The sequence below is a fragment of the Finegoldia dalianensis genome, assembly GCF_046255015.1.
GTDB lineage: Bacteria > Bacillota > Clostridia > Tissierellales > Peptoniphilaceae > Finegoldia > Finegoldia magna.
In genome coordinates, this window is the sequence record NZ_JBDLBQ010000003.1 from 115,343 (window position 1) to 230,685 (window position 115,343).

The window sequence follows — 115,343 nt, forward strand, 5'->3', positions numbered from 1 at the left end:
ACAAAATTCATTCGAAATAATAGGAGAAATCGTAGAAGAATTCGTAAAAGATGTGGAAAGCGTGGAAGACATTGAAAAATTAGACTTTTTAGCATTGAGAAACAAATTCTTGGAAAAATTTGAAGGAATCAAAAATGAAGATTAGATGTGGAACTGATATTCTAAGAGTTTCACGAATTGAAAACATAAAAAATCTGGATAAATTTATGCGAAAAGTCTTTACTGAACGAGAAATTTCATACATTGAATCGAAAAATCGTAATTATGAGACGATTACAGGGATGTTTTGCATGAAGGAGGCAGTGTCAAAAGCTTTGAAGACTGGAATTGGTAAAATGAGTTTTATGGATGTGGAGTCTATACATGATGACGGTTTAGTTGTAAAATTAAATACAGATAAATTTCCAAAAGTTTTAGATATTGATGCATCCATTTCTCACGATGAAGAATACGCAATAGCAATGTGCGTGTTGATGTTGGAGGATTAAAATGGATTTTACAATAAAAAAACGCGACCCTTTTTCCAATAAAGGAAACTACGGAAGAGTCTGCATAATTGGTGGTTCGAACGGAATGTGTGGTAGCGTCTACTTGGCAAGCATGGCAGCACTTCGCTGTGGTAGTGGATTGGTGTACACAATTGTCCCTGAAATTATCTCGGAAATCATGCAAATTAAATCCGTTGAGAATATAATACTTCCACTTGAATGTGACGACAAAAAATTGAGTAATAATTCTATTTCTCAAGTTTTAGAATATATTTCCAATAAAAACTGTGTCGCAATTGGTTGTGGCATGGGAAAAGATGAATTAAATTATGAATTGATAAAAGCCGTACTCAAAAACTTCCATAAACCAGTTTTGATAGATGCTGATGGATTAAACTCAATAAAAGATTTCTGTGAACTAGAATTTGAAGATTATTCAGTTGCCATAACTCCACATCCATTGGAATTTAGTAGACTTTCGGGATTGGATGTAGAATATATCAATCAAAATCGTGAGGAAGTAGCTACGGATTTTTCAAAAAAACACAAATGTATAGTAGTTCTCAAAGGCCATCACACAATCGTCGCAAAAAATGACGAAATTTATGTAAACAATACAGGAAACGCAGGAATGGCAACAGCTGGAAGTGGGGATTGTTTGTCTGGAATTATTGCAAGTTTTATGCACAACACAGATGTGTTCGAAGCTTGTAAATTGGGAGTGTATATTCACGGACTAGCTGGAGATTTTGCAAAACAAAAAATAGGAGAGGACAGCATTATTGCATCGGATATTATTAGAAATTTACCGGAAGCGATTAGTGCTTGTAAGGAGAAATAATGTTTAAATATCAAAGTTATTTGAAGGTTGATTTGGACAAATTAAAACACAATTACAAAGAAATCAAAAACATAAGCAATTTAGTCAAAATGTGTGCCGTAGTTAAGGCCAATGCTTATGGACAAGGCGCAGCATTTATTACAAAAGAATTGGAATATTTGGGAATAGATTACTTTGCAGTGTCCAATATAAATGAAGCCTTGGAACTTCGCAAAAATGGAATATTCAAACCAATTATGATTTTAGGATACATTTCCAATGAAAACATTGAAGTCGCCATCAAAAACAATATCGAATTAACAGTTTACGATTATGAAACTGCAGTTGAAATCAACAACGTTGCAAAAAGTTTGAATAAAATATGCAAAGTTCACATCAAAATCGACACAGGAATGACAAGATTAGGGTTCCAAGTTAGACTTGACAAAGATAAATGCTTGGAAGAAATATTCAAAATTTATAAAATGGATAATGTAGTGTTGCAAGGAATTTACAGTCATTTTTCAGATGCTGATAGCGAAGATTATTCCTATACCAAAGAACAATACAATACATACATTGGCTTTATGATTGATGTGGAAAACAGAGGAATAACTGTTCCAATAAAACACATAGCAAATGATGCTGGAGCGATAATTCACGGATATTACTTGGATATGATAAGATGTGGAATCGGACTTTACGGATATCACGCATCAGATTATGTAAGAGAAAATTCTAGGTTAAATCTGGAAGAAATATCTTCGCTTTACACAACAGTGTCAATGATTAAAACAATTCCAAAAGGAACAGACATCGGATACGGAAGAACATTCACGACAAACTCTGAAACAGTAGTTGCAACAGCTACAATAGGTTATGCTGACGGTTATCCTTTGGAATTATCCAACAAAGCTTATGTGATTATCAACGGCAAAAAAGCAAAAATTTTGGGAAAAGTCTGCATGGACCAAATTATGATAGATGTATCTTTCATTAGAGATGTAAAAGTTGGCGACAAAGTTTTGTTATTCGGAAAAGATGACATGGGAGAAATATCATTGTATGATTTGGCGGAAATGGCAAACACAAATGTCTATGAGCTTTTGTGTAGAGTTACAATGAGAATTCCTAGAATTTACACTAGAAATGGAAAAGTCGTAGAAGTGTGCGACTATTTACAAAAAATCAACTAATCTTAGCCCAGCTTTTAAGTTGGGCAAGTTTATTATATTGATTTCTTGAAGTGTTTTGGATATAATAAAAATAGTTCTTAAAATAGCGAAGAGTTTATAGGGTGAGTTTATGAAAGTAAAAAGAGGAGACATATTTTACGCAGACTTAAGCCCTGTTGTTGGATCTGAGCAGGGTGGTGTAAGACCTGTCGTTGTTGTTCAAAATGATGTGGGAAACAAATACAGTCCAACCGTAGTCATAGCAGCTATTACTTCACAAATAAATAAAGCGAAATTACCAACACATGTTGCAATAGAACGATCCAAGTACGGTTTACCGAAAAATTCAGTTATTTTAGCTGAACAAATAAGAACTATTGATAAAAAAAGGCTTCGTGAAAAAGTAGGTAGCTTTGATGATAGAGTTCTGATAAAGTTGGATGAAGCTTTAAAAATATCTGTGGGTATATAATCTAAACTACATATTTTATAAAAAAGTTATCAAATTTGATTTGGTAGCTTTTTTTGTATATAATTTAAGCTATGGAAAATTACGATATTTTTAGATTAAACAACTTTTTAATATACAAAAAAACAGGAACAGATGGATTAAGCATCTACGATTGGAACAAGAAAAAATTCGCATTCAAAAACGAAAATAGCGAACAAGAGCTTCTTAAAATTAACGACATATACATCAACGACAGAAACAGTGACATCGAACTTATCGACCTAGTGGAACGTGAACAAGAAAATTCATTTTCTTCAGTTGTGAATTACTACAGCGACATGAGTGAAGTACAACTTCACAAAAAGACGATACTATATCTTATCAAAGACAAAGATTTTGATATGTTACAAGATTTGTTTGACAAAATCGAAGATGATCAATCATATTCTTATCTATTTGTATACGCAATCAAAAAACTAATTCAATATGGAAATAGTCCGTCACTATTAAAAGGCAACATCGAATTGACAGAAGAAAACCAAGAAATAGTCACAACATTATCCATTAGCATGATATCAGATGCACTATTGAAATATTTTGAATATTTCAAAAAGTTTTTCATATTCACATCCAATTACGTATTCACAATAGATGTCAGAACGTATATACTTATGAATTACATGACGAAATTCATAGCCAAATGGAGAGAATTCCTGTACAAATATTCAAAAGTCGACGACAAAGAATCCACATTCAAATTAATCAACGATTATGTAATTATGCTTTCACAAAGCTTGGACAATGATAATTACTCAATTGAAATGGAAAAAGAAATCATATCAGAAACCAAGAAATATTTGAACGAAGAAGATTATACTAATGTATTCAAAAACTTGTCATCAATACACGATTCGTATTATTTTATACTTTTCGTAGAAGAACTTATCAAACAAGACAAAGACAAAACATTTGAAAAAGTATGGGAAATTTATCGAAAGAGATTAAAAAGCACATACAAAGACAAAAAATACATGAATATCATAATGGAAATCAAATCCTTCGAAGCTAGAAACGATGACTTGTACCAATATTTGAAAAAAAACATAGAGAAAACATTCAAAAAAAGAACAAAGTTATTAGAAATATTACAATTCGTGGATACATTGGATTTTAAATAAAATATTAGAGATTGAACAGGGACATTTAGAAATATGCCCCTGTTTTTTAGTTTATATTATAATTTCATAAAAAAAATATTACTAAAATAATCATATATTGAAATTTTAAATAAATGAAATAACTTAGCAAACTTAGAAAATATCCATATTAGATGATAAAAATTGATAATACATATCATTAACACATAAGGATATAGATTAAATATCACTCATTTATTAGAAAAATAAATAAATAAATCCTTGACAATAAAAACGTTTCGATTTAATATATAGTTATAAAAGTAATGAAGATATTTGATTATAAAAGTGATGAAGGGGGAAATATGAAGAAATCAAAATATAACTTTTTATTAAAAGTTGATGAAAACGTTGCGATATATAATTCGTATTCTAATTCATTGGCATTATTAGACAGCGATGATATTGAAATGTATGAAAAAATCGAAGAGAGAAAAGAATTACCAAAGGAATTTCAAGAACTCAAAGATATGAATTTTGTATTAGATGATGATGACGATGAATTATCTAAAATTAAATATGAATTGCTTAGTTCAAGATTTAATAACTCTAATTTATCATTAACAATAGCACCAACTCTTGCTTGTAACTTTAATTGTTCATATTGTTATGAGAAAAATGCAGAAAATAAAAAGTCAATGAATGAATCAACGGAGAATTCCATAATAGAATTTATTTCTGAGCAAATTGAAAGATTAAATACTCTATCCATATCATGGTATGGGGGAGAACCTTTGCTTGAATTTGATAGCATAAAAAGACTTTCAGATAAAATAATAAAAATGTGTGATGAACATAATGTCATGTATACAGCCTTTATAGTTACAAACGGATATCTATTAACCAGAGAAATAGTCGAACAATTTAATAGTTTAAAGATAAATAGTATTCAAGTTACATTAGATGGATCAAAGGAATGGCATGATAAAAAAAGAATTCTACATAATGGAAACGAAACTTATGAAATTATTTTAAAAAATTTAAAAGATAGCTACGAATTTTTACCAATAACACATATAAGAATTAACTTAGATAATGATAATAAAAATTCTTACAATCAAGTAATTGATGATATGAAAAAATTTGATAAAGAAAATAAAATATTAATCTACATAGCACCAGTAGAAAATGACAACGATTCTTATGAGGATTGTCATTGTATCCAAAAAAAAGAGTTTTTTGAAAAGATTCTAGAATTTCATGAAACTTACGGTGAAGATACCTTGCTATATCAATATCCATACAAAATAACAAATTTTTGTGGAGCTGATGCTGTAAATTCATTGGTGATTAATAGTAATGGAGATTTATATAAGTGCTGGTCAGATATTGGATTCGTAGACAGAAAAATAGGAAATATAAACGATAATTCTAATGGAAACACTAATATGTATTATGATTATATGCTATATGATCCTACTGAAGATGAAAAATGTAAGGATTGTAAATTATTACCTTTTTGCATGGGAGGATGTCCTTATCAAAGAGTAGTAAATAACAAGAAGGCATGTAATAGATTCAAAGATAATATGGAAGATTTTATGAAGAAAATTGTCAGAATAAGATTAAAACAGGTAGCTGGAGAATAATATTCTCTAAATATAAATTTGCCGAAATGGCATAAATTCAAGGAGGAAAATATGAAAGTATTAATGGATGGAAGAAATCACGGAGCAGGAACAAACAGTAGTAGTCCTTGTGCAACAGCTGGCGGAGGATGTAATATAAACAAAGGTGGTTGTGTTGGTAACAGTCCTTGTGGTTCAAATGGTTGCGGAAATATTTATATACCGATATCATTTTGCTGGACAGTTAAGGTATCTGGATATAATCCGAAAAACAGTTTAAATGTTTAAAAGATTTATTAAAAATTTAGTAGTAGTTATGATAATTATCATAACTACTACTGGATTTACATATTCAAATAACATAGAAGACACACCTGATTATATAAAAGAAGATCTTTTAGAAAATGTTAACTTAAAAGATAAAATTCATGTTAATTTAAATACTAAAATATCACAAGAAGAGTATGAAACTACAATAAAAGACGTAGAAAATTTTTTGAAAGAAAATCATGTAATTTTTAATAATACATCCAGAGAAGAATTTTCAAAAGAATGTGACAAATTTATTAAAGATAAAAAAGAACATACAATTGTAGATACCGTACTAGATTTAAATGTACTGGCTTCGAGTTTAAAACAAGGACATCTTGGATTTCGTTCAGGATTTTTTACTGAACAATTGCCAATTGATTTAATTATGTTCAACGATGGCTACTACATAAAAAAATGTGCCGAAGAAGACAATGATATGTTAGGAAGCAAACTTTTAGCAATAAATAATACTCCAATTGAAGAAGTAGAAGATAAAGTATCAAAATATTTTCTAGGTGAAAACAAGAATATTTCAAGAGTATTTGCAACTGAAAACATTAAAATAGTTGATAACTTAAAGCGCGAAAATATAGTGGATGGCAATGAAATAACCCTTAAACTTGAAAAAAACGGAAAAATATTCTATAAAAATTTAATACCAATTAAACATCAAAACTGGGAATTTGGAAAAATAAATTCTAGTTATACAGATTTTTACTTTTTTAATGTGAATGAAATATTAAACATAACTAAAGTTTCAAACTTCGCTAGTATCAAGCCATTAAATAAAACAAATTATACTGAAAGAAATTTTTACTCTGAAGCGAAGAATAAAGACTTAGTAATTTATTACAATTCATGTTACGAGAATCCAGAATATATAACATATAATTTTACTAAAGAAATAAATGAAAAATTATATAAAAACAAACCTTCTAAAATAGTCATTGATTTGAGATTTAATACTGGAGGCTTTCTTAAAAATTATCTTAGCATATTAAAAGAAATTGGGTTATATCAAATAAAAAATCCAAATACACAGGTAAAAGTATTGATAAGTAATAAATCTTATTCTGCAGCTGGATTTGCAACAATAGAAACAATGAGAAAGCTGGACAATGTTGAAATAATAGGTAGTGATTCGGGATTTACAATTAAAACTACAACAGGAGTTGATAGTTTATTATATATTAAAAATTTAAAAGTGTATTGCCAGTATGCAAGAGTTTTACTATTTCAAAATTATGAAAGGGAAGATGTATTTAATCATAATTACAAAAACTATGATTATGAAGGTGATATGCTTACACCAGATTTCCACGCAGAGCAATCATTTGCGGATTACATGATAGGAAATGATCCGGCTATGAATTATGCATTGAGAGATGAAGGAGACAATTCGTTATTTAATAAAATGAAGTCTATTATTGATTAATTAAAACAGGTAGTTTGAGAATAATATTCTCTAAAAATAAATCTGCTGAAATGGCATAAAATTCAAGGAGGAAAATATGAAAGTATTAATGGACGGAAGGAATCACGGAGCAGGAACAAGTGGAAGTGGAGTTTGTAGCATAAACGAAGCTTCTTGTTGGAATAAATATTGCACCTGTTTTGGAGCTTTAGTATGCATCACAGATTTTTGTAAATGGTACATTAATATTAAAAGTAATGGACATGTTACAAAGTCAGATATTAAGTAAAATAATAAAGTTAGTTGTGGTTATGATTTTTTTTATAACCACTACTAGTTTTGTTAGACAGGATGAAATTATAACAATTAGTAATCAAGACTTCATTGATTATATCAACACAAGCAATGTTGAGAAATATGATTCGCATAAAATTGACGGCACTGAACCAATAAGTTCTTATAAATACAAAAAACAGGTAATGGATATAAGAGATTTTATGGAAGATAATCATGCTTTTTATGATAAAGCAAATATAGATGAAATTACAAATTCATACAATGAATTATTAACAGACACTAAAAATAAAACTGTCTTGGATTTAAATATAGAGTTAATGAGAATAATCTCAAACTATAGACAAGGTCATGTTTCTGTCCTTCCAATAGATGTGAAAAAATCTGCAGTTTTTATAGATGAATTCAATGGGAAATACTACATAGTAGGTACTAATGAACAGTTTAATAACTTATTAGGTTCAGAAGTCATAAGTATAAACAATATTAAAACAAAAGATATTGTTAATAAACTAGAACCTTATGCTAATGGTGAAAATAAAAGCTTCAAACTTCGTAGACAAAATTCTTACTTAAATTCTTACGATATCTTGAAAAGAGAAAATGTTGTAACAGAAAAACAAAATATTTATGAATTAAAAACAGGAGATAAAATTATAAAAGTAGATATACCATTTGTTAAGTTAGATGATTTAATAGTAAGTAAATTAAAGATAAATGGGAGAAAAACAGATATGTTACAATATGAAAGAAAAAGAATTAGTAACAAGAATAATGCTTCAATAAAACCATTATCATATCCTGTTGATGTAAGCAAATTATACTATATTGAAACAGAAGGTGACAATTTGATTATTAGGTATAATTCCTGCACAGAAAACGAAAACTATAATATTGAAAAATTCACCAAGGATGTCTGTGACAAATTAGATAGTAATATATTTTCAAATATAATCATAGATTTAAGATATAACTCCGGAGGAGATTCCTCATATATCTTCAATATTTTTAGTAAGATGATGGCATATCAGGGGGCAAATCCTAAAACTAAAATAAAAGTTCTAGTAAGCGATGGAACTTACTCTGCTGCAGGAGACTGCGCTTTGCTATTTGTAAAGAATTTTCATAACGTTGAAGTAATTGGTACAGATAGTGGATTTCCAGTATTAACATATGCTGGAAATGTTAATATGTTTTATACTAAAGATACTTATTTTCAAATATCTTACTGTATGAAGGTTTTTAGAGAACACTATGAAAATGTCGATTCGTATTTATTTAATTATATGAACTTTGATTTTGACAAGAATACAATGACACCAGACTTCCACGCAGAGCAATCTTTTGCAGATTACATGATAGGGAATGATCCAGCGATGAATTATGCATTGAGAGATGAAGGCAATAATTCCTTGTTTGATAAAATAAAGGGAATATTTAATTAGACAATTAGGAGAAAATATGATAAAAATACTAAGAAAAACATATAATTATTGTAAACCAAATAAAGTTCATTTGTTTCTTTATTATTTTATATCCTGTTGTTCTACATTAGTAGGTATTCTCACTCCATATATTACAGGTAATTTTATTGATATATTATCTAATAAAACAGCGACTAAAGAAAACATATACATTTATTGTTTTTGGGTAGCTGTTCTTGGAATTGTAAGTATAGTATTTGGATTCATAACTGAGAGGCTTTATTTAAAAATCCAAGTTAATTCAGCCTTTAAAATGACTAAAATGATGATTGAAAAAGTTCATAATATAAATTACTTACTTATATCAAAATTTGATGCAAGTTATTTGATAGATAGAATGAATAGTGACACTAATGAAATAATTATATTTTCATTGACAAGTGTAAGAAACATATTAACTCAGATTTTGTCGGTAGTATTATCGTTCATACTTGTATTTGCTTTTAGTAAATTGATTGCTTATATTTTAATTTTAGCAAGTTTTCTATATTTAATCACATACAAGTTAATGAAAAACAAAGTTTATGAGAGCAATTATAAAGTTATAGAAACCAGATCAAAATTCTTTTCTAACAGTTATAAGCAAGTAGAAGATGTGAAAACAGTAAAATTATATGGATTAACAGAAGTTTTGAAAAAATCATATTCAAATATATTTTCAAATTTATTTGGAAAAATTTTGGATAACCAAGTAATAACATACATTTACTCATCAATGGATAGTATAATATCCATACTTACTAGGACATTTATATTTGTAATAGGTGGAATAAAAGTAATAAAAGGGCAAATGACTATAGGACAGTTCACAATAGTTTTGCTATTGTTCAATAATATATTAGATTCTGTAAGTTTTGCATTTAATCTTGGTGAATCATATCAAAAAGCTAAAACTGTTGATAAAAGAATAGATGAAGTATTAAATATGAAAGTGGATAGATTTGGTAAAGTACAATTAAACCATATAGATTCTATAACTTTAAAAGATATTAGTTTTTCTTATGTGGAAAATGAAAAAATAGTTGATGATTTTAGCTATAAATTTGAAAAGTCAAATATCTACACGATAGTTGGAAATAATGGAGCAGGGAAAAGTACACTCATCAATCTAATTCTAGGATTATTTGGTGATGAGTACCAAGGAAATGTATATTACAATGATGTGAATTTGAAGAATTTGGATATCAACAATCTTAGAACTAAGAACATATCCATAACTACACAATATGCTGAAATAATTAACTTCTTGGAAGATATAGAAAAATTTAATTCATTTAATATATCAAATGATTTGATTAATGTATTGGAATTAAATAAGCTTATTAGCATAGAAAATAATAAACCAAAGTTGCAAAAAACAAAAGATTTTTCAGGAGGAGAAAAATACAAGTTATCTTTGCTTATAGCTTTATCAAAAGATTATGATGTGATTATTTTAGATGAACCTTCTGCAATGCTTGACAAAGAAAGTACAAATAACTTATTAAATTATCTTCAACAAATAAAAAATGATAAGATAATTATAATGATTTCACATGATATCAGATTAATCGATGTTAGTGATGAGGTTGTGAGATTGTCAAAGTAAATTATAATAATAACAGATAAATTAAAAATGCGATATATTCACATCAAAGTAAACTGGATATATAATCAAGAAAATAGTAAAAAAATAAATAGCATTGTATTGTTTTTCTATTAACGATAAATTGTTGAGTTAGCATGTTAATGAAAACTATCGCTACGATGATAGATGCCTATAGGTTATCCCTAGAAAACACTGAATCTTAGAGAAGATTGCATCAAACCTAAAAGAATAAGATATGATCTTATGACAAATAAAAACAATTAATTACAAAACACAAGGAGAAGAGATGAAGGAATCAAAATACAATTTTATTTTTAAAGATGGAGAAGATAATATATTATATAATTCGTTGACAGGAGCTATAGCACAAATAAACGATAAAGAAAGAAAGCTTATTGAAAGGCGAATGTTTTCTGATTTGGAAGATATAGATGATTATATTAAAGAAGGATTTTTTATAAATGATGAGATAGATGAAGTAGAATTGATTAGACATAATATGCTATGTTCTAAATTTAATACTGATAAATTATCTATAATTATCGCGCCTACTATGGGGTGTAACTTTAATTGTTCATATTGCTTCGAAAACGACATCAGATCAAATGCAATAATAAATGATAAAGTAATTAAATCAATTTATGATTTTGTTGATAGTAAAATAAATACAATTTCAGAACTTAATATCACATGGTATGGCGGAGAACCATTACTCCAAATAAATAAAATTGTAGAAATGTCTGAGTTTTTTCTGAAACTTTGTCATGAAAATAATGTGTTATACTATTCTACTATGATAACAAACGGATTTCTATTAAATGATGAGAATTCGATAAAGCTAAGAAGATGTAATATAAATACCATTCAGATAACACTAGATGGAAATGAAAAAACGCATGATATGCAAAGAAGATTAAAGCCAAATCGTCCTACATATAAAAAAATAATTGCTAATATAAAAGAAAATATTGATAATTTACCAAATATTTCCATAAGAATTAATATGACTAAGAATAATATTGATAGTTTTTACGATATTGTAGATGAAATAGGAAATTTTGATAAGAAAATAAGCATATACCTTGCTAAAGTTGAAGATTATAATTGTACTTGTAATGAAGACACTTACTTAACAAATGAAGAATTTCTTGAAGAAAAAATAAAGTTTATACAATATTACAAAAATAGCGACATAGACAATATGTATCCAAAGGAAACCCCATACTATTGTTCAGCGCAGTCAATTAATTCAGTGGTTATAGATAGTGAAGGGTATCTGTACAAGTGTTTTGTAGATATAGGATATATCAAAAGATCTTATGGCAATATATTAAACATATCAAAAATAGATATCAAAAACATGTTAAATTATTTGAAATTCGATCCAACATATGATGAAGTATGTAAAAACTGCAAGTACTTGCCATTATGTATGGGGGGATGTCCATATAAGAGAAATATTAATAAACAAGAAAATTGTATTTATTTCAAAGGCTATATAGATAAGTTATTAATTAACTTAATTAATATAGAAATTAATAGAAAGAAGGTGATTTAGAAAAATATCGAAAACGAATTAGCCGATGTAGGTTGTGTGATATAGTAATTAGGCTACAAGGATATAGAATTCTATATTACAGAAAAAATAATAACAGACATATTGAAAGGAGTATTTTATGAAAATCATTAAAGAAAGAAACAGTAGAAACTTAATTCAAATAAAACCAAATTCAAGTTCAGCTTGTATAGTATTGGACGGAGGTGGAAGATGTATAGATATACCATATCCATGTGTTAATCCATACAGAAAAGGGATACAAATTAAAAATGATAAATAAGATCAAAAAAATAAGCGCTGCTATAATTATAGTTATAGCAGTAGCTTTTTCTAATATTTCATATTCTGAAAATGAACTTGATAATATAGAAGTATTAACATTCTCTGTAAATAGCATATACCACAAGGGAAACTTGGACACAAACAAGGAAAAACACAAAAAGCTTGGAGAGATAGAATTAAATAGAGTTTTATCAAAAGAAGATTACATCAAAGATGTTAATAATTTCAAAAGTTTTTATATCCATGAACAAGGATATCTTGGAGGATACACAAAAGAACAGCTAGATTCGGATATTGATAAATTACTACAAAATCCAACAGGAAATACCGTTGGTGATTTGAATTTGCAACTTGCTAAAATAATATCTAATATGAATGATGGACACACAACTCCTATGTATTTTTTAGGGACAGAGCGATTCCCGTTCATAATAAAAATAATTGGCGACGAATTCTACATAATAAACACAACAGAAAAGTGCAAAGACTTATTGTATTCTAAAATAGTAAGCATAGAAGGTGTAAAATCATCTGAAATATTGAAAATAGTGAGCAAATACATTTCTGCAGAAAATGAAACTGGCAGGAAAAATCTTTTACATTATGGTTACATGTTATACACTGATTTACTTAAAAAAGAAAATATAATAAAAGGGAATAAAGTACATTTACAAATTTTGCAAAATGGAAAAATCGTTGATAAAATTGTAGACACCATTAAAACTGATAATATTGGAATATACAAAAATTATTACGATGATGAAAGCTACAATCAAATAATGTACGATACTAATGAATTAAAATGGGATGCATATACAAATTGGGGAAAAGAACAATTCACAGAAAATAAACCATTTTACTTCTATAAATCAAACAGAAATTTAGTAATTAAATATAATTATTCTTATGATATGAATAAAGATAACGTATTAAAAGATATGATAACTAAAATGCAAAATGAAATACAAGCAAAAGATATTGACAACATCATATTAGACATCAGATATAATGGTGGTGGTAATGAATTACATACAAGAGAATTAGAGTTTGCCATAATGCAATATCAATTATTAAATCCAAAAATCAATATTAAAGTGTTAACTAGTGAGGGAACTTTTTCAGCAGCTACAAAAATGATAGATAGTGTAAAAAGAAACTTACAAAATGTAAAATTAATTGGAACAAATACTGCGGGAGCTTCCAATTTTGCGAATTATGCAGGAAACATCATCTTTCTTGGAAAGAGTGAACTATTTATATATACATCCGATAGAATGATAAGATACGATTATACATACAATGATGTGTTACATTCTTCCTATCTTAATAGAAGAGATGGATCAACGTGGTATCCTGATATGTTTATCGAAAACCAAATCGAAGATTACGCAGTTGGCAATGACAAGGTTATGAATTATGCTTTGTTAGATGGGGACAATAGTTCTTTGCTTGATAAAATAAAGAGAATATTTAATTAGATATTTTTAGGAATATGAGAAGCTTCAAAGACCACATGAATTGAAATTCAATTTTGTGGTCTTTTTTGATTGTGTGTATTTATTTTTGGATTATTAATTTGTCTACTGGTCTGTCGAATTCTTCTGGATTTAAATCATCTACTAATTGAAAATCGTACACTATGGAAACTTTATATGAATCTTCTCCGATTTTGTCGATAAATCTGTCGTAGAATCCTCCACCGTAGCCAATTCTGTATTTGTTTTTGTCGAAACATAGTCCAGGTACTAGCATGAAATCAAATTTAACGTCTGATTCAACTGGATTTTTAGGTTCTAGGATTCCGTAAGCTCCAGGAGCCAAATCGTCCATGCTTTTGATTTCTACTGCAATCATGTGTCCTTTTGATTTTATATATGGAACGTACACTTTTTTTCCTTGTTCCAACAAATCTTTTATGAGCTTGTGTGTGTTAAACTCAGATCCAAAGCTCACATACACAAAAAAGTTTTTGGAATTTTTGAATTCTTTTAAGTTTTCCAATTCCTTTAAGAGTTCATCGTCGACTTTTTGCTTATCAGAGATGGAGTCTCTTTGTTTTAACATTTGTTTTCTAATTTCTTTTTTGTTCATTTTCATCACCTAAAATATATATACCCTAAAAAGATTTAAATATCCAGTTGTTTAAAAATTTAAAAAGACTGTGATATAATTAGGTTTACGAGGTGAAAAATGTTAGAATTCGTTCATGTCGATAAGACATATAAAAATAAAGTGTGCGCACTAAACGATTGCAATTTTAAAATTGAACAAGGTGAATTTGTTTTTTTGATTGGACCAAGCGGTGCGGGCAAATCAACTATTACTAAACTTATACTTAAAGAAATAAATCCAGATAGGGGTAAGATTTACCTTTACGGTGAAGACATAACCAGATTAAAAGCACGAAAGGTTCCTAAATTAAGACAAAGTATAGGAATGGTGTTTCAAGATTTTAAATTATTGGAGAATAAAACTGTGTACCAAAACATAAAATACGTTATGCAAATTTTGGGTAAAAGCTCTTCAGAGATAAAATCTACGATTGATACTGTGCTTGATTTGGTAAATTTGAAAGACAAAAAGAATGCATATCCACACGAATTATCCGGTGGGGAAATGCAAAGAGTGTGCATTGCACGTTCAATGGTTAATAAACCTAAACTACTTATTGCAGACGAACCTACGGGAAATTTGGATCCAGTGACTAGTATGGACATTGCCAATGCGTTGGTTAGAATTAATGAACGTGGCACGACTGTTTTGATGATAACTCACGAGAAAGATATTGTGAATAAATTACAAAAAAGAGTGATTCAATTGGACAAAGGAATTATTGTTAGAGATGAAGAAGGTGGAATGTATGAGAAGAATTAGAGTTATGATATCCACTTTGAAGGAAGGATTTGTAGGTATTTGGAAAAACAGATCGATGGGACTTGCATCTTTGACGACGATATCTCTGGCGCTTTTGATTTTGGGATCTGTAATAATATCTATGTTGACGATGAATCAAGCTGTAAAAGACATAGAAGGAAAAGTTAATCTTGTAAATGTGTACTTGGAAAATGGAATTCAAGAGGACAAGACGAAAAAGATTGAACAGTTTATCAAACAAAAAGATGGAATTAAGGATTTGAAGTATGTTTCCAACAAACAAGCTATGGAGAATTTCTCCAAGTCTTTAGATGATAAAACTTTGATTGAAGGAATGGAATCAGCTTTTCCTGCGTCATTTGAAGTTACACTAAAGGATGTAAACGACGCTGAAAAATACGTTAGAGAATTTCAAAAAATAGATGGCGTTGAAAAGGTAAGTTTTTACAAAGATTTAATTGCGAAAATTTCAAATGCATCTAGAATTGTAAAATACGCTGGATCAATCGTAGTTGCAATATTAGTGATGATTTCAATAATAAATATTTCAAATACGATTAGATTAACTGTGTATGCCAGAAGAAAAGAAATTGCCATTAAGAAAAATATTGGTGCATCGAATTTGGTAATATCTGCACCGCTTGTTGTGGAGGGAATATTTTTCGGAATAATCGGCGCTGTGGTTGCGTTTTTGGCTTGTTATTACCTGTACAGATATGGATATTTGAGGTATAATAAGACTGTGTATGGATTGATATCAACTTATTTGGTTCCACCAGTGATGATTAGGTGGGATTTATTGAAGATTTTTATCAGTCTAGGTATCGGAATTGGGGCATTCGGTTCCGTACTAAGTAGCAAAAAATATCTCAAAATATAAGGAAGGAATTATGAAGAAAAAAATTGTCGCATTAGCCTTGTGCATGATGCTTATGACTAATGCAGTGTATGCAGACAAATTAACCGAATTAAATAACGAAAAAAAAGCAAAAACTTCGGATTTAAACGAATCTAAATCCAACCTAAATAAATTAAAAGATGACAAAGACGCTGAGTTGGAAAAGTTGAAAAATATCAATTTAAAATTAACTCAAACTCAGTCAGAACTTGCTATTCAACAACAAGAATTGGCAAAAATTAATAAATCAATAGATGACACTAAAAAAGAAATCGAAAATTACAAATCTAGTATCAGCCAAAAAACAAAAGAATTTCAAAAAAGATTAAAAGGAATGTACATATCAAAAGACGGCGCAAAGGTCGATGTGCTTTTCGGATCTGGAAATTTGAATGATTTATTGAACAACGTGAGTTTGATGAATTACATTGCTAGGTTTGACAAAAATCTATTGAATGATTTAAAACACGAAAAAATTTCATTAGATTACAAAGAAGATGAACTAAAATCCAAAATGCAAACAATGGAAATTGTAAAAAAGAATTTGGAATTAAAAGTCGTAGCATTAAATGATACATTGGCTGAACAACAAAAGTTAATCGACGATATTTCTAAAAATGTAACGATGACTGAATCAGAAATATCTTCATTAATAAAAGAGCTTGAAAAAATTGACGGCAAAATCGACCAAGAAAAAAAGGCAATATTACAAGCAAAATTACTTGCAGCACAAAGAGCTCAAGCCGAAAAAAGAAGACGTGAAATGATGCAAAGAAATAAAGCATTCAACACAAACATTTCAGCACCAGTCATAAATAACGATGGGGCATACTTACAATGGCCGGTACCATCATCTCACAGAATGACATCTTTTTATGGATGGAGAAGCGATCCATTCGGAAGAGGATCAGGATTCCACACAGGACTTGATATTGCAGCGCCAATGGGAACACAAATCGTATCTGCAGAAGATGGAGTTGTAGTTCACGTTGGATGGAGCGGCGGCTATGGAAATCTTGTAAAAGTTCAACACGATAATGGAGCTTTGACTTATTATGGACACTTGAGTGGATTTAATTGTAGCGTAGGTCAAAGAGTAAAACGTGGACAATTAATTGCATTTATGGGATCAACTGGATATTCAACAGGACCTCATCTTCATTTTGAAGTTAGATTCAATGGTCAACACACTGATCCTCTTAACTATTTAAGATAATTATGAAACTAAGTTAGCAATAGCTTAGTTTTTTTAATGCAATAAATTACTTGAAAATATTTAAAAAAATATATAACCAAATGTTTGACAATTATGTGTTTTATTTGTAATATGGAGTTATAGAAAACGATTGACAATATTTAAGAGGAAATAAAATGAAAAAAAGAAAGAGAAGTCAAAAAATAATTTTATTCTTACTAACGTGCATTCTTGCATTAAATACACAAACACGAGGATTTGCAAAGAATGAATTGGATAATGAAATTCTTACATTTCCAATAGAAGATAATTTGAAATTAGAAAATTACAATCCCGATGATTTAAGAGTTAAACAATTGGGAAAAATTGAATTAAACAGAGTACTTACGAAATCTGAGTATGAAAAAGATATGAAAAATTTTATAAATTATTATTTGGAATGGCAAGCTTATTTAGGAAATTCTACAAGAGAAGAATTAGAAAAACTTGCTGAAGAGCTATTGAAAACATCAGATAATAAAACGGTTTCTGATTTAAACTTGGATTTTGCAAAATTAATTGCAAACACTCATGATGGACATACATCAGCTATGTATGAAATAGGGAAAAGTTGTATGCCAATTAAGATTAGAATTATTAATGGAGATTATTACATAATTAATACAACACCTGAATACGAAGATTTATTATACTCTAAGATAATAAAATTTGATGATATTGATACCAAGGACATAACAGAAAGATTATACAAATACACTTCATCAGAAAATAAATATTTTAAAAATACGATAATAAAAAATTTTTATTTATATTATGGAGATGCACTAGAAAAAGAAAATATAATTAAAAATGGAGAAGTAAAATTACAGATAGAAACTGATGGCAAAACGCTTAATAAAACAATCAAAATGATAGATCTGCCAGATGTTAAAATAAACAAATATAGTTATGAAAATACAGATTTTTCTCAAATCTTATATGATATGACAGATATCACAAAAAATAAATTCACAAAAAATGACAAGATGAGATACATGAAAATGAAACCATTTTATTATTATATAAATGATAATAACTTAATCATCCAATACAACAATTGTTATAATACCGATAAAGATAACATCTTGGAAAATATGATAGAAAAAATGGATAAAGATGTTTCACAAAATAATATAGAAAAAATAATTGTAGATGTAAGATACAACACAGGTGGTTGGCCAGCACATGCAAAAGAACTTGAATTGGCACTGAAAAGATATCAATTATTGAATCCTAAATTGGAAATAAAATTATTAACTGGACCAGAAAATTACTCTGCTGGATCCTTGTTCGTAGACGGAGTCAAGAGAAACCTTGATAATCTTCAGATAATTGGGGAAAATACCGGAGGACCTTCTGGGTGGACGACAGAAGCGGCAACTATTATGTATTTAGGAAATAGTAAATTATTTGTAAAAAAATCTAGTGGAGTCACAAGGTACGATTATACATACAATGATGCGTTACACTGTTCCAATCTTAATAAAAGAGATGGATTAACGTGGTATCCTGATATGTTTATCGAAAATCAAATCCAAGATTATGCTATTGGAAATGACAGGGTTATGAATTATGCATTGAGAAAACAATAAATTTAAATATAGTGGGGAGATTTATGAAAAAAATTAAAACAATAACTTTGGTATCTTTGTTGATAATAAGTCTGTTATTAACAAATACAAACAGTTTTGCAGATAGTGAATTAGATGATATTGAAGTATTAACAATAGACCTAAATTCTATGTTTCAAGATGAAAATGTAGACTACAGTAAGCTCAAGACGACTGTTGTACAAAACATAGATTTTAATAAGACTTTAACTGACAAGGAATATAATACAGATTTATCTAATTTTCTTCATTATTTTATTCAGTCACAGTCTTATCTTGGGTATTCAACAGAAGATGAAATGAAAAAAGAATTAAATAAAATTATACAAAACAAAAAAGGTAGAACAGTTTCAGATTTGAAGTTTGATATGGATAAAATTATCGCTATGACTAATGATGGTCATGCTTTGGGTATGATTAATGTGGGTAGTGCTTATTTACCGATAAGAATGAAAATTATTGATTACGATATTTACATAATTAATACTACAGAAAATTACAAGAATTTACTGTATAGTAAAATTATTAGCATAAATGGAGAGTCTGCAAAAAGTTTGCTTGATAAGTTTTATAAATATGTTTCAGGAGAGAATGAATATTTTAAGAAAGCTAAACTTGAATCATATTACTTGAGTTATATTGATATATATAATAAAGAAAATATAAGTAAGAATAACAGGTTATCACTAGAGCTTGAAAATGATGGCAAGATTCAAAATATCGATATAGAATCTATAAAAATGGAACCTACTAAAATCTTCAAACAATATCTTGAAGGTAGCGAATCAAAGAGATTTGTTTATGATATTAATGATAAAATAGGTAAAAAATTCGTACAAAATAATAAGGAAAGATTTACCGATGACGAAGCATTTTATTGTTACGAAAGAGAAGGAAGCCTTATTGTAAAATATAATCAGGCAGCTGATAAAAGTGATGAGATTAGTTTAAAAAATCTAGAAAAAAATATGGATAGTATTATCAAGAAAAATAATACGAACAAGATCATATTAGACCTTAGATACAATAATGGAGGAGAAACAACACATTTTAGAGAGCTATCTAGAAAACTACAAACATATCAAGTATCAAATCCACAACTTGAATTCAGAGTTTTGACAGATTACAATTCTTATTCAGCAGCGACATTTTTAATTGATGATATTAAGAAGGAGTTAAATAATGTTACTATAGTGGGTAATTTTACAGGAGGGCCATCTGATTGGACAACATCTGCATATGGTTCTATGTTGTATTTTGGAAATAGTCACCTATTTACTTCATCTGCATCAAGTTATTTATTTAGATTTGACTATAACTATAATGATATAATGCACTGTTCAAATCTTAATAAAAAAGATGGATTAACGTGGTATCCCGATATGTTTATCGAAAATCAAATCCAAGATTATGCTATTGGAAATGACAAGGTTATGAATTATGCTATTAACAATTAAATAATGTAATTAATATCTTCTTTTATTTATTAAAAGAGGATATTTTTTTAATTAAAAGCACAATAATCTTAGACAAATTGTAACTCAATTTTAATACAAAAAATCGTTAATCTGTTATACTATATATTAGTTAGAGGTGATTTATGAAAACATTTAAAAAAGTTTTTATTGGATTGGGGCTTTGCTTATTGGTGTATTTAAGTTTTTCTGTAGGAAATGCTACAGGAAAAAGAACAGCGATTGCCAATGAAAATGGTATTCCATTAGCGAAGATCAATAAGATTGAAAACTTGATTGACCAATATTATCTTTTTGATATAGACAAGAACAAGCAACAAGAAGGAGCTGTTGAAGGCTATGTAAAATCTTTGGGAGATCCTTATTCTGAGTTTTTGACTAAGGAAGAGATGGATAGTTTGAATCAACAAACTGAGGGAGAATATGCAGGTGTTGGAATTGTGGTTACTCCTTCTGAAACTGGTGCTATAACTGTTGTTAGTGCTATCAAAGGTAGTCCAGCTTTTGAAAAAGGCATCAAAAAAGATGATATTATACTTAAAATTAACGGCAAGGATTACAATGCATCACAAATGAATGATGCAGTGAAGGTTATGAAAGGTAAGCCTAATACAGATGTTAAGCTTACTATTGCCAGAATGGAGAACAAAACTAGTAAGATTTTCGATGTAAATATCACACGTCGTATGATTAGTTTGACTACTGTTAATTCTCAAAAAATTGGAGATATTGGATATATCAACATAACTCAATTTGACAGAAAAACTGATAAGGAATTTATTGAACAGTACGAAAATTTGAAAAAGCAAAATGTGAAATCAATTGTTTTGGATTTGCGTAACAACCCTGGTGGTTTGTTGGATTCTACGGTTAAAATAGCAGACTATCTTCTTCCACAAGGAGTAATAGTTAAGACTGTGGATAAGAATAAAAAAGAAGATGTCCAAAAGAGTGATTCTTCGGAACAAAATCTACCAATGGTGGTTCTTGTGAATGGCTCGAGTGCATCTGCATCTGAAATTTTGACAGGGGCTTTGAAGGATTACAAGAAAGCTACGATTGTGGGAGAGAAAACATTTGGAAAAGGTATCGTTCAAACGATTATTCCAATGGAAAAAGGCGAAGGGTTGAAGCTTACTATTAGCGAGTATTTTTCACCAAATGGCAACAAAATTCACAAACAAGGTGTTAAACCAGATGTTGAAATCAAATTAGATGAAAAAGCTAAGGGTATTGGAGTTGAGTTTATGAAAGAAGATAACCAACTTCAAAAAGCTTTGGAGATTTTAAATAAGAAATAGGAGAAATTATGAGAGAAGAAAGAGAAGCGAGAAGAAAACGTAAGAGAAGAAAAAAAATAATTAATTCAATAGTTCTTTTGATTTTTGTATTGGCTGTAGGAAGTTTTGTTGCAGTAAAAGTAGCCAACAGCGAACAAAGTCTTAATCCAAAAGTAGCTGAGAGTTCTTCTAAGAAATCAAACAAAAAAACTGCAGAGAAAAAAGAAGAGCCAAAACAAGATCCGAATAAATTAATGAAGGGTTCAAATCATATTTTAAAAGCAGATTCGTATGCTTATGATGCCAAAACAATTAGTCAATTTATTAGACCAACAAAATCTGAGGGATATGTTAAAAACACTGACAACAAAAAAATTTGTTTCTTGACTTTTGATGATGGTCCAAATCACAGCATAACTCCACAAGTTTTGGATGTATTAAAGAAAGAAAATGTTCCTGCTACATTTTTTGTAGTTGGTAAACATGTTTCACAAGATACAAAAGATATTTTGGAACGCCAATTAAATGAAGGTCACGCAATTGCCCTTCACTCTTTTGAACACGATTATTCAAAATTATATCCAGGAAGAGTTGCAAACGCTGATAGAATTAAAAAAGAAGCTGAAATGGCACAAAAAGCATTGCAAGATGTTCTTGGTCCAGATTTTAAAACAAGCGTGTGGAGATATCCAGGTGGACACATGAGTTGGAAACAATTAAAACCAGGCGATGATGCATTAGAATATTTGGGAATTCACTGGATTGACTGGAACAGTTTGGTTGGAGATGCTGAACCAAAAAGCAGAAGACCTACGACTGTGGAAGGCATGGTTGAATTTGCAAATACTTCATTAACTTATCAAGCTGAGCAAGATTTAGTTGTAGTTTTGTGTCACGATGCACCAGGAAAACAACTAACTGTTGATTCACTTTCAGCAATTATTAAAAATTTTAAAGATAAGGGATATGAATTTGGAATTTTAAAATAATTTTAAAATTATAAATATTAGCTTAAATTTGCCACAATTAAATTATTATGCAGAGCACCTTTTTGATAAGGTGCTTTTTTAATGTTTTAAATCCTACTAACTATATATAGTATGAATAAAAATCAAAAACCCACATATTGATACTATCTGTAGTATTTGATATAATAAAGCAGTATTAGGAAATAGTAAAAAAATAATTTAATCTTATAAAAAAAGGAAAGAGAAGAGGGATTGCAAATGCTAACTGTAGAAAAAAGAGACGGACGACAAGTTGAGTTTGATGCTAAAAAAATTGTCGTTGCGATAGAAAAAGCTATGAATAGTAGTACAGGAATTTACGAGGAAAATTTGGCTGAAAAAATCGCCAAAGAAATTGAAGGATATGCCAAAACGATTGGAAAAGTTTTGAGTATTACTGATATCGAAGACCAAGTGTATTATAAGTTAATTCAGTACAACAATCCCGCTACGGCAAGAGCATACGAAAACTACAAAGCCGTACAAAAATATAAAAGAGAAACTAACACTACTGATGAAAGTATAATCGGTTTGTTGGAAGAAAGTAACAAGGATTTGTTGGAAGAAAACTCCAACAAAAATGCAGTGATAGCTTCTACTCAAAGAGATTTAATCGCTGGTGAAGTTAGCAAGGATATTGCTAGAAGAAAGCTTATTCCTCAAGATTTGCTTCAAGCTCACGATGAAGGAGCAATTCACCTTCACGATATGGATTACATAATTCAACCAATGTTCAACTGTTGCCTTGTAAATATGAAAGATATGCTTGATAAGGGAACAGTTGTAAACGGCAAATTAATTGAATCGCCAAAATCATTCCAAGTTGCTTGTAATGTAATGACTCAAATAATCGCACAAATAGCAAGTAATCAATACGGTGGTCAAAGTATCGATATTAGATGTTTGTCAAAGTATTTGAGAAAATCTTACGAAAAGAATTTGAATTTGTGCATTGAAACTCTTGGAGACATCGACATGGCTGAAAAAATGGCAGATAAGATGACTCAAAAAGACTTGGAATCAGGAATTCAAACAATCCAATATCAAATCAATACATTGATGACTTCCAATGGACAAGCTCCATTTGTGACTTTGTTTATGTTTATTGAAGACCACGATGAATACAAGGAAGAAACTGCAAAGATAATAGAAGAAATTTTGAAGCAAAGAATTCAAGGAATTAAAAATGAAGCAGGAGTGTATGTTACACCAGCATTCCCTAAGTTAATTTACGTTTTGGATGAAAATAACATTCACAAGGACAGCGAATTTTATCATTTGACTTCACTTGCAATTCGTTGCACAGCTAAGAGAATGTATCCTGATTATATTTCGGCTAAGAAAATGAGAGAAAACTATGAAGGAAATGTGTTCAGTCCAATGGGATGCAGAGCGTTCTTGTCTCCATGGAAAGATGAACATGGAAACTATCAATTTGAAGGTAGATTTAATATCGGAGTTGTTACGATTAATTTACCACAAATCGGAATTTTGGCAGATGGCGATGAAGATAAATTCTTCGAAATATTAGATAAAAGATTAGAAATGTGCAAACGTGCAGGAGTATTGCGTTACGGTTTACTAAAAGATGTAACTAGTGATTCTTCTCCAATTCATTGGCAACACGGAGCTATCGCGAGACTTAAACCACACACACCAATCAAAGATTTGTTGATAGGTGGATATGCGACTGTGACTTTGGGCTACATTGGAATTTACGAAGCTACGTTACTAACAATTGGTGAAAGCCACACAACTCCAAAAGGCAAAGAATTTGCAATGAAAATAATGGATATTATGAATGAAAAAATAAAACAATGGAAAAAGGAAACTAATCTAGGATTTGCATTGTATGGAACTCCAGCAGAAAGTCTAACTCACAGATTTAATAGTATAGACAGGGAAAGATTCGGAGTAATCGAAAACATCACAGATAAAGGTTACTACACAAATTCATTCCACGTTGATGTAAGAGAAGAAATATCTGCTTTTGAAAAGTTCTCATTTGAATCGAAATTCCAAGATAAATCATCAGGCGGATGTATTTCTTATGTAGAAATTCCAAACATGAGCAAGAATTTGAAAGCTTTGGAAACTCTTGTCAAATACATTTACGATAATATTCAATACGCAGAATTCAACACAAAAAGCGACTATTGTCAAAACTGTGGTTTCGATGGAGAAATTACAATCAACGAAGATGGTGATTGGCAATGTCCACAATGTGGAAACAAAGACCATGCTACGATGAATGTTGTCAGAAGAACTTGTGGATATCTTGGAGAAAACTTCTGGAACGAAGGAAGAACAAAAGAAATCAAAGATAGGGTATTACACATTTAATGAATTACGCACAAATCAGACAATACGATGTGGCAAACGGCCCTGGAATTAGATGCACGTTTTTTGTAACAGGATGCAGCCTCAATTGCAAGAATTGTTTTAACAAAGAATACCAAGATCCAAATTTTGGAGAAAAATGGACAGATACGCAAACAAATCAAGTAATAGATTATTTGAACCAAGAAGAAATTGATGGACTCACAATTTTAGGTGGAGAACCATTCGAATCATGCGATGATTTAATAGAAATTGTAGGAAAAATCAGAGAAAATACAAACAAAAGTATCTGGATTTTTTCGGGATACACTTACGAAACACTTTCTCAAAAACAAAACTGCAAAAAACTATTGGACATGTGCGATGTACTTGTTGATGGAAGATTCGTAGAAGAATTAAAAGATTTGAGATTGAAGTTTCGTGGATCTTCAAATCAAAGATTGATTGATTTGAACAAGACCACAATGGATGACATAATATTAGTTGATGAGAATAAATTATAAATAAACCGTTAGAATCAGCTGGTTCTAACGGTTTTGTTTTGCAATTAATTACATATTAGATATTATATTTTTGATAAATGAGCCTACGGTTTTACTAAACATTTCAGGAGATTTAATGTAGCAGAAATCATTGGTGAAGATTTCCTTCTCAAAAGTCAAATCGTCTTGTGATCCAGTGAACACACCTAGTAATTTTATTTTTTGCATTCTAGTCAAGAATACTTCTTTTGCGCTGTCTTTTACTGCCGATTCTCCGACATAATCTTCTGCTTTAAATCTGGTTTTGCCAACAAAATTGAGATTTACAATATTGTTGGGCTTACCATCTGTTAGCATTATCAAAAGTTTGGACTCCATTTGTTCCATCATAATATTTCTCATAAATTTGAGTGCCAATCCGTCTCTGTTTGAGCCTTCTGGATGATAATGAAAAATATTTTTGCAGTTCTGCTCGTCGTAGTCTTTGAATTTTGTAATTATCAAATAATCGTACATATTTTGAAAACCAAGTACACGAACTTTTATGGACAAATCACTTAATGCTTTCGCTATAACATAAGCTTGTGCTGCTATAATTTCCTTCTTTTCACTTTGACTCGCAGACATATCCAACAATAAATCAACAGACATTGGACTGTTTTCGTTTTTGTAGATTTTGTTAAAAATTTTATTGTCGTTTAGTTTGGTGTGACGCCATGCTCTTTTGATATCGATAGTTCCGAACGTCCACCTTCTAACATCATCATCTTCATTTTTGAGAAGAGCAAGTTTCAGCATTTCACTTAAAACATTGACTTGGCGATTGTAAATGAGGATATTTTTCTCGAAATGTTTAATATTCTCATTGTAAGATTCTACCAAAAGATTCGTTCTGTAGTTTTCAATTCTAGTAGAATTGGCATTCACGATGTGAAAATTTATATCAGAATGAATATCGGTAGACAGTTTATTTTTCAAAGAATTCAAAATAGATTGATCGACGATACTTTTTCCGTACAATCTTTCGATATTTTGATGAACATCCTTAGTACGTGAAGTTTTTTGAGTGGAAGAGTCGTTGTCGACATCCTCATCTTCCAATAATTTGTATAAATCTTCAGTAAATTCTTGTGATCCAATGGAATATTTTTCAAGTTGAGATACATTTTCTTGTTTTGTTATAATTTTCTGATTGGTTTTCTCGATAACTGGTTTGATTTCTTTTTTTATCTTTTTGAAATTATCATTATTGCTAATATCTTTATATGAGTAGAAATATTTATTTATAATCTCAATCAACAGATTTATAAGAGACAAGCTATCATTGCACTTTGTTTTAGTCAACATCAAGACTTCTCTGATGGATTTTGTAGTTGTCCAGGGCTTATTAGTGTAGTGATATTTTTCCAATTCTTCAGAAATGTTTCTAGGATTGGACCTATAATACTTGTCAGAATAGTATAATTTCTGTAGTCTATCAAAATCCTCAAGCCCATTTCTTTCATTTAACATTTTATCTTTTAGATTGTTGTCTAAAATTATCATCAAAATCGTAAAAATATCCGTTTTATTTGACCCATTATCAATTATTTTCATAACGGAATTCATATCGTAGAATCTGTGGGCAAATCCAAAAAGCGCAGTCTGAAAAATCTCTGAATTGACATTTTCTTTTGTAATAAAATCTAAATTAGGGTTAATGTTGTAATCTTCACTCAACAACCAGAATAGATTTTTGGACCTTGAATCTTCCATTATTCAAATATCTCTTCCGGTTTTAAATCGTCCTTAAATATGGTATCGATAATATCTTGCACGATTGTTTTTTCAAATTCATCAAATGTTTTATTGACAATTCCAAGTTTTAAGCTTGATTTAACGCTCAAACCTCTTTTCATAGCGTGGATTGAAGATAACAAACCACGCAAGTCGATACATCTTCCAGAAATTTCAGAATTCAAACTTTTTTCTTGTAAATCCATAAAAAATCTCACGAACATTTTTTGAGCGGTGTCTGTCAATGAAAATTCTTCTGAAAGTATCTTGTTCAAAGTTTTTTCGTCTGTTTTTGGCATATCTATGACAAAAAATCTAGACAACAACGCTTCATTGATTTCACGCGTACCAGCGTATCCGTAATTCATTGTAGCTAAGAATCTTGTTTTATCGTGAATGTCTACTTTTTCAAAACCAGGTATATCTATAATTCGACGATAATCTAAAACGGAGTGCATAATAGCAACAGAATCGTTCTTAGCCATATTAATCTCATCGAACACGCAGAAACCTCCATTTAATGAAGATTCCAACACTGGACCTGCTCTGAAAATAACTTGATCGTTTTTCAAAGTATCCATACCAATCAAACTTTCAGAATCCGTGTTCACATGAAAAGAAATATTCCATTGTGGTCTTTGGAAAATATATGCCAAATTATCGCACAATATATTCTTGCCGGTAGCTTTAGGACCAACCAATAGCAAATTATTCGCTTCCAAAATGCTTGTTATAGCCATTTCCAAAACTTCTTTTCCGTAATAATTAAATCGTGGTTTGGGAATTCTGGATTTGAACTTATCATCTACATCATTATTTTTCAAAAACTTTTCTACATCTTTTATTAAATTTTTATTTATATTTTGTGATTCAAGTAAATTAATCATATTACCTCTTTCATTATTCATCTAATTGTGACATTAGTATGATATAATAAATTAAAAGAAATTGGAAGTAGGTGAATAAATGAAGAAAGCATGGGGAGGTTTCGTAAAAGGATTTGCGAAATTTTTGGATGGATTTTTCGGATTTTTAATAGCATTTATAGAAACATTGGTGAATTTAACTGTGGGATTTAGGTATGTACTAGGATCCATATTATCCTTCGGTTGTATATTTATATTGTTTTTTCCTTATATATTTTTCAAATACAAATGGATTACATTTACGGTTTTGTTCATAACGATATTTCCTATTTTGGGTAAAGGATTCGTCAATTATCTAAAATATGTAAAATATTCTATGGTTGAATTCCTACTTGGATACGGGGATTATTATCTCAATAATTCACAAACAAAATACACCTCTTATTCTGATTACAAGAAAAAATACATCTTCAACAAACAAGAAGAAGAAAGAAAAGCGCGTGAAGAACGACAAAGACGTGAACAAGAAGAATGGACTAGAAGATTTAACGAATGGTTCAATCAAAACGGATTTGGCTTCGATGATTTCGGGTATTACCAACAACAAGGTCAATACGGTGGATACAACCAAGGCTATGGACAACAAGGCTATGGATATCAAAATCAATACCAAAATCCAGTGGATGATTTCGTAAAAACATATGAAGGACACTGCGATACATTGGGTGTGGGATATAACGCAGATAAGTACGAAATAAAATTGAATTACAGAAAACTTGCCAAGAAATATCACCCTGATATAAACAAAGCAGCAGATGCAACTGCGAAGTTCCAAGAAGTTAACAACGCATATGACTTTTTGTCCAATGAACAAAACATAGAAAGATACAACAGAATCAAAAACAAAAAATAGTTTATCGCTGGGAGAATATCTCCCAGTTTTTTATTGGGGAAACTTAAAAAAAGTCTTGACAAATTATCGAGGATGATATATTCTAAAATAAATATAATAAATAAAAAAATATAAAGCAATAAAGGCAAAAAAAAACAAAATGATCAACATTGTTATATAATTTAACAATGAAAATAAAAAAATGAAAGGAAATTAAAATGAAAAATTATAATGGTAGAGGGAAATCAACAAAAAAATTAACAGTAATATTATGTATGATGGTTTTTGCAATTGTGTTTAGTTCAACAATTTATGCGGTTAAATTAGTTAATGAACAATCTAAGGTTAATGAATTAGAATTACCAGAATTAGATTCTATGAAGGTTACTAATCAAATAAAAAATAGAGAAAAAGGTATTAAACCACAATCTATTTCTAGAATGAATTACAAACAAATTCAAGAACAATTGGGAGTTTCCCTTTTAAATAGTGAACTTTCAAAAGACGATAAGTATATGATTACAGATGTTGAAACTGATAATAAAGATTATGCGATAATCAAGTGCGATAATTATATTCTTGGAGACACATCAAACTATTCATATAATGATGAAGGATTTTATAGTTTTGATGAAGGAAAATTGTACAAATCTCCAATATCAATACAAGCAGATATAGTTTTAAGTGAAACTCAGCTGAATAATTTATGGACTACTGATTATTTAGGAATGTACAAATTCACTGAGCAGTTCGTTTCAGAACAAGGGTATAAAGTTAATTTAATTGAAGAAACAATTGACGGAATTCAACCACAAAATTTTGTATCTAAAAAGACAGCTATTTTCGTAGCGGATGGAATTAGATATACATTGACAGGTAGAACAACAGTTGAAAATATGAAACAAATAGTAAATTCAATGAAATAAAGTATTTGGGGTGCTGCACAATAAAAAGTGCAGCATTTTTTATTGAAAAAATTTTAAAATTTCAATCACAAAAAGCAAAACTTTGTCTAAATTTTTAAAAATTTATTTTTCATTTTAAAAAATGGAAATTAAAAATATCAAAGTTGCTGCAATTAAAAAAATATAATAAAAATGTTTTCATTTATACATATAGCAATTTTTATAAAAAATTCAACAATATATCTAAAATCAATTTAGATTTAAAAAATTATATGGGTTATAATAGGTAGATGTGAGGAAGTGAGTTTATGAAAGATGTAATCAATAAAATAATTGAGATTGATAAAAAAGCACAGGATTTGGATGAATCTTTTCAAAATGATCTTGTGACTGAACAAAAAAAACAAAAAGAAGCTATAAGACAGCTTGAAGACAAATATCAATCAGAATCTGTAACTAAACTTAATTCTGTCCATGATGATATTATTAATAGCCAAAACAATAATATCGAAAATCAAAAGAAGAGTATTGAGGAAAAGAAGAACCAGTTGAAGGAAATCTTTGAGAAAAACGAGGATAGATTGGTGGATAAATTCTTCAATATTATTACGGAGTAATTATGGGATCTGCAAGATTATATAGTGCGCTTAATACTAAGATTTCTAAGATTAGCTCAGAGCTTTTGTCTGATGAAGATTTTAAGAAATTATTAGAAGCTGATACTAATAAGGATCAATATGATTATCTTTTGAAATTGGGAAAGATTGAGGGTGAATACGCAAACGAGGGCGTGAGTCAGTTTGAAAATAGTCTTAATGATAAGATGATTAGAACTGAAGAAAAGTTGAAGTATTATATGAACGGCAGATACAAGGATTTTTATAATTCTTTGTTGGAGTATTATGTCGTTGAAGATATTAAAACTTTGGCGCGTGTTATCGTTAGAAGGGAATACACCGATAGGTTGAATGATAATCTTATAGTTCTCAAGGATACAAAATTTTCTCGAATTTCTTCGTCGACTACGATTCAAGATTTTGTGGATATGTTAGATGAGCCATACAAATCTATTGTCGATAGGTACAAGGAAGAAAATCGTCACAGAATTTTGTTTTTTATTGAGATGAACTTGGATAGAAATTATTATTCAAACATTATCAAGATGAGTCAAGGTTTATCGAAACAAGATTCTAAGATTGTCCAAGATTATTATGGTGAAAAAATCGACTTGTTGAATTTGGAATGGATTTATAGAGCTAACAAATATTATGAAATCAATAGCGAGATTATTTTCAACTTTACGATTTTGGGCGGTAAATTGTTCCAATTGGACGATTTGAAGAAGATTTCGTATATGGATTTTGATGATTTGATAAATTTTATTTCCGAAAGTAAGTATTCTTTCTTGGTTAATACCGACAATGATATTGATTTGTACATGGATAGGAGAGTTTACAGATATCTTTATTTCAAGGCTATGGATTTGCTACATACTAATAAGTACAATATTTCGAAACTTATTGCGATTGGCGAATTACTTGAGTTTGAAAAATTTGATATTGAAAAAAGTGTGGAATCTAAGAGATTTAATTTGGATTTTGAAAAGTCCAAGTCTTATCTGATTAGAAGAGTTTAAGGAAGTGGTAAATTGAGAGCAGAAAAAATGTACATGATGAATGTAGTTGGAAATCTGAAGTATCTTGAATCCACTATAAAAGATTTGTTGGATATTGGAAGTGTCGAACTTACTGATAGTTTGAGCCAAATCGAAAACAATACTTTTATCGTTAATATCAATAGTGAAAATATTGAAAAAACTATGGAGTTTAATAATGTTACTGGTTTTGAAAACAGGGATGTTAAGGAATTGAATTCTATTGCTGATAATTTGAAGGATATTTTCAAAATTGATTTGAAAGATGAGAGATTAAAAAGAGAGTACAACGAAGATGAAATCAAAGACTTCTACAGTTCTATTAAATCTAAGGTGGACAAGATCTACGATTGTGAAAACCAAATTGATGAAAATAAAAAAGAATTGGAAGATTTGTATTTGATAGAAGATTTGGATGTATCTATTGAAAGCTTGTGTGATATGAAGTATTTCGATTATCGCTTTGGCTATTTGTCTAAGGAAAATAGATTAAAGTTGAAGAAAAACTACGATAATATCATGGCAAGTGTACTTCATTTGGCAAGTAAGAACAAAAAGGAAGTTTATGTAGCTATTTATCCTAAAGATGTGTCGATTGAAACAGACAGAATTTTGAGATCATTGAATTGGACTGATATCAATATTAATAAAAATAGAAAAGAAGTTCCAAAAGAAATAATTTCCAAAATTGAATTGGAAAATGAAAACTTAGGAGCTGAAATCTCAAAATTAAATCAAAGCTTAAATGAGATTTACAGAGATAACAAAAGCAAAATCATTGATATGGTGATTTCTGCTAATTTGTTGATTCAATTAGAAGATGTGAAGAGTTTACTTGGAAGAAGTGAAAACTACTTTTACTTAGCAGGTTGGGTTCCTGAATCAGCTAAGAGTGTTGTTCAAGAAAAATTATCTGCATACGATGATATGTTCATTAATTTCTTGGATGCAGATGACAGTGGACTAACTCCTCCCACTAAGCTCAAAAACAACAAATTTTTTAAGCCGTTTGAGCTTTTAGTTAATATGTATGGCACTCCAAATTACAAGGAAATCGACCCAACTGTATTTTTCGGATTGACATATATGTTGTTGTTCGGTGCTATGTTTGGGGATTTGGGACAAGGCGCTGTGATGTTTGTAGCAGGTGTCTTATTAGCGAAATTCAAAGACAAGATGATGGGCGGACTTCTTGAAAGAATTGGTGCAAGTTCCATGGTGTTTGGAATTCTTTACGGTTCTTTCTTCGGACTAGAAGGAATTATTCCGGCATTATTTTTGAAACCATTTGAAAATATCAACAAAGTTTTGATTATAGCTATTGGACTTGGTGTCGTACTTTTACTGATAGCTTACATTTTGGGATTATGTAACAATTATATTTTCAAAGATGTGCAAGAAGGACTTTTCGGACAAGAAGGTTTGGCAGGATTTTTGCTATTCTTGTTATTCTTATTATTAGCTGCAACAGTTGCATTAGAATTGCACATTGTTTCTGTTGGAGTGATTGCGGCGTGTATGTTGATTGTGATTTTTGTCATGATTTTCAAAGTTCCATTGACACAACTTTTGTACAAGAGAAAGCCTCTTCACAATGGTTTGGATGTTACGGGTTATTATGTTGAAAGTTCATTTTCAATTATTGAAACTTTGATTTCGATGTTTTCTTCAACTGTATCATTCATAAGAGTAGGGGCATTTGCTATCAACCACGTTGGTTTGTTCTTGGCATTCACATCTATAGGTAAAATGATCGGAACCAATGCAGGTAACATAGCTATGATAATCGTAGGAAATATCGTGATTTTGGGTCTTGAAGGTTTGATTGTGTTCATTCAATCATTGAGACTTGAATATTATGAATTGTTTAGTAAATATTTTAAAGGTGATGGAATTTTGTTCCAACCAACTATAAAGAGAATTTAAAGGAGATAAATATATGTATTTTATTTTAATTTCAACAGCAATAATAGTTTTATTGACTATAGGTTCAGGTGTTTATTTGTTATACAACAACACTGATTCATCAAAAACAAAATTAAAGAAAGCATTAAGAACTAATCTTTTTGCAATTATTCCATGTCTTGTAATGGCATTTGTATTCTTAATGCCTAACTCTGCATTTGCAGAATCTGCTGCTGGTGCAACTAATGGTCTTGGACTTTTGGCAGCTGCTTTGTCAACAGGTCTTGCAACAATTGGTACTGGTTATGCAGTAGGTGTTGTAGGCTCATCAGCATTGGGAGCTGTTAGTGAAGATCCATCATTATTAGGTAAATCATTAATTTATGTAGGATTAGCAGAAGGTATTGCAATTTACGGATTGGTTATTTCAATTCTTATTTTGCAACAATTATAATTATGAAATCCGTAATTATAAGTGCGGATAATGTTACAAATCTTGGTATGCGCCTTGCTGGAATCACAGGTTTAGTTGCGAAAAACGAAGCTGAAATGAAGAGAGCTTTTAAGGCTGCAACTATTGATGATACTTTGGGCGTTGTCATTATCACTGAAGAAGTGTTCAATACTATAAAAGATGAAGTGACAAAACACAAAGACAAGGGTAAGAAGCCATTAGTTGTAACAATACCCGGAAGAAAAGGACTTGAAGACAAAGATTTCTTAATGAAATACATTAAGGGGTCTATAGGAATTAAGGTAGATTAGAGGTAGAAATGATTTTATTAGAAAAGAAATTAGATATTTTTAACAAAATAATCTATGCAAATAAGAAAAAAGATTATGAAAAGAAACTTCTTGAAGTAAAAAACTCTAATCAAAATGAGCTAAAAAACTACGAACAAAAATTAATTGATGAATACAATTTAAATTTGAAAAAAAGAACCAGAAAAGCTGAACAAAAATCTATCGAAAAATTGAGAACTGCTGAACAAGAAAGCAGAAGAGAGCTTTTGGTTTTAAAAGAAAATGTATTGCAAAAATTGTTTGATAATGTTACTAAAAAAATATTGGATTTTGTGAAGACTGATGAGTATAAAGAAAGATTAATCAAGAACATTGAAGAAAACTTGGCTGATTTGGATTACAAGGTAGTGTTGTTGGTTTTACAAAACGATTATGATTATGTAACTAAGAATTTCAGTTCAGAAAAAGTCGAAGAAATCAAATCCATTGCGAACAATTACTTGGGTGGATTTATGATTCAAGATGTAGAAGAAACGGTGAATTTTGATTACACTTATTTGTCAAAAATGCAAGATTGCAAACATGAAATGGGTGAAGATATTCATAATCTAATGACTGGTGGTGATATCAATGAATAATGGTAAGATTTTTTCTATTAATGGTCCTGTAATAAAAGGAAGAAATATGACCGATTTTACAGCGAAAGAAATGGTGTTAATTGGTGAAAAGAAATTAATCGGAGAAGTTATCAGCCTTGAAGATGATATCGCAGTTATCCAAGTTTACGAAGAAACTGAAGGATTGAAAAAGGACGATGAAATTTATCACACTAATAAACCACTTTCATTAAAATTAGGACCTGGTTTATTGAAAAATATGTTTGATGGAATAGAAAGACCATTAAAAGAAATAAGAGATAAATTTTCAACTTTTATTCCAGAAGGTATCGGACTTATTTCCATCGACGAAGAAAAATTATGGGATGTCACTATAAAAGTTAAAAATGGTGATACAGTTACTCAAGGACAAATAATAGCAGAAGTTCCAGAAACAGAAGCTATCGTTCACAAAATTATGATTCCAGTTGGAGTTAATGGTACTGTAAAAAATGTGCTTGAAAATGGCAAGTACAATATTGAGACTACTATTATGCAAGTGGAAGATGATTTTGGAAACTTAACAGATATAAAATTGTACCAAGACTGGCCAATCAGAATTCCAAGACCTTCCAAAGAAAGACTAGATGTCGATCGCTTATTGGAAACTGGTCAAAGAATTTTAGATGTGTTCTTCCCACTTGCAAAAGGTGGTACTGTAGCAATTCCTGGTGGATTTGGTACAGGAAAAACAATGACACAACACCAATTAGCAAAATACGCCGATGCAGATATTATTATTTACATTGGTTGTGGTGAACGTGGTAACGAAATGACAGAAGTATTGGAAGATTTTCCAAAACTTATCGACCCAAACAACGGTAAGCCACTTATGGAACGAACTGTATTGATAGCCAATACTTCCAATATGCCAGTAGCAGCCAGAGAAGCAAGTATCTACACTGGAATTACAATGGCAGAATATTTCAGGGATATGGGATATGATGTCGCTATAATGGCGGACTCTACTTCTCGTTGGGCAGAAGCTCTTCGTGAAATTTCTGGAAGACTTGAAGAAATGCCTGCAGAAGAAGGATATCCTGCATATCTTCCATCTAGAATTGCACAGTTCTACGAAAGAGCGGGAATTGTGAAAACTTTGAACGACAACGAAGGATCAGTTACAATTATCGGAGCTGTTTCACCAGCTGGTGGGGATTTCAGTGAACCAGTTACAGAAAACACTAAGAGATTCGTAAATGTATTCTTGGGTTTGGATAAGGACTTGGCATATTCAAGACACTATCCAGCGATTAACTGGATGAGTAGTTATTCTTCTTATGTAGAAAAATTAAGAGATTATTACGAATCTAAACTTGGTGAAGATGTTGTAGATTTGAGAAATCAAATGCTTAAATTGTTATACGAAGAAGACAAATTAAAAGAAATAGTAATGCTTGTCGGTGAAGATGTTCTTCCAGACGATCAAAGATTGATTTTGGATATTTCAAATGTAATGAAGTTAGGATTTTTGCAACAAAATGCTTTTAGTAAGGTGGATACTTATGTTCCTCTTAAGAAACAAGTTGAAATGCTTAAAACTATAAAATTACTATACGAAGAAGGACACAAGGCAATCAAAGAACAAATTCCTATTTCTCAAGTAAAAAATGCAGATTTGTATTCAAAAGTTATCGCCATGAAGAACACAATTTCTAACGAAGATTTAAGTGGAATAAAAGATTTGAATGACGAAATCAAAGAGTTTTACAGCGATTTGATTAGAAAATACGAAAAGTAGGTGATTTTATGATAAAAGAATACATTAAACTAAAAAAAGTTGAAAGTTCAATTATAGAAGTTGAAAATGTAAATGAAGCATCTTTTGGGGAAGTTGTCGAAGTAAAATCATCTGCATCAGATAAATCAATGGTCGGTAAAGTTGTAAATATTAACGATGATACTGTTACTATTCAAGTATTTGGTGACAGTACAGGAATGAGTACACAAAATACTAAAGTTAGATTTTCACAAAGACCATTTGAAATAGCTTTGTCAGAAGATATTTTGGGAAGAAAATTCAACGGGATTGGTCAACCAATAGATGATGGAGGAGATATTTACGCAGCAAAACGCTACAACGTAAATGGACGTGCCATCAACCCGGTTTCCAGAGTTTATCCTAGGGATTTTATCCAAACAGGAATTAGTTCGATAGATTGTTTGATGACTTTGATTAGAGGACAAAAGCTTCCAGTATTTTCTGGATCTGGAATGAGTCACAATAGATTGGCTGCACAAATCGTTCGTCAAGCTAAAATCAAAGGTGCAAACGAAGATAACTTCGCAATTGTATTCGGAGCGATTGGTGTAAAACACGACGAAGCAAGATTTTTCGAAGATACTTTCAGACAATCTGGTGTATTGAATAATGTGTGTATGTTTGTAAATTACGCTGATGATTCAATAATGGAAAGAATTATTACTCCAAGAGCGGCACTAACTGCAGCGGAATACTTGGCTTTCGAAAAAAATTATCACGTTTTGGTTATTATTACTGATTTGACAAGTTATGCAGAAGCTCTTCGTGAAGTTTCATCAAAAAGAGAAGAAGTTCCTTCCAGAAAGGGCTATCCAGGATATTTGTATTCTGATTTGGCATCATTGTATGAAAGAGCAGGTATGATTAAAGATGCAGAAGGCTCTGTAACTTTGATTCCAATTTTGACGATGCCTAATGACGATATCACTCATCCTATTCCGGATTTAACAGGATATATTACTGAAGGACAAATTGTTTTGGAAAGAAGTTTGATGCAAAAAGACATATATCCACCAATCAATGTTCTTCCATCTCTTTCAAGACTTATGAAAGATGGTATTGGTGAAGGATACACAAGAGAAGATCATCCGGATGTAAGTAGTCAATTATTTTCAAGTTATTCTCATGTTCAAGAGGTTAGGGATTTGGCACAAATTATCGGAGCAGATGATTTGAGCGAAGCTGATCAAAAATATTTGAAATTTGGAGACGAATTTGAAAACAAATTTGTAAAACAAGATTATTATGAAAACAGAGAAATAGAAGAAACACTAGATCTTGCGTGGGATTTATTGAAAATATTACCAGAAAACGAATTGGACAGATTATCACCAGAAATGATAAAACAACATATGAACAGGTGATTATATGGCAGTTTATAAGATGACTCCTACTAAGGGGAATTTAATAAAAGCTAAAAAAACACTGGATTTTTCAAAGAAAGGTTACAATCTTTTGGATAAGAAAAGAACAGTTCTTATTAAAGAAATGATGGGTCTTATGAAAAAAGCACAAACGCTTCAAGATTCCATTGAAAAAGAATTTGATGAAGCTTACGAGCTTTTGACAGAAGCATCCATAACAGTAGGAACTGATAGACTCGAAGAAATTTCCCATTCGATTAGTCACGAAAAAGAATTCGATATAATTTACAAATCAGTAATGGGAGTTGAAGTTCCAAATATTGTATATCCAAAATCAAAAGCCGAAGCACAATATGGTTTCTTCAGAACTAATGCATCATTCGATAGGGCTGTTCTTGCATTCAACAAAATCAGAGAAACTATATACGAATTGGCTGAAATGGAAAATGCAGTGTATAAATTGGGTAAAGAAATTAAAAAAACTCAAAAACGTGCCAATGCGTTGGATAAAATACAAATTCCAAAATACGAACAATCCATCAAAGATACTGAAGATATATTAGCTGAAAAAGAAAGAGAAGAATTCTTCAGATTGAAGATGGTAAAAAAGAAGAAAAAATAAATTTCGGTTGGGCAGTTGATTTGCCTGACCGTTTTTTTTGTTATAGTATAGATATAACAAATCAATTTAAAGGAGAGATGAGAACTTGATAAAATTTTTAGCAAAATGTATTTGGTGGCAAGATATTAGAAAACCAAAGAAAATTTCTGAAAATATTTTAAGAATATTGTATATTGCATTGGAATTATTTATCAGCTGGTTGTTGATAATATATTTGACAAATTTCAGCTTGAATAAAGTTGTTTATGTGATTTTGTCTGTTTATGTAGTGTTATCTTTGTTGACATTTGGGGCTATTAAATCGTATTTGCTTGAAATATCTGAAGACAAACCTCTTTTATCTTGGGGATTGTGGATTTTAGGATGGCCACTATCTTTAGTCGGGTTATTCTTTTTAGCTTTTAATAAAGAAAATATTTTGAAAAAAACTGAAAAATAATTTTAGGGAATTCTAAAACGAATTCCTTTTTTGTTTGTGATTGATGTGTGTTTGGGGTATTATATAAAGAGAGGTGATTTTATGTGTAATTGGGATTTGTCCAAGATGTATAAGGACAAGAACGCAATCGAAAAAGATATTAAATTAGTTAACGAAAATATTAATAAAATTGATGAATTGAAGAAAAATGAAAAGGATAATTTCGTAGAAATATTGGATTTACTTTTCGAAACTGACAGAGTAATGGATAATTTGTACACTTACGCTTCAATGAAAAAGGATGAAAATAGCAAGGTTTCAGATAGTGTAAAATTGGAATTGGAATTGTCATCATTGTACAACAAGCTACAATCTAGATTTTCTTTTGTTGAACCATTTGTTTTATCATTAAAAGAAGATGAACAAGACAAACTTATCAAAGAAAATCCAAGTTATGAAATATTCTTCAAAAAGATTTTGAGATTTAAGGAACACACTTTATCTGCAGAAGAAGAAAACATTATTTCTCTTATGAGTGAAGCTATGTCAAGCCCTCACAATGATTTCTATAGTTTGCAAAACACAGATATGGAATTTCCTTATGTAGAATCAATCGATGAAAAGCTTACAAATGCTAATTTTGTTCCACTATTATCTAAGCTTCCACGTGAACAAAGAAAAGAAGTTTTTGAAAAATATTACGATGAATTAGCGAAGTACAACAATACATTTGGATCCACTTTGTATGCGAATATCAAAAACTTGGTTATACTATCTAAAATCAAAAAATACGACAGTGCAAGACAAATGGAATTGTTCAACGATGATGTTGAAGAAGTTGTATACGATAATTTGATCGACATTGTGCACGAATATTTGCCATATTTGTACAAATACTACGATGCTAGAAAGAAATTGCTAGGATTGGATGAAAACCACATGTATGATGTTTATGTTCCATCTACAAAAGGTTTTGACCGTGAAATCCCATTTGAAGAAGCAAAGAAAATGGTTATAGAAGCTGTAAAACCAATGGGAGAAGAATATCAATCTATCATGAAGAAGGTTTTTGAAGAAAATTGGATTGATGTTTATCCAAAAGATGGCAAAAAACCAGGCGCTTACAGTTGGGGATCATACGATTCTTATCCATACATTTTATTAAACTACACAAATGATGTGGATTCTGTGTTCACTTTGATTCACGAATTGGGTCATTCGATTCATTCATATTATTCAAGAGCTAACAATGAGTTCAAATATGCAGGTTATACTATATTTGTTGCAGAAGTTGCAAGTACTTGTAACGAAATGTTGTTGTTGGATTATATGATTAAAAACGCTAAAAATGATGATGAAAAATTATACTTGTTAGATCATCACATCAATTCATTCAAATCAACAATTTTCAGACAAACTATGTTTGCAGAATTTGAACGAGAAACTCACAAATTAGTTGAAGAAGAAAAGGCATTAACTGGAGAAGATTTCAACGAAATCTACCTTAACTTAAACAAAAAATACTTCGGAGATAGTGTTGTATCAGATGATTTGATTAAGTACGAATGGTCAAGAATCCCTCATTTCTACACTAACTTCTATGTTTATAAGTATGCTACAGGTCTTAGTTCATCATCAATCTTGTCACAAAAGATTTTATCGGGAAATGAACAAGATTTGGAAAACTACAAGAATTTCTTGAAAGATGGTAATAAAAACTATCCTCTAGTACAACTTAAAAACGCTGGAGCAAACATCAAAGATAAAGAAGTTTTGAGAACTGCTTTTGAAGTTTTTAAAGAAAAAGTATTAGAATTTGAAAAAATTGTCAATAAATAGGGGAGAAATTCATGAAATATAAATCATTACACACATGTATCAGAGTAACTAATTTGGAAAAATCAATCGAGTTTTATGAAAAAGCTTTAGGTATGGAAGTTACAAGCAAGAAAGATTTCCCTGAAGATGAGTTCACACTTGTGTATATGACAAGCGATCACAACTACGAAATAGAATTGACTTATAACTACGGGAAGACAGATTATACTCATGGCGATTTCTACGGTCACATGGCTTTTGAAGTTGAAGATTTGAAAAAATCACACGAATATCACAAATCTTTAGGCTATGAAGTTGATGAATTAGGTGGACTTGAAGGTGTTGCAACATTTTATTTCATGAAGGATCCAGATGGTTTCAACATAGAAATAATTGGTAAATAGTATGAATCTTGAGTTAAAACATGTGAATAAATCTTTTGGAGATAACAAAGTTTTAACCGATATTTCATTTAAAGTTGAAAGCGGACGTGCTTTTGGGTTTTTGGGTAGAAATGGAGCCGGAAAAACTACAACTATGAGAATCATTACGGATGTTTTGAGTGCTGATAGTGGACAAGTTTTGATTAACGGCTCTCCCATTAACTACAATGAAGTAAATATCGGATATCTTCCAGAAGAAAGAGGATTGTATTCCAACGAAAAAGTGTTCACCCAATTGTATTATTTTGCAAGACTTAAAGGAACAGACAGAAGAAGTGCTCTTCAAAATGTAAGATATTGGTTGGATAGGTTTGATTTGGCAAAATACAAGAATAGAAAATTGTCCACTTTATCCAAAGGTTTAAGGCAAAAAGTTCAAATCATTTCAGCTCTTTTAAATGACCCGGATATTTTAGTTCTTGATGAGCCGTTTTCTGGACTTGATCCAATCAATGCCCATGAACTAAAATTGGCTGTTGGAGAATTTATACAAAATCAAAAAATAGTTATATTCTCCAGCCATTTGATGAGTTATGTAGAAGAATTTTGCAGAGATGTTTGTGTTATTGAAGAAGGTAGAATTATTTTGAATGGGGATTTGAATGAAATCAAAACTTCTATGGCTGAGAAGAAAATGCTACTTAATGCAAACAACATGGGAATTTGGGAATTAAAAGAACTGTTAGAAGCAGAAAATTTGATTTATCCAGATGCAGTTGTCAGAGAGTTCAAACTTTTGGTTAGACTTACTGAAAATGTAACAAAAGAAGATATATTGGAATTTATGATGCTCAATCAGATTGACATCAATTGTTTTAGCCAATATGAACCAAGTCTTCAAGATGTGTTCGTGTCAAAGGTTGGTGTTACAGAATAATGAAAAAATTCAGTAGAGTATTTAATTTTGAATTTAACTCCATAATCAGACACAATTCTTACTTGATTGCGACATTGGTAATTACAGTATTGGTGTTTGCTTTGTCTTTTCTGCCAAGATTTATGCCATCTATTTTTAATAACGCCAATGCAGGGGCAAACAAAAACGCAACTGTTAATATTAATGCACTCACATTTAAAAACACATGCATTTATTCATCTAATAAGGATATTGATGTTGAATATTTGAAGACTATAATGGGTTTGGATAGCAAAGATGTGCTTACATCTGAGTCTGATGTAAAAAAAGCTGTAGAAAATGGTGAATACAATATAGGATTTGTAGTAGAAACGCCAACAAAGTTCAATTCTTATATCAAAAACAAAGAATTTATGGACGATCATTCCGAAAGGTTCACAAGGACTTTGGAAAAGTATAATTACGACAAAAGTTTAATTAGTAATGGAGTAGATCCTGGAATAATTGAGAAAAATTCTAAAGCAAAGATAGATTTTACAGAAAAAGTTTTGAACAAAGACAGGTCACATTCATTTGTATTTTCAATAGTTTTTGTTATACTTTTCGATTTAATGATACTGTTCTACGGTAGTGTCATGAGTAACAATATTTCTAGAGAAAAAAAGGATAAGACAATTGAAGTGCTCTTATCATCTGCAAAACCAAGTGTGTTTGTGTTTGGCAAACTATTAAGTTCAGCAGTTTTGGGAATAATCCAATACTTTATATTTATTATTGCGGGAATAGTCGGAATATTTGTAAATAAAAACTATTATCCAGAAGGCATATGGACGTTTTTTACAAATACTTTGAGTCTAAAATTCTTGTTGACTATACTTTTATTTGTAGTATTTGGATTTGTTTTGTATTTGATATTGTTCCAAATTCTTGGACTTGCTGTAAAAAGAGCGGAAGAAGTTAATTTCCTAATAGTTCCAATATTTTTAGTATTGGTAGGATTGTTCTTCGTAATAATCAATTCGTTAGGAAAAGACAGCGATATATTGATTAAAATATTATCGTTTGTGCCTTTTTCATCTGCAATCTTGATGCCAGTTAGATTTTTATTGAATGATGTGAAGTTATTGGAAATAGGAATATCATTTGGATTGATGCTTATTGTCATAGTTTTATTGTTAATAAGAACAGTAAAAATGTATCGCAAAAGTGCAATGGAAAATATTGATTAAAATACTTGACAGACTAAAAGAATAGTGTTAATGTATTAAAAGACAATTTAATATTTATCTTATTAAGAGTAGTGGAGGGAATGGGCCCTATGAAACTCAGCAACCTATTAAATTAGGTGCTAAATCCCACAGGAAATCCTGAAAGATAAGTTTACACATCCTTACCTTTTCAGGTGAGGATTTTTTTATGGAGGTATTATGAAAAACATATTTTTAACATCTGAATCAGTTACTGAAGGTCATCCAGACAAAGTTTGTGACCAAATTTCTGATGCAATATTAGATGCTATTATTAAAGAAGACAAAGATGCAAGAGTTGCTTGCGAAACTTGTTCTACAACTGGACTTGTTATGGTAATGGGAGAGATTACTACTACAAGTTACGTGGACATCAGATCAATCGTCAGAAAAACATTGGCTGAAATTGGATATGATAATGCAGATTATGGTATTGATGCAAGAACATGCGCAATCATAACTTCATTGGAAGAACAATCTACAGACATCGCACAAGGTGTTGATGAATCTGAAGAATACAAGGGCAATAAATCTGACGAATATGACAGATATGGTGCAGGTGACCAAGGAATGGTATTTGGATATGCAACTAATGAAACAGAATCAGGATTGCCATTACCATTGGAATTATCACACAAATTAGCAAGAAGACTTGCAACTGTTAGAAAAGAAAAAATCTTGAATTATTTGAGACCAGATGGAAAAACTCAAGTAACTGTTGAATATGAAAACGACGCTCCAAAAAGAATTGAAGCTATCGTAGTTTCAACACAACACGACCCAGATGTTGATTACGAACAATTAAAAGAAGACATCAAAAGAGAAGTTATCTTGAAAATCGTAGATGAATCTATGATTGATGAAAACACAAAATTCTTCATCAATCCAACAGGAAAATTCGTAATTGGTGGACCAATGGGAGATGCTGGACTTACAGGAAGAAAAATAATAGTAGACACTTACGGTGGATTCTGTAATCACGGCGGTGGAGCATTCAGTGGAAAAGACCCTACAAAAACTGATAGATCAGCAGCATATTTTGCAAGATATATTGCAAAAAATGTCGTAGCAGCTGGACTTTGCGACAAATGTGAAGTAGGTTTCTCTTATGCAATCGGAGTTGCAAAACCAATCAGTATGTTCATCAACACATTTGGAACAAATAAAATCGAAGAAGAAAAAATTATTGAAGCAATAAATGAAAACTTTGATGCAAGACCAAAAGCAATAATCGACAAATTGGACTTACAAAGACCTATTTACAGAGAAGTTGCAAGCTACGGACATTTCGGACGTAATGATTTGGATTTGTCATGGGAAAAATGTGACAAAGCTGAAGCTTTGAAGAAATATCTATAAAATAAAAATCAGTGAATGTTAAAATATTTCAACATTCACTGATTTTTTTAGTACTTTTTTAGTACTCCAAAAAAAATAGATAGCTAAAATTAGCTATCTAGAATATGTATGGCGGGAAATGGTAGGAATCGAACCTACCCGGGCAGCTCCTAACTACCTGAGACGGTTTTGAAGACCGCAGGGCACACCAGCACCCATCAATTCCCAAATACCTTAATATTATACCAAAAACAAAGTTAATTTACAAATTATTTTACAATCAATTCACAAAACTGTAATAAATATAATAGATTAGGGCAATGCACAAGCAAAGCCCAACTCTATTATTTGAAATCTTTTACTTTAACCCTGTCATTTTCAATTCTTTTAGTGTAGCCTTTAATGTCCAATGTTTCTAGAAGAGTGATTGCACTTTTTCTTGACATATTGAGCATGTCTTTGAGTTCTTTTACATTCAAAGTTTTGTTGTTATTGAAATGATCATCGACAGTTTTGATGAATTTGTCGTAACATTTTTTAGAAATCAAAAAGTTATCTCTTAAAATTACGACGTCTTTTTGTAATAAAATCCCCAAAATAGTCTTGTCCTTTTGGTTGTGAACAACATTGTCTATCTTCAATAATTTGTCGAATTGGTTTTGACAAATATCTTGAAGCATTTTCTTTCTGATTTTTTCATCTTCATCACTTAATTGAACTTTGTGACATTTAGAAGATATTATACCACTTTCTTCCATCAAAACCTCTTGGTCGTTTAAGTCTTTAATCATGTAATTGAAGAATGGTCTATCATCATCAAGTTGTAATTTTTTAAGAAGTTCTTCTTTGTTAATACCAGGTAATAAAGGATTTGTCTTGTGGAATGATATCACAAACATTTTTAATTTACCTAATAATTTTAAGTAAGCTTCTTTTTCTAATACTTTATCATTTCTAATTACAACTTTATCTTCTTGTTTTAGTTCGTCTAATTCTTTTAAAACTTTGTCTTTTGATTCCGAAGAATAAAATACCAAGTCATCAATTTTAGTAGGAAAAATCTCGTCTCGCAGATAATTTAAGATGATGTCTTTGATTTTACCCTCTTCTTTGATTTTTAGATTTTCAATGATTTCTTCATCGAATAATTTATGTTTTCTAACAGAACCATCTATTATAATGCCGCCACCAATTGTAACTTGTGGTGAAAATTGTCTCAAAATAAATGGGTCAGATGTTTTTGCATAAATTTTTTCTTCAAGTCTAATTTGAACCAAAGCTTGAGTGCCTGGTTGTATTACTTGCTTATCAAGAGGAACAACTCTTCCGAAAATTTCTTTTGTTCCGTGGAATAATCTAACTCTGTCCCAGTGGTTAAGAGGAGAGGCACTTTCAAGTAGCGTAAGTCTAACATCTATCATATTGAAAGCTTTCAATGAGTTTTTCTTAGCTATTACATAACCTCTGTCTATTTCATCCAAATTAAGATTTATATTCAAAGCAACCCTCTGTGATGGGTGAGCTACATTCACATTTTTGTTATGGACTTGAATATTTTTAATGTTGATATCTTTTTCTATTGGATAAATAAAAGATTCTCCCTTATGAATGTCTCCGTCTAATAAAGTTCCTGTAACAACTGTTCCAATTCCTTTTACATTGAACTTTCTGTCAATATTCATTCTGTAATCTCTTTCTGCATGTTTTTGCTTTAAATTCTTGGATTCAGAATCTATCATTTGAATCAAATTATCTATTCCTCTTTTCGAAATAGAATCTACTTCGCAAATAGGACAATTTTCAAGGAAAGTTCCTTTTACTAATTCTTTAACTTGTTCGATTGTTTTTTCAGTTTCTTCATCAGTTGCCAAGTCTCTTTTGGTTAAAACGACGATGCCTTCGGTTTTATTTAAAAATCTAAGTATATCCAAATGTTCAACAGTTTGTGGCATAACGCCTTCTTTACTGTCAATACATAAAAGGATCATATCCATTCCAAAAGTACCGGTCATCATATTTTTTACGAATTTTTCGTGACCTGGTACGTCAATTATTCCAGCTCGTTGACCACTTGGAAGATCAAAATAGCTAAAACCTAAATCGATAGAAATTCCTCTCTTTTTTTCTTCCGGTAGTCTATCAGTGCTATTTCCGGTTAAAGCTTTTATTAATGTAGTTTTTCCATGATCAATATGGCCTGATGTACCTATAATAAAATCCATATAACCTCCAATTAATTTACTAATTCATATTATATCATATTTTTCTATTTTGTATAAAACATAAGGAAATTATTTTCATAAATTTTTGTACAAACATATTAATTTAATTAAATGAAGTAATAACAATTCGAACTTATCAATTACTTTATCAATATAATAAAGTTTATTATCCGAATAATGCATTACAAAGAATACTTATCCAATAAAAATGTGGAAATATGATAATATTTAAAATGATAATGAATATTAATAAGATTTTTAAATATAATACTAATTTACTTTAGGCGATATAAGTGGTATAATTAAAAATATAAAAGAAAAAATAATTTTAATAACGGAAGGAAAACAATTTTATAGGAGGATTTTAATGAGTTTTACATTTGACTTAAAAGAACATGCTTCTCAAGTCGAAGAATTTCGAGAATTTGTAAGAAGCAAAAAGGATATTAAAGGTCCTTTGATGCCCGTTTTACAACGTGCACAAGATGAATTTGGTTATTTGCCTAAGGAAATTATTACAATGATTTCTAAAATATTAGACATTCCTTTGTCAGAAATTTACGGTGTTATAACTTTTTATGCACAATTTTCTTTGATTCCAAAAGGAAAATACGATATTCAAGTTTGCGAAGGAACTGCTTGTTATGTAAAAGGAGCTCAAAGAGTTTCTGAAAAACTACAAGAGATTTTGAAGATTCCAGCAGGTAGCACTACTGAAGATCAAAAATTTTCCATCACACCATGTAGATGTGTTGGTTTGTGCGCATTAGCTCCAGTTATTGTTATTAACGGCGATGTGTACGGTAAGGTAGCTGTTAATGAATTAGAATCAATTGTTAGTAAATATAATTAGTTATTAGGGGATTTGTTATGAATATTGAAAAACTTAATGAGATAAGAGACGAGTATGCAAAAAATATCAAAATGCGTGAACTCGTAAAGGATAAAATTTATGTTGAACATACTAATCCAAAAGAAAAACAAATAGTTGTGTGTGGTGGAGCTGGTTGTGAAGCTACAGGCGCTAAATCTTTGATTGATGAGTTTAACAAATATATAGAAGAAGAAAAAATCGAAAACGTAGTGGTTGTTCCAGTAGGATGTATTGGACTTTGCGAAACTGGTCCTAACGTTGTTGTATATCCTGAAGGAATTTTCTACACAAGAGTTAAATTATCAGATGTTAAGAGCATTGTCGATAAATCTATTGTAAATGACGAAGTTGATGAAGATGTAGTTTACGAAAATGCAAAACAAGACGATAAGATTTTGAAATACAATTCAGTTGATTTCTACGATAAACAATTTAAGATAGCTTTAAGAAATGTAGAAAAAATTCAATTAGAATCTTTAAATGAATATATTGGTGCAGATGGTTATCAAGCTTTACATAAAGCCATTTTTGATTTAGACCAAAAAGAAATAATTGAAGAAATGAAGAAATCCGGATTGAGAGGTCGTGGAGGAGCAGGTTTCCCTACAGGAAGAAAATGGGAATCAGCTTATAAAGTAGAAAATAATCAAAAATATGTTATTTGTAACGCGGATGAAGGAGACCCTGGTGCTTTCATGGACAGAGCGATTCTTGAAGGAGACCCTCATTCAGTATTAGAAGGTATGGCTATTTGCGGTAGAGCGATTGGTGCTAATCAAGGTTTTATCTACGTAAGAGCAGAATATCCAATTGCAGTTAAAAGATTGAGAATTGCAATTCAACAAGCAAAAGAAATGAATCTTTTAGGAAACAACATTTTTGGATCTGATTTTTCATTTGATATCGAATTGAGATTGGGTTCAGGAGCTTTTGTATGTGGTGAAGGTACTGCCTTGATGGAATCTATCGAAGGAAGACGCGGAATGCCTCGTACTAAAATATTCAGAACTGCTGAAAGAGGATTGTGGGATAAACCAACTATTATCAATAACGTTGAAACATTTGCTAATGTTCCAGCAATTATGTATAAAGGTGCAGATTGGTTTACAAGCTATGGTACAGAAGGTTCTCCAGGAACTAAAGTATTCGCTTTAGGTGGTAAAGTTGTAAACACTGGTTTGGTAGAAGTTCCAATGGGATCTACTTTAAGAGAAATAATATTTGATATCGGCGGCGGAATTAAAGATGGAAAGAAGTTCAAAGCTGTTCAAACAGGTGGACCATCTGGTGGATGTATTCCAGAAGAATTCCTGGATACTCCAGTTGATTTCGAATCATTGGGAAAAATCGGTTCAATCATGGGATCAGGTGGAATGATTGTAATGAATGAAGACGACTGTATGGTAGATATTGCTAGATTCTTCCTTGAATTTACTGTAGATGAATCTTGCGGTAAGTGTGTTCCATGTCGTGAAGGTACTAAGAGAATGCTTGAAATTCTAGAAAAAATCACTTCCGGAAAAGGTGAAGATGGAGATATCGAAGCATTAGAAGAATTGTGTGATACTATCACATCTGCTTCACTTTGTGGTCTTGGACAAACGGCTCCAAATCCAGTTATCTCAACATTAAAATACTTCAGAAACGAATATGAAGCTCACATTTACGATAAGAAATGTCCTGCTCATGCATGTAAGGCACTTTTATCATATGAAATTACAGACAAATGTATAGGTTGCACTAAATGTGCTAAAAATTGCCCTGTAAGTTGTATAGAAGGAGAAGTTAAAAAACAACACGTTATCGACAAATCTCAATGTATAAAATGTGGTAATTGCGAAACTGTATGTCCTGTTCACGCAGTAGTTAGGAGATAGATAGTATGATTACTGTAACTATTGATGGAAAAGTAATTCAAACGGATAAGCCTAAATTCATTATCGATCTAGCAAGAGAAAATGGGATTGATATTCCAAATTTATGTTACGATAAAAATTTGGCTGTAGTGAGCGCTTGTAGACTTTGTTTAGTTGAAGTTGAAGGAAGCAAAAAATTAATGACTGCTTGTTCTACTTTGGCAAAAGACAACATGGTTGTTCATACTAAAACTGATAGATTAATAAAACACAGACAAAGAATTCTTCAAATGTTGTTGGATTCTCATCCAAATGATTGCTTGACTTGTCAAAAATCCGGTGAATGTCAATTACAAAAATATTCTTATGAATACGGAGTAAAATTCAGAGAACATGACGGAGCAAGAAGAGAAAAATTAGTAGATGATTCTTCTCCATACATCATTAGAGATGATAGTAAGTGTATACTTTGTGGAAAGTGCGTAAGAACTTGTAATGTAATGGATGATAGAAAAATTCTTAATTTCTCAAATAGAGGATACGAAACAAGAATTAACTTAGATATCAACGATACATTTGAATCTTCTTATTGTATATCTTGCAATAGATGCGTAGTAGCTTGTCCAGTAGGTGCATTGATGGATAAGAGAGCTATGAATTTAGGAAGAAAATGGGAGTTAGAAACTAAGAAAGTTCAATGCAAAGTTTGCGAATACGGTTGTGAATTTGAAGTCTTGAGAAAAAATGGAAAGAATCTTGCATTAAGAGCATTAAGTCCAGAAAATGGCAGACCACTTTGCTTAAAGGGTAGATTGACTACTGAATTATTAAATGTAGATAATCCAAAACAACCTTACAAAAAGATAGGCGGAGAATTTGTTGAAGCTAGTTGGAATAATGTCTTAGGTTTGGATAAGATTTTAGAAAAAATTGAAAAAATAAATGAATAAAATATAGAGAATGAATAGGTGAAGTTATGAATAGAGAACAATTAATATCAATTATTGATGATGCTGTTAATAGAGAAGATGATTCGTATACATTTTACAAAAATGCAGCTGAAAAAGCAGAGGATCCACAAACAAAAAGTTTATTTGAAAGACTTAGCAAAGAAGAATTAAAACACAAAGATTATTTGCAAAAATTCTTAGAAACTAAGGCTGAAACTATCAAAATTGACGACAGTGAAGATTACAATCTATCACAAGATATTGATAGACCAAGAATGACTACAGAAATGGACTTCAGAGATGCTATTAAATTGGCAATAAAAAGAGAAGAAGAAGCTATGCAATTATATGCAGATATTGCTAACTCATGTATAGATAAATCTGAAAAAGATATTTTTGCGGGACTATCTAAAATGGAAAAATTGCATAAAACTGAACTAGAAGAAATATTTTTGAATGTAGGATTTAACGAAGTTTGGTAGGTGTAATATGTTAAATATAAATATTGATGGTATTGATGTTCAAGTTGAAGAAAATACCACTGTATTAGAAGCAGCGCATAAAATAGGGATTGATATTCCTACATTGTGCCACGATAAATACCTGAGCGAATTTGGCGGTTGTAGAATGTGCTTAGTTGAGATAGAAGGATCCAGAAAACTTCAAACGTCATGTTCTACTATGGTCAAAGACGGAATGGTTGTTAAGACAGAAACTGATCGTTTAGTAAAAACTAGACAAAATATACTTAAACTTTTGATGATGAATCACCCTAAAGATTGCCTAACTTGTTCAAAAGTTGGTAGTTGTAGATTACAAGATTTGTGCTACAGATATGGTGTTAAAAATCCAGAAGTATTAGGCAAATACGGTAATTATGACATAGAAGTTCAAAATCATGAAGTTGATGATACGAATCCATTGATTTTTAGGGACCAAAACAAATGTATTTTGTGTGGAAAATGCGTCAGAGTTTGTGAAGAAGTTCAATGTACACATACAGTAGATTTTAAAAATAGAGGATTTGATTCTTATATTTCTACAGCTTTTGATCTTCCTTTATCAAAGGAAAACTGTCGTATGTGTGGACAATGCATAAGCGTGTGCCCAACAGGTGCATTAATCAATAAACAATTAAAAGATACAAGACCTTGGGAAGTTGAAAAAGTTAAGACAACTTGTCCATTCTGTGGAACTGGATGTCAATTCAATTTAATTGTAAAAAATGGAAAAGTTCAAGGTGTTGAACCATGTGATGGTTATGTAAATCAAAATGCTCTTTGTATAAAAGGTCGTTTCCATACAGATATGATTCACTCGGACGAAAGATTAACTACTCCATTGATTAGAAAAAATGGAGAACTAGTTGAATGTAGTTGGGATGAAGCTATAGGTTATGTTGGAAATAAACTAAGAGATATCAAGATGGAATTTGGCCCAGATTCTATTGCTGGTTTAAGTTCTGCTAGATGTACAAACGAAGATAACTTTGTATTCCAAAAAATGATGAGAGCAGCGATTGGAACAAACAACGTCGATCACTGCGCCAGAACCTGACACGCTCCAACAGTTGCAGGTCTTGCAGCTACATTAGGAAGTGGAGCTATGACAAACTCTATAGAAGAAATTCTGGGTGCAGAATTATTGTTTGTTATAGGTTCTAATGCTACTGAAGCACATCCTATTATTGGTAATAAGATGAAACAAGCAGTTAAAAAGGGAACTAAACTTATAGTTGTAGATCCAAGAAAAACTGGCTTGGCGGAAGAAGCGGATATTTGGTTGAGATTAAATCCAGGTACGGATGTATTCTTGTTAAATGCTATGATGAAAGTTATCATAGAAGAAGGATTAGAAGCCAAAGATTATATTGAATCACGTGTTGAAAACTTTGAAGGCTTGAAGAAAACTGTAATGAAATACGATTTGGATGAAGCTGAAAAAGTTACAGGTGTGGACAAGGAATTAATCAGACAAGCAGCTTTGTTATACGCGAAGACAGAAAAAGCTGGTATATTCTATACACTTGGTATCACAGAACACACTCATGGAACAGAAAACGTAATGAGCTTAGCTAATCTAGGAATGCTAACTGGACACGTTGGAATTGAATCTGGCGGTATAAACCCTATCAGAGGACAAAATAACGTACAAGGAGCATGTGATTTAGGAGCATTACCTAACACTTATCCTGCTTATGCAAAAGTTACTGATCCAAAAGCTCGTGAATTTTTCGAAAGCGTATGGAAGACTCCATTGAGTCCAAATCTTGGATACCAAATCCCTGAAATGTTTAATCAAGCAGTTAAGGGAAATGTTAAAGCAATGTATATAATGGGAGAAGATCCTGTTTTATCAGATCCAGATGCAAATCACGTTAAGAGAGCTTTGAATAATTTAGATTTGTTAGTAGTTCAAGATATATTTATGTCTGACACAGCAAAGCTTGCAGATGTCGTATTCCCTGCAACTTGCTACGCAGAAAAAGATGGAACTTTTACAAATACTGAAAGAAGAGTTCAAAGAGTTAGAAAAGCTGTTACTCCTCCGGGACAAGCTAGAAATGACTGGTCAATTTTATGCGATGTAAGTAAAATCATCAATCCAAATGTATTCTTTGATTATGAAACAAGTGAAGATGTATTTGAAGAAATGAGAGTAACTATGCCAAGTTACAGAGGTATGACTTACGAAAGAATTGACAAAGTTGGATTACAATGGCCATGTCCTACAACATCTCACCCTGGTACAAAATACTTGCACAAAGGAATATTTGCAAGAGGTCAAGGTCAAATGATGGAAATAGAATACAGACCATCAGAAGAATTGCCTGATGAAGATTATCCAATGATTTTAAGTACAGGAAGAATGTTGTATCATTACAATATAACTACGAGATACTCAAAAGATTTGGATGGAGTAAGTCCTTACGAACTTGCAGAAATCAATCCAGTGGATGCAGAAAGATTGGGAGTAAAAGATTTGGATACTATCAGAGTTACATCCAGAAGAGGAAGTATCGTAACTCGTGTTGTAGTAACTGACAGAGTGTTACCTAATATGATATTCATGACATTCCACTACAGAGAGTCTCCAGTAAACGAAGTGACATCAAATCACTACGATCCAATTACAGGAACTGGTGAATATAAAGTGTGTGCAATTCATGTTGAAAAAGTTGATTTACATCCAGATCATGAGGATACAATTCAAAGATTTGTTAACATGGCAACTTTATTATCAGATGAATACAAAAAAGATAAAAAAGTAATATAAAAAAAAAGCTCTCAGATTTTAAAATCTGAGAGCTTTTAAATTGCAACTATTTTAAGATATCTTCAATTAATTTTAGCAATTTGTCGTTTGATTGTTCATCCAAAATACAAAATCTAAAAAAGTAGTCATCCAAATTATTAAATGATGCACAATCTCTTATAATAAGAGCGTGAGGAATTAATTTTTCTCTCAATTCATGTGCGGTTAATTTTTTGTCCAATATTTCGCATAGTACGAAATTCGATTTTGAAGGATAAACTTTCAAGCAATCTATTTTTTCTAAAGTAGATATCATTTTTTCTTTTTCACTATTAATAAATTCGAACACTTTTTTGTGGTAATCAGTATCCGTGAACATCTCGCCACCAAGAATGTCGGCAAAAATATTTATGTTCCACAAATTGGTGTGTTTATTTATTTCATCGTAAAGTTTTTTATTTCCAGTTATTCCGTAACCCAATCTTATTCCTGCAGCTGCGAAAAACTTCGATGTAGAGCGTATAACAAGTAGGTTATCGCATTTTTCAGTTAAATTTACTGCAGAATACATGTCTACATCTGAAAACTCAACATAAGTTTCATCTATCATAAAATAGCAATTGCTTGATTTGATAAGTTCTTCAAGTTTTCTGTTTTCAATAGCATATCCTGTTGGATTATTAGGATTGGTTAATATTACAAGACTTACATCATTTTCTTTTATCATTCTCGATAATTTCTCACAATCTATCGCAAAATCATTTGATTTATCCAAATTGTAAGAAATTATATTGGAGTTGATTTTGTTGAGTTCTCTTTCGTACTCAGAATAACTAGGGTTGAATATTATTGCGTTTTTTGGATTGATTAGAGATATAAATGATGAAATCAAATTAGTGCTACCAGATGTAAGCAAGATTTTGTCTCTTGATACATTGGTGTATTTTTCAATAGATGATAGTAATTGATCGTAATTTGGGTCAGGGTACACTCCGACTTTATTAAGATTATTTTCAAGCTTAGTCATCGCTTTAGGACTTGGACCCAAAGGATTGACGTTTGAACTGAAATCCTTGATTTCATCTATATTAAATCCGTATTCTTTTTGAATTTCAAAAAGATTTGCTCCATGAGATGATTTCATTATTTTCTCCTTATAAAATATTAATACCTCTTGTTTTATCTAACAAAACTGAGATAGATTCTTCTCTGTTGATGTGGTGAATAAATTCGCTCATCAATTCGCTCATATCTACAGCGTGGAACCATTCTTTGTTTTTGATTGACTCTGGTACGTATGTTAAGTTTGTAGAATAAACTCCGTCGATGTAGCCTTCTTTATTCATTTGATCGAATTTGTCAGGACCTTCAGTAAACAAAGCGAAACTTACTGCGCAGAATATTCTGTTTGCGTTTTGTTTTTTCAATTGTTTTGCAATATCAATAACAGATCCACCAGAAGCAATCATATCGTCAACAATTAATATGTCTTTGCCTTCTACTTCACGTCCGATGTATTTGTGTTCAATAATAGGGTTCTTGCCATCGACTACTTTAGTGTAATCACGTCTTTTGTAGAATAATCCTATGTCTTGTTTTAAAATATTAGAATAATAAATTGCTCTATCCATTGCACCGGTATCAGGTGAAATAATAATCATGTTTTTCTTGTCTAATTCATCAGTAGTAATATTTTCTTTTTCTAAGAAGTGAGTAACTATTTCTGCTGTAGGATAGATGTTTTCAAATGTCATCAATGGGATTGCGTTTTGTACGTTTGGATCATGGACATCAAATGTATAAATTCCATCTACTCCCATGTCTTCTAATTCTTGAAGTGCCATTGCACAGTCAAGTGATTCTCTTGATTTACGTCTGTGTTGGCGAGATGCATATAAAAGAGGCATCATAACATTGATACGAGAAGCCTTTCCATTAATTGCGGAGATAACTCTTTTGATATCTTGGAAGTGTTCATCTGGACCAATTATAGTTTGTTCACCGAACATATTGTACTTCAATCCATAATTTCCAACGTCTGATATGATTAAAATATCACGACCTCTAACTGATTCATCGATTGTAACTTTTCCTTCACCGTTACTAAATCTGGATTCTGTTATCTTTAATAAATAACTTTCTGTTGCACCATTTTTTTTCATTAAAAGTTCGTCAACTTCTTTTGCCAAACCTTCAATGTTTTTCATAGCTATGATTCCAAGTTCTCCGTATGGAAACTCTTCAAATTTTGATTCTGACATAAGTCCTCCTTAAATACTACATTATATATAAAGAATATCACAAACAATTTCCGTATTCAAATTTAAATAACACAAACTATTTGATATAATCGGATAGGAAAGGTGTTTTATAATTTATGGAAAATAATGATGAAAAATTCATGATGAAAGCTATCGAACAAGCGAAGATTGCATTTTGTATGGACGAAGTTCCAGTTGGATGTGTTATTGTAAAAAATGGCGAAATAATTGCTCAAGCTTATAACAGTGTGGAAACAGATAACAATGCGACAATGCATGCAGAATTAAAAGCTATTAATCAAGCAACTAAGGTTATTGGAAATTTTAGGCTTGATGATTGCACAATGTATGTGACATTGGAGCCTTGTGTGATGTGCACCGGAGCCTTGATATATTCGAGGATACCAAAAGTTGTGTTCGGAGCTTTTGATAAAAAAAGAGGAGCTTGTGGGTCTTTACTATCATTAAATGATTACGAAGGACTCAATCATAAAATAGAAGTAAAAAGTATCATGGAAAAAGAGTGCGTAGAATTGTTGCAGAGTTTTTTCAGGGGGATTCGTGAAAAAAATAGAAATAAATAGATTAAGTGATTATTTGAAAAAAACATACGGCACGAAAGTTTACAAATTACCGCTAGATGGTGGATTCAGTTGTCCTAATAGAAAAAATTCTAAGGGTTGTATTTTTTGTTCTGAAAGTGGATCTGGTGAATTTACTTTTAATGAATATTCAATCAAGGAGCAAGTCGAATTGCAAATTAAAAGATTATCTGAAAAGAAAAAAGCAGACAAATTCATTGCGTATTTTCAATCGTTCACCAATACTTACAAGCCAGTAAATGAACTTAGGAAAATTTACTCAGATGCTATTGATAACGAAAATGTGCTGGTACTTGATATAGCCACCAGAGGAGACTGTTTAGATGATGAGAAGATAAAACTTTTGCGCGATATAAACAAACAGGTGGATGTGTGGGTTGAAATGGGACTTCAATCTACAAAAAAATCTACAATAGAATTGATTAACCGTGCATACAGCAATGATGTTTATTTTGATATGGCAAAAAAACTAATGGATAATGACATTAAAGTAATCTCGCATGTAATAGCAGGCCTTCCATATGAAACTGAGAATGATTTTTTGGAAAGTGTGTATCAAACGCAAATGCATGATATTTGGGGAATCAAAATTCATTCATTATATATACAAACAGATTCAAGGTTGTACGAGTATTATCTACGAAATAAATTTAAAATTTTGACGATGGATGAATACACTGATTGGGTTGTAGATAGTTTCAAAATTTTAAATGAGGATACAGTTGTGCACCGAATGACAGGAGATGCTTACAAGCCAAAACTTTATCTTCCTAAATGGTCTTGTGATAAATTGAAGGTAATTTCTGAGATAAATAGTAAAATTAAAACATACAATACATAAAAAAATTTATTGAAGTTTTTGTGCTTTTGAAATATACTTACTTAGTATAGGAATATGGAGGGAATAGCACAATGAAAATCCACATGGGATTAGATGTAGGTTCAACTACTGTCAAGCTTGTCATTATAAATGAAAACTACGAAATTTTATTTCAAGAATACACTAGACATCGTTCTGACATAGAAGAAACTACCAAAAATGTTCTTAAACAAGCATACGATTCACATCCAGAGTTCAAAAACAGCGATTGTACAATTATGGTCACTGGAAGTGGCGGAATGTATGTTGAAGATAATTTGAATATCGAATTTATACAAGAAGTTGTGGCTGGAACTACAGCTATTAAAAAATATATCCCTAATGCTGATGTGTGTATTGAGCTTGGGGGAGAAGACAGTAAGATAACTTATTTAAAAGGAAACGTAGAACAAAGAATGAATTCCATCTGCGCAGGTGGAACTGGAGCATTCATAGACCAAATGGCAGCTTTGTTAAAGACGGATGCATCTGGTCTTAACGAATTAGCCAAAGATTACAAGAAAATATTTTCGATTGCAAGTAGATGCGGTGTATATGCAAAAACTGACATTCAAGCTTTGATAAACCAAGGCGCAACAAAAGAAGACATGGCAGTTAGTGTATTCCAATCTGTTGTCAATCAAACAATATCAAATCTTGCTTGTGGTAGACCTATTGAAGGAAATATCGTATTTTTGGGTGGACCACTTTATTTCTTATCAGAATTAAGAAATAGATTCATCACGACACTAGATGATGGTGTGAACACATTCTACAGTCCTGAAAATGCTCAAGTATTTGTGGCATTGGGAGCAGCTATTGCATCAATGGATGGAGAAGTTGTGAAGTATGAGGATTTGTTGAACAGATCTTATGACAAAAAGCAAGAAATTAGCGATGAGTTAATACTTGAGCCGTTATTTAAAAATGAGAATGAAAAAGAAGAATTTTACGAAAATCACAAGAAATCTAACGTGAAATTCAAAAATCTTGAAGAAGTACAAGGAAACTTGTATTTGGGGATTGATGCGGGCTCAACTACTAGTAAAATTGTAGTAATTGATGAAGATTGCAATATTGTATATGATTTTTATGCGAATAACCAAGGCAATCCACTTGATTTAGTTAAGGAACAATTATCTGTAATTTATTCTAAACTAAATGATAACCAAAAAATTGCAAGTAGTGGTATAACAGGTTATGGAGAAGATTTTATAAAACAAGCTTTGTCGGTCGATTTTGGTGAAGTAGAGACAATAGCGCATTTGACTGCTGCAAGATATTTTGATCCAGATGTTGATTTTGTATTGGATATTGGCGGTCAAGACATGAAAGCTATGCATGTAAATGATGGAATAATTGATTCGATTCAATTAAACGAAGCGTGTTCTTCTGGTTGCGGATCATTTATTGAAACATTTGCTCATAGTTTGAATTTATCTGTACAAGAATTTCAACAAAAAGCACTTGAATCAGAGAATCCTGTAGATTTAGGTTCAAGATGTACAGTATTTATGAATTCTAAAGTAAAACAAGCTCAAAAAGAAGGCGCTAGTGTCAGTGATATTGCAGCGGGTTTGTGTTATTCAGTTATTAAAAACGCAATCCAAAAAGTTATTAAACTTAGAGATCCATCAAAATTAGGAGAACACATTGTAGTTCAAGGTGGTACATTCTACGGTGATGCAATACTAAGAGCTTTCGAAAAAATTACAGGTAAAGTTCCTACAAGACCAAATATTTCGGGACTTATGGGAGCTATGGGAATGGCTTTGATTGCAAAAGAAAAATCAACAGGATATTCTACGATTTTATCTGAAGACGAACTTGAAAAATTTGAATATACTCAAGAACAAGCAGAATGTAAATATTGTTCTAACCATTGCAAATTAACTATCAACAAATTTGCAAATGGCAAAAAGTTTGTAACTGGAAATAGATGTGAAAGAGGAGCTGGAATTAGTCTGGATAAAAAAGACAAGCTTCCAAATATGTACGAATATAAAAACAAGAGATTATTTGGATATAAGAGTATTCCAGAAGATAAAGCAAGAGCGACTGTAGGAATTCCTAGAGTGTTGAATATGTACGAAAATTATCCGTTCTGGCATACATTCTTCACGAATTTAGGATACAGAGTTGTGTTGTCTTCTAAATCATCAAGAGAAATTTACGAAAAAGGAATTTCTTCTATTACAAGTGAAACATGTTGCTATCCTGCAAAATTAGTTCACGGTCACATTGAAGATTTGTTAGAAAAAAATGTCGATATGATATTCTATCCTTCAGTATTTTTCGAAAAACAAGAATACGATAAGGCGAATAATCACATTAACTGTCCAGTAGTTACTGGATATCCGGAAGTTATTAAAAATAATGTCGATGGATTGAAAAGCACGAAGTATTTCAACCCATTCATATCATTCCAAGATAAAAATAAATTAAAAACAAGACTTATCGACGAATTAAAAGAGCTAGGACTTTCTGATAAGGATATTTCAAACAGCGTTGATAGAGCGTGGGATGAACTTGAAAAATACAGAAAAGATGTAAAGGTTGAAGGGAAGAAAGCTTTGTCCAAAATTCGTGAAATGGGCAAAAAAGCAATTGTGTTAGCTGGTAGACCTTATCACGTTGATTCAGAAATAAATCATGGAATTCCTGAACTGATTACTTCATTAGGTCTTGGAGTTTTATCAGAAGATTCTATAATTGATTATGATGATGACGTTGATAGCGATTTGAGAGTATTGGATCAATGGGTATATCACTCTAGACTTTACAGAGCAGCAGAAATTGTTGGAAACAGTGAAGATTTGGAAATGGTTCAACTTAATTCATTCGGTTGTGGAATTGATGCTGTAACTACAGATCAAGTTAATGAAATATTGTCTGCTAAAGGAAAAATCTACACTGTATTAAAAATCGATGAAATTAGTAACTTAGGTGCCGTTAAAATCAGAATAAGATCATTGATACAAGCGCTTGAAAAGAAAAACTTCGTTCCAAATGTGAAAAAATCATATCACGTTGAAAAAGTTGAATTCACTAAGAAAATGAAAGAAGAATACACAATCCTAGCACCGCAAATGGCGCCGGATCACTTTGAAATAATGGAATCTTTATTCAAAGATAATGGCTATAAAGTGGAATTTTTGAAAGATGTTAATTCAAAAGTAATCGACGAGGGATTAAAATATGTAAACAACGACGCTTGCTATCCATCTATAACTGTTGTTGGACAAATGATGGAAGCTATAAATTCTGGTAGATATGACACTGACAAACTAGCTTTGTTAATGAGTCAAACTGGTGGAGCATGCAGAGCAAGTAACTATGTTGGTTTCATAAGAAAAGCATTAAAAGAAGCGGGATATGAAAATATTCCTGTAATTGCTATTTCTTGGCAAAATATCGAAACAAACGAAGGCTTTAACCTTTCTCCATTAGTATTACAAAAAATGATTGTTGCAGTATTATATGGGGACTTGATAATGAGATTATCAAACTTCACAAGAGCCTACGAAAAGGAAAAAGAAACTGATACTTTAAAACAAAAATGGATTGAAGAATGTCAAAAGAGAGTTTTGAAATCAAGTTCAAAACTATTTAGACAAACTGTCGATGAAATTATTGAAGATTTTTCAAAAATAGAATTATTGGATATACAAAAACCAAAAGTTGGTATTGTAGGAGAAATTCTAGTAAAATATCTTCCTCAAGCCAATAATAATTTGCAAGATTTATTGGAAAAAGAAGGCTGCGAAGTAGTAATGCCTGATTTGACAGATTTTGTACTTTATTGCTTGAGAAATGAATACCATAAGGGAAACTTCTTATCCAAATCAAAATTCACAGGATTCATGTGCAATATGGGAGTAAATTTGATTGAACATTACAGAAAATACATCAGAAACCAATTAATCAAATCGAAGTTTACTCATCCACTTAAGATACAAGAACTGGAAGATTACGCACAAGAAGTTGTATCGCTAGGAAATCAATATGGTGAAGGATGGTTGTTAACTGCAGAAATGATAGAATTAATTCATATAAACGCTAATAACATTGTATGTATCCAACCATTTGGTTGCCTTCCTAACCATATCACGGGAAAAGGAGTCATTAAGAGAATTAGACAATTGTATCCACAAGCAAACATAATTCCAATTGACTACGATCCTGGTGCAAGTGAAGTAAACCAAATTAATAGAATTAAACTTATGCTTTCACAAGCAAAGGAGAAAATTAATAATTAAAACTTACAAAAAATCAAATTTAATGTAAATTTTCATTGTTTTTGATATAATTAAATAAGTGTTAAGACAAAGCACCGGTGAATCCGAGTGCTTTGTTCATTAAGAAAGTAATTGGAGGAAAGAATGAAAAAAAGAGCTGTTATTGTCTTTTTTATTTCGCTAGCACTATTTTTGGGAGTTTATTTCGGTGCTGGTAAATTTTTGGGAAGCTTAAAAACAACTGGCTCTGATATTAAAGGCGATGAATTAGGAAAAAACAATGTAATTGAACAAAATATACCGGATGAATTTTTGTTTGTCCTATTAGGAATTGACAAAGAAGTAAGCACAACAGATCATCAAAGATCTGATACTATAATGGTTTGCAAAGTTAACTTTAATTCTGGTAATGTGGACATACTGTCTGTGCCAAGAGATACTCAAATTAGATTGAATGGAAATATCCACAAAGTAAATGCAGCCCATGCTTATGAAGGAGCAAAGGGATCTTTAAAAGCGTTGAGAGATTTATTGGGAATAGATTTGGATTATTACGTTGAAGTTGATTTTGATAGTGTAGAACACATCGTAGATGCTATGGGTGGAGTTGAAGTTGATTCACCAGCTGAAATAGTTGTCGAATCAAGACATATCCGTATCCCAAAAGGAAAATCAAAACTTAACGGAGATGAAGCGTTGCAATATGTAAGAGCTCGTCATCCATTGGGTGGATCAGATGAAGCAAGAATTGAAAATCAACATTATTTTATAAAAACATTGTTGGATCAATTATTGAGCCCAGCAAATATTACTAAAATGCCAAAGATGGTTGAAATTTTCAAAAGAGATGTAAAGACAAATATTCCATTGGGAGATATGACATCTTATCTCACAAAACTTCCGAACTTTTCATCTAGCAAAATACATAGCTATATACTACCAGGAGAATATAAGAATGACGGAATTAGTTGGTATATGGCTGATGAAGAACAATTACCAGAAATTGTAGATAGATTATTTGCTGAATACAAACTGGATGATCAAACCACTAATGAAGACAATGATAAAAAAGAAGATGAGGAAGAATCACAAAATAATTAGCGGTTTTGTTTTTTGGAGGTATTTTTGTGGAAAGAAAGCAAGAACACATTGAAAACTATTTAAAATCAGAATACAAGGGCAACAATTTATTTGATTGTGTGTATTTGGAGCATACATCACTACCAGAATTAGATTTGAATGATGTCGATTTGTCGATAGAATTTAACGGCAAAAAAATCGACTATCCTTTTATGATAAACGCCATGACTGGGGGCGGAGATTCCTGTTGTGACATCAATGAAGATTTGGCTAGATTGTGTAAAACATTCAATATTCCAATGGCAGTTGGTAGTCAAAAAATAGGTCTTGTTGAAGATGAAGCGATTGAAAGTTTTGAACTTGTACGTGAAAATTTGATTAAGAACGAAAACATCGTAATAGGAAATCTTTCTGCAAGAGAAAGCTTGGAATCAGTTCAAAAAGCAATTGAGATGATAGACTCTGATATGTTTGGCCTTCACTTAAATCCAATTCAAGAGTTGATTATGGAAGAAGGAGACCGAGAATTTTCCGGAATAAAAGATAACATTAAAAATATAGTAGAAAATGTAGATGTGCCTATAATCGTAAAAGAAGTAGGTTACGGAATGAGCAAAAAAACAATCTATGATTTATACGATTTGGGTGTTAGATACATTGATATTGCTGGTTTTGGTGGAACAAATTTTTCTGAAATAGAAGATAATAGAAGATTCGATATGGAATTTTCTGAATTTTACTGTTGGGGAATTCCTACAGCGAAGATTTTATTGGACATGCAAGATAAGCCTGACGATTTGTTTTTGATTGCAAGTGGTGGAATAAAAACATCAATTGATATTGTAAAAGCATTAGTCCTTGGTGCAGATATGACAGCGATGAGTGGCGAAGTATTATCTTATTTAATGCATGGTGGTTATGAATTTGCTAAGGAATTTTTGGATAGCTTGATTTATAAATTAAAAATGCTTATGGTAATGCTAGGGGCAAAAAACATCAATGAGCTTAAAAATGTGGACTACAAAATATTTGGGAAATTAAAAGAAATTACAGAATAAAAAAAGTCATACAAATTTGATTTTAATATCAAACTTGTATGACTTTTTTAAATGTATTTTTCTACTCTATTCGTAACAAAACTAAAAACCAAAGCTTTTAACATATCCCCAGGTAAGAAGACTATCATACCAGTGAATAATAATTTCCATAAGTCGAATTGTTTATTAGATAATTTGAACAATACTCCCATGTATATCACACCAAAAGCGTAAATTATAAGTGATGAGACCATGAACATAATAAAAAGGTTTAGTTTCGTAAGATTTCTATTTTTGAATTTTACATAAAAAGTTTGTACTAAAAATCCTATTACATAACCAAAGCTAGGTGAAAATATTGCTTGTATACCACCCTTTCCTCCCGCAAAAACAGGAAGACCAATAAGCCCTAATACAATATACAATAAAACTGACATATTCGCGTATTTTTTGCTTAAATAATATCCAGATGATATTGCGAACAAACTTTGTAAGGAAATAGGAACTGGAAATAGTGGAATTATTATATAAGATCCAATTATTATTAGCGCACTAAATAAAGCGATTTTTATGAGTTCTTTTGTATCTATGCTTCTACTCATCTTGCTTTTCTCTCATATCTTGTCTGTAATTTGCCATTACTTCGTGGAAAATTTCTGCTGATGTTGGGGGAGTATAACTTAAAGCATTCGCTCCAGCATTTATCGTATCGATAACATTTTGCTCATTATCACCGCCTGTTGCAATTATTGGAAATTCATATCCAACTTTTTTTCTGATTTCTTCAACTAAAAATGCAGTTTTCTTTCCACCGGATACATTTAAAATATCTGCACCAGAATTGATTTTTCCTTCGATATCATCGTATGCAGATACGATTGTAGCGACGATAGGAATGTCTAAAACTTTTTTCATCTGAACAATAGTCTCGTTTTTCATTGGGGCATTTACGATTACTCCGTAAGCTCCTAACATTTCTGCTTGTAATGCCATATTTACACTTCTAATTCCAGATGTAATTCCACCACCTACTCCGGCAAAAACTGGGAGACTTGAAGACATTATAATAGCATTTGTGATTGATAATGTTGGTGTGAAAGGATATACTGCCATTATTGCGTGGCCATTTGTATTATTAATTATTGCAATGTCTGTTGTGAAGACAAGAGTTTTTATTCTTTTACCTAAAACTGTTATGCCAGATGCTTTATACATAGCTTCTGGAATATGTACCATTCTGTGTCTCAAATTAGATTTTACTTCTGGTATAAATTTCTTATCCATAAGATGCCTCCTTAAAATGAATTTCATATTTATATTATAATAGATAAAGCCATTCTAGCAAATCAAAAAAACTAAAAAATATTTTGGGAATTTGTTGTAATTCTTATAAGATTATGGTAATATATATAGGTAAATCCTTGCTCCGGATAGGGGCCAAATAGACCACAAGGAGGTGTCATATGAATAAATATGAATTAGTGCTAATCTTTAAGCCAGAATTATCAGAAGAAGACAGAAATACTGTATTCTCAAGAATTCAACAAGTAATTGACGAAAATGGTAAACTTGAAGAAGTTCACGATTGGGGAAAAAGAAAATTAGCTTATGAAATTAACTACATTAAAGAAGGATACTATTATATTGTAAACTTCGATTTAGATCCACAATTTGTTAAGGAAATCGAAAGAAGATGTAGATTATTCGACCAAATCATTAGATACATGGTTGTTAGAGTAGACGAACAATAATCGTAAGAGGAGGAAATGTTTTGAATAATGTTAGTTTGATGGGTAGATTGACAAGAGACCCTGAAGTGAGATATTCAGCGAATACTCAATTAGCTAACGCTAGATTTAGTGTTGCTGTAGATAGAAGATTATCTAAAGAAAAAAGAATGGAAGCTGAAAACAACAATCAACCAACTGCGGATTTTATCAATTGCGTTGCTTTTGGAAGGACTGCAGAAGTTATTGGACAATATTTCCACAAAGGAAATAGAATTGCTATTACAGGTCACATTCAAACGGGATCTTATGAAAACCAACAAGGACAAAGAATTTATACAACTGATGTAATTGTCGATCAATTTGATTTTGTTGAATCAAGTAATTCACAACCAAATTCAGGTAACTATCAAGGTTACAACAATAACCAATCATTCAACAATAATTCTTTCCAAAACAATAATTTCCAAAATTCAAACGATATTCATAAGAGTAATGACGATTTCGGAATGGGAGACAATGCAGTTCCGACTGATATTGACGAACTTCCATTCTAATAGTAGGAGGTTTTAAAGATATGCAAAGAAGATTTAGACCTAGAAAAAAGATAGATCCATTCCAAAAGGATAAAACAAAAGTTATTGATTATAAAGATGTAAATATGCTTAAAAACTATATCAGCGAAAGAGGTAAGATTTTACCAAGAAGAGTAACTGGATTAAACGCAAAACATCAAAGACAAATAACTGATGCTATCAAAAAAGCTAGACAAGTTGCACTATTACCATACAGTGCTGAATAAGACAAAATTAAGCTACCTTGATGGTAGCTTTTTTTACATATAAGGAGATATAAATGAGTTTAAAAATTGAAAAAACAACAACACCAAAACAAAAATACTCTAATAGTGAAGAATTGGGATTTGGAAAAATATTTACAGATCACATGTTAGTAATAGATTACGACAAAGAAAAAGGTTGGCACTATGAAAGGATAGTTCCTTACCAAGATATTTGTCTGGATCCTTCTTCTATGGTTTTTCATTACGGACAAACTGTTTTTGAAGGAATGAAAGCTTATAAAAATAATGGGAAAGTATATTTGTTTAGACCATTAGAAAATTTAAAAAGATTAAATAAAAGCAATGATAGATTGTGTATTCCACAAATCGATGAAGAAAAAGTTTTGGAATATTTGTACAAATTTGTCGATTTGGAAAGAGATTGGATACCTGAAGAAGAAGGTTGCTCATTGTATATCAGACCTTTTATCATTGCAACTGATGCACAATTAGGAGTAAAAGTTAGTAATGAATACAAACTTATCATAATAGCTTCTCCAAGCGGATCTTATTACAAAAATGGTTTGAGCCCTGTTAGTATTTATGTAGAAAAAGATTATGTGAGAGCTGTAAGAGGCGGAATGGGAATGGCAAAAACTGGTGGAAATTATGCTGCTAGTATGAAAAGCCAAGATATTGCTCACGATAGGGGTTATTCACAAGTTTTATGGCTAGATGGTGTAGAAAGAAAATACATCGAAGAAGTCGGTGCGATGAATATATTCTTTGTGCTAAAAGATAAAGTTATAACGCCAATGATTAACGGAAGTATTTTGGAAGGAATAACTAGAAAATCTGTTATCGAATTACTAAGATACGAAGGTATGGAAGTTTCAGAAGAAAGAATTTCCATTGACGATATCGTAGATTATTACAAAAATGGAGAGCTTCTAGAAATATTTGGAACCGGAACTGCAGCTGTTATCAGTCCAGTTGGAAAGCTATTGTATGATGAATATGAAATGATTATTAACGATGGTCAAATCGGAAAAACTAGCCTTCACGTTTATGAAACATTAACTAATTTACAATTTGGAAAGATTGAAGATAACTTTAATTGGAGAGTTGAGATTTAAACGATAAAAGTCATTTTCCAAATAATTTTATCTTGTATTTATGGTATAATGAATACGATAAGTAATATTTGTCAGAGGAGTTAAAATGAATAAATACAGAAATATAGTATTGGCAATTTTAGATGCTATAATTATCAATATATCGTATGTTGTAGGATTGCTTTTAAGATTTGACGGACAAGTACCTTCAAGATACATGAGTTACTATCTTAAATATGCAGCCGTAGTTACAATAATACAAATTTTGATACTTTTTATTTTCAAAATGTACAAGGTAATGTGGAGATATGCAACATTTGAAGACTACTTAAAAGCTGGTGTGTACACTGCTATTGCAAGTGTCGGTTCTTCATTGTTTTTGATTTTGGTAAAATCAACACTTCCAAGATCAAGCTTTTTGATTGCACTTGTTTTTGAAGTTGTATTGATTTTAATAGTTCGTATGATTGCAAGAACTCAAACTGATAAAAAATCAGCTGTCGAACAAACTATCGAAGGACAAGTTAATTCAATGGTAATAGGAGCAGGTGCAGCTGGGGTTTTGATTGTTCGTGAGATGCTAAATCATCCTGAAATGAAATCTAAACCTGTGTGTATACTTGACGATGATAATACGAAAATAAACAAAAGCATATCTTCGGTTCCGGTTGTTGGTGATACAAGTGATATTGTTAAAAAGGCACATGAGTACAACGTTGAAGAAATTGTTCTAGCGATACCAACTATAGATTCAGAACGAAAGAAACAAATTCTTAATGAATGCGAAAAGCTTAATGCAAAAGTTAAAATAATGCCTGGTTATTATGAATTTATAGATTCCAAGGTTGATTTGAAAGATTTAAGAGATGTTCAAATCGAAGACTTGCTTGGACGTGACCAAGTAGTATTGGATAAAGAAATTCTTAATGAATTTTTGAACGATAAAGTCGTAATGGTAACTGGCGCAGGTGGATCAATAGGTAGTGAGCTTTGTAGACAAATATTAAAATATAAACCAAAAAAATTGGTGATGATTGATATCTATGAAAACACTACTTATGATATACAAAATGAAATTTTGAGAAATGATCCTGATGCACCAATTGATGTTATTATAGAATCTATAAGAAACTTCGATAGAATGAATGCGATTTTTGGAATTCACAAACCAGATGTTGTGTTCCACGCTGCAGCTCACAAACACGTTCCTTTGATGGAACATTCACCACAAGCAGCTGTTTTGAACAATGTATTTGGAACGAAAAATATAATAGATTGTTGCGATATTCATAACGTCAAGAAATTCGTATTAATATCTACAGATAAGGCGGTTAATCCGACATCTGTAATGGGGTGCACAAAGAGAATTTGTGAGCTATTAGTACAATCTAAAAATCAAATTTCTAAAACAGAGTATGTGGCAGTTAGATTTGGAAACGTGCTTGGATCAAATGGTTCAGTAATTCCACTATTCAAAAAGCAAATTCAAGAAGGTGGACCAGTTACTGTTACTCATAAAGATATCATTAGATATTTCATGACAATTCCTGAAGCTTGTCAACTTGTTATGCAAGCTGGAGCAATGGCAGAAGGTGGAGAAATATTTGTGTTAGATATGGGGGATCCTGTTAAAATAGTAGATTTGGCTAAAAAATTGATAAAGTTATCAGGTTTGGAATTGGACAAAGACATCAAGATAGAATTTACGGGACTTAGACCTGGAGAGAAACTTTACGAAGAAACTTTGATTGAAGCTAATAATATAAGTAAGACAAAATATGATATGATATTTGTAGAAGAACCGGTGGTTCACGATATAGAAAAATTATCTGACGACTTAGTGGATTTGAAGAAAACTACAGAACAAAACTCTAAGTTAGTAATTGTAGAACAATTGCAAAAGATCGTACCAAATTATACTCCGGATGTAGAACATCAATAAAAGAGGTGGAATATGGCTGACAAGAAAAGAAAATCAAGCTACAGTGATATTAATAAAAAATACGATTTTTCAAGCGGCAGAGTTTCAGAAAGCGAAATGAGACGCAGAAAGAAAAACGCCGAGAAAAATCGTAGAGAAATGAGACGACAAAGAAATAGTTACAATCATGAACAAGACATGGGCAAAACAATAGTTTTGACTCCAGAAATGGTTGAAATGGAAAGAAAAAGAATAGCTAGACAAAAAAGAATAGCTAGAAAGAAAAAGTTGAGAAGAAGAAGAATTATTTCCGCAATCGTGGCAATAGTTTTGATACTTTTAATAGTTTTCGCGGTTAAGAAGGTTGCAAATAAAAATAACGCAAAACCAAAACAACAAACAACAATAACTAACCAAACACCAGTAAAACCGCAACCGATTGTTCAATCATTAGTTAAGTTCTCAAAGACAAATAAAATGACTAATTTGTATGAAAAGAGCGAAAAAGTATCCACTGTCCTTGAACAAATCCCTAACAATGCATATGTAAAGTATTACTCAGATCAAGGAGATTTCTCATACGTAGTGTATAATGGAAAAAAAGGATATATTTTAAAATCTGATTTGTCAGATATAGAAAACAAAAATCAATTCAAAGTAATAAAAGGCGTTTTGATTGTAAACAGCGACTACACATTGCCATCAGATTACGATCCAGGTATTGATGAAGACGCTCGTAAATCATTTACTTTAATGGTTAATGATGCGAACAAAGACGGTGTAATACTAAGAAGTGTAAGCGATTATAGATCATTCGAACAACAATCTAAGTTAGAAGATGTAGAAGATGTAAAATTCGTAAAAGCTGGTACTTCTGAACATCAAACAGGGCTTGCTTATGATTTGATAGGTGAAGATTACACACTTAAATACAAATTAGATTTCTCAAAATCAAAAGAATACAAGTGGTTGATGGACAATGCTTATAAATACGGTTTCGTATTAAGATATCCTGAAGGAAAGAAAGATATAACAGGCTTAAGCTTTGCTCCATGGCACTTCAGATATGTTGGAATTGATTTGGCTAAAATTCTTCACGATCAAAATCTAACTTTGGAAGAATATCTTAAAGTTGCAGATGAAAATGTAACAAACACTGATAACAACAAAGAAGATGGCGACAAGCAAAACAACGAAGAAAAAGAGCCATCAAATTCAGAAGAAAACTCTGAGAGAAAAACAGACAATGATAACTCAAATAATAACAGAGATAATTCAGATGATGAAAACTCAGAAAACTCTGACAAAAATAGAAATAACAATCAAAATTCTGAAGATAATGGACAAAATAATAATCAAAATGACAGAAATAATGACAACAACGACAACAGTGATAACAATAATTAGAGGTGAAATATGATTTATTTAAACAATGAAAACTTTGATGAAGAAGTAATTCAAGCAAAAGGTAAAATTTTGGTGGATTTCTATGCGGATTGGTGTGGACCATGCCAAGGACTTGCTCCAATAATTGAAGAAATTGATGAAGAAAACAAAGACGAAAACATCAAAATCTGTAAACTAAATGTAGATGGAGCACAAGAAATTTCCAGAAAATACAAAGTAATGAGTATTCCTACAATATTAGTATTTGAAGATGGAGAAATCATAAAATCTACTGTAGGTATGGTTGAAAAAGAATATATCTTGGATATGCTAAAGTAACCAAAACAAATAGCTTACAATAAGCCTAATTTCTTATGAGATTAGGCTTAATTTTTTGCAAAAAACAAAGCCTCACTTTTTGTGAGGCTTTGTTTAAAAAACTTAATCATATTGTATACATTTTGAAAATTTTATTTTATTTTTGTATGATATAATTTATTAAAGTGATTTTAAGGCTTCTATAGCTTTATCGTAATCAGGGTGATTTGTATTTTCTTTTACGTATTCAACGTATTTAACTTCGTTGTTTTCATCTAAAATTACAATACCTCTGTTAAGAAGACGGAATTCTTCCATAACGAAACCATACTTCAAACCAAAATCTAAATCTTTGTGATCGCTTAGGACTAATAGGTTGTCGATTCCTTCAGCTGCACAGAATCTTGATTGTGCAAATGGTAAATCACAGCTAATTGTAAATATAATTGTGTTGTCAAATTCACTAGCTTTTTTGTTAAATTCTTTTGTTTGGAATTCGCAAACGCCAGTATCGATCGATGGTACTACAGAAATTAATTTTTTCTTTCCGTCATAATCAGATAATTTTACTGGTTTTAATTCTGCGTTTAAGCAAGTGAAATCGGAAGCTTTATCTCCTACGTTTACTTTAGTTCCTAATAATGTCACAGGGTTGTTTCCAAATGTTGTTTCTTGTCTTTTGTCCATGTTATAGACCTCCTTATAATTTCATTTTCATTCAAATGGTTTATACCCAAAAAATTATTTAAATAAACAAGAGGAGTTGATTTTAATGAGCACAGCTACAATTATAATTGTATTAATTAGCGTTGCGATTTTGGCGTTATTCTTTAAGATTTCTTTTAAATTGGGGATGCATGCCCTTTCTGGTTTTGTAGGAATTTTTATTTTAAATATTTTCTTAAGTTTTTTTAATATGCATATTCCATATAATTTGATTGATATGTTAATTGTCGGTATTTTTGGAGTTCCGGGATTGGTTGTTTTATTTTTATATTATTTTGTTATCTAGCAAGAAATTATCAACTAAAATATTAAATTTGTTGCGAAGAAATCACTTATTTGGTATAATTAATAGAGATTTTAGATTACTTAGGAGGAAAATAAATGACTAACTATAAATTAGATATGCAAAAAAGAGACAAAGTTGGCTCTAACGCAGTTAGAAAATTAAGAGTAAAAGAAATGGTTCCAGGAGTTATTTACGGAAAAGACTTAGAACCAATTAATGTATGTGTTGATGAAAAAGAATTAAGAAAAGTTCACTTAATGGCAGGAACTTCAAGCTTAATCGATGTTAAAGTTGATGGTGAAGATCACACTGTAATCATAAGAGAAGTTCAAAAGCATCCATTTAAAAATCAATATGTTCACGTTGATTTCAAAGCAATCAAAATGGGAGAAGTTGCAAACTTTACTATTCCAGTTGTATTAGAAGGAAGAGATGAAATCAGAGTTCAACCATCTGTATTGATGCAATTCTTGGACGAAATCGAAATCGAATGTTTACCAAAGAACTTACCAAACGAAGCTGTTGTATCAGTTATTGATATGCAAATTGGCGATACTTTCGAAGTAAAGGATTTGGATGTATTCAAAAATGCTGACATAACAGTTCTTGAAGACGAAACTGAAGCAGTATGTTCATTATCTGAACCAAAAGAAGAAGTAATTGATGATGAAGATGAAGAAGTATCTGCAGATGTTCCAACAGTTGGTGAAACTGAAGAAGAAGACGCAGAATAATAAATAGAAAAAATAAAGCGAGTTAACTCGCTTTTTTTATAGGATAAATTATGTTTATTACTTTTGAAGGTCCTGACGGCAGTGGGAAATCAACCATAATTCAAAAAGTTTACGATTATTTAATCGAGAATAATTACGATGTAATTAAAACTAGAGAGCCTGGTGGAAGTCCCATTGCTGAAAAGATCAGGAATTTGATACTTGATACTGAAAACACCGAAATGGGCTATAGAACAGAAGCTTTGTTATATGCAGCTTCTAGGGCACAACATGTTGAAGAAACAATTCTACCTGCATTAAACGAGAATAAAATTGTTTTGTGTGATAGATTTCTTATATCTTCCCTTGCATACCAAGGTGTAGGAAGAGATTTGGGAATTGAAAATGTTAGAAAAATTAATGAATTTGGTATAAATGGAGTGTTTCCTGATTTCGTTTTGTTTTTTGATGTAGATCCTATTACTACTTTGAAGAGAAAATCTTCCTTGGATACAGCAGATAGACTTGAAAAAGAGGGTAATAATTTCCATGAAAGGGTATATAATGGATATAAAGAGATTCTAAATTCTGAAAAGAATATAGAAATTATTGATGCAACTCAATCTGTAGAAGACGTATTTAGTCAATGTATAAAAGTTTTAAAAAGGAGAAATGTTTTATGAAACTAGTTGTTGCAATTGTTCAAGATCAAGATGTATATAATTTAAATGCAGATCTTACTGAAGCTGGTTTTAGAATTACAAAGTTGGCTTCAACTGGCGGATTTTTGAAGACAGGAAACAGCACTTTGTTAATAGGTACTGAAGATGAAAATGTAGATAAATGTTTGGAAATCATTGAAAATGATTGCAAATCAAGAGAAACTACAACTTCAATGCTTTCTGTTAGTATGCCAGGAACTAACTACATATCATATCCTGTAGAGGTTATGGTAGGTGGAGCTACTGTATTTTTACTAGAAGTAGATAAGTATTTGAGATTTTAGGTGATTTTATGAAACTTATAGTTGTAATTATGGAAGATGACTTGAGTCATATTCTTTCAAAAGAATTGTTGGAGAATAAAATTTCTTCTACTAAATTATCATCAACTGGTGGTTTTTTGAAAAAAGGAAATACTACAATGTTGATAGGTACTGATGTGGAAAAAGAACAATCTATTTTAGATTTGATTAAAAAAGTATGTGACGAAAATGATATTGAGTCTGATAATGAATCAAAGGCTAATATTTTCGTTATGGATTTAGAGGATTTTAAAAAGTTTTAATGTTACCGAAAAACAAAACTTTGATAAATCAAGTCAAGAATAATAAAATTTCTAACCAATATTTACTATATGGTGAGAATTTAAGCGAAATAAATTATGATGCTGAGGCTTTGATATACAATTTACTTGTTAGTAATTCAAATTTGAAGTTGAAGTTTGACAGAGATAAGTTATCCGATCTGTTGGTTATAGAACCTGAGAAAAATTCTATAACCATAGACAAAATCAGAGATATTTCAAAATTTGTATCCACAAAGCCTTTTGAATCTAATAACAAGGTCGTGTTGATAAAACAGGCTGATTTGATGAGGACAGAGGCTTCTAACGCTCTTTTAAAAAATTTGGAAGAGCCAAAGCCTTTTGTGTATTTTATATTACTTACAGACAATAAGAATAAACTTCTCAAAACTATTATTTCCAGATGCCAAGTAATTAATTATCTAAGTGAAAAAGAAAATGAAAAATTTGATTATACGATAGCTTTGGACATTTTGGATAAATCTATGGGGCAAAATCTTCTTACAATGTTAGATTCTAAGGAATATTTGTCAGATTTTCAAAAAGACACAGATGTATTGTTTGATTTTTTGATGGAGTTTTATTCGTCGTTTTTGAAATTTGTGAAGACTAAGGATGATTCTTCTTTGAATAAAGATTTTGTGAAATTGTACAAGAAATATCCAAAGGCAAATGAGAGAATTATCGTGGATACTTTGGACAAGATTGAGTCTGTAAGAGGATATTTTAAAGTTAATGCGAATTTTGAGCTTTCTATGGAAGAGCTTTTATTGTATATAATGGAGGAAAACTATGCTTGATGTAACTGGTGTTAGTTTTAGACAAGCTGGTAAAGTGTATTACTTCGACTCCAATAATCTTCAATATAAACTAGGAGATCATGTAATTGTAGAGACTGCTCGTGGTATTGAGTATGGGGTTGTTGTAAAAGAAAATTTTGAAATAAATGAAAAAGAATTATCGTCTGATCTTAAACCAATCATAAGATTGGCTGATAGTGCAGATGATTATATTTATATGGAAAATAAGAAGAAAGCTAAGGAATCTATCGAAGTCTGCAAAGAAAAGGTAAAAGAATTCGGCTTGGATATGAAATTAGTGGACTGTGAATATACATTTGATAACAATAAGGTTATTTTTTATTTTACTTCAGATGAAAGAGTTGATTTTAGGGAATTAGTAAAAGAATTAGCGAGAATTTTCAGAATCAGAATAGAATTGAGACAAATTGGAGTGAGAGATCAAGCGAAGATTGCAGGAGGAATTGGTCCTTGTGGTCAAAGATGCTGCTGCAACAGATATATGAGAAATTTCAATCCAGTTAGTATTAAAATGGCAAAAGACCAATCATTATCTCTCAATCCTTCAAAAATCAGTGGGCTTTGTGGAAGACTTATGTGCTGTTTGAATTATGAGCAAGAAGGCTATGAATGCAAATTAAAGAAAATGCCACATGTTGGTCAAAAAGTTACTACTGAGATGGGAGAAGGAGTTGTGACTGAAACTAATACTCTTTTGGAATCTGTAAAGGTAAAGGTCATGACAGAGGATCAAACTGAAGAATTAGTTCAAGTGAATGTCGACGAATTAATTGATTTTAATAAATGCGGTGGATGTAATCATAAATGTCATTAAACACTTGCATTTATTCCAATAGTGTGTAATAATGATTGTAGAGCATAAATACATAATACGCTCTAAAATTACAAGGGGGTAAAGCAATATGGCTTATAAAATTTCTGACGATTGTATCGCTTGCGGACAATGTAAACCTGAATGTCCAGTAGATTGTATTTCTGAAGGGGACATTTATACAATTGATCAAGACGCATGTATCGATTGTGGTTCTTGTGCTGACGTATGTCCAGTAGATGCTCCACATCAAGACTGCTAATTTTAGGGGAGAATTAGACTACTCATTTTTGAGTGGTCTATTTTTTTAATATGAAAAGAGAACATTTTATACCAAAAACAGATTTAAAAATAATTGCCGATGATGAGAAATTTTCTTTTACGATTGATTCCATTTTACTCACAGATTTTGCAAAAATGAAAAAAGGCACCAATCTAATTGATATTGGCTGTGGGACAGGAATATTGATGTTGAGATGTAATGCAATGTATAATTTGTCAAAATGCATCGGAATTGAAATTCAAAAAGATGTTGCAGATATGTTGGCTGAAACAATCGCGATTAATAATTTGGAAAATGTCGATATTATCAATGATGATTTTAAAAATGTCTACATCAAAAATGATTCAATCGACAATATAATAGTTAACCCTCCTTATCAAAAAAATGGTCATGGTATTTCTAACAAAAATACTAATTTTCATACATCGAGATACGATAATGAGATGAAATTGGAAGATTTATTTGAATTTGCAAAGTTGAAGCTCAAATCTAATAGGTCTTTATTTATGATAAATAGATGTGAGAGATTGGTCGATTTATTAAGTATTGCAAGAAAATATAATATGGAAGCAAAGAGAATTAGGTTTGTGCAATCAAGAATTGATGATAAGCCCAATCTAGTTATGATACAATTTGTGAAAAATCAGAAACCATTCTTAACCTTTGAGAAAAATCTGATTATTTATAATGACGAAGACTACACGGAAGAAGTGATGAATATATATGGAATTACAAAAGTCTAAAATTTACGTCGTGCCAACTCCTATTGGGAACTTGGCTGATATGACTTTGAGGTCGTTAGATGTTTTGAAAAATGTGGATGTGATTTATTGTGAAGATACCAGAAACACATCGAAACTACTGAATTATTATGACATCAAAACGCCTCTTGTAAGTTATCACAAACATAACGAACAAAGCAGATCAGAAGAAATTATCGGCAAAATTTTATTGGAAAATATAAATTGCGCAGTAGTAAGTGATGCGGGAATGCCTTCTATCAGTGATCCTGGACAAATTTTACTAGAAAAGGCGATTGATCGAGGTGTAGATATTGAAGTGCTACCAGGTGCAAGTGCTGCAATTACTGCTTTGGTGAGAAGTGGATTCGATAGTTTGCAATTCGCATTCTTGGGATTCGTGCCAAGAAAAAATTCTGAGAAAAACAAATTCTACGACCAAATCAAAAACGCAACGATGACCACAATAATATACGAATCAGTCCATAGAATTGAGGCGACAGTGCAAGAACTCAGTGGGTTTCTGGGAAACAGAAAGATTTGTGTTCTAAGAGAACTAACAAAAATTCACGAATCTGTTATGAAAGGAACTTGTGCTGAAGTTATAGAAATGTTAAAAAACGAAACTGTAAAAGGTGAATTTGTAATTGTAATCGACAAACTAATTGAAGAAGATGAAGATATAGATGTAAAAGAAAAACTCACTGAACTCATCAACGATGGAATGTCAAAAAAACAAGCGGTGAAGATTGTGAGCGATGTTTACGGTTTGAAGAAAAATGATGTCTACAAAGAGAGCTTAGAATTATGATTTCAAAAGATTTAATAGATGAAGTATCTCATTTAAATGAGAGACTTAAAAATAGAAAAAATGTCTCTCGATTAAACAGAAAAGATGTAAGAAATTTAGTTACAAATGAGATTGGGAACATCAAAGTTTATGATAGATTTGATGTTAATAAGTTAAAAGAAATTAAAGAATCAGGTAGTATTTGCGTCGTAGACGGCTCAGTTAATAGAATTGGAGCAAATTATCCTAATTATGTGGAGTTTTTTCAGTCTATGGCTCTTCTAAGTTCTGATCAAGAACATTTGATTAAGGCGGATATTTTGTGTCCGTTGGTGGATGAATTTTCGGAACGTGATCAATTCCAAATCTCAAAAGAAAAATTGTGTGCGACAGAACTTGCTGTAGCGATTGAAGCAGTTTCACATCACGACATCAACATACTTATGATGGATGGAACTTTAATGAGATACAGCCTTGAAGCGGAAGATTTATATGAAGATTTGGTGAAACTTTGTTATGAGAAACATGTTATTTTAGTTGGAGTTGTTGAAGAAATCAGCACAAAGATTATTATGAACACATTTCACGAAAACGGAAAAAATGTAGGTATGCTTTTCGACAGGGAAGCTTTGTTCAATGTATTAGATATGAACGAAGGGTTTGTAGTAGAAAACCATAAATCCAGAAAAGAAGAGTACAATATAGAACAAGCTTTCATCAGAACTTCCAAGGATCCTTGTGTAATAGCTGTCGACATTCCTTCACAAAACATGAATGATTTTGATGAAATAATTTCTTTTGTACTTACAATGTCCGATGAAAATACAAGAGGAGTACCATTTTTGTTGGATTTGGTTGACAAGAAAACTAGGATTGACAACAAACAAGCTGAAATATTGGCTAAGAAATACTTGGATACTGAAATGTACCAATCGATATTTAGATCTCAAAGGAGTAAAAGAGTTATATAATGAATGATTTAGATTTTAGAGTAGTCGGCATGACCGACCAAATCGAATGTTTTGTAGCTAGTAAATACGATAGACTTAGAATCAATGAGTATATGATTGTGGAAGATATCAAACAAGGGGATATTTTATGTCAAGTCACAGAAACTCACAGTGTTAATGAATTTATGGAGTCAAACACTGCTGATTCTTATATAACCAAAGAACAAATTCTAAAACTTCAAGCAGTAGGATACAACATTTCTGAAGGAATCAAATACATTTACAAATTCAGAGTGATGGACGATCCAGCATTTGCGATTGAAGCAGGATCAACAGTTAGAAAACCAAAGTTCGATGAGATTAAACACTTGTTTTATTCTGGTACAATTGACAAATCACTTGAAATAGGAATTATAAAAAACACAGAAGAGATTTATAAAACATGTCCCGTTGAATACAAAAATTTGTTGAAAATCATGGATTCTAATCAAAAAGTCCACAATCAAGAAGAATTGGTTTATTTATTTAACTATTACAACATGATTGAATATCCGCATATTGGTATTTTTGGAGGATCAGGATCTGGTAAATCATACGGGTTGCGAGTAGTTATCGAAGAGCTAATGAAAAAATCTGTTCCTACGATAGTGTTTGATCCACATAATCAAATGGTTTTTAAAGATAGAACTATGGAAAATTACGGGATAGATTTTTCTGATAAATTTGAAGTTTTAAAGGTTGGGGAAGATTTGGGGATTAATTTTCCAGATTTGAACAGATATGAGCTTATAAGTTTGATAGAAACACAAGGAGAACTCACGGAATCTATGAAATCTGCTTATGAAGCTATCCTTGACAAAGACTCAATAACACAATCGAGTGCAAATGCTTTTTTAGATTATTTGACAACCATATCCACAGCCTTGTCTGATAAGGAAGATGACACGACGGGATACTATGAAAGATTTTCACAACTTGTAAACGTGGATTCACTTCAAGCTGTTATCAGGAGATTTAATAGATTACTGAACACAGATATATTTTTGAACACTTCACAAAAACTTTTCGAAGCATTAAAAGACGGCAAAACAGTTATAATTCAGGGTACGCAAAAGATGTTGAACTTGTACGCATCGTATGCAGTGAATTCTTGTTACAGAAAAAGAAGAAGATATGTTGATGCTATGACAAACGAATATTTTCCGATTATATGCATGGTTTTTGATGAAGCTCACAACTTCTGTGGCAGCGATCAAGTATCTGTTACAAGAAGAATAATTAAAGAGATCGCCCAAGAAGGTAGAAAATACGGAGTTTTTCTCATACTAGCTTCCCAAAGAATGGCTGCAATCGAACAGACTACAATTGCACAGTTGTCTACAAAATTTATTTTTAGAATTTCAACTGAAAAGGACCTTGAAGTTATCAGAAAAGAAACTGATTTGTCATCTGAAGAAATACGAAGACTTCCATATCTATCCAACGGTGATGTATTCATTTCTCAAGCTCAAATTGGAAAAACATTGTTTGCAAGAATTAGACTTGCATACACTACACAACCGAAATTCAAAAATCCTTTTGATGAAATGTATCGAATGCTTCAAATAAATGTTGAAAAGAAAAACGAATCGGATATGGAATTATTTAAAATGTTGAAAGAAGACAATGTATTTCCAATAACTCTTGATTTATTTAGGATTTGTAAGATAATCGAAGAAAGACACAATATAAAACTGAGTGTTAGTGAATTGGAAGATAAGTTAAATAAGCTTAGCAATGATGGATACATTACCAAGAAAAAATCTATCATGGGAGAAAGCTACTATTTAAAAGAGGATTAATATGAAAGTTAGTTTAAATACGAAAGTTATGAACGTTTTTTGTGGGACAAATTCAAAAATAAGATTGAACAAGTTATTCGATTATATGCTTGAATGTTCCATTAAACAAGAAGAAATTCTTAAAGAAGAACTAAAAGATTTGAATGGAAGTTGGATTATATATCAATGGGATGTTGATATACATGAATTACCTGAGAGATTTGACGATTTGACAATACAAACTTACCATACTTATACTAGAAAATTCTACGCTTTTCGTAACTACGATGTTTTTAAAAATGGCGAACTAATTGTAAGAGCTAAAACAAAATGGCTGCTTGTAAATCCTGAAAAGAAGCTTCCTATGAGAATAACAGATGAACTTGGAGTCATTTACGGAAGAGAAGATGGTTATGACATTGTCGAAAAGGATTTGGAACTAATAGACGGCGATTATAAAAAGTGTGGTGAGTATACCGTAAGAAAAACAGATATAGATTACAATTATCACGCAAACAATGCTAGATATATCGAATGGATTGAAAATTATCTGGACTATGACACAATTAAAAAGGTGGAAGTTGTATATAAGAAAGAACTTAAACTAGATGAAAGTGTGGAGATTTATAGATTAGTTGAAGATTCCGTCATTTATTTCAAATTAATTTCTGATGGAGTTTTGAAAACAATTATAAAAATTACGAAATAAGTTTTAACTCACAAAATGAATTTTTTTGTTTTGTGAGTTTTTTTATTTTGAATTTTAGAAAATAGCCAAAATTTCGTAAAAAAATAATTGACAAAATAAAACTGTTGTTATATAATTCTAAGATACAGTATAAAAATGGATAATTATGCTATAAAGTAGATTATTTAGGAGTTTAAGATAGTATAAGGGGTGAAGTATATGCATACTGAAAAGTATGGAGTAACGGACAGAGTTAGCTTTTCTAGGAACAAAAATGTTTTGGGACTTCCAAATCTTATTGGTATTCAAACTGACAGTTTCGATTGGTTTGTAAAAAAAGGTATTAAGGAAGTTTTTGAAGATATTAGTCCTATAAAAGATTATGCGGGAAGTCTTGTTTTGGAATTTGTGGATTATTATTTTGAGGAAAATCCAAAATATACAATTCAAGAGGCAAAAGACAGAGATACTAACTATTCTTGCCCGTTAAAAGTGAAAGTAAGATTAATTAACACCGACACAGAAGAAGTAAAAGAACAAGAAGTTTTTATGGGTGATTTCCCTTTGATGACAGACAGCGGTACATTTATCATCAATGGTGCTGAAAGGGTAATTGTAAGCCAACTTGTAAGAAGTCCTGGTGTTTACTTCGCCGAAGAAATTGATAAATCAGGTAACAGCAACTTCGCATCTACAGTTATTCCAAATAGAGGTGCTTGGCTTGAAATGGATACTGATGCAAGTGGTGTAGTGAATATTAGAATCGACAGAACTAGAAAACTACCTGTTACTACATTACTTAGAGCTTTATTATTTGATACTGATGAAGAAATAATTGAAGCTATGGGAGATTCTGAAATTTTAAGAAAAACTCTCGAAAAAGAAATTTCAAAAGATAGAGAAAGTGCTTTAATAGAAATTTATAAGAAACTAAAACCAGGAGACCCAGCATCTTTAGAAAGTGCAGAACCTTTGATAAATAATATGTTCTTCGACAGTAGAAGATACGACTTAGCAAAGGTAGGACGTTACAAATTCAATAAAAAATTATCTTTGAGAGACAGAATTACTAATCAAAAAGCAAAAGAAGATGTTGTGGATACATCAACAGGAGAAATATTAGCTACTGCAGGAGATTTGATTACTGAAGAAATGGCAATCGAAATCGAAAACGCAGGTATCAATGTTGTTGATGTTATCGGACACGAAGGTCAAAGTGTTCGTGTTATTGGTAACCACTTTGTCGATTTGGATAGTTTTGGTTTGGATATGGATTTATCTGATTTGAATTTGTCAGAAAAAGTTTATTATCCTATTATGGAAAAAATCTTGGAAGAAAATGATGACGAAAAATCAATCAGAAGAGCAATTGAAGAAAATGTTCATCAATTATCTCCGATTCATATAATCCATTCAGATATTTTGGCATCCATTAATTACGAATTCAATTTATTCTTTGGAATTGGTTCAACTGATGATATCGACCATTTAGGTAACAGACGTGTAAGAACTATTGGTGAATTATTGCAAAATCAATTTAGAATTGGTCTATCAAGAATGGAAAGAGTTGTAAGAGAAAGAATGAGTACACAAGACCCAGACTTGGCAACTCCACAATCATTAATTAACGTTCGTCCAGTTACTGCGGCAATCAAAGAATTCTTTGGTTCAAGTCAGTTGTCACAATTCATGGAACAAACAAATCCATTGGCAGAACTTACTCACAAGAGAAGATTGTCAGCTTTAGGACCAGGTGGTTTGTCAAGAGACAGAGCAGGCGTTGAAGTTCGTGACGTTCACGACTCTCACTACGGTAGAATCTGTCCGATAGAAACACCAGAAGGACCAAACATCGGTCTTATAACTTCCATGACAACTTATTCTACAACTAATGAATATGGTTTCTTAGAAACTCCATACAGACGTGTTGACAAGGAAACTGGAGAAGTTACTGAAGATATTGTTTATTTGACTGCTGATGAAGAAGATAAATATATAATTGCACAAGCGAACGAACCATTGGATGAAAATTCTAGATTTATAAATGAAAGAGTTTCTGGTCGTGGTATCAACGGCGAAAATGATATTTATCCAAGAGAACTTATCGACTACATGGACGTTAGTCCGCAACAAATCGTATCTGTAGGTACAGCTATGATTCCTTTCTTGGAAAACGACGATGCTACTCGTGCGTTGATGGGCTCAAACATGCAAAGACAAGCAGTTCCATTGTTGGCAACTCAAGCACCAATTATCGGTACTGGAATTGAACACAAGGCTGCTAAGGACTCTGGTGTAGTAGTTAAAGCAAAACACAAAGGTACAGTTACTAAGGTATCTTCTGATTTGATTGAAATCACTCGTGATGAAGATAGAAAAGTTGACAAGTACACTATTCGTAAATTTAAAAAGGCAAACCAAGGTACAACTTTCAACCAAAGACCTATCGTGAATAAAGGGGACAAGGTTGATGTTGATGATATAATCGCAGACGGTCCAAGTACAAACATGGGAGAAATGGCTTTAGGTAAGAACATTCTTATTGCATTCATGACTTGGGAAGGATACAACTACGAAGATGCGATGTTATTAAACGAAAAATTAGTTGTTGATGATGTATTGACATCAGTTCATATAGAAGAACACGAATCAGAAGCTCGTGAAACAAAATTAGGCGCTGAAGAAATCACTAAAGATATTCCAAATGTCGGAGAAGATATGAGAAAGAATCTTGATGATGAAGGAATTATTAGAATTGGTGCTGAAGTTAAATCAGGAGATATTTTAGTTGGTAAAGTTACTCCAAAAGGAGAAACAGAATTATCTGCTGAAGAAAGATTATTGAGAGCTATATTTGGCGAAAAAGCTAGAGAAGTAAGAGATACTTCATTGAGAGTTCCTCATGGCGAATCTGGTGTTGTTGTTGATGTTAAAACTTATTCAAGAGCAAACGGCGATGAATTATCACCAGGTGTAAATAAGGTAGTTAGAGTATTCGTAGCTACTAAGAGAAAAATCATGGTTGGGGATAAAATGTGTGGTCGTCACGGTAACAAGGGTGTCGTTTCTAGAATTATGCCAGAAGAAGACATGCCATATTTACCAGACGGTACACCAGTACAAGTAGTTCTTAACCCATTAGGGGTACCAAGTCGTATGAACATCGGACAAGTACTTGAAGTTCACTTGGGACTTGCTGCTAGTAAATTGGGTTGGAAAGTTGCTACACCAGTATTTGATGGTGCAAGCGACCTTGAAATAGAAGATGCTTTGGAAGAAGCAGGATATCCAAAGACAGGAAAGATTTGGTTAAGAGATGGTAGAAGTGGAGAATACTTCGACAACCCAGTAACTGTAGGATACATGTATATGTTGAAACTACATCACATGGTTGCAGAAAAAATCCACGCTAGATCAACTGGACCATACTCTCTTGTAACTCAACAACCATTGGGTGGTAAAGCTCAATTTGGTGGTCAAAGATTTGGAGAAATGGAAGTTTGGGCATTAGAAGCATATGGTGCAGCTCATACTCTTCAAGAAATTTTAACAGTAAAATCAGATGATGTTGTAGGTCGTGTTAAAACTTACGAAGCTATTATTAAGGGCGAAAACATTCCTGAACCAGGAATTCCAGAATCATTCAAAGTTTTAATTAAAGAACTTCAATCATTATCTTTGGATGTTAAATTACTTGATGAAAATAATGAAGAAGTCGAATTGATAGAAGAAGACGATGATTCTAGCGAATTCGACAGCGATGATAGACTATAAGAAAGGAGAGGGCTCCTTGGTACAAAAAAATACTTTTGAAGCTATGAAAATTGGTTTGGCTTCACCAGACAAAATCAGACAATGGTCTTGGGGAGAAGTTAAAAAACCAGAAACTATAAATTATAGAACACTAAAACCTGAAAAAGAAGGTTTATTCTGTGAAAAAATATTTGGACCTACAAAAGATTACGAATGTAATTGTGGTAAATACAAAAGAATAAGATACAAGGGTATTGTATGCGAAAAATGTGGTGTAGAAGTTACTAAATCAAAAGTTAGACGTGAAAGAATGGGCCACATTGAACTTGCAACTCCTGTAAGTCATATATGGTATTTCAAAGGAATTCCATCACGTATGGGATTGTTATTGGATATGAGTCCTAGGGCACTTGAAAAAGTTCTTTATTTTGCATCATTTGTAGTAATAGATCCAGGTAAAACTGATTTATACGAAAAACAATTATTAACTGAACAAGAATACGAAGAATACTGTGACAAGTATGAAGAAGATGTTGATTTCAGAGCCAAAATGGGAGCTGAAGCAATCAAAGAACTTCTTCAAAAAATAGACTTACAAGAAGAATACAAAAATTTAACTGAAACTTTCGAAGGGGCAACTGGACAAAAGAAAGTTAGGATTTTAAGAAGACTTGAAGTTGTAGAAGCATTCATTGAATCAAAAAATGATCCATCATGGATGATTATGGATGTAATTCCAGTAATTCCACCAGATATCAGACCAATGGTACAACTTGAAGGTGGAAGATTTGCTACAAGTGATTTGAATGATTTGTATAGAAGAGTAATCAATAGAAACAATCGTCTAAAAAGATTATTGGACATTGGATCTCCTGAAATAATTGTAAGAAACGAAAAAAGAATGCTTCAAGAAGCAGTAGATGCACTTATCGACAATGGTAGACGTGGTAAACCTGTAACAGGACCTGGTAACAGACCATTAAAGAGTTTGTCAGATATGCTTAAAGGTAAATCTGGTCGTTTCAGACAAAACTTGTTAGGTAAGAGAGTTGACTATTCTGGTCGTTCAGTAATAGTTATCGGACCAAACTTGAAATTCTATCAATGCGGTCTTCCTAAGAAAATGGCTCTTGAATTATTCAAACCATTTGTAATTAGAGAATTAGTTAAAAGAGAAATTTCACATAACGTTAAAAATGCTAAGAAATTAGTTGAAAGAGAAAACGACAGAGTGTGGGATGTTTTGGAAGATATTATAGTCGATCATCCAGTATTATTAAACCGTGCACCGACATTGCATAGACTTGGTATTCAAGCATTTGAACCAATATTAGTTGAAGGAAAAGCTATCAAACTTCACCCATTAGTATGTACAGCATATAATGCGGACTTTGACGGTGACCAAATGGCAGTCCATTTACCACTTTCACCAGAAGCTCAAGCAGAAGCTAGACTTTTGATGTTAAGTACGAATAACATTCTTGCACCAAAAGATGGTAAGCCAATTACAACTCCTTCACAAGATATGGTATTGGGTTCATTCTACATGACTACTAAAAAAGAGCGTCAAAAAGGAGAAGGCTTAATCTTCAAAGATATAGATGAAATGATGTTAGCGTATGCTATGCATTATGTAACTTTACAAACAATAGTAAAAGTTAGACGAAACAGTGTGAATAACGATGGAACAAGCAAAATTGTAAAAAGCACTGTTGGTAGATTTATCTTCAACGAAGGAATTCCTCAAGATTTGGGTATGGTGAACAGAGAAGAAGATCCATATTCACTTGAAGTTGATTTGCAAGTTGACAAGAAAATGCTATCTAAAATCATCGACTTAACTTTTAGAAAATATGGAAATATCAGAACTGCTGAATTGTTAGACTACATCAAATCTATGGGATACAAGTATTCTACAATTGGTGCTTTGACAATATCAATGGGAGATATTACAATTCCTGATTCTAAAAAAGTTATCATCGAACAAGCTGAACAAAGAATTGATATGGTTCAAGATATCTACCTTCAAGGGGATATTACAAACGAAGAAAGATATAAGAAAGTTATCGAAATTTGGGAACAATGTATTAAAGATGTAACTAAAGCGTTGATGACAAACCTTCCTGCTGATAACAACTTGAATATAATGGCCGTTTCTGGAGCCCGTGGTAGTGAAAATCAAATCAGACAATTAGGTGGTATGCGTGGTCTTATGTCAGATACTGCTGGTAACACTATCGAAATTCCTATCACATCAAACTTCCGTGAAGGTCTTTCAGTACAAGAATTCTTTATTTCTACTCACGGTTCAAGAAAAGGTCTATCAGATACCGCTCTTAGAACTGCAGACTCAGGATATTTGACAAGAAGACTTGTAGATGTATCACAAGATGTAATCATAACTGAAGATGATTGTGGTACGGATGAATATATAGTTGCAAAAGAAATCAAAGACGGCAACAGACAAGTTGAAGATTTGAAATCTAGAATTATCGGTAGATATGCATTCGAAGATATCCTTGATTTGGATACTGGAGAAATCATCGTTCATAAAAATGATATGATCAATGAAGCTATTGCTGAAAGAATAGAATCAAAAGGTATCAAAGAAGTTAAGGTAAGAAGTGTTCTTGGATGTAAGATGAAGCACGGTGTTTGTGCTAAATGTTATGGTAGAAACTTAGCTACTGGTAAGCCTGTAAACATTGGTGAAGCAGTTGGTATAATCGCAGCACAATCAATAGGTGAACCGGGTACACAGTTGACAATGAGAACTTTCCACTCAGGTGGTATCGCTGGAGTAGGAATCACATCCGGTCTTCCTAGAGTTGAAGAATTATTTGAAGCTCGTAAACCAAAAGGACTTGCTTATATTACTGAAATAGAAGGTACTGTAAAAATCCAAGAAAACAAAAAGAGAAATGATGTTATCGTAACTGCTGAAGACGGTGAAGAAAAAGTTTATCAAATTCCATACGGCGCTCACATTAGAGTTAACGAAGGAGATCATGTTGAAAAAGGAGAACCATTAACAGAAGGTTCAATCAATCCACAAGATATTCTTAGAGTTAACGGGGCTGAAGGCGTTCGTGATTATATAATAAGAGAAGTTCAAAAAGTTTACAGATTACAAGGTGTAGACATTGACGATAAGCACATTGAAATAATAATCAGACAAATGATGAGCAAAATTAAAATTGAAGAAAGTGGAGATTCAGGATTCTTATCAGGTAGTGTAGTAGATGCGAGAGATTTCAAGATGACTAATGAACAACTTGTCAAAGAAGGAAAAACTCCTGCAACAGGAACTCATTCGTTAATGGGTATCACAAAAGCATCACTTGCAACTGAAAGTTTCTTATCTGCAGCATCATTCCAAGAAACTACAAGAGTATTAACAGAAACATCTATTAAAGGTAAAGTTGATCACTTAATAGGCTTAAAAGAAAATGTAATAATTGGTAAACTAATACCTGCCGGTACAGGAATAGCAAAATATGACAGAATTGAAGTAGATTATGACGGTAAAGCTGAAGAAGATATGATTGAAGCTGAAAAAGCACAAGAAATAAATGATTCTGAAGTAGAGGAAGAATCTACAGTAAAATCTGGAAATTACGAATCATTACAAGATGAAGATAAATAATATTTAAGAATTAAGGGATGTGAATTCGCATCCCTTTTTTTATAAAATTGAGGAGTTTTGATGAAAAAGGATACAAACATCATAGAAATAAAAAACTTAAGTTTTCAATATGAAGGTTCATCAAAAAAAGTATTAAAAAACTTAAACATAGATATTAAAGAAGGAGAATTCATCTGCGTATTAGGTCATAACGGGTCTGGAAAGTCTACATTAGCAAAACTCATTAATGCTCAATATATTCCAACAGAAGGTGATATCTTAGTTGGGAATATGAATACAAAAGATGACGATAATTTGTGGAATATTCGTGAAATGTGCGGGATGGTGTTCCAAAATCCTGACAATCAATTGGTAGCGACAATTGTTGAAGAGGACGTTGCATTTGGTCCCGAAAACTTGGGAGTACCAAGAGAAGAACTTAGAAAAAGAGTAGATGAATGCCTTGAACTTGTGGGAATGAGTGAGTACAAGAGACATTCACCAGCGCTATTATCTGGCGGTCAAAAACAAAGAATTGCAATTGCAGGTATACTAGCAATGAATCCAAAGTGTTTGCTAATGGATGAGCCGACAGCAATGCTCGATCCACAAGGACGAAAAGACATCTTAGATACTGTGTTGAAACTAAGAGAAATGGGCAAAACTATAATCCACATTACTCATTACATGGAAGAATGTGTAAATGCAGACAGAATAATCGTGATCAATGAGGGAAATGTAGTTCTAGAAGGAACTCCTAGGGAAGTTTTCTCAAATGTTGTACAAATGAAAGAAATTGGACTAGATGTTCCAGAGCCTACAGAAATAAGCTATCTTTTAAATAAATCAAATATAAATGTGAGAGCTGATGTCCTTACTGTAGACGAACTCGTTGAAGCTTTGGAGAGTGTTAGGTGATAGATATGAAGATAGAATGCAAAAATTTAGAACATATTTATAACAAATCAAATCCATTTGAAAAAGTAGCCCTCAAAGATATCAATTTAGAAATAAATCTTGGAGAATTTATTGGAATTATAGGACACACTGGAAGCGGCAAATCAACACTAGCACAACATTTCAATGGATTATTGGAACCAACAGGTGGCGATGTTTTGGTTGACGGGATATCAACAAAGACAAAAGTAAAAACAGATATAAGAAAAAATGTTGGATTAGTGTTTCAATATCCAGAGTATCAACTATTTGAAGAAACTTGCTACAAAGACATTGAATTTGGACCGAAGAATTTGGGACTTACAGATAAAGAAATCAAAGAACGTGTAGAGTGGGCTTGTGATGCTGTTGGTTTGGATGTAGAACACATGAAAGAAAAATCACCATTCGAATTATCCGGAGGACAAAAAAGAAGAGTTGCAATTGCAGGTGTTTTGGCGATGAAGCCAAAGTTTTTGGTATTAGATGAGCCAACTGCAGGTCTTGATCCATTGGGAAGAGATATGATTTTAAATCAAATAAAACAACTTTTTGAAAGAGAAGATATGACAGTCATTTTAGTCAGCCATAGCATGGAAGATATCGCAAAACTTTGTAACAGAGTAATTGTTATCGATAAAAGTCAGATTTTTATGGACGATAAACCAGAAGTTGTGTTTAGTAAAGAAAAAGAGCTACAAGAAATTGGACTTAGTATTCCACAATCTACACAAGTTGTGAGAAGATTGAAAGAAAGAGGAATAGATTTAAAAACGGATTGCTTGAATGTTGAACAAGCTTATGAAAGCATCAAAAATGCTATGGAGGCAAAATCATGATAAAAGATATAACAATTGGTCAATATTTTGCATCTGATAGTATAATTCACAAGCTTGATCCAAGAGTAAAGGTAACATTTGTATTTTTATATATTATTGCGATATTTCTTATAAGTAAACTTTGGGTATACGCACCTGTATTGGTGTTCCTAATAGCTATAATCAAAATTTCAAAAATAAAACCAAATTTTGTATTCAAAGGAGTTAAACCACTTCTTCCAATTATTTTGTTGACATTTATACTTAACGTATTGATGACACCGGGTGAAGTTGTTTGGAAATGGAAAGTATTTACTGTTACAAAATCCGGATTGAACTTGGGATTTTTTATGGCATTTAGATTGATATTCTTGGTTTTAGGTACGAGTTTATTGACCTTGACTACATCACCAATCGAATTGACAGATGCTATGGAAAAAATGCTTCATCCCTTTGCTAAAATAGGCTTTCCTGCTCATCAATTTGCAATGATGATGACAATAGCACTTAGGTTTATCCCCACACTATTTGAAGAAACAGACAAAATAATGAAAGCTCAAATGGCTAGAGGCGCAGATTTTGAATCGGGAAATATAATCAAGAGAGCTAAAAACCTCGTACCACTTCTAGTTCCACTATTTATAAATGCTTTAAAAATAGCAGGAGAACTTGCAGTAGCCATGGAAGCTAGATGTTATCGTGGTGGTGAAGGAAGAACAAGACTTAACGAATTATCGTATCAAAAAAGAGATTTCATAGCTTATGCTGTTATTATATTATTATTCATTTTAATTATTGTGAGTAGAATAATATGAAAAATATAAAATTGACAGTTCAATATGATGGTTCAAAATTTTACGGATGGCAGAAGTTGAATGATTTGCCATCCGTACAATTAGAAATAGAAAAAGCAGTGACAAAAATGATTAATCAACCAGTCAAAATAAATGGCGCTGGAAGAACTGACAAAGGAGTTCATGCAAAAGGTCAAGTATGTAACTTCATTGTTGACACAGATATTTCAGCAAACCAATTTCTAATGGGAGTCAACCACTTCACGAGTGATTCAATTGTCATAGTAAAATCAGAAGAAGTGGATTTGGATTTTCATGCGAGATTTAGTGCAAAATCAAAGACATATAAATACATTTTATGCAACAAATACTATATGGAGCCTTGGTTTAATGATTATAAGGGTCACAGAAAATACTACTTAGATTTTGATTTGTTGCTAAAATGCAGAGATATGCTCATTGGAAAACATGATTTTACATCATTCGTTAATGATTTGGAAGAAGATACTAATCCAATTAGAACTATTGATGAAATTACAATCGAAAGAATAGACGACGATATTGTATTTACATTTAAGGCGGAAAGTTTTCTTAGGAATATGGTTAGAATTTTGGTTGGAAGCATGATTGATGTAGCCAGAGGGAGAAAAAGCATAGAATGGCTTAAAAATGCTTTGGAAAATAAAGACAGACAGTCTGCAGGAATTACGATTGAACCTTGTGGATTGTATTTAATGGATATCGAATATTAAAAGGGGGAGTAAATGAAAAACTTTACCAGAAAACTCATCAGCGTACTTATGATACTAATGATGATGTTTGTTTTCATTGACACCGAATCTTTTGCAGAAAAAGATACATTTGTAATAGGAATGGAGGCGAACTACGCACCATTTAACTGGTCACAATCGACAGATGAAAATGGAGCTTATCCTATTGAAAACAGCAAAGGTGAATATGCAAACGGATACGACTTGCAAATAGCTAAAAAAATCGCCGACAATTTGGGCAAGAAATTAGTTGTAGTAAAAATGGAGTGGGACGGACTTGCACCGGCAGTTATGAGCGGAAAAGTTGATGCGATAATTGCAGGAATGAGTCCAACAAAAGAAAGAAAAGAACAAATTGATTTTTCAGATACTTATTACAGTTCTGATTTGGTAATTGTAACAAAAAAAGACAGTAAATATATCAAAGCAAAATCATTAAATGATTTAAAAAATTTTAAAATTACTGGTCAATTGAACACATTCCACTATACAGTAATTGATCAAATCAAAGATTGTGACAAACTACCTGCAATGGAAAGTTTTCCATCAATGCTGTCTGCAGTTTTGGCGGAGAAGATAGACGGATATGTCGCAGAAAAACCACAAGCATTAAGTGCAGAAGCATCTAATGCTGAGCTTTCCTACATTGAATTTGAAAAAGGTATGGGATTTGAAACATCAGCTGAAGATACATCAATTGCAATTGGTGTGAAGAAAAATTCTGATTTGACAGAAAAAATCAACGAAGTTTTGAAGAAAATAAGTTCAGAAGAAAGAGATAAGTTGATGCAGGAAATGGTAAGATTGAACGTGGAAAAAGATCAACCACAAGGATTTTTATCAAAAGTAAAAAGCATATTCAATGAATACGGTTCACTTTTCTTGAAGGGCGCATTGATGACATTGTTTATAGCCAGTGTATCGACAATTATTGGATTTCTAATCGGAATACTGGTTGCAGTTATTAGAAATATGAAACTAGATAAAGATAAAAACAAATTCACTTATTATCTTCACAGAGTTATCAATTTTATTCTAGCTTGCTATGTTGAAATATTCAGAGGAACACCAATGATGGTACAATCAATGTTGATTTATTTTGGAGCCAAATTATATCTTGGAATAGACATGGCACCAATTAGTGCAGCTTTGTTCATTGTTAGTGTCAACACAGGAGCTTATTTGTCAGAAGTTGTACGTGGTGGAATTAACTCTGTGGATGTCGGACAAATGGAGGCTTGTAAGGCTTTGGGGATGACACACGGTCAATCCATGATTAATGTAATATTGCCACAAGCAATCAAAAACATTTTGCCTTCTATAGGAAATGAGTTTGTAATCAACATTAAGGATACATCGGTATTGAACGTAATCAGTGTTACAGAATTATTCTTCGTATCTAAATCAATTGCAGGCTCAACTTATAATATATTTGAAACTTATGCAGTTACTTGCATTATATATTTCGTGTTGACATTCTCTTTGACTAGACTTTTATTATTTATTGAAAAGAAATCAAATAACAGAGAATACGTAATGGAAGCTACTACTGGAGGAATGTTCAATGGAAAATAAAATAATAGAATTACAGCATTTGAAAAAAAGTTACGACGGAGTAGAAGTTCTAAAAGATATCAACTTTACGATATCAAAAGGAGAAGTTCTATCTATAATCGGATCATCAGGTTCTGGTAAGTCTACTATGTTAAGATGCATCAATTTACTTGAAAAACCAACAGGTGGAGATATTTTATATCATGGAGAATCCATACTTTCTTCCAAATTTAATCAAAATAAATTCAGATCGAAAGTAGGCATGGTATTTCAACAATTTTATTTGTTTGAAAATATGAGTGTAATGGATAATTGTACTGTCGCTCAGATCAAAGTTTTGAATAGAGACAAGGAATCGGCTGTTAAAGAAGCTAAAAAATATTTGGAACTGGTAGGAATGATTGACCATGCACATAAGAAACCAAACATGTTATCAGGTGGACAAAAACAAAGAGTTGCCATTGCAAGAGCATTGTGCATGAATCCAGAAGTTTTATTGTTCGACGAACCAACATCTGCGCTGGATCCTGAAATGGTTAATGATGTATTGCAAGTAATGTCAAAGCTTGCTGAAACTGGAATGACAATGGTAGTAGTAACACATGAAATGCAATTCGCAAGAGATGTGTCTACAAGAGTTTGTTTCATGAATGAAGGCTACATCATTGAAGATACAGATCCAAAAACAATGTTCACAAATCCAAAACATGAAAGAGTAAAAGAATTCTTGAAGAATTATTTGAATAACTAAAATAGACGCCCTTTATCACACAGTATAAAGGGCGTTAATTTTATCTAATATTTCTAATGTAATTGTGAATTACATAATTGTTGTTATATTTGCTATACAAATTATACGGACTGTAGATTGAATTGATTTGAAGTTTATCTGAACTACCAAATGAAACCTTCAAATCAAAAGAAGTGTTTGGATTTGATTCACACCAAGCTTTTACAGTGAAATCTGTTGGTGATGTTGCAGTTTGTTGTTTTATAAACATGGTTGCAACACCATTTGAATCAGTTGTTTTAGTAATTGTTTGGTCAAATCCTTTTTGATTTCTAATTCTAATATTTAATTTTAAATTTGCGATTTTCTTGTCGTTTTCATCTGTTGCAAATATTTTAATGTTCGCTGTATCAGTAAGATTATAAGATTTTTTATCTGTTTCGAACTTCAACTTTACAGTTTGTTTTGTTTCAGGTTTGTTTTCAGTATCTTTTACAATAAGTGTTGTGTTTGCTGAAGAATTTTTGTAGCCTGTTTTTGAAACTGTGGCTTCAATATAATATCTTCCTGGTTTTTCTGGTCTGAATGTGTAGTAACAATTACCGTAGCTATCAGTTCTAAATCTTTTTTCTTGTTTATTATCATTTTCATCAGTGATGCTTAATACTACATCTGCACCTGAAATTCTTCTTGTATTAGTCTTAGAAGTTACAGTTATCATAGAATTTTGGTTCAATTTGATTTCTGTATTGTCCAAATCAACTTTAGTTTCAAAAGCTATTCTGTTATCTTTTACTTCAAAACTTACATTATCTTCGTTAGTATTGCCTTTTGAATCTGTCGCAGTGATATTTAAATCGTAAGTTCCAGCTTCATCTAATTCGTCGGTTTTTAAATATAGTATAGATTGTCCACGGTAGTTTGTAGTCAATTCTTTTTCTATTAATTTCTTAGATGGTTTTGTAATTTTGAATTTGACTTTTGCACCTTTTATATTTCGTTTGTTTGAATCTGTTACTACAGCGGAAATATTATTAGTATTACCTATAGATATTGAATTTCTGTAGACATTGGACTTAATATTTACTGCCATATTGCTTTCAGGGCTGTTACCCTCTACATAAATTACAGCAAAGTTTGAAACATTCGAACCGTCTTTTGCCTTAGCAAATATTTTTACCTTACCTGGATTGTTACATACAACCATAGCATTATCTACTGATGCGATATTTTCGTCCGAACTTTCCCAAGTTATATCGCGGTTTTTGGCATTTGCAGGTAATATTCTAGTATCAATTCTGAATTTATCTCCGACTTTTGCTTTTTTATAGGAAGGATACATAATAATACTTTGGACTTTAACATCTTTGTCAACACTATCATCAATATTTGGCTTTTCGTTTTCTAGTACGTTAACTCTGATGTATTGCAAAATTCTAGGATTGTCTGCAGACTTAACGGTTACATAACATTGTCCGGGACTTAAAGATCTTATTAATCCAGAATTATCTACAGCACACACATTTGTGTTAGAAGATGACCACATCAATTCCTTGTTTGTCGCATTTTTTGGATAAACTTTTGTGTTGATTTGTGAATCTTCTCCAACTCTTAAAGTAATATTGTCTTCAGATACTGTGATTTTATTTACTCTAATTTCTTGATCGGGTTCAGGAACATCTGGTTGTGGAGTAGGATCCACTGGATCAGGGTCTGGTGTTGGATCGATATTGGTTCCTGAATATGGTTTTGTGAAAGCTTTTAAGCATACATTTGCGTTTGCTCTGTTTCTCGCCAAATCAGACCAATTATATCCATCGTTAGAAATAAATGATTGATTGTATCCAGCTCTTGCCCTTGAAGAATATCCGTAAATCATAGATTCAATTGGAATAGGGTAGCTGTAACCAGGAGTTGTAAGTTTTACAATTGGTGCAAAATAAGCTCCTGCATTAATTTTTTGTGGATTGAATTTGACAGTTGTATATCCTGCGTTTTCCACAGTTCCACGTGCAACCAAAACTTTATCATTGAAACCACTATTTCCACCGATATTTGTATTTACATAAATTTCGTATTGGGCACCGTTTGATGGAACGAAGAAACCAACCTCGTCGATTTGGCTAGTTCTACTAACAGGACCAAAAATATTTGAAAACCATCCAGTTTGATTGTAGCCGATGCTATCTGTCATTCCCAAATCGTCATAATACCAGATAGATTTATTTCTATCTTTTTCTTTTAAAACAAAAATACAGTTTCCCTTAGAAATGTGAGCATCATAATACGATACGTGATAATATCCACCTTGATTTCCCCAACGATCGCCCCAACTATTTTTTACAAGCCAAGCACCATCTCCAGGAGGAGTTAGTCCGAAATTGTATCTTGAATAATCATCGTCCCATCCAATAATGGTTACAGCGTGATTTTGCCAACCATAACCGGGATTATAATGACTCATAGTATAGAAATTAGTATAATTTGTGTCACCATTTACAGTTGTGTAAGATGCACCGTATCTCATTATCGCTCTTTTTAATCTGTCACGATCTTGATTATTGTTTACATCTGGAATGTACAAAGCTTCCTTCAATTCCTTTGCTGGAAGTAAATTATAGGGAGAGCTAAAATCATAAGCAGAATAAGGATCATCTTTTTCCCAAATTGGTCCAGACCATCTTGATAGATAAGCTGCAGCGACTGCTCTTGTACCACCTTGATCAGGACCCCAGTCAAAACCATGAGTGTTTCTCAAATGTTTTTCAGAAAAATCTGTGAATTGACCATTTGTGAGCATATTAGATTCTGCAGAACCATAAGTAGCAAACGCCCAACATGATCCGTTTGGTCCCTGAGCTTTTACGGGAGTAACTCTGTTGTGCTGACGCAAATCGAAGTTTGCAGGAATTCCATAAGCTTTTTGTCTTGGAATGTCTTCCTTTTGATTATACAAATCGTAGTTTGTATTAACCAAGAAAGGATCTTCGTTTGAACCGTAGTTTTTAGTAGTCTTAGGACTACTCATTTGTCTGCTAAATGCGGGATTACGAGGTGCTTCAGAAAAATCGATTTCTTTTACAGTTAAATCATCGTTTAATTTGAATTTGTTTTGACTTCCTGCAAAACTTGTAGAAAACAGTGATTGCAACGTAAAAACCGCAATAAAAAGCAATAAATTTTTTCTTTTCATATTCAACTCCTTGCAATGATTTTAAATATTAATTCAGGGTTAAAATAGTATACTTAACACTATTAAGAATTAACAACTATATTATACTACTTTTGGAAGAATAAATATATACATTGAAAAATTTCATAAACATTTCATAAAAGTATGAAATATTGTGATTTTCAGTCATTTAACACTGTAGTATGTTAAAATCCATTTTAAAAAATGTAAATTTTTAAATAATTAATGTAAAATTTCCTTAATAATGTAGATTTTTTGAAATTATGTGATATAATAAAATCAACAAATACCAAAAACTAAATTAATAAATATCTAGATTCAAAATAATTTTAAGAATTAGAGCATATTTATTAAGGCTATTAATTTAGTAGCATATTTCAATAGGAGGGCGTTATGAAAATTAAAAAGTTTTTGAGTCTACTACTAGGAACAGTTCTAGTTTCATCGATGTTAGTTACTGGTCCAACGTTTGCAGATGAAAACAAAAATTCTAAACTAGAATTAAGTCCTGTTGAAAATAGTTTTAAAGAAAATTCCAAGGATGACGAATTGTTAATCTCTCCATTGAAGACATCTTACGATTCAGTTCGTTCAGCTTCTAGAGCAGCATTGCCAGCAAAATATGATTTGAGAAAAACTAACAGAGTTTCCTCAGTCAAAAATCAAGGACAAAATGGTTCTTGCTGGACATTTGCTACATATGGTTCCATGGAGTCTTATTTAAAATTATTTGGAAAAGAATTTGATTTTAGTGAAAAACACATGAGAAACATGCATGGATTCGATTGGGGTCCAAATGATGGAGGTAACAGAGATATTGCAACATCATATCTTGCTAGAGGAACTGGTCCGATTTTAGAAAAAGACGATCCTTACGATGCTTATATTAATGTTTCACCTACAAATGTCAAAAGAGCATTTGATTTGGATAAAGTTATTTATCTACCTGATGTTCACAATGCAAATGAAACTAATGTTATCAAACAAGCTATTATGGAATACGGTGGAGTGTATACAACTTTAAGTTCTCAAAAATATTACGAAAAAAAAGAAACTAAAAGTTACTACAATCCTGGAAGTGGAAAAGCAGATCACGCAGGAACAATTGTAGGATGGGATGATAACTTTTCAAAAAATTTATTCCAAGCAAAGGCTCCTGGAGATGGAGCATGGATTGTAAAAAATAGTTGGGGAACAAGCTTCATGGATGGCGGTTACTACTACGTATCGTATTACGATGGTTTCTGTGGAAAATCTAATGCAGTGTTTATTCCTCAAAGGAAAGATCCTAATGCGGTAATCTCACAATACGACGATTTCGGAGCAACAAGAAGTGTAGGATACAATATGCAAGGATACATCGCAAATGTATTTACTTCTGATGAAGATCAAACAATTTACCAAGCAGGTTTATTCACAGTTGCTATGAATACACAATACAAATTGTACATTGTAAGAGATTTACAATCTACAGATGATTTAGCAGCTAAAAGAGAAGAAATTGGCAGCGGTGTGATTGAATACCCGGGATATTACACATTAGATACTACCCAAATCAAAGTAAAAAAAGGCGAAAGATTTGCAATAGTAGCGTACATGGATTCGTCAGCTGCTAATTACAAATATCCAATGCCTATTGAAATGCCGATTGCAGATTATGCTTCAAAAGCAAAAGCTCAAGAAGGTCAATCTTATGTTTCATCACAAGGCGACAAATGGACTGACTTGACTAAGGAAGTCAAAAACGCAAATGCTTGTATAAAAGCTATCGGAACTACTGGAGAAGTACTTCCAAGAGATACAGTTCCAGAAGTTGATCCTGATGAAGTAATCGAAGAGCCAACTTCAATTACTGTAAAGGAAGGTAGCCAAGGATTCATTAGCGTTAAGAAAAAAGGAAAACTTCACGCGACAGTTCAACCAGAAAAATTCAATAACGATCCAGTTGTTTTTGAGTCATTGGACAAAAATGTTGCAGTTGTAAAAAACGACGGAACAGTTTATCCAGTAAATGTTGGTAATGCAAATATTTTGATAAAAACAGTCGATGGAAAAATTACACAAAGATTTAATCTATTGGTAGCTCCAGAAGGAATTAGAGTTCCTGATAGAAAAATGATTGAGGTAATAGGGGATAATGATTATGATCCAAAAACAGATCCAGATAATACAGAAATCCCAGTTATACCACCTAAACCACCGATAGATAATCAAGAACTAGATCCTAAAGTTATAAGAAGCTTGGGAGTATCAGTTCCATCAGTGACTATTAAACAAGGCGATAAGTTTAATTTGGATCCAAAAATTTTAACTTATCCACAAACTGCTATAAGAAATTTTGATTTCAATATAAGTAACACTGACATAATTGACATCGATTCAAAATCAGTGATTACTGCTAAAAAAATCGGAAGAACAAAGGTAGATATCAAAACAAAAGAAGGATTACAAACAAGCATTACAATAATTGTAATACCAAAAGAAAAAGGCGAAATTACTGTAGAAAAATTCGCACCATCTAAAAGACGTGCAGGAATATTCACTGTATTTATAGATGCAAAAGAAGGAGACAGAGGATATTCTGGTCCAGCAAAACTAACGGTAAAAAGTGGCAATAGAAAATTAACTAGAACAATATATTTCAACTCAGGTCATGCACAATCTAAATTCCACGGAGGACAATTTGGAGTGTGGAGAAAAGATTTCGAAGCGACTATAACTATTAGAGATCATGAAGAGACAGTAAAATTTGGGTTTTAATCAATAACGGGTAGTGCCGATTGTTAAACAAAATATTTAGTTCATAGGAGGGAAATATGAAACATTTAAAGAAATCATTAGCAATGATTTTAGTGTTCGCTATGACTTTTATAGCTGTTGCACCTTTGAGTGAAGTTTTCGCAGATTCTTTGGAAGTACAACAAGAAGAACCTAAACTTGAAATCTCAGAATTAAAAGAAGGTTTGACACAAGCTGTAAAATCAGTTGAAGACATAGAACCAGCTGATGAAAAGTACAAGGAAGTTATGGATCAGTTTTATGAAGCACATGATTTCTTAGACAAAGAAATCAAAGTAGCTGAAATGAAACAACGCCAAGCAGTGGGAAGTGGTGAAGCTGTAGGAGCATTAGAAAACACAATCTATGATTTATCTACAATTCCAGTAAGAGTACAATTGATGATTAGAATTGGTAGAGCAATTAGATTTGCTACTACTGAACTATCAAACAAAGTTGTAGCAGCTCACACTAAAATCACAGAATATATAATAACTGGTTTATTGTATGCTGTTAATCCTTTTGCTAGTGAAGCTCAAATTATGGATTATATCCAAAAATTTGACCAATTGGAACAAGAATTGTTAGCTTATCCTGATTTAGGGCCAAACGATATAGCCACTATCTACAAAAAAGCTGCAGTTTGGAGAGAAATCAGAGAAGCTAAAAAAGTACGTGCTTCAAGAACAAGATTTGGTAATTCATTTATCGTAAGAGAATTAAGTGAAGAAATTTCAAAAACAGTAGGTTTGCAATTCAGAATCACAGTAAAATGTGGTGAATTAGATGAACAAGTTAAGAAACTTCACGAAGCAATGGAAAAAATTACTGGACCAAAAATCAAAGCTGAAAAAATTGAATTTAAAGAAGGCAATATGGGAGCCATCTCAATCAATAAAACAACAACAATCAGCCCAGTAGTAAGACCAAACGAAGTTAAAGACAAAGAAGTATTCATCTACTCATCAAATGCATTCATGGCAAGAGTCGTTGGAAAAACAATCATTCCACTTAGAACTGGAACTGTGATGATTACAGTAGTTTCAAAAGATGGATGTGCAAAATCAAACTTTGAACTTCACATAGTAGAACCTGGTCACAGCGTAGAAGGAATTCCATTCTTACAAGCTACAGGAGAAAACTCAGAATATCTTAATACCAATACAAATGGTGGTGGAGTAGTTGGAGATAACTCTTCAGTTGGGAAAGATATTTATGAAGTTAAAAACATTGGTTTCTCAGTAAAATCTACTACATTAAAAATTGGAGATACATTTGATTTAGCATCAAAGACATTTGTATTCCCTGAAAATGCATTAGAAAAAGAAGTTTCTTACAAATCAGACAACGAAGCTATCGCAACAGTTAATGAAAAAGGCACAATCAAAGCAGTTGCAGAAGGATCAACTACAATAACTGCAACTACAAAAAACGGAGTAACTAATAAATTCAAACTAAACGTAATCAAGAAAGTTGACAAAGACGAATATCAAATAACAGAAATCAACCCTTCAGAAAGAAAAGCTGGAATATTCTCAATCGAATTCAAAGCAACTAAAAATGGTAAAAAGTACAACGGACCAGCAAAAGTAACAGTGTCAAACACTAAAAAAGCAATTGAAAGAGAAGTTTACTTCAACAACGGAGTTGCATCAGTTAAATATAACGGATTTGAATTTGGAACATGGGTTAAAGATTTCAACGTTAAAATCGAATTAAAAGACCAAGTAAAAACATTTGAACTAAATTATTAGGAGATGAAAAATATGTTAAAAAAAGCATTATCAGTAGTATTACTATCTAGTATGTTATTGGGAACAGTAGCACCAGCAGTATCTTATGCACAAGAAGAAAAACTTGAAATCGTTCAAGGAGCAGAAGAAACTGAAAAATTAGGAATTGATGAAGCAGAAGTTTACAAAAGACAAATCAAATCAATTCAAAACGAAGTTAACTCAATCCAAGTTAAAAGAGAAGACGAACAAGAAATGGTTGACAAATTCAACGAAACTTCTCTTGAAATTAGCGACAAAATTGACCAAACAGCAGTAGGAATGGGAGTAGCAGATATTTATGATTTATCATCTATTCCACAAAGATTATTGTTATTGGGTAGAATGGGAAGAGCAATCAGATTCGCTACAACTCAATTAAGATACAAAGTAGATGCAGCTCACGCAGAAATCGCTGAATACATCTTCGGAGGATTCGTTATTGCAGCATCTCCATTCCACACAGTTGAAGATATGAAAGTTTACATGGCACAATTCGAAGCATTATCACAAAAATTATTAAGCTACCCAGATGCAGGATTAAATGATACTGCTAACATCTATGTAAGATCAGACTTAGATCACAAATTAGCAAAAGCTAGATCATTAAAATTCCATGAGTTAAAGAATATGTCTGGTGCAGTAATCGATAAATTAACTGCAGAAATTAGAGAAATAACTGCTTTAAGATTAAGACCACAAGCAACTGTAGCTGAAATTTATCAATTAAGTGACAGATTAGACCAAGCAGTATTTGAAGCATTGAACAGCGAAGATTACAGAGCAAGTAAAACTGAAATTGAAGCTTTAAAAGAAGCTATGAACAAAGCTATAAGAGCTAGAAGACATGGCGACAAGAGAGTTGAAGTTGGTAAAGCAATTGATCGTGCAAAACAAGAATTGGCAAAAATTAGACCATCAAGTGTAATCGCAGCTCAATTAGTACAACAATTCCAAACTTACTACGAATAAAATTTATTAAGATTAGAAAAATAGTAGATTAATAGTAAAAAGCCACCATATGGTGGCTTTTGTTGTATTTACTATTAAATTATCTCACAACGACGGCGTATTTTTTGATGTTGTATCTTTTATCAAAAAGTGAGCGGGATATCCAATATCCATTTGGTTTATCTTCTGCTGGATCTACGATGTGCATTCTGTTTTTATCGTAACCATCTACTACCATTACGTGTGCGTTGTAGAGGGCATTTTTTCCCCAGAAATAATCTTTAAATGTTGGATTTCTGAATTTGTATGTCGCAAAGAATATTACTGGGTTTCCTTTTGAGATTTCTTCTCTTATATATTCTGAGGATTTGCCAGAAATATTTTCTGCGTTTGCGTATTTGTTAGCCCATTTTGTTAAAGGTTCTGGGAGTATTGATTGATAAATTTTTTCATCGATATTAAAAGGTGAACCTGCAAATCCATGGTTTGGGTTGTTGTCTTTTGCTAGTGGCATTTCTTTTATAAATTGGTTAATATTCGTGTTAGTTTTGATGTTTTTGTAGTGTAGACATTGAAGTAGTGATGCCGCTTCGCATCCCATTGGTAAACCTGCTTTGTTTTGGTTGATTTGAGGGACATTTAATAATACGTAGTCTTTTTTAGGTGGAGTTTTTCCGATTATTTCATCATATTTAAGATGAAGTCCACCACCGATTAATGTTATTTTATTTGGATTTAATTTATTGAAGAAATTTTTCTCTGATTTTGTTAAATTGTTTTTTGTTGATGCAAATATTATCGGACTTTTTTCATTTGCTGCTAATGGTGCTACGGTAACGCAGTCTATAAGTTCAGAAAATCTTTGATCGCCGTTTTTTGCTATGAAAATATATTTTGAATTTTTGAAGAATGTGTCGGCTATTTTCATACTTGTATCATTTCTGTTTTTCCCATAAATAATTATTGGGTTTGGGAAATTTTTGGATAATTTTGCTGTAGCTCCGCCGATTAAATATGTGTTCTTGAATGTATAGTTTGCATATCTTTCTTTAAATGATTTTATGTCATTTCCTACGAATAAAATTGGACTATTCATACGACATGCAGCTGCACTGACACTTGCTGAATCTACGATTGATTTGGTAGAGTGAACGACAAATGCATTGTCGAACTTTTTTGTTTGGTTAAGGTTAGAAAGTTCTTTTGCTATTTCAAATGATGTATCAATTCTGTCTTTTCCAGATATTCTTCTTACATTATAACCTTGTTTTATTAGGTTTGTTTCTTGTGATTTGGAAATACTTTGAGTGCCACCTACAAGTATAATATTTGTAGATTTAAGTCTTTGAATTTCTTTTAATGTAGATTGGTTAATTTTAGCAAAATCTGTTAAAAGTATCGGGCTATTTATTTTATGTGCCAACACTCCTACTGACAACGAATCTGCTATTCTTTCTGAATTTACTATTATTGCTGTGGTGGATGTTTTAGGATGCGAAATCTTTGATATTTGTATGGCTGTTTCGTATCTATTTTTTCCTTCGATTGAAGCTTTTTCGATTTGCTTTATAGCTGATGTTGGTTGTGATGTGAAAATCGCTAATACAAAAGCTAATGCAATGATTTTAAAATTTTTAAAGTTTTTCATTTTTAACTCCTAACCTAAAGATCTAAGGGGTCCGATATATTCAAGCTCACTCCATCCAATATATACTCTTGTAAGATGAGGAAAGAATACTGAAATTATTTTGAAAAGCAAATCCTCTTGTCCGTAGACTCTTACTTGTGAGTAGTTTAGATGCAAAATTACAAAGAAATTTATTATTGGAATTAGTAGTGCCAGGGATGCGATTCCTGTTCCATAAACTATTTTGAACAATAGCCAGATATTTAATAATGGTACAAAACTCCACAATCCAAATATTCCAGCTTTTTCAAACATTTTCCACAATCCTATTGCATTTATTACATATAAAAATAATACAATTGTTGTTGTAATCACTTTAATCACTCCTTTATATTATTATAGCATTTTTAAGACAATTTATTGGCATTAGCGTGAGAAATTTTGTATATTTTTCATAAATATTTGACAAATTATTAAAAATATAATATTATAATTCTATTAAAAGCTGTGATCAGAACGGAATATTTTGATTGATTTTACAGAGAATCCTGTTTGGTGAGAGGGATAAATTAAGAAATATTCGAATCATCTGAAAGAAGCTCACAGATCTAATAGGTTTGTGCGTATTACTTGACGTTACAAGAAATGAGAGGTTTACACAATTAGGGTGGTACCGCGGTTTATTCGTCCCTTGGAATTAATTTTCCAAGGGATTTTTTAATTATTTTATAAGGAGATTTGTTTATGAAAAAGTTTAAGGAGCTTTCTAAGAAACCTGTTAAAGAACGTGAACAGGCTACTAGTAAGTATTGGAAAGAGATTGATCTTTTGAATGAAACTTACAACAGTAGAGATGAAGAAAATAGATATGTATTTTACGATGGTCCTCCAACTGCAAATGGAAAGCCAGGAATTCATCACGTTATAAGTAGAACTTTAAAAGATATGACTTGCAGATACAAAACTATGCAAGGATACAAAGTATATAAAAAAGCTGGTTGGGATACTCATGGTCTTCCAGTTGAGATCGAAGTTGAAAAGAAGCTTGGTCTTCACGATAAAAAAGAAATCGAAAATTACGGAGTAGAAAAGTTCAACGAAGAATGTAAGAAATCTGTATTTTCTTACAGAGAAAAATGGCAAGAAATGTCAGATAGAATGGCATACAATGTGGACATGGATGATCCATATATTACTTTGGACAATAATTATATTGAATCAGTATGGGCATTGCTTGACAAAATGTACAAGGACGGATTGATTTATGAAGGAGCGAAAATCCTTCCATATTGTCCAAGATGTGGTACTGGTCTTGCATCACATGAAGTTGCACAAGGATATGAAAATATCAAAACTACAACTGCATATGTTAAATTCAAAAGAAAAGATGCAGATGAATACTTCTTGGCATGGACTACAACTCCTTGGACATTGCCATCAAATGTTTGTTTGACAGTACATCCAGATATTGACTATATTTTGGCAGAAAAAGACGGAGAAAAAATATATCTTGCAAAAAACAAAGCACACGATTTGTTGGGTCACGAAGGCGAAGACTACACTTTAATCAAAGAATTAAAAGGTAAAGACATGGAGTATATGGAATACGAACAACTTTTACCTATTTATGATGTTAACAAAAAAGCATTTTATGTGACTTTGGCAGATTATGTAACTGTTGAAGATGGTACAGGAATTGTTCACACAGCGCCAGCTTTTGGGGAAGACGACTATCAAACAGGAAGAAGATACGATTTGCCATTAATCAATCCTGTTGATGAAGAAGGAAAATTCGTTGGCGGTCCATGGGATGGTCAACATGTTATGGATACAGATCCAGAAGTTTTACAAAGATTAAAAGAAGAAAACAAATTATTTAGAAAACAAAAAATTGAACACAATTATCCTCACTGCTGGAGATGCCACACACCACTTATCTATTATTCAAAACCATCATGGTACATTGAAGTTAGCAAATTAAAAGATAAATTAGTTGAAAACAATAACGGTGTAAATTGGTATCCAGATCATGTTGGAGAAGGAAGATTTGGAAATTGGCTTGAAAATATAAAAGACTGGGCGATTTCTAGAAACAGATACTGGGGAACTCCATTAAATATTTGGAAATGTGATAAATGTAATCATACACTTTCTGTTGGCTCAAGAAAAGAATTAAAAGAGTTAGCGATTGAAGATATAGATGAAAATATCGAACTTCACAGACCATACGTTGACGATGTTCATATTAGATGTCCAGAATGTGGCGAAATAATGACAAGAGAAAAAGACGTTATTGACGTTTGGTTTGACTCTGGAGCTATGCCATTTGCACAACAACACTGGCCATTTGAACACACAGATGATTTCGATAAAGTATTCCCAGCAGATTTCATCAACGAAGGAATTGACCAAACACGTGGATGGTTCTATTCATTGCTAGCTATTTCTACAATGATTACAGGAAAAGCACCATACAAGAATGTTTTGGTAAATGATTTAATCTTGGATAAAGATGGAAAGAAGATGAGTAAATCCAGAGGAAACACAATTGATCCGATTGAATTATTCGACAAATACGGAGCAGACGTTGTTAGATTCTACTCACTTTATGTATCTCCACCATGGATTCCAACAAAATTTGATGTAAGTGGATTACAAGAAGTAGAAAGCAAATTCTTCAGATCATTCAGAAACACTTACAACTTCTTCCAAATGTATGCAACAACTGATGAAACAGACCCTACAGAATATTTTGTAGAATATAAAGACAGAGCTGTGATTGATAAATGGATTTTGTCTAAGTTTACAAATCTACAAAAATTCTACTTTGAAAACATGGATCAATTTGAATATACAAAAGTTGCTAGAGAAATTTCTAACTTTGTAATCGAAGATTTATCAAACTGGTACATCAGACGTAACAGAAGAAGATTCTGGAAAACTGAAATGGATACTGATAAAAAAGCTGTTTACAACACAACTTACGAAATATTAGTTGGACTTACAAAATTAATTGCTCCATTTACTCCATTTATAGCAGAAGAAATGTATCACGATTTAACAGGCGAAAAATCAGTTCACTTAGCTTATTTTGATAAGGTAAATGAAGATTTAATCGACAATAAATTAGAAGAAAAGATGGAAATGGTAAGAACTTTTGTAACTCTTGCAAGAGCTTCTCGTGAAGAAGTGAATATTAAAGTTCGTCAACCATTGAAGAAAATCGTCCTAGATGAAAGATTTAAGGATAAGATTGAAGAGTTCAAGGATTTAATCAAAGAAGAAATCAACTTAAAAGATATCGAATACAAGAAGGATTTATCAGAATTCATGAATTACGAACTAAAACCTAACTTCAAAGTTGCAGGTAGTATTCTTGGTAAACACATCAAATCTTTTGGAAATTATTTGAAAGATATAAACGCCAAGGATTTCGTATCAAAACTAGATAAATCAGATTTGAATATTAAATTAGACGATGAAGACATTGATATCAAGAGAGATTACGTTGATGTAAGAATCAACTCCAAAGAAGGCTTCGATGTGACAATGCAAGGAGATTATTTTGTAATCTTGGACACAGAAATCACTGACGATTTGTTAATGGAAGGATATGCTCGTGAGCTTGTAAGTAAAGTTCAACAAATGAGAAAATCAAACGACTTTGATGTATTGGATAATATAATAATTAAAATTAATCCTACAGATGATATTAAAAAAGCAATTGAACAATATGAAGACTTCATAAAAGATGAAACATTGACTGTCGATATAATTATTGATGAAAATGTAGATGGTGAAGATGTTGATTTGAATGGAGAAAATGTTAGAATTGAAGTTATAAGAAAATAACGAATTAGCCTACTGATTAATTTCGGTAGGCTTTTTTGCACTCAAAAGTATACAAAAAGTCAACAATTAAAAAAACTAATTGTAAACTGTACTACACTAATGGTATACTTATATCATATGAGGTGGAAGATGAAAAACAAAAACACAATTTTAAGAGCGATTTTAGTATTTGCATTTAGTTTAGGAGCAATTTTTTTCATAAAAAATAAAATTGGAGCAGATGATGCTTTTGATGTAATAAAAAAGATAGGACCAGTTTTCATAACAGCATGTGTTTTGACTATGTTTATGTTTTTTCTACTGGAAGCTATATCATACAAATATCTTCTAAGTATACAAGGATATGATGTATCGTTTAAAAGATGCTTCGGATATACATTTACAGATTATTTTTTCAGCATGATATCTCCAGGTGGTAGCCTTGGACAACCGTTGCAATATCATACAATGAGAACGGATAATATTGATTCAATGACTACGATTAATTCATTACTTTCTTTTAATTGGATTTATCATTTGTCTATGGTAATTATTTTCTTTGTAGCAATGATTTTTGGATTAGTAGGTAAAATTGCGGCGATTTCTGAATTTAAATATTTGGTTATATATGGAATAGTGTGTCAATTGGTCTTGGTAATTGGAATAGGTTTTTTGATGTTTGATAGTGAATTAGCGGCTAGAGTAATTAGATTTTTTAACACGGTATTTTCTAAATTTAAACTTTTGAAACGTTTCAGTAAATCGGAAGAAGATATTACAAAAACAATTGAAGAACACAAAAATTTCGGAAAATTTTTGATTAATAACAAAAAAGTTTTTGCGAAATTATTTTGCATTTCGATGCCGATGCTTTTGTTTTCATTTGCAATTCCTGCAATCTTATATAAATCATTTGGACTAAATTCGTTTAATTTTATGACTTTGGTTTTAATCCAAGCTGTGGTTACAATTTCATTTGAAAGCGTTCATATTCCTGGAGGCGTAGGAGTTATCGAAGGTAGCATGATGCTTGTGTATTCTTCTTTTATGCCAAAATCATTGGCGTTTAGTATTATGGCAATCAATAGATTTGTTACATTTTACTTAGCGGTTCCTTTTGCAGGGCTATACTTTTTATTAGTGAAGACTAATCGTAAAAATTATCAGAAAAACAACAGTCTTATAAAACTGAATCAAGAACAGTAGATCGATCTATTAATTTAGATCGATTTTTTTATTAAAAAATAATACGTGATAAATATTTTTTTAATCAAATGGGTATATTATATATAGTCAATATATTTGGGGCATGATATTGTACTTATTAAAAATAACAAATTTTATCATTGATTTTGAGAGGAGTTATGATATGATAAATAAAAGAAATATTTTTTTAAGTACATAATGAAAAGCTTTTATTAATGAAAACAAATCCGTATTTTATGGATTTTATATATAAAAAATTTTATAAGGGGTGAAAGGTTTGAAAGAGTTTTATAATAAGTATTTTATGAAACAAAAAATGATGCATCCTGTTATGTTTGCTCTTTTGCCGATTGCTTTAGTGGCGATATATTTTTATGGGCTAAGAGTGTTAGCTTTGTTTTCGCTAAACATAATTGTTGCATGCCTTGTTGAATATTTATCTAACGCGAAGATATTCAAAAGAAACAAAATATCTGAAGCAGCTATTGTCACATCCTGTTTGTATACAATGACATTACCACCATCTATTCCTTTTTGGATTTCAGCGGTTGGTATAGCGTTTGGTATATTTTTCGGGAAGATGGTTTTTGGAGGATTCGCAAAAAATGTTTTCAATCCAGCCTTAGTGGCTCGTGTATTTATTTATGTTAATTTTCCTCAACAAATGACTATTTATTGGAACAAAGCTGTAGGAGGTTTTCCTGGAGGATTTGGAACTTACTTAACTCAATCATTGGATTCTATGACACAACCAACTCCAATGACAGCATTTAAGGTTAACTCAGCATTTGAAACAATTCCAACTATGCTTTTAGGACAAATTCCTGGCGTTATCGGTGAAACTTGCAAAGTTTTGATTATTATTGGAGCAATTTATTTGATTTATAAAAAAGTTGCAAGTTGGCAAATTATGGCAGGAAGTGTGCTTGGTTTTTGCGTATTAAGTTTAATTTTTAACGCAGTAGGTGTAACCTCTGTTCCTAATCCTATTTACGGAATGTTAATGGGAGGATTCTTATTCGGTACAGTGTTCATGGCAACAGATCCAGTATCTGCAGCTAAGACTCCAATTGGTAAATGGATTTATGGTTTCATAATAGGAATTGTAACTGTAATTATAAGAGGATTTGCACTATTTGCAGGTGGTGTTATGTTTGCAGTTCTTATTGGCAATACTTTTGCACCAATAATTGATTATTGTGTAAATAAAGTTAAAGCTAATAAAAAAGCAAAAGCAAATAAGGAGGTCAAGGTTAATGGCTAAGAAAAAATCAGTCGTATATCCAGTAATTTTTATGTTGGGATTGACACTAGTTTTGACATTAGCGTTGGCTTTGTTAAATCATGTTACAACTCCTACAATAGAATTCAATCAAGATATCGAATTAAAACAAAAAATTTTAAATGTATTTAATATCTTACCTGAAGATACTTCTGCATCAAATATCGACAAAACTTTTAAAGACAATGTCAAAGAAGAAGACTATAAGGGTAATAAACTTTACATTTTAAAACAAGATGGCGAAGAAAAAGCTTATGCAGTTCCTATCAACGGACCTGGTCTTTGGGGTTCAATCAGTGGATATGTAGGGATAAGTAAAGATATGAAAAAACTTGTTGGAATAGAATTCATTAAACAAGATGAAACTCCTGGTTTGGGTGGACGTATTACAGAAGATGAATACAAAAACCAATATAGAGATTTGGATATTTCAAAGCCAGTTGACGGTAAAATTGTAATCAATAAACCAGCAAACGGTGGAAATATTGATGCTATAAGCGGCGCTACTCAAACATCTACATTTGTTGTTAATATGATTAATGAAGATGTGAATGAGTTTATTAAGAATGGAGGTAAATAATGGCTAATTCAAATAAATATACCAAATTATTGAAAAATGGATTGCTTGATGACAACCCTGTTCTTATTCAAGTTATTGGAATTTGTTCCACATTAGCAGTAACAAACTTGTGTATGAACTCCTTGGTTATGGGACTCGCCCTAGCGTTTGTTACAGGATGTTCATCGTTTTTGATTAGTTTACTTAGAAAAGTAACTCCAAAACACATTCGTATGATGGTTCAAGTATTTATTATTTCGTTCTTCGTAATAATAGTTGATATTTTCTTAAAGGCTTACATGCCAGAAATGAGTAAAACATTAGGACCTTATGTTGGATTGATTATTACCAACTGTATAATAATGGGACGTGCAGAAGCATTTGCTATTAGTAACGATCCTGTAAGTAGTTTTGTAGATGGTGTGGCATCAGGTTTGGGTTATACTGTAGTTCTTGTGCTTATAGCTTTAATCAGAGAATTATTGGGATTCGGTAGTGTATTTGGATTCAGAATAATGCCTGAAAGTTTTGTGCCTTGGACAATGATGGTTATGCCACCAGCAGCATTCTTCATTTTACCTATTATTATGTGGATTGCTAATGCTCATCTTAAAAAGGAAGGAGATGCTAAGTAATGACAATTAGTCCTTTAGTTATATTTTTTGCATCAATCTTTACTTCAAACATGATTTTCTCAAACTTTTTGGGAATGTGTTCATTCATAGCAGTAAGTAAAGAAATTGAAACTGCAACAGGATTAGGAATAGCTGTAACATTCGTATTGACAATCACAACTATAATCAACTTTTTCTTATACAAATTAGTTGTTAGATTTAATATAGAATATTTGAGATATATAATATTTATTATATCGATAGCAGCATTTGTTCAGTTATTGGAAATGATTTTGGAAAAATACATTCCGAACTTGTATTACGCATTGGGAATATTCTTGCCGCTTATCACAGTAAACTGTGCGATTTTAGGGGTAAGTTTGTTCATGGTAATCAGAAACTACAACTTCTTGCAAACAGTTGGATTTGCAATAGGAAGTGGACTTGGTTGGATGCTAGCAATTGTATCAATGGCAGGAATTAGATCCAAAATCAAAGATTCATCTGTGCCAAAAGGTCTCCAAGGATCTCCTCTAACTTTAATTATAACTGGAATCATGGCGATGGCATTCATCGGATTCTCTGGTATAGTTCAAATATCATAAGGAGGAATCATGGGACAAATAATTATTACAACAATTGTAGTGTCTGTGTTGTGTGCATTATTTGCATTGTTGCTTTCATTTGCAGATAAATACATTGCAGATTATGGTGAAGTAAAACTAACTATTAATAACGATAAAGAATTTACGGTAGATGGTGGAGATAGTTTATTGTCTACACTTAGAAACCAAAAAGTATTCATTCCTTCAGCTTGTGGGGGAAAGGGATCATGTGGTTATTGTAAAGTAAAAGTTTTGGATGGGGCAGGTCCTGTACTTGCTACAGAAAAACCAATGTTAACAGAAGATGAACTTAACGATAGCGTTAGATTATCTTGTCAAGTAAAAGTTAAAAAAGATATTTCGATTCAAATTCCAGAAGAATTATTTAATGTAAAAGAATACGAAACAACTCTTGTTGAAAAGTTACCTTTGACTGATAGAATAACTAAGTTTAGATTTGAACTTCCAGAAGGAGAAACAATCAAATTTAAGCCAGGTCAATATGTACAATTAAAAGCAGAAGAATATCCAAAAGGCGATGGATATGAAGGATCGGATGAAGAAGTATTCAGAGCATATTCTATTGCATCTAGTATTAGAGATGAAAAACATATAGAATTGTTAATTGGTTATACCAAGGGTATCTGTACAACTTATTGCCACAAAGTTCTTAAAGAAGGCGATAAGGTTACTATTAATGGTCCTTATGGTGACTTCTACTATCATGATGAAGATACTGAAATTATATTGGGAGCAGCTGGAACTGGCTTTGCACCAATAAGATCTATCCTTAACCATATGAGAGATCATGATGTTAAGAGAAAAGCAAGATTCTACTTTGGGGCCAAAACTCCAGATGATTTATTCTTGTTAGATGAATTGAAAGAATTTGAAGAAGATTTGTACGATTTCAAATTTATCCCAGTATTGTCAAGAACAACTCCTGAAATGAATTGGGAAGGAGAAACTGGACATGCTGACGATGCAATCAAGAAATATTGCAAAGAAACTGGTAAGAACAGCTCAGCTTACCTATGCGGTTCACCAAGAATGATAGAGTCTTTGACAAAAGCATTGAACGAAGTTGGAGTAACTGACGACAGAATTTATTACGATAACTTCTAAAATACAAAGATCGATTGAAAACTGATTGTGAGTCAGAATTCAATCGATCTTTTTTTAGATAAATTTAGTTCTAAATTTGTTTGGTTTTATTTTTGGGGTTTCTTCGCTGTGACCTAAAGCAAGTGCACAAGTTATTTCATAATCTTCATCGATGTCTATAGATTGTAAGAATTTTTTAATGTGTTCGCTATCATAAGAATCATAAAATTGATTAATCCAAACATTTGCTACATTTAATTCACAAGCTTTTAACATCATATTTTGCATTATACATCCACAGTCGAATTTTCTATTTCTGTTATCGTGCGGACTCAAAATCAAAATCATATTTTTGCAATTATAAAATCCGTTGTAGTTTTCATTGTTTAAGTGCTTTCTGATGGAATTTAATAAATTTTCCATTGTATTATCATCAGAAATAGCGACGATTATGTTGTCTTGTTTATTCATACCGGTTGGAGCATAGGTTCCAGCTTCTACAATTTTTTTCATATCTTCTATTGATACTTTTTTAGATGTAAATTTTCTTCTCGATCTTCTGTTTTTGATAATATCCATAATTGCCTCCTATATGTTATAATTTTAATACTGGAGGAGATATTTTGCAATTTGTTAAAACAAAAGAAGATTGCCAAAATCTAATAGATGTCGTCGCTGACACTGCAAGAATTTTGCTCGAGAGTGGTGCAGAAACATATCGTGTAGAAGATACAGCTTTTAGAATGAGTAAAAGTATTCAAAAAGTTAATAAAATAAATGTATTTGTATCTTATACATGTATAATTATATGTTTGAGTTTTGATTTTGGAGATCTTGTTACTATGAGAAGAACAATTCCAAAGGCTACAAATTTGTGGAAAATTCATCAAATCAATAATTTTTCCAGAAATTTTGTAAAAGATGTTTACACTTTGGATGAATCAATAGAAATAATAAACAAAATAGATAATAGAGCTGTAGATAAAAAATTGTACATCCTAGGGGCATCTGCAGCTTCAGGATTATTTGCACATTTATTAGTAGGTGGTATTATTGAACCTGTCGTAGCTTTCTTTATATCTATATTAGAAATGCTAGTTTTTAGATTTTTTCAACGAAAAGAAAACCCACAATTTGTTAATACATATATTACAGTTGCGTTTATGACATTTCTAACTTTAGTTACATTGAAAATTTTTGGAATGTTTAGTGTGGCTTTGGATATGAACAGTATTATCGTTGGTTGTATCATGCCATTTGTTCCTGGTGTTTCCATTACAAACTCTGTAAGAGATGTACTTAGTGGGGACTTATTATCTGGGATAAGTTC

General features: G+C 31.6%; 102 protein-coding genes, 1 tRNA gene, 1 pseudogene and 1 riboswitch (2 of these 105 running past the window's edge). Of the genes and pseudogenes, 90 read left to right on the forward strand and 14 right to left on the reverse strand.

Features of this window, described 5'->3' with window-relative positions:
• The 15 genes from ABDJ34_RS04350 to ABDJ34_RS04420 form a co-directional block, all read left to right on the forward strand.
• Nucleotides 1–145: the final stretch of a GTP pyrophosphokinase gene (locus ABDJ34_RS04350; protein WP_412701504.1), read on the forward strand. The gene continues 1,223 nt to the left of window position 1, outside the view; the window shows 145 of its 1,368 coding nt (coding positions 1,224–1,368); its start codon lies off the left edge, out of view; its stop codon occupies nt 143–145.
• Nucleotides 135–488, forward strand: a complete 354-nt coding sequence (gene acpS / locus ABDJ34_RS04355) for a holo-ACP synthase (RefSeq protein ID WP_154253668.1) — start codon at nt 135–137, stop codon at nt 486–488. The genes ABDJ34_RS04350 and acpS overlap by 11 nt, the downstream gene beginning before the upstream one ends.
• A 1-nt stretch (nt 489) precedes the next feature.
• Entirely contained in the window at nt 490–1,329 is an 840-nt protein-coding gene (locus tag ABDJ34_RS04360; protein WP_412701505.1) for an NAD(P)H-hydrate dehydratase, read from the forward strand.
• Nucleotides 1,329–2,504: an alanine racemase gene (gene alr, locus ABDJ34_RS04365; protein ID WP_412701506.1), complete on the forward strand. Its 1,176-nt coding sequence runs from the start codon at nt 1,329–1,331 to the stop codon at nt 2,502–2,504. Before ABDJ34_RS04360 ends, alr begins: the two co-directional genes overlap by 1 nt.
• Before the next feature lie 109 nt (nt 2,505–2,613).
• The gene (locus ABDJ34_RS04370; protein ID WP_002835111.1) at nt 2,614–2,955 is read left to right on the forward strand and encodes a type II toxin-antitoxin system PemK/MazF family toxin; all 342 of its coding nucleotides are present in this window, start codon (nt 2,614–2,616) and stop codon (nt 2,953–2,955) included.
• A gap of 71 nt (nt 2,956–3,026) precedes the next feature.
• On the forward strand, nt 3,027–4,112 hold the full coding sequence (locus ABDJ34_RS04375; RefSeq protein WP_412701507.1) for a phage tail protein: 1,086 nt from the start codon (nt 3,027–3,029) through the stop codon (nt 4,110–4,112).
• Between the two features lie 323 nt (nt 4,113–4,435).
• Complete coding sequence (locus ABDJ34_RS04380) at nt 4,436–5,719, forward strand: radical SAM protein (RefSeq protein ID WP_412701508.1); 1,284 nt, start codon at nt 4,436–4,438, stop codon at nt 5,717–5,719.
• 51 nt (nt 5,720–5,770) lie between these two features.
• The gene (locus ABDJ34_RS04385; protein WP_154271563.1) at nt 5,771–5,986 is read left to right on the forward strand and encodes a hypothetical protein; all 216 of its coding nucleotides are present in this window, start codon (nt 5,771–5,773) and stop codon (nt 5,984–5,986) included.
• Nucleotides 5,979–7,445, forward strand: coding sequence for a hypothetical protein (locus ABDJ34_RS04390; RefSeq protein ID WP_412701509.1), 1,467 nt, complete (start codon nt 5,979–5,981; stop codon nt 7,443–7,445). The genes ABDJ34_RS04385 and ABDJ34_RS04390 overlap by 8 nt, the downstream gene beginning before the upstream one ends.
• Nucleotides 7,446–7,521: 76 nt before the next feature.
• Nucleotides 7,522–7,713, forward strand: coding sequence for a hypothetical protein (locus ABDJ34_RS04395; protein ID WP_412701510.1), 192 nt, complete (start codon nt 7,522–7,524; stop codon nt 7,711–7,713).
• Nucleotides 7,714–7,735: 22 nt separating this feature from the next.
• A complete protein-coding gene (locus tag ABDJ34_RS04400) occupies nt 7,736–9,163 on the forward strand; it encodes a S41 family peptidase (RefSeq protein ID WP_154271566.1) in 1,428 nt (475 codons plus the stop codon).
• Between the two features lie 16 nt (nt 9,164–9,179).
• Nucleotides 9,180–10,790, forward strand: a complete 1,611-nt coding sequence (locus tag ABDJ34_RS04405; RefSeq protein ID WP_154271567.1) for an ABC transporter transmembrane domain-containing protein — start codon at nt 9,180–9,182, stop codon at nt 10,788–10,790.
• 286 nt (nt 10,791–11,076) lie between these two features.
• Complete coding sequence (locus tag ABDJ34_RS04410) at nt 11,077–12,348, forward strand: radical SAM/SPASM domain-containing protein (RefSeq protein ID WP_002837240.1); 1,272 nt, start codon at nt 11,077–11,079, stop codon at nt 12,346–12,348.
• Between the two features lie 118 nt (nt 12,349–12,466).
• Nucleotides 12,467–12,628 carry a hypothetical protein gene (locus ABDJ34_RS04415; RefSeq protein ID WP_002837153.1) on the forward strand — a complete coding sequence of 54 codons (162 nt, stop codon included), beginning with the start codon at nt 12,467–12,469 and terminating at the stop codon, nt 12,626–12,628.
• Nucleotides 12,618–14,108, forward strand: coding sequence for a S41 family peptidase (locus tag ABDJ34_RS04420; protein WP_412701511.1), 1,491 nt, complete (start codon nt 12,618–12,620; stop codon nt 14,106–14,108). The genes ABDJ34_RS04415 and ABDJ34_RS04420 overlap by 11 nt, the downstream gene beginning before the upstream one ends.
• 79 nt (nt 14,109–14,187) lie before the next feature.
• On the opposite strand, the gene ABDJ34_RS04425 is transcribed toward ABDJ34_RS04420, so the two are convergent.
• Nucleotides 14,188–14,721: a 5-formyltetrahydrofolate cyclo-ligase gene (locus ABDJ34_RS04425; RefSeq protein WP_412701512.1), complete on the reverse strand. Its 534-nt coding sequence runs from the start codon at nt 14,719–14,721 to the stop codon at nt 14,188–14,190.
• Between the two features lie 99 nt (nt 14,722–14,820).
• Here ABDJ34_RS04425 and ftsE point away from each other — a divergent pair, with 99 nt between their 5' ends.
• The 9 genes from ftsE (at nt 14,821) to nrdG (ending at nt 25,851) form a co-directional block, all read left to right on the forward strand.
• Entirely contained in the window at nt 14,821–15,504 is a 684-nt protein-coding gene (gene ftsE / locus ABDJ34_RS04430; protein ID WP_002835102.1) for a cell division ATP-binding protein FtsE, read from the forward strand.
• Nucleotides 15,491–16,384, forward strand: a complete 894-nt coding sequence (ftsX, locus tag ABDJ34_RS04435; RefSeq protein ID WP_094206029.1) for a permease-like cell division protein FtsX — start codon at nt 15,491–15,493, stop codon at nt 16,382–16,384. The genes ftsE and ftsX overlap by 14 nt, the downstream gene beginning before the upstream one ends.
• Before the next feature lie 10 nt (nt 16,385–16,394).
• A complete protein-coding gene (locus ABDJ34_RS04440) occupies nt 16,395–17,618 on the forward strand; it encodes a murein hydrolase activator EnvC family protein (RefSeq protein ID WP_412701513.1) in 1,224 nt (407 codons plus the stop codon).
• A gap of 155 nt (nt 17,619–17,773) precedes the next feature.
• Nucleotides 17,774–19,228 (forward strand): peptidase S41, encoded by a 1,455-nt coding sequence (locus ABDJ34_RS04445; RefSeq protein WP_412701514.1) that lies wholly within the window; start codon nt 17,774–17,776, stop codon nt 19,226–19,228.
• A gap of 23 nt (nt 19,229–19,251) precedes the next feature.
• Nucleotides 19,252–20,703 (forward strand): S41 family peptidase, encoded by a 1,452-nt coding sequence (locus tag ABDJ34_RS04450; protein WP_412701515.1) that lies wholly within the window; start codon nt 19,252–19,254, stop codon nt 20,701–20,703.
• 143 nt (nt 20,704–20,846) lie between these two features.
• A complete protein-coding gene (locus tag ABDJ34_RS04455; protein WP_412701516.1) occupies nt 20,847–22,022 on the forward strand; it encodes a S41 family peptidase in 1,176 nt (391 codons plus the stop codon).
• Nucleotides 22,023–22,030: 8 nt separating this feature from the next.
• The gene (locus tag ABDJ34_RS04460; RefSeq protein ID WP_412701517.1) at nt 22,031–22,990 is read left to right on the forward strand and encodes a polysaccharide deacetylase family protein; all 960 of its coding nucleotides are present in this window, start codon (nt 22,031–22,033) and stop codon (nt 22,988–22,990) included.
• 237 nt (nt 22,991–23,227) lie between these two features.
• Nucleotides 23,228–25,351 (forward strand): anaerobic ribonucleoside-triphosphate reductase, encoded by a 2,124-nt coding sequence (nrdD, locus tag ABDJ34_RS04465; RefSeq protein ID WP_412701518.1) that lies wholly within the window; start codon nt 23,228–23,230, stop codon nt 25,349–25,351.
• The gene (nrdG, locus tag ABDJ34_RS04470; RefSeq protein WP_094208906.1) at nt 25,351–25,851 is read left to right on the forward strand and encodes an anaerobic ribonucleoside-triphosphate reductase activating protein; all 501 of its coding nucleotides are present in this window, start codon (nt 25,351–25,353) and stop codon (nt 25,849–25,851) included. Before nrdD ends, nrdG begins: the two co-directional genes overlap by 1 nt.
• A gap of 48 nt (nt 25,852–25,899) precedes the next feature.
• On the opposite strand, the gene ABDJ34_RS04475 is transcribed toward nrdG, so the two are convergent.
• Together ABDJ34_RS04475 and ABDJ34_RS04480 are read right to left on the reverse strand one after the other, a co-directional pair.
• Nucleotides 25,900–27,585: a vWA domain-containing protein gene (locus ABDJ34_RS04475; protein WP_412701519.1), complete on the reverse strand. Its 1,686-nt coding sequence runs from the start codon at nt 27,583–27,585 to the stop codon at nt 25,900–25,902.
• Nucleotides 27,585–28,493: an AAA family ATPase gene (locus ABDJ34_RS04480; protein WP_412701520.1), complete on the reverse strand. Its 909-nt coding sequence runs from the start codon at nt 28,491–28,493 to the stop codon at nt 27,585–27,587. Before ABDJ34_RS04480 ends, ABDJ34_RS04475 begins: the two co-directional genes overlap by 1 nt.
• A gap of 79 nt (nt 28,494–28,572) precedes the next feature.
• Between ABDJ34_RS04480 and ABDJ34_RS04485 the strand changes: the two genes are divergently transcribed.
• The 17 genes from ABDJ34_RS04485 to metK all read left to right on the forward strand — a co-directional run bounded on the left by ABDJ34_RS04485 (nt 28,573) and on the right by metK (nt 45,117).
• Entirely contained in the window at nt 28,573–29,385 is an 813-nt protein-coding gene (locus ABDJ34_RS04485) for a J domain-containing protein (RefSeq protein ID WP_316529974.1), read from the forward strand.
• Nucleotides 29,386–29,582: 197 nt separating this feature from the next.
• Complete coding sequence (locus ABDJ34_RS04490) at nt 29,583–30,290, forward strand: hypothetical protein (RefSeq protein ID WP_412701521.1); 708 nt, start codon at nt 29,583–29,585, stop codon at nt 30,288–30,290.
• A gap of 287 nt (nt 30,291–30,577) precedes the next feature.
• Entirely contained in the window at nt 30,578–30,886 is a 309-nt protein-coding gene (locus tag ABDJ34_RS04495; RefSeq protein ID WP_412701522.1) for a hypothetical protein, read from the forward strand.
• 2 nt (nt 30,887–30,888) lie between these two features.
• Complete coding sequence (locus tag ABDJ34_RS04500) at nt 30,889–31,905, forward strand: V-type ATPase subunit (RefSeq protein ID WP_094208901.1); 1,017 nt, start codon at nt 30,889–30,891, stop codon at nt 31,903–31,905.
• Between the two features lie 12 nt (nt 31,906–31,917).
• On the forward strand, nt 31,918–33,849 hold the full coding sequence (locus ABDJ34_RS04505; RefSeq protein WP_412701523.1) for a V-type ATP synthase subunit I: 1,932 nt from the start codon (nt 31,918–31,920) through the stop codon (nt 33,847–33,849).
• Nucleotides 33,850–33,862: 13 nt separating this feature from the next.
• On the forward strand, nt 33,863–34,282 hold the full coding sequence (locus ABDJ34_RS04510) for an ATP synthase subunit C (RefSeq protein ID WP_094207412.1): 420 nt from the start codon (nt 33,863–33,865) through the stop codon (nt 34,280–34,282).
• A 2-nt stretch (nt 34,283–34,284) separates the two neighbouring features.
• The gene (locus ABDJ34_RS04515) at nt 34,285–34,593 is read left to right on the forward strand and encodes a V-type ATP synthase subunit F (protein ID WP_060790370.1); all 309 of its coding nucleotides are present in this window, start codon (nt 34,285–34,287) and stop codon (nt 34,591–34,593) included.
• Between the two features lie 8 nt (nt 34,594–34,601).
• The gene (locus tag ABDJ34_RS04520) at nt 34,602–35,210 is read left to right on the forward strand and encodes a V-type ATP synthase subunit E (protein ID WP_412701524.1); all 609 of its coding nucleotides are present in this window, start codon (nt 34,602–34,604) and stop codon (nt 35,208–35,210) included.
• On the forward strand, nt 35,203–36,969 hold the full coding sequence (locus ABDJ34_RS04525) for a V-type ATP synthase subunit A (protein ID WP_154272253.1): 1,767 nt from the start codon (nt 35,203–35,205) through the stop codon (nt 36,967–36,969). Before ABDJ34_RS04520 ends, ABDJ34_RS04525 begins: the two co-directional genes overlap by 8 nt.
• Before the next feature lie 8 nt (nt 36,970–36,977).
• Nucleotides 36,978–38,354: a V-type ATP synthase subunit B gene (locus ABDJ34_RS04530; RefSeq protein WP_094208897.1), complete on the forward strand. Its 1,377-nt coding sequence runs from the start codon at nt 36,978–36,980 to the stop codon at nt 38,352–38,354.
• A gap of 4 nt (nt 38,355–38,358) precedes the next feature.
• Nucleotides 38,359–38,976 (forward strand): V-type ATP synthase subunit D, encoded by a 618-nt coding sequence (locus ABDJ34_RS04535; protein WP_094207409.1) that lies wholly within the window; start codon nt 38,359–38,361, stop codon nt 38,974–38,976.
• 85 nt (nt 38,977–39,061) lie between these two features.
• Nucleotides 39,062–39,415: a hypothetical protein gene (locus tag ABDJ34_RS04540; protein WP_412701525.1), complete on the forward strand. Its 354-nt coding sequence runs from the start codon at nt 39,062–39,064 to the stop codon at nt 39,413–39,415.
• 81 nt (nt 39,416–39,496) lie between these two features.
• A complete protein-coding gene (pepF, locus tag ABDJ34_RS04545; RefSeq protein WP_412701526.1) occupies nt 39,497–41,233 on the forward strand; it encodes an oligoendopeptidase F in 1,737 nt (578 codons plus the stop codon).
• 11 nt (nt 41,234–41,244) lie between these two features.
• Nucleotides 41,245–41,616, forward strand: coding sequence for a VOC family protein (locus ABDJ34_RS04550; protein WP_102163659.1), 372 nt, complete (start codon nt 41,245–41,247; stop codon nt 41,614–41,616).
• A gap of 1 nt (nt 41,617) precedes the next feature.
• On the forward strand, nt 41,618–42,532 hold the full coding sequence (locus tag ABDJ34_RS04555; protein ID WP_278735474.1) for an ABC transporter ATP-binding protein: 915 nt from the start codon (nt 41,618–41,620) through the stop codon (nt 42,530–42,532).
• Nucleotides 42,532–43,740 carry an ABC transporter permease gene (locus ABDJ34_RS04560; protein ID WP_412701527.1) on the forward strand — a complete coding sequence of 403 codons (1,209 nt, stop codon included), beginning with the start codon at nt 42,532–42,534 and terminating at the stop codon, nt 43,738–43,740. The genes ABDJ34_RS04555 and ABDJ34_RS04560 overlap by 1 nt, the downstream gene beginning before the upstream one ends.
• A gap of 56 nt (nt 43,741–43,796) precedes the next feature.
• Nucleotides 43,797–43,892, forward strand: a riboswitch (SAM riboswitch).
• A 46-nt stretch (nt 43,893–43,938) separates the two neighbouring features.
• A complete protein-coding gene (metK, locus tag ABDJ34_RS04565) occupies nt 43,939–45,117 on the forward strand; it encodes a methionine adenosyltransferase (RefSeq protein WP_353316408.1) in 1,179 nt (392 codons plus the stop codon).
• Nucleotides 45,118–45,226: 109 nt separating this feature from the next.
• On the opposite strand, the gene ABDJ34_RS04570 is transcribed toward metK, so the two are convergent.
• A tRNA-Sec gene (locus ABDJ34_RS04570) sits at nt 45,227–45,323 on the reverse strand.
• A 117-nt stretch (nt 45,324–45,440) separates the two neighbouring features.
• Nucleotides 45,441–47,318, reverse strand: a complete 1,878-nt coding sequence (selB, locus tag ABDJ34_RS04575) for a selenocysteine-specific translation elongation factor (protein WP_412701528.1) — start codon at nt 47,316–47,318, stop codon at nt 45,441–45,443.
• 367 nt (nt 47,319–47,685) lie between these two features.
• Here selB and ABDJ34_RS04580 point away from each other — a divergent pair, with 367 nt between their 5' ends.
• The 5 genes and pseudogenes from ABDJ34_RS04580 to fdhF all read left to right on the forward strand — a co-directional run.
• On the forward strand, nt 47,686–48,171 hold the full coding sequence (locus ABDJ34_RS04580; RefSeq protein ID WP_094207401.1) for an NADH-quinone oxidoreductase subunit NuoE family protein: 486 nt from the start codon (nt 47,686–47,688) through the stop codon (nt 48,169–48,171).
• 17 nt (nt 48,172–48,188) lie between these two features.
• A complete protein-coding gene (locus tag ABDJ34_RS04585) occupies nt 48,189–50,069 on the forward strand; it encodes an NADH-ubiquinone oxidoreductase-F iron-sulfur binding region domain-containing protein (RefSeq protein ID WP_412701529.1) in 1,881 nt (626 codons plus the stop codon).
• A gap of 5 nt (nt 50,070–50,074) precedes the next feature.
• Nucleotides 50,075–50,998, forward strand: a complete 924-nt coding sequence (locus ABDJ34_RS04590; RefSeq protein WP_412701530.1) for a 2Fe-2S iron-sulfur cluster-binding protein — start codon at nt 50,075–50,077, stop codon at nt 50,996–50,998.
• A gap of 26 nt (nt 50,999–51,024) precedes the next feature.
• Nucleotides 51,025–51,480, forward strand: coding sequence for a ferritin family protein (locus tag ABDJ34_RS04595; RefSeq protein WP_412701531.1), 456 nt, complete (start codon nt 51,025–51,027; stop codon nt 51,478–51,480).
• Between the two features lie 7 nt (nt 51,481–51,487).
• Nucleotides 51,488–54,178: pseudogene (gene fdhF, locus ABDJ34_RS04600) on the forward strand (formate dehydrogenase subunit alpha); the annotation flags it as partial.
• A gap of 142 nt (nt 54,179–54,320) precedes the next feature.
• Here fdhF and ABDJ34_RS04605 read toward each other — a convergent pair.
• Both ABDJ34_RS04605 and ABDJ34_RS04610 read right to left on the reverse strand, forming a co-directional pair.
• Nucleotides 54,321–55,397, reverse strand: a complete 1,077-nt coding sequence (locus ABDJ34_RS04605; RefSeq protein ID WP_412701532.1) for a pyridoxal phosphate-dependent aminotransferase — start codon at nt 55,395–55,397, stop codon at nt 54,321–54,323.
• A 10-nt stretch (nt 55,398–55,407) separates the two neighbouring features.
• A complete protein-coding gene (locus tag ABDJ34_RS04610; RefSeq protein WP_412701533.1) occupies nt 55,408–56,514 on the reverse strand; it encodes a ribose-phosphate pyrophosphokinase in 1,107 nt (368 codons plus the stop codon).
• Between the two features lie 116 nt (nt 56,515–56,630).
• Here ABDJ34_RS04610 and tadA point away from each other — a divergent pair, with 116 nt between their 5' ends.
• The 5 genes from tadA (at nt 56,631) to fni (ending at nt 64,351) form a co-directional block, all read left to right on the forward strand.
• Nucleotides 56,631–57,098 carry a tRNA adenosine(34) deaminase TadA gene (tadA, locus tag ABDJ34_RS04615; protein ID WP_412701534.1) on the forward strand — a complete coding sequence of 156 codons (468 nt, stop codon included), beginning with the start codon at nt 56,631–56,633 and terminating at the stop codon, nt 57,096–57,098.
• Nucleotides 57,076–57,957, forward strand: a complete 882-nt coding sequence (locus ABDJ34_RS04620; RefSeq protein WP_412701535.1) for a TIGR01212 family radical SAM protein — start codon at nt 57,076–57,078, stop codon at nt 57,955–57,957. Before tadA ends, ABDJ34_RS04620 begins: the two co-directional genes overlap by 23 nt.
• Nucleotides 57,958–58,028: 71 nt before the next feature.
• Nucleotides 58,029–62,234, forward strand: a complete 4,206-nt coding sequence (locus ABDJ34_RS04625; RefSeq protein WP_412701536.1) for an acyl-CoA dehydratase activase-related protein — start codon at nt 58,029–58,031, stop codon at nt 62,232–62,234.
• A 123-nt stretch (nt 62,235–62,357) separates the two neighbouring features.
• On the forward strand, nt 62,358–63,314 hold the full coding sequence (locus ABDJ34_RS04630) for an LCP family protein (protein WP_412701537.1): 957 nt from the start codon (nt 62,358–62,360) through the stop codon (nt 63,312–63,314).
• Nucleotides 63,315–63,340: 26 nt separating this feature from the next.
• Nucleotides 63,341–64,351, forward strand: coding sequence for a type 2 isopentenyl-diphosphate Delta-isomerase (gene fni / locus ABDJ34_RS04635; protein WP_412701538.1), 1,011 nt, complete (start codon nt 63,341–63,343; stop codon nt 64,349–64,351).
• A 47-nt stretch (nt 64,352–64,398) separates the two neighbouring features.
• Here fni and ABDJ34_RS04640 read toward each other — a convergent pair whose 3' ends face one another.
• Complete coding sequence (locus ABDJ34_RS04640) at nt 64,399–64,932, reverse strand: biotin transporter BioY (protein WP_412701539.1); 534 nt, start codon at nt 64,930–64,932, stop codon at nt 64,399–64,401.
• Nucleotides 64,925–65,614 (reverse strand): hydrolase, encoded by a 690-nt coding sequence (locus tag ABDJ34_RS04645; RefSeq protein WP_316102883.1) that lies wholly within the window; start codon nt 65,612–65,614, stop codon nt 64,925–64,927. The genes ABDJ34_RS04640 and ABDJ34_RS04645 overlap by 8 nt, the downstream gene beginning before the upstream one ends.
• Before the next feature lie 179 nt (nt 65,615–65,793).
• Here ABDJ34_RS04645 and rpsF point away from each other — a divergent pair, with 179 nt between their 5' ends.
• From rpsF to trxA, 7 genes are all read left to right on the forward strand, one after another.
• The gene (rpsF, locus tag ABDJ34_RS04650; RefSeq protein ID WP_002835043.1) at nt 65,794–66,081 is read left to right on the forward strand and encodes a 30S ribosomal protein S6; all 288 of its coding nucleotides are present in this window, start codon (nt 65,794–65,796) and stop codon (nt 66,079–66,081) included.
• 20 nt (nt 66,082–66,101) lie between these two features.
• Complete coding sequence (locus ABDJ34_RS04655) at nt 66,102–66,614, forward strand: single-stranded DNA-binding protein (RefSeq protein ID WP_002835042.1); 513 nt, start codon at nt 66,102–66,104, stop codon at nt 66,612–66,614.
• Between the two features lie 20 nt (nt 66,615–66,634).
• Nucleotides 66,635–66,859 (forward strand): 30S ribosomal protein S18, encoded by a 225-nt coding sequence (rpsR, locus tag ABDJ34_RS04660; protein ID WP_002835041.1) that lies wholly within the window; start codon nt 66,635–66,637, stop codon nt 66,857–66,859.
• Nucleotides 66,860–66,912: 53 nt separating this feature from the next.
• Entirely contained in the window at nt 66,913–67,974 is a 1,062-nt protein-coding gene (locus ABDJ34_RS04665) for a branched-chain amino acid aminotransferase (protein ID WP_412701540.1), read from the forward strand.
• Nucleotides 67,975–68,059: 85 nt separating this feature from the next.
• Entirely contained in the window at nt 68,060–69,895 is a 1,836-nt protein-coding gene (locus ABDJ34_RS04670; protein ID WP_412701541.1) for a polysaccharide biosynthesis protein, read from the forward strand.
• Nucleotides 69,896–69,907: 12 nt separating this feature from the next.
• Nucleotides 69,908–71,281: a D-alanyl-D-alanine carboxypeptidase family protein gene (locus ABDJ34_RS04675; RefSeq protein WP_412701542.1), complete on the forward strand. Its 1,374-nt coding sequence runs from the start codon at nt 69,908–69,910 to the stop codon at nt 71,279–71,281.
• Between the two features lie 9 nt (nt 71,282–71,290).
• Complete coding sequence (gene trxA, locus ABDJ34_RS04680; protein WP_002835037.1) at nt 71,291–71,599, forward strand: thioredoxin; 309 nt, start codon at nt 71,291–71,293, stop codon at nt 71,597–71,599.
• A 159-nt stretch (nt 71,600–71,758) separates the two neighbouring features.
• Here the strand turns inward: trxA and tpx are convergent, their stop codons facing one another.
• Nucleotides 71,759–72,265 (reverse strand): thiol peroxidase, encoded by a 507-nt coding sequence (gene tpx / locus ABDJ34_RS04685; protein ID WP_316523662.1) that lies wholly within the window; start codon nt 72,263–72,265, stop codon nt 71,759–71,761.
• 85 nt (nt 72,266–72,350) lie between these two features.
• Here tpx and ABDJ34_RS04690 point away from each other — a divergent pair, with 85 nt between their 5' ends.
• The 21 genes from ABDJ34_RS04690 to ABDJ34_RS04790 all read left to right on the forward strand — a co-directional run bounded on the left by ABDJ34_RS04690 (nt 72,351) and on the right by ABDJ34_RS04790 (nt 94,512).
• Nucleotides 72,351–72,590 carry a pro-sigmaK processing inhibitor BofA family protein gene (locus tag ABDJ34_RS04690; RefSeq protein WP_227905006.1) on the forward strand — a complete coding sequence of 80 codons (240 nt, stop codon included), beginning with the start codon at nt 72,351–72,353 and terminating at the stop codon, nt 72,588–72,590.
• 95 nt (nt 72,591–72,685) lie between these two features.
• Nucleotides 72,686–73,324 carry a 50S ribosomal protein L25 gene (locus ABDJ34_RS04695; protein WP_094207382.1) on the forward strand — a complete coding sequence of 213 codons (639 nt, stop codon included), beginning with the start codon at nt 72,686–72,688 and terminating at the stop codon, nt 73,322–73,324.
• A gap of 50 nt (nt 73,325–73,374) precedes the next feature.
• Nucleotides 73,375–73,986: a dTMP kinase gene (tmk, locus tag ABDJ34_RS04700; RefSeq protein ID WP_154271606.1), complete on the forward strand. Its 612-nt coding sequence runs from the start codon at nt 73,375–73,377 to the stop codon at nt 73,984–73,986.
• Nucleotides 73,983–74,309 carry a cyclic-di-AMP receptor gene (locus tag ABDJ34_RS04705; RefSeq protein WP_002837271.1) on the forward strand — a complete coding sequence of 109 codons (327 nt, stop codon included), beginning with the start codon at nt 73,983–73,985 and terminating at the stop codon, nt 74,307–74,309. The genes tmk and ABDJ34_RS04705 overlap by 4 nt, the downstream gene beginning before the upstream one ends.
• 8 nt (nt 74,310–74,317) lie before the next feature.
• On the forward strand, nt 74,318–74,590 hold the full coding sequence (locus ABDJ34_RS04710; protein ID WP_002835026.1) for a cyclic-di-AMP receptor: 273 nt from the start codon (nt 74,318–74,320) through the stop codon (nt 74,588–74,590).
• Nucleotides 74,590–75,408 carry a DNA polymerase III subunit delta' gene (locus tag ABDJ34_RS04715; RefSeq protein ID WP_353316392.1) on the forward strand — a complete coding sequence of 273 codons (819 nt, stop codon included), beginning with the start codon at nt 74,590–74,592 and terminating at the stop codon, nt 75,406–75,408. Before ABDJ34_RS04710 ends, ABDJ34_RS04715 begins: the two co-directional genes overlap by 1 nt.
• Nucleotides 75,401–76,243 (forward strand): PSP1 domain-containing protein, encoded by an 843-nt coding sequence (locus ABDJ34_RS04720; RefSeq protein ID WP_094207379.1) that lies wholly within the window; start codon nt 75,401–75,403, stop codon nt 76,241–76,243. Before ABDJ34_RS04715 ends, ABDJ34_RS04720 begins: the two co-directional genes overlap by 8 nt.
• An 88-nt stretch (nt 76,244–76,331) precedes the next feature.
• Entirely contained in the window at nt 76,332–76,502 is a 171-nt protein-coding gene (locus ABDJ34_RS04725) for a DUF362 domain-containing protein (RefSeq protein WP_002835022.1), read from the forward strand.
• Nucleotides 76,503–76,552: 50 nt separating this feature from the next.
• Nucleotides 76,553–77,266: a tRNA1(Val) (adenine(37)-N6)-methyltransferase gene (locus ABDJ34_RS04730; RefSeq protein WP_412701543.1), complete on the forward strand. Its 714-nt coding sequence runs from the start codon at nt 76,553–76,555 to the stop codon at nt 77,264–77,266.
• Complete coding sequence (gene rsmI, locus ABDJ34_RS04735; RefSeq protein WP_412701544.1) at nt 77,247–78,074, forward strand: 16S rRNA (cytidine(1402)-2'-O)-methyltransferase; 828 nt, start codon at nt 77,247–77,249, stop codon at nt 78,072–78,074. Before ABDJ34_RS04730 ends, rsmI begins: the two co-directional genes overlap by 20 nt.
• Nucleotides 78,071–79,024, forward strand: coding sequence for a DNA double-strand break repair nuclease NurA (locus tag ABDJ34_RS04740; protein WP_412701545.1), 954 nt, complete (start codon nt 78,071–78,073; stop codon nt 79,022–79,024). The genes rsmI and ABDJ34_RS04740 overlap by 4 nt, the downstream gene beginning before the upstream one ends.
• Nucleotides 79,024–80,844 (forward strand): ATP-binding protein, encoded by a 1,821-nt coding sequence (locus tag ABDJ34_RS04745; protein WP_412701546.1) that lies wholly within the window; start codon nt 79,024–79,026, stop codon nt 80,842–80,844. The genes ABDJ34_RS04740 and ABDJ34_RS04745 overlap by 1 nt, the downstream gene beginning before the upstream one ends.
• Before the next feature lies 1 nt (nt 80,845).
• On the forward strand, nt 80,846–81,532 hold the full coding sequence (locus ABDJ34_RS04750) for an acyl-[acyl-carrier-protein] thioesterase (protein ID WP_412701547.1): 687 nt from the start codon (nt 80,846–80,848) through the stop codon (nt 81,530–81,532).
• Nucleotides 81,533–81,730: 198 nt separating this feature from the next.
• Nucleotides 81,731–85,285 (forward strand): DNA-directed RNA polymerase subunit beta, encoded by a 3,555-nt coding sequence (gene rpoB / locus ABDJ34_RS04755; RefSeq protein ID WP_412701548.1) that lies wholly within the window; start codon nt 81,731–81,733, stop codon nt 85,283–85,285.
• Nucleotides 85,272–88,910, forward strand: coding sequence for a DNA-directed RNA polymerase subunit beta' (gene rpoC, locus ABDJ34_RS04760; RefSeq protein ID WP_412701566.1), 3,639 nt, complete (start codon nt 85,272–85,274; stop codon nt 88,908–88,910). Before rpoB ends, rpoC begins: the two co-directional genes overlap by 14 nt.
• A 60-nt stretch (nt 88,911–88,970) precedes the next feature.
• Nucleotides 88,971–89,807, forward strand: coding sequence for an energy-coupling factor transporter ATPase (locus ABDJ34_RS04765; protein WP_412701549.1), 837 nt, complete (start codon nt 88,971–88,973; stop codon nt 89,805–89,807).
• A gap of 5 nt (nt 89,808–89,812) precedes the next feature.
• A complete protein-coding gene (locus ABDJ34_RS04770) occupies nt 89,813–90,664 on the forward strand; it encodes an energy-coupling factor transporter ATPase (protein WP_412701550.1) in 852 nt (283 codons plus the stop codon).
• A complete protein-coding gene (locus ABDJ34_RS04775; protein ID WP_412701551.1) occupies nt 90,661–91,458 on the forward strand; it encodes an energy-coupling factor transporter transmembrane component T family protein in 798 nt (265 codons plus the stop codon). Before ABDJ34_RS04770 ends, ABDJ34_RS04775 begins: the two co-directional genes overlap by 4 nt.
• Nucleotides 91,455–92,189 carry a tRNA pseudouridine(38-40) synthase TruA gene (gene truA / locus ABDJ34_RS04780; protein WP_412701552.1) on the forward strand — a complete coding sequence of 245 codons (735 nt, stop codon included), beginning with the start codon at nt 91,455–91,457 and terminating at the stop codon, nt 92,187–92,189. Before ABDJ34_RS04775 ends, truA begins: the two co-directional genes overlap by 4 nt.
• A 12-nt stretch (nt 92,190–92,201) precedes the next feature.
• Complete coding sequence (locus tag ABDJ34_RS04785; protein WP_412701553.1) at nt 92,202–93,782, forward strand: ABC transporter permease subunit; 1,581 nt, start codon at nt 92,202–92,204, stop codon at nt 93,780–93,782.
• Complete coding sequence (locus ABDJ34_RS04790) at nt 93,772–94,512, forward strand: amino acid ABC transporter ATP-binding protein (RefSeq protein WP_412701554.1); 741 nt, start codon at nt 93,772–93,774, stop codon at nt 94,510–94,512. The genes ABDJ34_RS04785 and ABDJ34_RS04790 overlap by 11 nt, the downstream gene beginning before the upstream one ends.
• Nucleotides 94,513–94,552: 40 nt before the next feature.
• Here the strand turns inward: ABDJ34_RS04790 and ABDJ34_RS04795 are convergent, their stop codons facing one another.
• A complete protein-coding gene (locus ABDJ34_RS04795; RefSeq protein WP_412701555.1) occupies nt 94,553–97,684 on the reverse strand; it encodes a lectin like domain-containing protein in 3,132 nt (1,043 codons plus the stop codon).
• Nucleotides 97,685–98,077: 393 nt separating this feature from the next.
• Between ABDJ34_RS04795 and ABDJ34_RS04800 the strand changes: the two genes are divergently transcribed.
• Genes ABDJ34_RS04800 through ABDJ34_RS04810 form a run of 3 tightly spaced genes read left to right on the forward strand, consistent with a single transcriptional unit; the run spans nt 98,078 to nt 103,206 of the window.
• Entirely contained in the window at nt 98,078–100,444 is a 2,367-nt protein-coding gene (locus ABDJ34_RS04800; protein ID WP_412701556.1) for a C1 family peptidase, read from the forward strand.
• Nucleotides 100,445–100,500: 56 nt separating this feature from the next.
• Nucleotides 100,501–102,216 (forward strand): CAMP factor family pore-forming toxin, encoded by a 1,716-nt coding sequence (locus tag ABDJ34_RS04805; RefSeq protein WP_412701557.1) that lies wholly within the window; start codon nt 100,501–100,503, stop codon nt 102,214–102,216.
• A 12-nt stretch (nt 102,217–102,228) separates the two neighbouring features.
• Entirely contained in the window at nt 102,229–103,206 is a 978-nt protein-coding gene (locus ABDJ34_RS04810) for a CAMP factor family pore-forming toxin (RefSeq protein WP_412701558.1), read from the forward strand.
• Nucleotides 103,207–103,285: 79 nt separating this feature from the next.
• Here ABDJ34_RS04810 and ABDJ34_RS04815 read toward each other — a convergent pair whose 3' ends face one another.
• Both ABDJ34_RS04815 and ABDJ34_RS04820 read right to left on the reverse strand, forming a co-directional pair.
• Nucleotides 103,286–104,833 (reverse strand): cell wall-binding repeat-containing protein, encoded by a 1,548-nt coding sequence (locus ABDJ34_RS04815; protein WP_412701559.1) that lies wholly within the window; start codon nt 104,831–104,833, stop codon nt 103,286–103,288.
• A 9-nt stretch (nt 104,834–104,842) separates the two neighbouring features.
• The gene (locus ABDJ34_RS04820; protein ID WP_094207361.1) at nt 104,843–105,187 is read right to left on the reverse strand and encodes a DUF5684 domain-containing protein; all 345 of its coding nucleotides are present in this window, start codon (nt 105,185–105,187) and stop codon (nt 104,843–104,845) included.
• 369 nt (nt 105,188–105,556) lie between these two features.
• Here ABDJ34_RS04820 and ileS point away from each other — a divergent pair, with 369 nt between their 5' ends.
• The 7 genes from ileS to ABDJ34_RS04855 all read left to right on the forward strand — a co-directional run bounded on the left by ileS (nt 105,557) and on the right by ABDJ34_RS04855 (nt 114,034).
• Nucleotides 105,557–108,664, forward strand: coding sequence for an isoleucine--tRNA ligase (gene ileS, locus ABDJ34_RS04825; RefSeq protein WP_412701560.1), 3,108 nt, complete (start codon nt 105,557–105,559; stop codon nt 108,662–108,664).
• A gap of 129 nt (nt 108,665–108,793) precedes the next feature.
• Nucleotides 108,794–109,849, forward strand: coding sequence for a lysylphosphatidylglycerol synthase transmembrane domain-containing protein (locus ABDJ34_RS04830; protein ID WP_412701561.1), 1,056 nt, complete (start codon nt 108,794–108,796; stop codon nt 109,847–109,849).
• Between the two features lie 304 nt (nt 109,850–110,153).
• Nucleotides 110,154–111,113, forward strand: coding sequence for an RnfABCDGE type electron transport complex subunit D (locus ABDJ34_RS04835; protein WP_412701562.1), 960 nt, complete (start codon nt 110,154–110,156; stop codon nt 111,111–111,113).
• Entirely contained in the window at nt 111,106–111,711 is a 606-nt protein-coding gene (locus ABDJ34_RS04840; protein ID WP_353316372.1) for an FMN-binding protein, read from the forward strand. The genes ABDJ34_RS04835 and ABDJ34_RS04840 overlap by 8 nt, the downstream gene beginning before the upstream one ends.
• Nucleotides 111,711–112,325, forward strand: a complete 615-nt coding sequence (nqrD, locus tag ABDJ34_RS04845) for an NADH:ubiquinone reductase (Na(+)-transporting) subunit D (RefSeq protein ID WP_412701563.1) — start codon at nt 111,711–111,713, stop codon at nt 112,323–112,325. The genes ABDJ34_RS04840 and nqrD overlap by 1 nt, the downstream gene beginning before the upstream one ends.
• Entirely contained in the window at nt 112,325–112,909 is a 585-nt protein-coding gene (locus ABDJ34_RS04850) for an NADH:ubiquinone reductase (Na(+)-transporting) subunit E (protein ID WP_002837117.1), read from the forward strand. The genes nqrD and ABDJ34_RS04850 overlap by 1 nt, the downstream gene beginning before the upstream one ends.
• 9 nt (nt 112,910–112,918) lie before the next feature.
• The gene (locus tag ABDJ34_RS04855) at nt 112,919–114,034 is read left to right on the forward strand and encodes an NADH:ubiquinone reductase (Na(+)-transporting) subunit F (RefSeq protein WP_094205972.1); all 1,116 of its coding nucleotides are present in this window, start codon (nt 112,919–112,921) and stop codon (nt 114,032–114,034) included.
• A gap of 54 nt (nt 114,035–114,088) precedes the next feature.
• Here ABDJ34_RS04855 and ABDJ34_RS04860 read toward each other — a convergent pair whose 3' ends face one another.
• Nucleotides 114,089–114,592 carry a nitroreductase family protein gene (locus tag ABDJ34_RS04860; RefSeq protein ID WP_412701564.1) on the reverse strand — a complete coding sequence of 168 codons (504 nt, stop codon included), beginning with the start codon at nt 114,590–114,592 and terminating at the stop codon, nt 114,089–114,091.
• A 44-nt stretch (nt 114,593–114,636) separates the two neighbouring features.
• Here ABDJ34_RS04860 and ABDJ34_RS04865 point away from each other — a divergent pair, with 44 nt between their 5' ends.
• Nucleotides 114,637–115,343, forward strand: the 5' portion of a protein-coding gene (locus tag ABDJ34_RS04865) for a threonine/serine exporter family protein (protein ID WP_278725585.1). 88 nt of this gene lie beyond the right edge of the window; the window shows 707 of its 795 coding nt (coding positions 1–707); it begins with the start codon at nt 114,637–114,639; its stop codon lies beyond the right edge, outside the window.

Bases quoted from the DNA above. Each gene is read 5' to 3' on its own strand.
- ABDJ34_RS04455 (WP_412701516.1), top strand. From the start codon at position 20,847: ATGAAAACATTTAAAAAAGTTTTTATTGGATTGGGGCTTTGCTTATTG.
- nrdD (WP_412701518.1), top strand. From the start codon at position 23,228: ATGCTAACTGTAGAAAAAAGAGACGGACGACAAGTTGAGTTTGATGCT.
- ABDJ34_RS04805 (WP_412701557.1), top strand. From the start codon at position 100,501: ATGAAACATTTAAAGAAATCATTAGCAATGATTTTAGTGTTCGCTATG.
- ABDJ34_RS04595 (WP_412701531.1), top strand. From the start codon at position 51,025: ATGAATAGAGAACAATTAATATCAATTATTGATGATGCTGTTAATAGA.
- ABDJ34_RS04785 (WP_412701553.1), top strand. From the start codon at position 92,202: ATGAAAAACTTTACCAGAAAACTCATCAGCGTACTTATGATACTAATG.
- ABDJ34_RS04855 (WP_094205972.1), top strand. From the start codon at position 112,919: ATGGGACAAATAATTATTACAACAATTGTAGTGTCTGTGTTGTGTGCA.
- ABDJ34_RS04480 (WP_412701520.1), bottom strand. From the start codon at position 28,493: ATGATTAATTTACTTGAATCACAAAATATAAATAAAAATTTAATAAAA.
- ABDJ34_RS04445 (WP_412701514.1), top strand. From the start codon at position 17,774: ATGAAAAAAAGAAAGAGAAGTCAAAAAATAATTTTATTCTTACTAACG.
- ABDJ34_RS04405 (WP_154271567.1), top strand. From the start codon at position 9,180: ATGATAAAAATACTAAGAAAAACATATAATTATTGTAAACCAAATAAA.
- trxA (WP_002835037.1), top strand. From the start codon at position 71,291: ATGATTTATTTAAACAATGAAAACTTTGATGAAGAAGTAATTCAAGCA.
- ABDJ34_RS04425 (WP_412701512.1), bottom strand. From the start codon at position 14,721: ATGAACAAAAAAGAAATTAGAAAACAAATGTTAAAACAAAGAGACTCC.
- ABDJ34_RS04610 (WP_412701533.1), bottom strand. From the start codon at position 56,514: ATGTCAGAATCAAAATTTGAAGAGTTTCCATACGGAGAACTTGGAATC.
- ABDJ34_RS04775 (WP_412701551.1), top strand. From the start codon at position 90,661: ATGATAAAAGATATAACAATTGGTCAATATTTTGCATCTGATAGTATA.
- ABDJ34_RS04585 (WP_412701529.1), top strand. From the start codon at position 48,189: ATGAATATTGAAAAACTTAATGAGATAAGAGACGAGTATGCAAAAAAT.
- ABDJ34_RS04750 (WP_412701547.1), top strand. From the start codon at position 80,846: ATGAAAGTTAGTTTAAATACGAAAGTTATGAACGTTTTTTGTGGGACA.
- ABDJ34_RS04375 (WP_412701507.1), top strand. From the start codon at position 3,027: ATGGAAAATTACGATATTTTTAGATTAAACAACTTTTTAATATACAAA.
- ABDJ34_RS04630 (WP_412701537.1), top strand. From the start codon at position 62,358: ATGAAAAAAAGAGCTGTTATTGTCTTTTTTATTTCGCTAGCACTATTT.
- ABDJ34_RS04770 (WP_412701550.1), top strand. From the start codon at position 89,813: ATGAAGATAGAATGCAAAAATTTAGAACATATTTATAACAAATCAAAT.
- ABDJ34_RS04415 (WP_002837153.1), top strand. From the start codon at position 12,467: ATGAAAATCATTAAAGAAAGAAACAGTAGAAACTTAATTCAAATAAAA.
- rpoB (WP_412701548.1), top strand. From the start codon at position 81,731: ATGCATACTGAAAAGTATGGAGTAACGGACAGAGTTAGCTTTTCTAGG.
- ABDJ34_RS04530 (WP_094208897.1), top strand. From the start codon at position 36,978: ATGATAAAAGAATACATTAAACTAAAAAAAGTTGAAAGTTCAATTATA.
- ABDJ34_RS04390 (WP_412701509.1), top strand. From the start codon at position 5,979: ATGTTTAAAAGATTTATTAAAAATTTAGTAGTAGTTATGATAATTATC.
- ABDJ34_RS04560 (WP_412701527.1), top strand. From the start codon at position 42,532: ATGAAAAAATTCAGTAGAGTATTTAATTTTGAATTTAACTCCATAATC.
- ABDJ34_RS04410 (WP_002837240.1), top strand. From the start codon at position 11,077: ATGAAGGAATCAAAATACAATTTTATTTTTAAAGATGGAGAAGATAAT.
- rpsR (WP_002835041.1), top strand. From the start codon at position 66,635: ATGCAAAGAAGATTTAGACCTAGAAAAAAGATAGATCCATTCCAAAAG.
- ABDJ34_RS04830 (WP_412701561.1), top strand. From the start codon at position 108,794: ATGAAAAACAAAAACACAATTTTAAGAGCGATTTTAGTATTTGCATTT.
- ABDJ34_RS04520 (WP_412701524.1), top strand. From the start codon at position 34,602: ATGATTTTATTAGAAAAGAAATTAGATATTTTTAACAAAATAATCTAT.
- ABDJ34_RS04485 (WP_316529974.1), top strand. From the start codon at position 28,573: ATGAAGAAAGCATGGGGAGGTTTCGTAAAAGGATTTGCGAAATTTTTG.
- ABDJ34_RS04715 (WP_353316392.1), top strand. From the start codon at position 74,590: ATGTTACCGAAAAACAAAACTTTGATAAATCAAGTCAAGAATAATAAA.
- ABDJ34_RS04665 (WP_412701540.1), top strand. From the start codon at position 66,913: ATGAGTTTAAAAATTGAAAAAACAACAACACCAAAACAAAAATACTCT.
- ABDJ34_RS04475 (WP_412701519.1), bottom strand. From the start codon at position 27,585: ATGGAAGATTCAAGGTCCAAAAATCTATTCTGGTTGTTGAGTGAAGAT.
- ABDJ34_RS04835 (WP_412701562.1), top strand. From the start codon at position 110,154: ATGAAACAAAAAATGATGCATCCTGTTATGTTTGCTCTTTTGCCGATT.
- nqrD (WP_412701563.1), top strand. From the start codon at position 111,711: ATGGCTAATTCAAATAAATATACCAAATTATTGAAAAATGGATTGCTT.
- ABDJ34_RS04720 (WP_094207379.1), top strand. From the start codon at position 75,401: ATGCTTGATGTAACTGGTGTTAGTTTTAGACAAGCTGGTAAAGTGTAT.
- ABDJ34_RS04645 (WP_316102883.1), bottom strand. From the start codon at position 65,614: ATGGATAAGAAATTTATACCAGAAGTAAAATCTAATTTGAGACACAGA.
- ftsX (WP_094206029.1), top strand. From the start codon at position 15,491: ATGAGAAGAATTAGAGTTATGATATCCACTTTGAAGGAAGGATTTGTA.
- ABDJ34_RS04745 (WP_412701546.1), top strand. From the start codon at position 79,024: ATGAATGATTTAGATTTTAGAGTAGTCGGCATGACCGACCAAATCGAA.
- ABDJ34_RS04495 (WP_412701522.1), top strand. From the start codon at position 30,578: ATGAAAGATGTAATCAATAAAATAATTGAGATTGATAAAAAAGCACAG.
- ABDJ34_RS04490 (WP_412701521.1), top strand. From the start codon at position 29,583: ATGAAAAATTATAATGGTAGAGGGAAATCAACAAAAAAATTAACAGTA.
- ABDJ34_RS04515 (WP_060790370.1), top strand. From the start codon at position 34,285: ATGAAATCCGTAATTATAAGTGCGGATAATGTTACAAATCTTGGTATG.
- ABDJ34_RS04840 (WP_353316372.1), top strand. From the start codon at position 111,106: ATGGCTAAGAAAAAATCAGTCGTATATCCAGTAATTTTTATGTTGGGA.
- truA (WP_412701552.1), top strand. From the start codon at position 91,455: ATGAAAAATATAAAATTGACAGTTCAATATGATGGTTCAAAATTTTAC.
- ABDJ34_RS04500 (WP_094208901.1), top strand. From the start codon at position 30,889: ATGGGATCTGCAAGATTATATAGTGCGCTTAATACTAAGATTTCTAAG.
- rpsF (WP_002835043.1), top strand. From the start codon at position 65,794: ATGAATAAATATGAATTAGTGCTAATCTTTAAGCCAGAATTATCAGAA.
- ABDJ34_RS04690 (WP_227905006.1), top strand. From the start codon at position 72,351: ATGAGCACAGCTACAATTATAATTGTATTAATTAGCGTTGCGATTTTG.
- ABDJ34_RS04670 (WP_412701541.1), top strand. From the start codon at position 68,060: ATGAATAAATACAGAAATATAGTATTGGCAATTTTAGATGCTATAATT.
- ABDJ34_RS04420 (WP_412701511.1), top strand. From the start codon at position 12,618: ATGATAAATAAGATCAAAAAAATAAGCGCTGCTATAATTATAGTTATA.
- ABDJ34_RS04675 (WP_412701542.1), top strand. From the start codon at position 69,908: ATGGCTGACAAGAAAAGAAAATCAAGCTACAGTGATATTAATAAAAAA.
- ftsE (WP_002835102.1), top strand. From the start codon at position 14,821: ATGTTAGAATTCGTTCATGTCGATAAGACATATAAAAATAAAGTGTGC.
- ABDJ34_RS04725 (WP_002835022.1), top strand. From the start codon at position 76,332: ATGGCTTATAAAATTTCTGACGATTGTATCGCTTGCGGACAATGTAAA.
- ABDJ34_RS04400 (WP_154271566.1), top strand. From the start codon at position 7,736: ATGATTTTTTTTATAACCACTACTAGTTTTGTTAGACAGGATGAAATT.
- ABDJ34_RS04790 (WP_412701554.1), top strand. From the start codon at position 93,772: ATGGAAAATAAAATAATAGAATTACAGCATTTGAAAAAAAGTTACGAC.
- ABDJ34_RS04800 (WP_412701556.1), top strand. From the start codon at position 98,078: ATGAAAATTAAAAAGTTTTTGAGTCTACTACTAGGAACAGTTCTAGTT.
- ABDJ34_RS04460 (WP_412701517.1), top strand. From the start codon at position 22,031: ATGAGAGAAGAAAGAGAAGCGAGAAGAAAACGTAAGAGAAGAAAAAAA.
- ABDJ34_RS04360 (WP_412701505.1), top strand. From the start codon at position 490: ATGGATTTTACAATAAAAAAACGCGACCCTTTTTCCAATAAAGGAAAC.
- ABDJ34_RS04850 (WP_002837117.1), top strand. From the start codon at position 112,325: ATGACAATTAGTCCTTTAGTTATATTTTTTGCATCAATCTTTACTTCA.
- ABDJ34_RS04525 (WP_154272253.1), top strand. From the start codon at position 35,203: ATGAATAATGGTAAGATTTTTTCTATTAATGGTCCTGTAATAAAAGGA.
- nrdG (WP_094208906.1), top strand. From the start codon at position 25,351: ATGAATTACGCACAAATCAGACAATACGATGTGGCAAACGGCCCTGGA.
- pepF (WP_412701526.1), top strand. From the start codon at position 39,497: ATGTGTAATTGGGATTTGTCCAAGATGTATAAGGACAAGAACGCAATC.
- selB (WP_412701528.1), bottom strand. From the start codon at position 47,318: ATGGATTTTATTATAGGTACATCAGGCCATATTGATCATGGAAAAACT.
- ileS (WP_412701560.1), top strand. From the start codon at position 105,557: ATGAAAAAGTTTAAGGAGCTTTCTAAGAAACCTGTTAAAGAACGTGAA.
- ABDJ34_RS04370 (WP_002835111.1), top strand. From the start codon at position 2,614: ATGAAAGTAAAAAGAGGAGACATATTTTACGCAGACTTAAGCCCTGTT.
- tmk (WP_154271606.1), top strand. From the start codon at position 73,375: ATGTTTATTACTTTTGAAGGTCCTGACGGCAGTGGGAAATCAACCATA.
- ABDJ34_RS04815 (WP_412701559.1), bottom strand. From the start codon at position 104,833: ATGAAAAACTTTAAAAATTTTAAAATCATTGCATTAGCTTTTGTATTA.
- ABDJ34_RS04550 (WP_102163659.1), top strand. From the start codon at position 41,245: ATGAAATATAAATCATTACACACATGTATCAGAGTAACTAATTTGGAA.
- ABDJ34_RS04625 (WP_412701536.1), top strand. From the start codon at position 58,029: ATGAAAATCCACATGGGATTAGATGTAGGTTCAACTACTGTCAAGCTT.
- ABDJ34_RS04440 (WP_412701513.1), top strand. From the start codon at position 16,395: ATGAAGAAAAAAATTGTCGCATTAGCCTTGTGCATGATGCTTATGACT.
- ABDJ34_RS04395 (WP_412701510.1), top strand. From the start codon at position 7,522: ATGAAAGTATTAATGGACGGAAGGAATCACGGAGCAGGAACAAGTGGA.
- ABDJ34_RS04810 (WP_412701558.1), top strand. From the start codon at position 102,229: ATGTTAAAAAAAGCATTATCAGTAGTATTACTATCTAGTATGTTATTG.
- ABDJ34_RS04450 (WP_412701515.1), top strand. From the start codon at position 19,252: ATGAAAAAAATTAAAACAATAACTTTGGTATCTTTGTTGATAATAAGT.
- ABDJ34_RS04710 (WP_002835026.1), top strand. From the start codon at position 74,318: ATGAAACTTATAGTTGTAATTATGGAAGATGACTTGAGTCATATTCTT.
- ABDJ34_RS04380 (WP_412701508.1), top strand. From the start codon at position 4,436: ATGAAGAAATCAAAATATAACTTTTTATTAAAAGTTGATGAAAACGTT.
- tadA (WP_412701534.1), top strand. From the start codon at position 56,631: ATGGAAAATAATGATGAAAAATTCATGATGAAAGCTATCGAACAAGCG.
- ABDJ34_RS04795 (WP_412701555.1), bottom strand. From the start codon at position 97,684: ATGAAAAGAAAAAATTTATTGCTTTTTATTGCGGTTTTTACGTTGCAA.
- ABDJ34_RS04695 (WP_094207382.1), top strand. From the start codon at position 72,686: ATGACTAACTATAAATTAGATATGCAAAAAAGAGACAAAGTTGGCTCT.
- ABDJ34_RS04730 (WP_412701543.1), top strand. From the start codon at position 76,553: ATGAAAAGAGAACATTTTATACCAAAAACAGATTTAAAAATAATTGCC.
- acpS (WP_154253668.1), top strand. From the start codon at position 135: ATGAAGATTAGATGTGGAACTGATATTCTAAGAGTTTCACGAATTGAA.
- ABDJ34_RS04605 (WP_412701532.1), bottom strand. From the start codon at position 55,397: ATGAAATCATCTCATGGAGCAAATCTTTTTGAAATTCAAAAAGAATAC.
- ABDJ34_RS04580 (WP_094207401.1), top strand. From the start codon at position 47,686: ATGAGTTTTACATTTGACTTAAAAGAACATGCTTCTCAAGTCGAAGAA.
- ABDJ34_RS04590 (WP_412701530.1), top strand. From the start codon at position 50,075: ATGATTACTGTAACTATTGATGGAAAAGTAATTCAAACGGATAAGCCT.
- ABDJ34_RS04535 (WP_094207409.1), top strand. From the start codon at position 38,359: ATGGCAGTTTATAAGATGACTCCTACTAAGGGGAATTTAATAAAAGCT.
- alr (WP_412701506.1), top strand. From the start codon at position 1,329: ATGTTTAAATATCAAAGTTATTTGAAGGTTGATTTGGACAAATTAAAA.
- ABDJ34_RS04740 (WP_412701545.1), top strand. From the start codon at position 78,071: ATGATTTCAAAAGATTTAATAGATGAAGTATCTCATTTAAATGAGAGA.
- metK (WP_353316408.1), top strand. From the start codon at position 43,939: ATGAAAAACATATTTTTAACATCTGAATCAGTTACTGAAGGTCATCCA.
- tpx (WP_316523662.1), bottom strand. From the start codon at position 72,265: ATGGACAAAAGACAAGAAACAACATTTGGAAACAACCCTGTGACATTA.
- ABDJ34_RS04860 (WP_412701564.1), bottom strand. From the start codon at position 114,592: ATGGATATTATCAAAAACAGAAGATCGAGAAGAAAATTTACATCTAAA.
- ABDJ34_RS04510 (WP_094207412.1), top strand. From the start codon at position 33,863: ATGTATTTTATTTTAATTTCAACAGCAATAATAGTTTTATTGACTATA.
- rpoC (WP_412701566.1), top strand. From the start codon at position 85,272: ATGATAGACTATAAGAAAGGAGAGGGCTCCTTGGTACAAAAAAATACT.
- ABDJ34_RS04640 (WP_412701539.1), bottom strand. From the start codon at position 64,932: ATGAGTAGAAGCATAGATACAAAAGAACTCATAAAAATCGCTTTATTT.
- ABDJ34_RS04555 (WP_278735474.1), top strand. From the start codon at position 41,618: ATGAATCTTGAGTTAAAACATGTGAATAAATCTTTTGGAGATAACAAA.
- rsmI (WP_412701544.1), top strand. From the start codon at position 77,247: ATGGAATTACAAAAGTCTAAAATTTACGTCGTGCCAACTCCTATTGGG.
- ABDJ34_RS04385 (WP_154271563.1), top strand. From the start codon at position 5,771: ATGAAAGTATTAATGGATGGAAGAAATCACGGAGCAGGAACAAACAGT.
- ABDJ34_RS04765 (WP_412701549.1), top strand. From the start codon at position 88,971: ATGAAAAAGGATACAAACATCATAGAAATAAAAAACTTAAGTTTTCAA.
- ABDJ34_RS04705 (WP_002837271.1), top strand. From the start codon at position 73,983: ATGAAACTAGTTGTTGCAATTGTTCAAGATCAAGATGTATATAATTTA.